This window comes from Azospirillum sp. B21 (assembly GCF_008364825.1).
Taxonomy (GTDB): domain Bacteria; phylum Pseudomonadota; class Alphaproteobacteria; order Azospirillales; family Azospirillaceae; genus Azospirillum.
The window spans coordinates 1-112,970 of the sequence record NZ_VTTO01000003.1 but is presented as its reverse complement, the minus strand read 5'-3'; the positions used below and the strand labels follow the sequence as shown (position 1 = coordinate 112,970).

Annotated in this window: 108 protein-coding genes and 3 pseudogenes (1 of these 111 running past the window's edge); 60 read left to right on the top strand and 51 right to left on the bottom strand. The window is 67.5% G+C overall.

From position 1 onward, the window contains the following. Positions 1-653: the 3' portion of a sulfate adenylyltransferase subunit CysD gene (gene cysD / locus FZ983_RS08755; RefSeq protein ID WP_149223187.1), read on the top strand. It extends 145 nt beyond the left edge of the window; 653 of the gene's 798 nt are visible here — the last part of the coding sequence; its start codon lies beyond the left edge, outside the window; its stop codon occupies positions 651-653. A 1-nt stretch (position 654) separates the two neighbouring features. Beyond that, positions 655-2,523 (top strand): adenylyl-sulfate kinase, encoded by a 1,869-nt coding sequence (cysC, locus tag FZ983_RS08750; protein WP_149223186.1) that lies wholly within the window; start codon positions 655-657, stop codon positions 2,521-2,523. A 73-nt stretch (positions 2,524-2,596) separates the two neighbouring features. Here cysC and FZ983_RS08745 read toward each other — a convergent pair whose 3' ends face one another. Then, positions 2,597-3,832, bottom strand: coding sequence for an MFS transporter (locus FZ983_RS08745; RefSeq protein WP_149223185.1), 1,236 nt, complete (start codon positions 3,830-3,832; stop codon positions 2,597-2,599). Between the two features lie 105 nt (positions 3,833-3,937). Here FZ983_RS08745 and FZ983_RS08740 point away from each other — a divergent pair, with 105 nt between their 5' ends. Next, positions 3,938-4,825, top strand: a complete 888-nt coding sequence (locus tag FZ983_RS08740) for a LysR family transcriptional regulator (protein ID WP_149223184.1) — start codon at positions 3,938-3,940, stop codon at positions 4,823-4,825. 122 nt (positions 4,826-4,947) lie between these two features. Then, a complete protein-coding gene (locus tag FZ983_RS08735; RefSeq protein WP_149223183.1) occupies positions 4,948-6,027 on the top strand; it encodes a nitronate monooxygenase in 1,080 nt (359 codons plus the stop codon). 32 nt (positions 6,028-6,059) lie between these two features. On the opposite strand, the gene FZ983_RS08730 is transcribed toward FZ983_RS08735, so the two are convergent. The 12 genes from FZ983_RS08730 to FZ983_RS08675 form a co-directional block, all read right to left on the bottom strand. Then, a complete protein-coding gene (locus FZ983_RS08730; RefSeq protein ID WP_149223182.1) occupies positions 6,060-7,088 on the bottom strand; it encodes a GGDEF domain-containing protein in 1,029 nt (342 codons plus the stop codon). 100 nt (positions 7,089-7,188) lie between these two features. Beyond that, entirely contained in the window at positions 7,189-7,713 is a 525-nt protein-coding gene (locus FZ983_RS08725; protein WP_149223181.1) for a pentapeptide repeat-containing protein, read from the bottom strand. Positions 7,714-7,744: 31 nt separating this feature from the next. Continuing rightward, positions 7,745-8,245 (bottom strand): thioesterase family protein, encoded by a 501-nt coding sequence (locus FZ983_RS08720; protein ID WP_149223180.1) that lies wholly within the window; start codon positions 8,243-8,245, stop codon positions 7,745-7,747. After that, positions 8,242-8,586, bottom strand: coding sequence for a hypothetical protein (locus FZ983_RS08715; protein WP_149223179.1), 345 nt, complete (start codon positions 8,584-8,586; stop codon positions 8,242-8,244). The genes FZ983_RS08720 and FZ983_RS08715 overlap by 4 nt, the downstream gene beginning before the upstream one ends. A 58-nt stretch (positions 8,587-8,644) precedes the next feature. After that, on the bottom strand, positions 8,645-8,968 hold the full coding sequence (locus FZ983_RS08710; protein ID WP_149223178.1) for a nucleotidyltransferase domain-containing protein: 324 nt from the start codon (positions 8,966-8,968) through the stop codon (positions 8,645-8,647). 3 nt (positions 8,969-8,971) lie between these two features. Then, positions 8,972-9,361: a HEPN domain-containing protein gene (locus tag FZ983_RS08705; protein WP_188092274.1), complete on the bottom strand. Its 390-nt coding sequence runs from the start codon at positions 9,359-9,361 to the stop codon at positions 8,972-8,974. Position 9,362: 1 nt separating this feature from the next. Next, on the bottom strand, positions 9,363-9,695 hold the full coding sequence (locus tag FZ983_RS08700; protein WP_149223176.1) for a nucleotidyltransferase domain-containing protein: 333 nt from the start codon (positions 9,693-9,695) through the stop codon (positions 9,363-9,365). Between the two features lie 51 nt (positions 9,696-9,746). After that, positions 9,747-13,238: a methionine synthase gene (metH, locus tag FZ983_RS08695; protein WP_149223175.1), complete on the bottom strand. Its 3,492-nt coding sequence runs from the start codon at positions 13,236-13,238 to the stop codon at positions 9,747-9,749. A 50-nt stretch (positions 13,239-13,288) separates the two neighbouring features. After that, positions 13,289-13,762, bottom strand: a complete 474-nt coding sequence (locus tag FZ983_RS08690; protein ID WP_188092273.1) for a DUF29 domain-containing protein — start codon at positions 13,760-13,762, stop codon at positions 13,289-13,291. 4 nt (positions 13,763-13,766) lie between these two features. Then, the gene (locus tag FZ983_RS08685; RefSeq protein ID WP_149223173.1) at positions 13,767-14,240 is read right to left on the bottom strand and encodes a DUF29 domain-containing protein; all 474 of its coding nucleotides are present in this window, start codon (positions 14,238-14,240) and stop codon (positions 13,767-13,769) included. Between the two features lie 60 nt (positions 14,241-14,300). After that, the gene (gene metF / locus FZ983_RS08680) at positions 14,301-15,206 is read right to left on the bottom strand and encodes a methylenetetrahydrofolate reductase [NAD(P)H] (RefSeq protein ID WP_149223172.1); all 906 of its coding nucleotides are present in this window, start codon (positions 15,204-15,206) and stop codon (positions 14,301-14,303) included. Then, complete coding sequence (locus FZ983_RS08675) at positions 15,203-16,189, bottom strand: metalloregulator ArsR/SmtB family transcription factor (RefSeq protein ID WP_149223171.1); 987 nt, start codon at positions 16,187-16,189, stop codon at positions 15,203-15,205. Before FZ983_RS08675 ends, metF begins: the two co-directional genes overlap by 4 nt. Before the next feature lie 455 nt (positions 16,190-16,644). Here FZ983_RS08675 and FZ983_RS08670 point away from each other — a divergent pair, with 455 nt between their 5' ends. The 7 genes from FZ983_RS08670 (at position 16,645) to FZ983_RS08645 (ending at position 22,458) form a co-directional block, all read left to right on the top strand. Continuing rightward, positions 16,645-17,430, top strand: coding sequence for a VacJ family lipoprotein (locus FZ983_RS08670; protein WP_149223170.1), 786 nt, complete (start codon positions 16,645-16,647; stop codon positions 17,428-17,430). 81 nt (positions 17,431-17,511) lie between these two features. Then, on the top strand, positions 17,512-18,186 hold the full coding sequence (locus FZ983_RS08665) for an ABC transporter substrate-binding protein (protein WP_247883677.1): 675 nt from the start codon (positions 17,512-17,514) through the stop codon (positions 18,184-18,186). A 200-nt stretch (positions 18,187-18,386) separates the two neighbouring features. Continuing rightward, a complete protein-coding gene (locus FZ983_RS08660) occupies positions 18,387-19,883 on the top strand; it encodes a pentapeptide repeat-containing protein (RefSeq protein WP_149223169.1) in 1,497 nt (498 codons plus the stop codon). Positions 19,884-20,040: 157 nt separating this feature from the next. Then, positions 20,041-20,178, top strand: a complete 138-nt coding sequence (locus FZ983_RS34005) for a hypothetical protein (RefSeq protein WP_174757320.1) — start codon at positions 20,041-20,043, stop codon at positions 20,176-20,178. Positions 20,179-20,196: 18 nt separating this feature from the next. Beyond that, complete coding sequence (locus tag FZ983_RS08655; protein WP_149223168.1) at positions 20,197-20,655, top strand: YsnF/AvaK domain-containing protein; 459 nt, start codon at positions 20,197-20,199, stop codon at positions 20,653-20,655. Between the two features lie 5 nt (positions 20,656-20,660). Then, on the top strand, positions 20,661-21,800 hold the full coding sequence (locus FZ983_RS34490) for a YsnF/AvaK domain-containing protein (protein WP_211102879.1): 1,140 nt from the start codon (positions 20,661-20,663) through the stop codon (positions 21,798-21,800). Between the two features lie 208 nt (positions 21,801-22,008). Continuing rightward, the gene (locus FZ983_RS08645) at positions 22,009-22,458 is read left to right on the top strand and encodes a cupin domain-containing protein (protein WP_247883676.1); all 450 of its coding nucleotides are present in this window, start codon (positions 22,009-22,011) and stop codon (positions 22,456-22,458) included. Positions 22,459-22,536: 78 nt separating this feature from the next. Here the strand turns inward: FZ983_RS08645 and ettA are convergent, their stop codons facing one another. Next, positions 22,537-24,213, bottom strand: coding sequence for an energy-dependent translational throttle protein EttA (gene ettA / locus FZ983_RS08640; RefSeq protein ID WP_149223166.1), 1,677 nt, complete (start codon positions 24,211-24,213; stop codon positions 22,537-22,539). 162 nt (positions 24,214-24,375) lie between these two features. On the opposite strand from ettA, the gene FZ983_RS08635 reads away from it, so the two are divergent. Beyond that, a complete protein-coding gene (locus tag FZ983_RS08635; protein ID WP_149223165.1) occupies positions 24,376-24,855 on the top strand; it encodes a YaiI/YqxD family protein in 480 nt (159 codons plus the stop codon). A gap of 132 nt (positions 24,856-24,987) precedes the next feature. Here FZ983_RS08635 and FZ983_RS08625 read toward each other — a convergent pair whose 3' ends face one another. Then, complete coding sequence (locus FZ983_RS08625) at positions 24,988-26,391, bottom strand: FAD-linked oxidase C-terminal domain-containing protein (protein WP_149223164.1); 1,404 nt, start codon at positions 26,389-26,391, stop codon at positions 24,988-24,990. A gap of 330 nt (positions 26,392-26,721) precedes the next feature. Here FZ983_RS08625 and FZ983_RS08620 point away from each other — a divergent pair, with 330 nt between their 5' ends. From FZ983_RS08620 to lipA, 7 genes are all read left to right on the top strand, one after another. Continuing rightward, a complete protein-coding gene (locus tag FZ983_RS08620; RefSeq protein WP_149223163.1) occupies positions 26,722-27,801 on the top strand; it encodes an NAD(+)/NADH kinase in 1,080 nt (359 codons plus the stop codon). A gap of 32 nt (positions 27,802-27,833) precedes the next feature. Then, entirely contained in the window at positions 27,834-28,817 is a 984-nt protein-coding gene (locus FZ983_RS08615; RefSeq protein WP_109087156.1) for a thiamine pyrophosphate-dependent dehydrogenase E1 component subunit alpha, read from the top strand. Positions 28,818-28,852: 35 nt separating this feature from the next. Beyond that, a complete protein-coding gene (locus FZ983_RS08610; RefSeq protein WP_149223162.1) occupies positions 28,853-29,884 on the top strand; it encodes an alpha-ketoacid dehydrogenase subunit beta in 1,032 nt (343 codons plus the stop codon). Between the two features lie 167 nt (positions 29,885-30,051). Further along, positions 30,052-31,176 (top strand): acetoin dehydrogenase dihydrolipoyllysine-residue acetyltransferase subunit, encoded by a 1,125-nt coding sequence (locus FZ983_RS08605; protein WP_188092272.1) that lies wholly within the window; start codon positions 30,052-30,054, stop codon positions 31,174-31,176. A gap of 81 nt (positions 31,177-31,257) precedes the next feature. After that, positions 31,258-32,043, top strand: coding sequence for a glucose 1-dehydrogenase (locus FZ983_RS08600; RefSeq protein ID WP_149223161.1), 786 nt, complete (start codon positions 31,258-31,260; stop codon positions 32,041-32,043). 44 nt (positions 32,044-32,087) lie between these two features. Next, positions 32,088-33,218, top strand: a complete 1,131-nt coding sequence (locus tag FZ983_RS08595) for a 2,3-butanediol dehydrogenase (protein WP_247883675.1) — start codon at positions 32,088-32,090, stop codon at positions 33,216-33,218. Then, positions 33,218-34,150 carry a lipoyl synthase gene (lipA, locus tag FZ983_RS08590; protein ID WP_149223160.1) on the top strand — a complete coding sequence of 311 codons (933 nt, stop codon included), beginning with the start codon at positions 33,218-33,220 and terminating at the stop codon, positions 34,148-34,150. The genes FZ983_RS08595 and lipA overlap by 1 nt, the downstream gene beginning before the upstream one ends. Before the next feature lie 16 nt (positions 34,151-34,166). On the opposite strand, the gene zapE is transcribed toward lipA, so the two are convergent. Next, positions 34,167-35,339 (bottom strand): cell division protein ZapE, encoded by a 1,173-nt coding sequence (gene zapE, locus FZ983_RS08585; protein WP_149223159.1) that lies wholly within the window; start codon positions 35,337-35,339, stop codon positions 34,167-34,169. A 233-nt stretch (positions 35,340-35,572) separates the two neighbouring features. On the opposite strand from zapE, the gene FZ983_RS08580 reads away from it, so the two are divergent. Continuing rightward, entirely contained in the window at positions 35,573-37,825 is a 2,253-nt protein-coding gene (locus FZ983_RS08580; protein ID WP_149223158.1) for an ATP-binding protein, read from the top strand. Positions 37,826-37,848: 23 nt separating this feature from the next. Here the strand turns inward: FZ983_RS08580 and pdxY are convergent, their stop codons facing one another. Beyond that, the gene (gene pdxY / locus FZ983_RS08575; RefSeq protein WP_149223157.1) at positions 37,849-38,709 is read right to left on the bottom strand and encodes a pyridoxal kinase PdxY; all 861 of its coding nucleotides are present in this window, start codon (positions 38,707-38,709) and stop codon (positions 37,849-37,851) included. Between the two features lie 190 nt (positions 38,710-38,899). On the opposite strand from pdxY, the gene FZ983_RS08570 reads away from it, so the two are divergent. The 3 genes and pseudogenes from FZ983_RS08570 (at position 38,900) to FZ983_RS08560 (ending at position 40,334) form a co-directional block, all read left to right on the top strand. Further along, the gene (locus FZ983_RS08570; RefSeq protein WP_149223156.1) at positions 38,900-39,784 is read left to right on the top strand and encodes a CoA ester lyase; all 885 of its coding nucleotides are present in this window, start codon (positions 38,900-38,902) and stop codon (positions 39,782-39,784) included. Continuing rightward, a pseudogene (locus tag FZ983_RS35170) lies at positions 39,714-40,138 on the top strand (KGG domain-containing protein); the annotation flags it as partial. The gene FZ983_RS08570 and the pseudogene FZ983_RS35170, both read left to right, overlap by 71 nt. 1 nt (position 40,139) lies before the next feature. Next, positions 40,140-40,334: a general stress protein gene (locus FZ983_RS08560; protein ID WP_247883674.1), complete on the top strand. Its 195-nt coding sequence runs from the start codon at positions 40,140-40,142 to the stop codon at positions 40,332-40,334. An 80-nt stretch (positions 40,335-40,414) separates the two neighbouring features. Here the strand turns inward: FZ983_RS08560 and leuB are convergent, their stop codons facing one another. From leuB to FZ983_RS08545, 3 genes are all read right to left on the bottom strand, one after another. Then, the gene (gene leuB, locus FZ983_RS08555; protein WP_149223155.1) at positions 40,415-41,530 is read right to left on the bottom strand and encodes a 3-isopropylmalate dehydrogenase; all 1,116 of its coding nucleotides are present in this window, start codon (positions 41,528-41,530) and stop codon (positions 40,415-40,417) included. A 69-nt stretch (positions 41,531-41,599) separates the two neighbouring features. Then, on the bottom strand, positions 41,600-42,211 hold the full coding sequence (leuD, locus tag FZ983_RS08550; protein ID WP_111065795.1) for a 3-isopropylmalate dehydratase small subunit: 612 nt from the start codon (positions 42,209-42,211) through the stop codon (positions 41,600-41,602). A gap of 182 nt (positions 42,212-42,393) precedes the next feature. Then, entirely contained in the window at positions 42,394-43,602 is a 1,209-nt protein-coding gene (locus tag FZ983_RS08545) for an MFS transporter (RefSeq protein ID WP_247883673.1), read from the bottom strand. A 104-nt stretch (positions 43,603-43,706) separates the two neighbouring features. Here FZ983_RS08545 and FZ983_RS08540 point away from each other — a divergent pair, with 104 nt between their 5' ends. From FZ983_RS08540 to FZ983_RS08505, 8 genes are all read left to right on the top strand, one after another. Then, positions 43,707-44,624 (top strand): LysR substrate-binding domain-containing protein, encoded by a 918-nt coding sequence (locus FZ983_RS08540; RefSeq protein ID WP_149223154.1) that lies wholly within the window; start codon positions 43,707-43,709, stop codon positions 44,622-44,624. Positions 44,625-44,748: 124 nt separating this feature from the next. Further along, positions 44,749-46,377 (top strand): hypothetical protein, encoded by a 1,629-nt coding sequence (locus tag FZ983_RS08535; protein ID WP_149223153.1) that lies wholly within the window; start codon positions 44,749-44,751, stop codon positions 46,375-46,377. A 70-nt stretch (positions 46,378-46,447) separates the two neighbouring features. Then, positions 46,448-47,494 carry a glycosyltransferase family 2 protein gene (locus FZ983_RS08530; RefSeq protein WP_149223152.1) on the top strand — a complete coding sequence of 349 codons (1,047 nt, stop codon included), beginning with the start codon at positions 46,448-46,450 and terminating at the stop codon, positions 47,492-47,494. After that, entirely contained in the window at positions 47,491-47,922 is a 432-nt protein-coding gene (locus tag FZ983_RS08525; RefSeq protein WP_149223151.1) for a GtrA family protein, read from the top strand. Before FZ983_RS08530 ends, FZ983_RS08525 begins: the two co-directional genes overlap by 4 nt. 68 nt (positions 47,923-47,990) lie before the next feature. Then, complete coding sequence (gene dapF / locus FZ983_RS08520) at positions 47,991-48,827, top strand: diaminopimelate epimerase (protein WP_149223150.1); 837 nt, start codon at positions 47,991-47,993, stop codon at positions 48,825-48,827. Next, entirely contained in the window at positions 48,824-50,095 is a 1,272-nt protein-coding gene (gene mtaB / locus FZ983_RS08515; protein WP_149223149.1) for a tRNA (N(6)-L-threonylcarbamoyladenosine(37)-C(2))-methylthiotransferase MtaB, read from the top strand. Before dapF ends, mtaB begins: the two co-directional genes overlap by 4 nt. Before the next feature lie 22 nt (positions 50,096-50,117). Further along, complete coding sequence (ftsY, locus tag FZ983_RS08510; protein ID WP_149223148.1) at positions 50,118-51,473, top strand: signal recognition particle-docking protein FtsY; 1,356 nt, start codon at positions 50,118-50,120, stop codon at positions 51,471-51,473. Between the two features lie 98 nt (positions 51,474-51,571). After that, positions 51,572-53,080: an AMP nucleosidase gene (locus tag FZ983_RS08505; RefSeq protein ID WP_149223147.1), complete on the top strand. Its 1,509-nt coding sequence runs from the start codon at positions 51,572-51,574 to the stop codon at positions 53,078-53,080. A 179-nt stretch (positions 53,081-53,259) separates the two neighbouring features. Here FZ983_RS08505 and FZ983_RS08500 read toward each other — a convergent pair whose 3' ends face one another. From FZ983_RS08500 to FZ983_RS08480, 5 genes are all read right to left on the bottom strand, one after another. Next, positions 53,260-53,883 carry an FMN-dependent NADH-azoreductase gene (locus FZ983_RS08500; RefSeq protein WP_149223146.1) on the bottom strand — a complete coding sequence of 208 codons (624 nt, stop codon included), beginning with the start codon at positions 53,881-53,883 and terminating at the stop codon, positions 53,260-53,262. Positions 53,884-54,030: 147 nt separating this feature from the next. Continuing rightward, complete coding sequence (locus FZ983_RS08495; protein ID WP_149223145.1) at positions 54,031-54,801, bottom strand: class II glutamine amidotransferase; 771 nt, start codon at positions 54,799-54,801, stop codon at positions 54,031-54,033. 114 nt (positions 54,802-54,915) lie between these two features. Beyond that, positions 54,916-55,335: an ArsC/Spx/MgsR family protein gene (locus FZ983_RS08490; protein WP_149223144.1), complete on the bottom strand. Its 420-nt coding sequence runs from the start codon at positions 55,333-55,335 to the stop codon at positions 54,916-54,918. A gap of 3 nt (positions 55,336-55,338) precedes the next feature. Beyond that, on the bottom strand, positions 55,339-56,247 hold the full coding sequence (draG, locus tag FZ983_RS08485; RefSeq protein WP_149223143.1) for an ADP-ribosyl-[dinitrogen reductase] hydrolase: 909 nt from the start codon (positions 56,245-56,247) through the stop codon (positions 55,339-55,341). A gap of 77 nt (positions 56,248-56,324) precedes the next feature. Continuing rightward, on the bottom strand, positions 56,325-57,230 hold the full coding sequence (locus tag FZ983_RS08480; RefSeq protein ID WP_247883672.1) for an NAD(+)--dinitrogen-reductase ADP-D-ribosyltransferase: 906 nt from the start codon (positions 57,228-57,230) through the stop codon (positions 56,325-56,327). 183 nt (positions 57,231-57,413) lie between these two features. On the opposite strand from FZ983_RS08480, the gene FZ983_RS08475 reads away from it, so the two are divergent. The 10 genes from FZ983_RS08475 to fdxB all read left to right on the top strand — a co-directional run bounded on the left by FZ983_RS08475 (position 57,414) and on the right by fdxB (position 67,800). Then, complete coding sequence (locus tag FZ983_RS08475) at positions 57,414-58,727, top strand: hypothetical protein (RefSeq protein WP_149223142.1); 1,314 nt, start codon at positions 57,414-57,416, stop codon at positions 58,725-58,727. Positions 58,728-59,054: 327 nt separating this feature from the next. Beyond that, positions 59,055-59,951: a nitrogenase iron protein gene (gene nifH / locus FZ983_RS08470; RefSeq protein WP_014247088.1), complete on the top strand. Its 897-nt coding sequence runs from the start codon at positions 59,055-59,057 to the stop codon at positions 59,949-59,951. A 204-nt stretch (positions 59,952-60,155) separates the two neighbouring features. Beyond that, complete coding sequence (nifD, locus tag FZ983_RS08465) at positions 60,156-61,595, top strand: nitrogenase molybdenum-iron protein alpha chain (protein WP_111065782.1); 1,440 nt, start codon at positions 60,156-60,158, stop codon at positions 61,593-61,595. 31 nt (positions 61,596-61,626) lie between these two features. Next, positions 61,627-63,186: a nitrogenase molybdenum-iron protein subunit beta gene (gene nifK, locus FZ983_RS08460; protein WP_149223141.1), complete on the top strand. Its 1,560-nt coding sequence runs from the start codon at positions 61,627-61,629 to the stop codon at positions 63,184-63,186. 365 nt (positions 63,187-63,551) lie between these two features. Beyond that, a complete protein-coding gene (nifE, locus tag FZ983_RS08455; RefSeq protein ID WP_149223140.1) occupies positions 63,552-64,958 on the top strand; it encodes a nitrogenase iron-molybdenum cofactor biosynthesis protein NifE in 1,407 nt (468 codons plus the stop codon). 5 nt (positions 64,959-64,963) lie between these two features. Further along, complete coding sequence (gene nifN, locus FZ983_RS08450) at positions 64,964-66,334, top strand: nitrogenase iron-molybdenum cofactor biosynthesis protein NifN (RefSeq protein ID WP_149223139.1); 1,371 nt, start codon at positions 64,964-64,966, stop codon at positions 66,332-66,334. A gap of 38 nt (positions 66,335-66,372) precedes the next feature. Beyond that, positions 66,373-66,771 (top strand): nitrogen fixation protein NifX, encoded by a 399-nt coding sequence (nifX, locus tag FZ983_RS08445; protein ID WP_149223594.1) that lies wholly within the window; start codon positions 66,373-66,375, stop codon positions 66,769-66,771. Between the two features lie 2 nt (positions 66,772-66,773). Then, the gene (locus tag FZ983_RS08440; protein ID WP_149223138.1) at positions 66,774-67,229 is read left to right on the top strand and encodes a NifX-associated nitrogen fixation protein; all 456 of its coding nucleotides are present in this window, start codon (positions 66,774-66,776) and stop codon (positions 67,227-67,229) included. A gap of 19 nt (positions 67,230-67,248) precedes the next feature. Continuing rightward, on the top strand, positions 67,249-67,449 hold the full coding sequence (locus FZ983_RS08435) for a CCE_0567 family metalloprotein (RefSeq protein WP_014247078.1): 201 nt from the start codon (positions 67,249-67,251) through the stop codon (positions 67,447-67,449). Positions 67,450-67,506: 57 nt separating this feature from the next. Beyond that, entirely contained in the window at positions 67,507-67,800 is a 294-nt protein-coding gene (gene fdxB / locus FZ983_RS08430; RefSeq protein WP_149223137.1) for a ferredoxin III, nif-specific, read from the top strand. A gap of 172 nt (positions 67,801-67,972) precedes the next feature. Here fdxB and FZ983_RS08425 read toward each other — a convergent pair whose 3' ends face one another. The 3 genes from FZ983_RS08425 to FZ983_RS08415 form a co-directional block, all read right to left on the bottom strand. Beyond that, positions 67,973-69,337 carry a glutamate--cysteine ligase gene (locus FZ983_RS08425; RefSeq protein ID WP_149223136.1) on the bottom strand — a complete coding sequence of 455 codons (1,365 nt, stop codon included), beginning with the start codon at positions 69,335-69,337 and terminating at the stop codon, positions 67,973-67,975. 48 nt (positions 69,338-69,385) lie between these two features. Next, a complete protein-coding gene (locus FZ983_RS08420; RefSeq protein ID WP_149223135.1) occupies positions 69,386-70,165 on the bottom strand; it encodes a 16S rRNA (uracil(1498)-N(3))-methyltransferase in 780 nt (259 codons plus the stop codon). Positions 70,166-70,290: 125 nt separating this feature from the next. Continuing rightward, positions 70,291-70,674, bottom strand: a complete 384-nt coding sequence (locus tag FZ983_RS08415; protein WP_247883671.1) for a response regulator — start codon at positions 70,672-70,674, stop codon at positions 70,291-70,293. Positions 70,675-70,906: 232 nt separating this feature from the next. On the opposite strand from FZ983_RS08415, the gene ubiA reads away from it, so the two are divergent. Then, complete coding sequence (gene ubiA / locus FZ983_RS08410; protein WP_149223133.1) at positions 70,907-71,854, top strand: 4-hydroxybenzoate octaprenyltransferase; 948 nt, start codon at positions 70,907-70,909, stop codon at positions 71,852-71,854. Positions 71,855-72,083: 229 nt separating this feature from the next. Here the strand turns inward: ubiA and FZ983_RS08405 are convergent, their stop codons facing one another. Continuing rightward, on the bottom strand, positions 72,084-72,929 hold the full coding sequence (locus FZ983_RS08405; RefSeq protein ID WP_149223132.1) for a CHAP domain-containing protein: 846 nt from the start codon (positions 72,927-72,929) through the stop codon (positions 72,084-72,086). Positions 72,930-73,071: 142 nt separating this feature from the next. Between FZ983_RS08405 and FZ983_RS08400 the strand changes: the two genes are divergently transcribed. Then, the gene (locus tag FZ983_RS08400; protein WP_149223131.1) at positions 73,072-73,731 is read left to right on the top strand and encodes a 50S ribosomal protein L11 methyltransferase; all 660 of its coding nucleotides are present in this window, start codon (positions 73,072-73,074) and stop codon (positions 73,729-73,731) included. On the opposite strand, the gene FZ983_RS08395 is transcribed toward FZ983_RS08400, so the two are convergent. Beyond that, positions 73,721-74,326: a uracil-DNA glycosylase gene (locus tag FZ983_RS08395; protein ID WP_149223130.1), complete on the bottom strand. Its 606-nt coding sequence runs from the start codon at positions 74,324-74,326 to the stop codon at positions 73,721-73,723. The genes FZ983_RS08400 and FZ983_RS08395 overlap by 11 nt on opposite strands. Before the next feature lie 154 nt (positions 74,327-74,480). Here FZ983_RS08395 and FZ983_RS08390 point away from each other — a divergent pair, with 154 nt between their 5' ends. Then, complete coding sequence (locus tag FZ983_RS08390) at positions 74,481-74,891, top strand: 4a-hydroxytetrahydrobiopterin dehydratase (protein WP_149223129.1); 411 nt, start codon at positions 74,481-74,483, stop codon at positions 74,889-74,891. Between the two features lie 155 nt (positions 74,892-75,046). Here FZ983_RS08390 and dgcA read toward each other — a convergent pair whose 3' ends face one another. The 8 genes and pseudogenes from dgcA to minC form a co-directional block, all read right to left on the bottom strand. Then, positions 75,047-76,039 carry an N-acetyl-D-Glu racemase DgcA gene (gene dgcA, locus FZ983_RS08385; RefSeq protein WP_149223128.1) on the bottom strand — a complete coding sequence of 331 codons (993 nt, stop codon included), beginning with the start codon at positions 76,037-76,039 and terminating at the stop codon, positions 75,047-75,049. Positions 76,040-76,121: 82 nt separating this feature from the next. Further along, complete coding sequence (locus FZ983_RS08380) at positions 76,122-77,168, bottom strand: methyl-accepting chemotaxis protein (protein ID WP_247883670.1); 1,047 nt, start codon at positions 77,166-77,168, stop codon at positions 76,122-76,124. A gap of 378 nt (positions 77,169-77,546) precedes the next feature. Next, entirely contained in the window at positions 77,547-78,875 is a 1,329-nt protein-coding gene (locus FZ983_RS35030) for a methyl-accepting chemotaxis protein (protein WP_149223127.1), read from the bottom strand. Next, on the bottom strand, positions 78,850-79,374 hold the full coding sequence (locus tag FZ983_RS08370; protein ID WP_149223126.1) for a PAS domain-containing protein: 525 nt from the start codon (positions 79,372-79,374) through the stop codon (positions 78,850-78,852). The genes FZ983_RS35030 and FZ983_RS08370 overlap by 26 nt, the downstream gene beginning before the upstream one ends. Positions 79,375-79,629: 255 nt before the next feature. Beyond that, a complete protein-coding gene (locus tag FZ983_RS08365) occupies positions 79,630-81,042 on the bottom strand; it encodes a CRTAC1 family protein (RefSeq protein ID WP_149223125.1) in 1,413 nt (470 codons plus the stop codon). 417 nt (positions 81,043-81,459) lie between these two features. After that, positions 81,460-81,708: pseudogene (gene minE, locus FZ983_RS08360) on the bottom strand (cell division topological specificity factor MinE); the annotation flags it as partial. Beyond that, the gene (minD, locus tag FZ983_RS08355; protein ID WP_149223123.1) at positions 81,705-82,520 is read right to left on the bottom strand and encodes a septum site-determining protein MinD; all 816 of its coding nucleotides are present in this window, start codon (positions 82,518-82,520) and stop codon (positions 81,705-81,707) included. The pseudogene minE and the gene minD, both read right to left, overlap by 4 nt. A gap of 94 nt (positions 82,521-82,614) precedes the next feature. Then, entirely contained in the window at positions 82,615-83,382 is a 768-nt protein-coding gene (gene minC / locus FZ983_RS08350; RefSeq protein ID WP_247883669.1) for a septum site-determining protein MinC, read from the bottom strand. Positions 83,383-84,205: 823 nt separating this feature from the next. Between minC and FZ983_RS08345 the strand changes: the two genes are divergently transcribed. The 10 genes from FZ983_RS08345 (at position 84,206) to FZ983_RS08300 (ending at position 94,164) form a co-directional block, all read left to right on the top strand. Beyond that, positions 84,206-84,961 (top strand): PhoH family protein, encoded by a 756-nt coding sequence (locus FZ983_RS08345; protein WP_149223121.1) that lies wholly within the window; start codon positions 84,206-84,208, stop codon positions 84,959-84,961. Between the two features lie 216 nt (positions 84,962-85,177). Then, a complete protein-coding gene (locus FZ983_RS08340) occupies positions 85,178-87,400 on the top strand; it encodes a bacteriohemerythrin (protein ID WP_149223120.1) in 2,223 nt (740 codons plus the stop codon). Positions 87,401-87,476: 76 nt separating this feature from the next. Continuing rightward, complete coding sequence (locus tag FZ983_RS08335) at positions 87,477-88,091, top strand: SCO family protein (protein ID WP_149223119.1); 615 nt, start codon at positions 87,477-87,479, stop codon at positions 88,089-88,091. A gap of 251 nt (positions 88,092-88,342) precedes the next feature. Then, positions 88,343-88,711, top strand: a complete 369-nt coding sequence (locus tag FZ983_RS08330; RefSeq protein ID WP_149223118.1) for an AtpZ/AtpI family protein — start codon at positions 88,343-88,345, stop codon at positions 88,709-88,711. A gap of 12 nt (positions 88,712-88,723) precedes the next feature. Continuing rightward, positions 88,724-89,467 (top strand): F0F1 ATP synthase subunit A, encoded by a 744-nt coding sequence (locus FZ983_RS08325; RefSeq protein ID WP_149223117.1) that lies wholly within the window; start codon positions 88,724-88,726, stop codon positions 89,465-89,467. Positions 89,468-89,547: 80 nt separating this feature from the next. Beyond that, positions 89,548-89,772, top strand: a complete 225-nt coding sequence (locus FZ983_RS08320; RefSeq protein ID WP_012973363.1) for an ATP synthase subunit C family protein — start codon at positions 89,548-89,550, stop codon at positions 89,770-89,772. A gap of 94 nt (positions 89,773-89,866) precedes the next feature. Continuing rightward, positions 89,867-90,517 (top strand): ATPase, encoded by a 651-nt coding sequence (locus FZ983_RS08315; RefSeq protein WP_149223116.1) that lies wholly within the window; start codon positions 89,867-89,869, stop codon positions 90,515-90,517. Further along, complete coding sequence (locus FZ983_RS08310) at positions 90,514-90,993, top strand: F0F1 ATP synthase subunit B (RefSeq protein ID WP_149223115.1); 480 nt, start codon at positions 90,514-90,516, stop codon at positions 90,991-90,993. Before FZ983_RS08315 ends, FZ983_RS08310 begins: the two co-directional genes overlap by 4 nt. 175 nt (positions 90,994-91,168) lie before the next feature. After that, positions 91,169-91,969 (top strand): class III extradiol ring-cleavage dioxygenase, encoded by an 801-nt coding sequence (locus tag FZ983_RS08305; protein WP_149223114.1) that lies wholly within the window; start codon positions 91,169-91,171, stop codon positions 91,967-91,969. 191 nt (positions 91,970-92,160) lie between these two features. Further along, positions 92,161-94,164, top strand: a complete 2,004-nt coding sequence (locus FZ983_RS08300; protein WP_247883668.1) for a HAMP domain-containing sensor histidine kinase — start codon at positions 92,161-92,163, stop codon at positions 94,162-94,164. Between the two features lie 16 nt (positions 94,165-94,180). On the opposite strand, the gene FZ983_RS08295 is transcribed toward FZ983_RS08300, so the two are convergent. The 11 genes from FZ983_RS08295 to fdhD all read right to left on the bottom strand — a co-directional run bounded on the left by FZ983_RS08295 (position 94,181) and on the right by fdhD (position 103,932). After that, positions 94,181-94,870 carry a class II aldolase/adducin family protein gene (locus tag FZ983_RS08295; protein ID WP_149223112.1) on the bottom strand — a complete coding sequence of 230 codons (690 nt, stop codon included), beginning with the start codon at positions 94,868-94,870 and terminating at the stop codon, positions 94,181-94,183. Between the two features lie 232 nt (positions 94,871-95,102). Continuing rightward, positions 95,103-96,158 carry a formate dehydrogenase subunit gamma gene (locus FZ983_RS08290; RefSeq protein ID WP_149223111.1) on the bottom strand — a complete coding sequence of 352 codons (1,056 nt, stop codon included), beginning with the start codon at positions 96,156-96,158 and terminating at the stop codon, positions 95,103-95,105. A gap of 25 nt (positions 96,159-96,183) precedes the next feature. Next, positions 96,184-96,384 (bottom strand): hypothetical protein, encoded by a 201-nt coding sequence (locus FZ983_RS08285; RefSeq protein WP_149223110.1) that lies wholly within the window; start codon positions 96,382-96,384, stop codon positions 96,184-96,186. After that, on the bottom strand, positions 96,381-97,058 hold the full coding sequence (gene fdh3B, locus FZ983_RS08280; protein WP_149223109.1) for a formate dehydrogenase FDH3 subunit beta: 678 nt from the start codon (positions 97,056-97,058) through the stop codon (positions 96,381-96,383). Before fdh3B ends, FZ983_RS08285 begins: the two co-directional genes overlap by 4 nt. Positions 97,059-97,076: 18 nt before the next feature. Then, the gene (locus tag FZ983_RS08275; RefSeq protein WP_149223108.1) at positions 97,077-99,977 is read right to left on the bottom strand and encodes a formate dehydrogenase subunit alpha; all 2,901 of its coding nucleotides are present in this window, start codon (positions 99,975-99,977) and stop codon (positions 97,077-97,079) included. 13 nt (positions 99,978-99,990) lie between these two features. Then, the gene (locus FZ983_RS08270) at positions 99,991-100,227 is read right to left on the bottom strand and encodes a formate dehydrogenase (RefSeq protein WP_149223107.1); all 237 of its coding nucleotides are present in this window, start codon (positions 100,225-100,227) and stop codon (positions 99,991-99,993) included. Between the two features lie 17 nt (positions 100,228-100,244). Continuing rightward, on the bottom strand, positions 100,245-100,871 hold the full coding sequence (locus tag FZ983_RS08265) for a molecular chaperone TorD family protein (protein WP_149223106.1): 627 nt from the start codon (positions 100,869-100,871) through the stop codon (positions 100,245-100,247). A 455-nt stretch (positions 100,872-101,326) separates the two neighbouring features. Beyond that, positions 101,327-101,896 (bottom strand): DUF3306 domain-containing protein, encoded by a 570-nt coding sequence (locus FZ983_RS08260; protein ID WP_149223105.1) that lies wholly within the window; start codon positions 101,894-101,896, stop codon positions 101,327-101,329. Next, the gene (locus FZ983_RS08255; RefSeq protein ID WP_149223104.1) at positions 101,893-102,402 is read right to left on the bottom strand and encodes a DUF3305 domain-containing protein; all 510 of its coding nucleotides are present in this window, start codon (positions 102,400-102,402) and stop codon (positions 101,893-101,895) included. Before FZ983_RS08255 ends, FZ983_RS08260 begins: the two co-directional genes overlap by 4 nt. Further along, positions 102,402-103,061, bottom strand: coding sequence for a molybdenum cofactor guanylyltransferase MobA (gene mobA / locus FZ983_RS08250; protein WP_149223103.1), 660 nt, complete (start codon positions 103,059-103,061; stop codon positions 102,402-102,404). The genes FZ983_RS08255 and mobA overlap by 1 nt, the downstream gene beginning before the upstream one ends. After that, positions 103,051-103,932: a formate dehydrogenase accessory sulfurtransferase FdhD gene (gene fdhD, locus FZ983_RS08245; RefSeq protein WP_149223102.1), complete on the bottom strand. Its 882-nt coding sequence runs from the start codon at positions 103,930-103,932 to the stop codon at positions 103,051-103,053. Before fdhD ends, mobA begins: the two co-directional genes overlap by 11 nt. Positions 103,933-104,019: 87 nt before the next feature. Here fdhD and FZ983_RS08240 point away from each other — a divergent pair, with 87 nt between their 5' ends. The 5 genes from FZ983_RS08240 (at position 104,020) to FZ983_RS08215 (ending at position 110,376) form a co-directional block, all read left to right on the top strand. Further along, the gene (locus FZ983_RS08240) at positions 104,020-104,718 is read left to right on the top strand and encodes an ABC transporter permease (protein ID WP_149223101.1); all 699 of its coding nucleotides are present in this window, start codon (positions 104,020-104,022) and stop codon (positions 104,716-104,718) included. Between the two features lie 119 nt (positions 104,719-104,837). Then, positions 104,838-105,692 carry a substrate-binding domain-containing protein gene (locus FZ983_RS08235; RefSeq protein WP_149223100.1) on the top strand — a complete coding sequence of 285 codons (855 nt, stop codon included), beginning with the start codon at positions 104,838-104,840 and terminating at the stop codon, positions 105,690-105,692. Positions 105,693-105,865: 173 nt separating this feature from the next. Beyond that, the gene (locus tag FZ983_RS08230) at positions 105,866-107,920 is read left to right on the top strand and encodes a 4Fe-4S dicluster domain-containing protein (RefSeq protein WP_149223099.1); all 2,055 of its coding nucleotides are present in this window, start codon (positions 105,866-105,868) and stop codon (positions 107,918-107,920) included. 133 nt (positions 107,921-108,053) lie between these two features. After that, positions 108,054-109,094, top strand: coding sequence for a GTP 3',8-cyclase MoaA (moaA, locus tag FZ983_RS08225; RefSeq protein WP_149223098.1), 1,041 nt, complete (start codon positions 108,054-108,056; stop codon positions 109,092-109,094). 169 nt (positions 109,095-109,263) lie between these two features. Further along, positions 109,264-110,376, top strand: a complete 1,113-nt coding sequence (locus FZ983_RS08215; protein WP_149223097.1) for a CoA transferase — start codon at positions 109,264-109,266, stop codon at positions 110,374-110,376. 3 nt (positions 110,377-110,379) lie between these two features. On the opposite strand, the gene FZ983_RS08210 is transcribed toward FZ983_RS08215, so the two are convergent. Then, positions 110,380-111,543, bottom strand: coding sequence for a GNAT family N-acetyltransferase (locus FZ983_RS08210; protein WP_149223096.1), 1,164 nt, complete (start codon positions 111,541-111,543; stop codon positions 110,380-110,382). A gap of 88 nt (positions 111,544-111,631) precedes the next feature. Beyond that, on the bottom strand, positions 111,632-112,099 hold the full coding sequence (locus FZ983_RS08205; RefSeq protein WP_111065733.1) for a RidA family protein: 468 nt from the start codon (positions 112,097-112,099) through the stop codon (positions 111,632-111,634). Between the two features lie 366 nt (positions 112,100-112,465). On the opposite strand from FZ983_RS08205, the pseudogene FZ983_RS08200 reads away from it, so the two are divergent. Next, a pseudogene (locus FZ983_RS08200) lies at positions 112,466-112,970 on the top strand (flagellin); the annotation flags it as partial.

Here is a 112,970-nt window from a genome sequence, read left to right as displayed (position 1 = left end):
GCCGCATCCCCTTCCCCGTGGTGCAGCTCGACACCGCCATGGAGCTGCCGGAGGTCTACGAGTTCCGCGACCGCATCACCAAGGAATGGGGCCTCGATCTGAAGGTGGAGCAGTGCCCGCCCGAGGAGGAGATGGACCAGACCCTGCCGCCCCTGACCCGCGCCGCCGCGCGCAAGACGGAAGGTCTGAAGAACCTGCTGCGCGACCATGCCTATCAGGGCGTGATGGTCGGCATCCGCCGCGACGAGCAGGCGACCCGCGCCAAGGAGCGCGTGTTCTCGCCGCGCTCGCTGGAAGGCGACTGGGACGTGAAGGACCAGCCGGCGGAGTTCTGGGACCACTACAAGACCCGCTTCCCCGAAGGCGTCCATGTCCGCATCCACCCGCTGCTGGCCTGGACCGAGCTGGACATCTGGCGCTATTCCCAGCGCGAGGGGATTCCCATCGTCCCGCTGTACTTCGCCCGCGACGGTAAGCGCTATCGCTCGCTGGGCGAGAAGAACATCACCTTCCCGGTCGACAGCAATGCCTCGACCATCGACGAGATCATCGCCGAGCTTCAGGTGACCCGCATTCCGGAGCGCGCCGGCCGCGCGATGGACAACGAATCCGAAGACAGCTTCGAGCGCCTGCGCAGCGTGGGGTACATGTAAGATGCCGCATTCTCAACTTCGCATCGTCATCGTCGGCCATGTCGACCATGGCAAGTCCACGCTGATCGGCCGCCTGCTGAACGACACCGGCAGCCTGCCCGACGGCAAGGTGGAGCAGGTCCGCGAGATGAGCCGCAAGCGCGGCATGCCGTTCGAATGGGCCTTCGTCATGGACGCGCTGCAGGCCGAGCGTGACCAGGGCATCACCATCGACACCACGCAGATCCACTTCAAGACGAAGCAGCGCCCCTACGTCATCATCGACGCGCCGGGCCACACCGAGTTCCTGAAGAACATGGTGACGGGCGCCTCCCAGGCCGACGCCGCCCTGCTGGTGATCGACGCCGACGAAGGCGCGCTGGAACAGTCACGCCGCCACGCCTTCCTGCTGCATCTGCTGGGCGTGCGTCAGGTCGCGGTCGTCGTCAACAAGATGGACAAGGTCGAGTTCTCCAGCCGCCGCTATGAAGCCGTGGCGCAGGAAATCAAGGACTATCTGGCCGAGCTGGGTCTGCAGCCGAAGGCGGTGATCCCGGTGTCCGCCCGCAACGGCGACAACATCGTCAGCCGCAGCGAGCAGTCGGACTGGTATCTCGGCCCGACGGTGATCGAGCAGCTGGACGCCTTCCGTCCGCAGCAGACCTCGCCGGACCAGCCGCTGCGCTTGCCCCTGCAGGACGTCTATAAGCCGGACGACCGCCGCATCCTGGCCGGCCGCATCGAAAGCGGGCGCCTGCGCGTCGGCGACACCCTGCACTTCTCCCCCACCGGGGCCAGCGCCAAGGTGGTCAGCATAGAGGCGTGGAACCACCCCGAAGCCGTGCTGTCGGCGCAGGCCGGGCAGAGCATCGGCATCACGCTGGACAAGCGCATCTTCGCCGAGCGCGGCCACATCGCCCACCATCAGGCCGACGCCCCGACTCTGGCCCACCGGTTGAGCGTGCGGCTGTTCTGGCTGGTGTCCGACCCGCTGGTGGTCGGCAAGACCTACACGCTGAAGATCGCCACCGCCGAGCACCGGGTGACGGTGGAGCAGGTGACGGCGGTCATCGACGTGGAGGATCTGTCCAGCACCCCCGGCAAGGCGGTCCGCCGCAACGAGGTGGCGGAGGTCGTCCTGCGCTCCCGCTCGCCCATCGCGCTCGATCTGGCGTCGGACCTGCCGCGCACCGGCCGCGGCGCGCTGATCGACGGCAACGACGTGGTCGGCGGCTGCCTGGTGGTGGAGATCGAGGACGCCGCGGCAGCCAACATCACTGAAGTGTCGCACACCGTCTCGCTGGAGGAGCGCGCCCAGGCCAACGGCCACAAGGGCGGCATCGTCTGGCTGACCGGCCTGTCGGGCGCCGGCAAGTCGACGCTGGCGATGGCGCTGGAACGTGCGCTGTTCGACCGCGGCTGGCAGACCTTCGTGCTGGACGGCGACAATGTCCGCAACGGCCTGAACGCCGGTCTGGGCTTCTCGTCGGATGACCGGGCGGAGAACATCCGCCGGGTGGCCGAGACGGCGAAGCTGTTCGCCGACGCCGGCATGGTGGTGATCGCCTCGCTGATCTCGCCGCTGAAGTCCGACCGGGCGCGGGCGCGGGTGATCGGCGGCGAGCGCTTCCACGAGGTCTATGTCGCCGCCGACCTCGCCACCTGCGAGGAGCGCGACCCCAAGGGCCTGTACAAGAAGGCGCGGGCCGGCGAGATCGCCGAGTTCACCGGCATCTCCGCCCCCTACGAGGCGCCGGACCAGCCCGAACTGGTGATCGACACCGACGCGCTCGGCCGCAGCGAGGCGCTGGCGCAGTTGCTCGATTATGTCGACGAGACCTTGGGCAAGAACAGCCTGAAGTCGGAGAAGGAACTGACCTACGTCATTTGATGGGCGTGATCTGAAGGTCGGCTCGGTAAGGCAAGGCTTCGGGCGCGGGGGAAAGACCGCGCCCGAAGTGCTTTCAGGCAGCCTTGCTGTCACTGCGGTAAAATGCGGTAACGACCAGCGCCGCAATCGCCACCGTGAGCGGCAGGAACGAGATCCACAGGACGCTTTCCCACCCGTAGCTGGTCAGCAATCCGCCGGAGGCGAAGGAGCCGAAGGCCATCGTGCCGAAGACGATGAAGTCGTTGAGCGATTGCACCCGCGTCTTCTCCTCCGGCCGGTGGCACTCCAGCACCAGGGCGGAGGCGCCGAGGAAGCCGAAGTTCCAGCCCACACCCAGCAGGATCAGGCTCACCCAGAAATGGGCCACATCCAACCCCATCAGCCCCACGGCGGCGGATGCGGCGATCAGCGCCAGTCCGGCGGCCACCAGGCGGGGAGCGCCGAAGCGGGTGATGAGACGGCCGGTGAAGAAGCTGGGGGCGTACATCGCGATCACATGCCACTGCAGGCCGAGGTTGGCCGATTCCTGCGACAGGCCGCACAGCCGCATCGCCAGCGGGGCCGCCGTCATGATGAAGTTCATCAGCAGGTAGGACACCACCCCGCAGATCACGGCGGTGATGAAGCGGGGCTGGCTCAGGATCTGGCCGGCCGACCGCCCTCCGGCCACCTCCGCCGCCGTCGGCTTCGGCAGACGGACGCCGAGCAGGACGAGCGCCGACAGGGCGGCGACCGCGGCTTGCGCCACATAGGTCGCCGCGAACAAATAGGGCGGCCACAGGTTCATCGTGTGGGTGACCAACTGCGGTCCGACGACGCCGGCGACCACGCCGCCTGCCATGACGGCGGACATCGCCCGCGGGCGCCGCTCGGGCGCGGTGCAGTCGGCGGCGGCGAAGCGGAACGAGAGCACCACCGCGGCATAGGCGCCGCCGGGGATCATCGCCGCGCAGAACAGCCAGAAGCTGCCAAGCAGGATGGCGAGCCAGGACAGCAGGCCGACGAGGACGCCGCATCCTGTTCCGGCAAGGAAGGCGGCGCGCCGGCCATACAGGCGGGCGATGGTCCCGGCCGGCAAGGTGCAGACCGCCATCCCCACCACGAAGATGGAGATCGGCAGCGTCGCCAGCGCCGCGCTGGGCGCCAGCGTGTTGCCGACGATGGCCCCAGTGGCATAGACGACCACCGCGTTGGCCCCGGCAAGCGCCTGCGCGACGACCAGCCGCGTGACGTTTCCGAACTCGTGCCGGCCGACGGATATGGACCCCGGTTCGGTATCGGCGGCGTGCGTGGCTTCGGCTTGCGGCATGGCGGTCCTCGGGCGGCGCGTCAGGAACGGTTGATCCTGGAATAGCGGCCGCCCATTATGAACGGAAGTGGTTTATTCTCATGGATGAATGAGCAGGAGTCATGGATGATCGACCGCCAGCTTCTGGCGATCCTGCGGGAGGTTGACCGTCTGGGCAGCGTCACCGCCGCCGCCGGGCGGCTGAACGTCAGCCAATCGGCGCTGAGCCACACGATCCGCAAGGTCGAGGAACGCTACGGAATCGAGATCTGGACCAAGAAGGGGCGCAGTCTCCGCTTCACCCAGGCCGGCGAGCATCTGCTGGTGCTTGCCCAGCGCGTGCTGCCGCAGATCGAACATGCCGAGCGGGTTCTAGCCGATTTCGCCTCGGGCCAGCGGGGAGCGCTGCGGGTGGGGATGGAATGCCACCCCTGCCAGAAATGGCTGATGCGGATGACCGCGGCCTATCTGACGCAATGGCCGGACGTGGATCTGGAGGTCCGCACCGCCTTTCGTTTCGACGGAATCGCTGCGCTTCAGGAAAACGAGATTGACCTGCTGATCACGCCCGATCCGATCACTTCACCCGACATTCTCTTCACACCCGTCTTCGATTACGAACTTGTCCTGGTGGTGCATGAAGCCCATCCGCTGGCCCCGCGCGGGCTGGTCCAGCCGCAGGACCTGCTGGGCGAGGAGTTGATCACCGTCCCGGTCAGCCTGGAGCGGCTGGATGTCTTCAGCCGCTTCCTCGTGCCGGCCCATTGCCGTCCGCGCCGCCACCGGACGACGGAGTCGGTCGACCTGATGCTGCAACTGGTCGCCGCCGGACGCGGCGTCACCGTGCTGCCGGATTGGCTGGTTCGCGAGGAGGGCTCCCACCTGCCGGTCCGCAGCCTGCGCCTCGGCCAAGACGGGATCGGCAAGAGCATCCATCTCGGCACCCGCCGCGGGGAAGAGGCGGTCGAGTACATCGCGGGCTTCCTGGCGCTGGCCCGGGAGATGGACCGGTAAAGGCCGCAGCCGACCGCATCCTCCCTTCACCCGAAGTGAACCCCGCCTTCAGAACAAGTCATTGATCGTGAAGTCCACCCCGGCGTAGCATCGCCATCATTGTCGAAGCGACGGAGATGGACATGTCCTCCCACACGGAGTCCCTTGAGCGGCTCGGGCTGCGCTCGCCGGTGATCCAGGCGCCGATGGCGGGGGGCGGCGATACGGCGGCGCTGGTCGCGGCGGTCAACGAAGCCGGTGGTCTGGGCTTCGTCGGCGCGGCCTATCTGACCGACGCGCAGATTGCCGAGCGAACTCTCGATGTCCGCAGCCGCACCGCCCTGCCTTTCGGCATCAACCTGTTCGCGCCGACGCCGGCCCCCGGTCCCGTGCCGATGATGGCCGACGCGTTGGCCCGCGTTGCCCCTTTTTACGCCGAACTCGGGCTGCCGGCACCGGAGACGCCATCTCATTCCGGCGACGGGTTCGACCGGCAGTTCGCGGCGCTGCTCGACAGCGGGGCGGCCTACTACAGCGTCACCTTCGGACTGCCGCCGGCCGACAGCGTGGCGGCGGCCAAGGCGCGCGGCATGCGGGTGCTGGGCACCGCAACCACGGTGGCGGAGGCGGTGGCGCTGGAACAGGCCGGCGTCGATGCGGTGATCGCCCAGGGCGGCGAGGCGGGCGGGCATCGCGGCAGCTTCATCGGCGATCCCGCTGCAAATCTGGTCGGCACGATGGCGCTGGTTCCGCAGGTGGCCGATGTGGTCGGTATTCCGGTGATCGCGTCCGGCGGGATCATGGACGGGCGCGGCATCGCCGCGGCGTTGGCGCTGGGTGCAACGGCGGTGCAAATGGGCACCGTTTTCCTGACCTGCGACGAGGCCGGCATTCCGGAGGCGCACAAGGCCGCCATCCTCACGGCCCGTGAGGATCAGACCCGGCTGACCCGCGCCTTTTCCGGCCGACCGGCGCGGGGCATCGTCAACCGCTTCATGGAGGCGGTGGAGGACCCGGCGGCACCCGACGCGGTGCTGCCCTTCCCGCTGCAGAACGCGCTGACCCGGCCGCTACGCACCGCCGCCGGCAAAGCCGGGCGGGCGGAATTCCTGTCGCTGTGGGCCGGCCAGGGGCTGCGGCTGGCACAACGCCGGCCGGCGGGGGAACTGGTGGCGGAACTGCTGCACGGGACCGAAGCGGTGCGGCGTCGGCTGGGTGGCTGAGTCCGAGGGGACGCTGGACTCAGGCGGTCGGTTCAGGCCGTCTCGGCCATCACCCGGTTGCGGCCACCGCGCTTGGCGGCATAGAGGGCCTGATCGGCGCGCCGGACCAGGGCCATCGCCGGCTCACCGGCGCGGAACTCGGCGACGCCGACCGACAGGGCGACGGTGCCATAATTGGCGTTGCGCGCCTTGTTGACGATCTGGCGGGCGCCGACGAAGCTGCGCACCTGCTCCGCCAGCTTGGTGGCGTTCTCCAGGCTGGTGCGCGGCAGGATGATCGCGAACTCCTCCCCGCCATAGCGGACGGCGGTGTCGCGGCCCTTGATGCATTCGGTCAGCATGCGGGCGACCAGCTTCAGCACATGGTCGCCGACCAGATGGCCGTGGGTGTCGTTGAAGGCCTTGAAATGGTCGATGTCGACCATCAGCAGCGACAATGGCTGCTCGTCGCGCACCGATGCGTCCATCGCCTCCTGCAGCATCAGGTCGAAGGCCTTGCGGTTGCCGATGCCGGTCAGCCCGTCGGTCAGCGCCTCGCGTCGCGCAGTGTCCAGGCTGACCCGCATCTCCGCCAATTGCTGGCTCGATTCCTGAAGCTGGAACTGAAGGGCGGTCTGACGGTCGACGATCTCCTTGGTCTCGGCCGCGATGGCCGCGACCATCGCGCGCAGTTCCGGCAGGCTGAGCGGCTGGTCCAACTCGTCCCGGAATCCGGTCAAGGCGTTGCCGTAGCGCTCCGTCTCCGACCCGACATTGCCCAGCTGCTCCAGAATGCGGCCCAGCGCGTAGCGCGCCTTGTCGGAGGTTTCGCGGATCGCCTGCGCTTCGGCATCGAGCGTGAAGAAGCGCTTGTACAATTCGTCGCACAGCGTCTGCGACGTGGTCAGCCCGTCGCGGCGCGCCAGATCGATGGCGCGGGTCAGGTCCGGGTTGCGGCCGCTGAAATAGACGTACCAGAGCGTGAAGTTTTCCGGGGTGGGCGGCAGCCGGTCTGACAGCATCCGCTCCATGGCCTTCGCGGCAAGGCCGCTGGAACGCTCGAAATCCTCCGTGATCGCCACGACCGTCGTCCGTCAAAAATCATTCGGTTTCGAACGGTACGCGGCCCAAGCCCTTACGGCAAGAAGGTTTTTGGCGATGCGGCGAGTTGTTGCAACCGCTCTAGTTGCACTGCCCGATCGAGCTTTCCGCACAGATGTGCGTGCCGTCGGTCCAGCGAGCACCCGACAGGTCGGCGTTGTTCAGATCGGTGCCGGTTAGCCTGGCCCCGGTCAAGTCTGCCCGCACCAGCGACGCCCCCACCATCTTGGCATTGCGCAGGTCGGCGTCGCGGAAACTGGCACCGGCAAGGTTGGCCCGGGTGAAATCGGCCTCAATCAGTCGCGCCCCGTCGAAGATCGCCCCCGGCGCCGTGCTGCTGACGAACCTCGCGCGATAGCCGTCGGCATCGGTCAGCTTGGCCTGCCCCAGATTGGCCCGCTGAAATGTCGCATCGCGCAGCATCGCGCCGCTGAGGTCGACCCCGGTCAGCGTCTGCCCCTCCATGGAACAGCGCCGCCAATTGACCTTCGGCTGCGCCGCCTCCGTACAGGCGGCCAGCGCCGGCCCGGCGGAAAGGAAGGTGACGACCGCGGCTGCGGCCAGAAGAGGGGCGGAGCGGAGCCGAGCGACGAATACGTTCTTCATTCCTCGATAGATGGGGGCATCGCCCGTGAACTCAAGCTCGGCCCCTGTCGGATTGGTCGGGATTCAACCGTGCCACCGCCCGTCCCGCCTGAGGCGGCCAGGGACCGGCCGCATGGGCCGCCGCCTGTCCGGCGAGAGCCGCCGCAACCTCCGGAGAAAAGGGACAGGTCTTGCGGGTGGCGAGATCGACGTGCAGCAGCATGAACTCCGCGGTCGCCGCGAGCCACCCTTCTTCCCCATGACGCATCTCGTGGAACAGATGCAGCCGCTTGGCGTCCGCGCCCAGAACCAGAGAGTCGAAGCGGAGCGGCGCCCCTTCCGTCACCTCGCGGGCATAGGTCAGGTGCGCGTCGACCACGAAGACCGACCGGTTCTCCGCCGCCACATAGCCCTTGCCGATCCCGAACCGGTCCAGCACGGCATCCGTGGCATGGTCGAAGGCCAGCAGATAATAGGCGACGTTCATGTGCCCGTTGTAGTCGATCCACTCCGGACGGACGGTTTCGCGGTGGATGGCAAGGGGGGTGGTCATTTTTTCTTAGCCCAATAAGCGTGAACTCTATTCAATTCTTCAACGAAAAACATAAGTTTATCAGAAACTTCAAATCCAAGATCCGACGCCATTTTGTAGAATCCAGCGCCAGGTATTTTACTCGGAACCCCATTTTCCCTTCCAATTACCACTACAGATAACAGTGGTCTTCCATTATTATGTTCATGCACACTAATTTCACACAGCATGTTGCTAAGTGCAGATCTATCCTCAGGAGAACCCATGTTCAATCCCAAGGGGCCTGCGACATCAAGATAGGACAACACTTTCCGCTCTATCGCTGTTTCAACAAGATGATTGCGGAGATCGTATTCGAGCACTTTATTCCTCCCTAAAGTATTCAGGAATATGCAAGAGCGGGCAACAGGCTCCGAGCGCCTAATGCCTCCAATATATCAAAAAACCCTCATGCGTGGCCTTGTAGCTCAGCGTGCCGACCTGATCCTTGTTCGCTTCGAAAAAGGAACGTCGGCACGGCATGATGTCCGCCGGGATGCCGGTGCCAGCCTTGGCCGCATGGGCGAACACCGCCGACCGCCGTTCCTTCGGCGCATCGTCCGGGACGATCACCAGCAGGTCGTAATCGCTGTCCTCATGGAAGTCGCCGCGCGCCCGGCTGCCGAACAGATAGACGGCATCAGGCTCCAGGGCCGGAACGATCCGGTCCAGAAGGATCTGCAGCTTCTCGTCGACCACGCCCATCACCTATGCCTCTGCGTTCAGAAACGCCGCGACAGTCGCGCGGACCTGCTCGATTTCAGCCAGCCAGCGGGACACGTCGTCGGGATCGGGCTCGTCCGGCGGGCTGTCGAAAACATCGATGCTCGGATAGCGGAAAGCCGCGACGAAGATGGTGAACCGTTCCAGCGGCAGCAAGGTTGGACGCAAGGGATGATCCGACGGCACATCGTCGAGCAGCGCCACGATGTTGTGCTGTTTGGGCGGATGGCGGCCGAGCGAGACGAGGGCTGCCTTCACCAGTTTCTCCGCCGCCTGCTGGCAATGGTAGGCCGCAGATTTGACCGCCGAGCCGACAAGGCAGGCACGGATCGCGCGGATGTCCTCGTCCACCACCGCCAGCCAGGCTGCGACCACCCTATCGACCATAGACCTGAACCCCGAAGTGGTTGGCCTCGTAACAGAGTGTTCCCACCGAATTCTTGTAACGTTCAAAGCCGGTACGGGAGCAGGGAATGATGTCGGCCGGAACCCGGGACTGCCGACTGGCATCGAAGGCGGTGGCCATGGACCGCCGTTCCTTCGGCGCATCGTCCGGGACGATCACCAGCAGGTCGTAATCGCTGTCCTCGTCGAAATCGCCGCGTGCCCGGCTGCCGAACAGGTAGACGGCCTCCGGCTCCAGGGCCGGGACGATCCGGTCCAGCAGGAGTTGCAGCTTCTCGTCTCCCCGTGTGTCGACCGTGCCCATGAAAATCCTCCGCCGCCCATCCTAACACGGAACGGGCGGCGGAGGATCCAATCAGACCGAGAAGTACTTGGCCCGCGGGTGGTGCAGGACGATCGCCGAGGTGCTCTGCTCCGGATGCAGCTGGTCCTCGTCCGACATCTCGATGCCGATGCGCCCGGCGTCCAGCAGCTTCAGAAGCTGTTCCTGGTCCTTCAGGTTCGGGCAGGCCGGATAGCCGAAGCTGTAGCGGCTGCCGCGATAGGACTGCTGCAACAGCTTCTCCTTGTCGCGGCTGTCCTCGGCGCCATAGCCCAGCTCCGCGCGGATACGGGCGTGGACATATTCCGCCATCGCCTCGGTCATCTCCACCGACAGGCCGTGCAGGTAGAGATAGTCCTGGTAGCGGTTTTCGGCGAACCACTCGCGCGCTACCTCGGCGCAATGCTGGCCCATGGTGACGACCTGCAGGCCGATCACGTCACGCTCGGGATCGGTCACGTCGCGCAGGAAGTCGGCGATGCACTCGCCATCCTCCTTGGCCTGGCGGGGCATGGTGAAGCGGGCGGCCTCGGTGGTGCCGTCCTCCTCGAACAGGATCACGTCGTTGCCGTCGGCCGCCGCCTTCCAATAGCCGTAGACGGCGGTCGGACGCAGGATTTCCTCCTTCGCCGCGATCTGGAGGATGCGGTCGAGCACCGGCCGCAGCTCCTTCTTCGCCCACTCCTTGAACTCCTCGAAGGACTTGCCGTCCTTCCGGTAGCCCCATTGCAGCTGGTAGAGCATCCGCTCGTTGAGGTAGGTGACCAGCGTCTTCAGCGGCACATGGTCGATCAGCTTCGGCCCCCAGAAGGGCGGGGTCGGCACCGGAACGCCTTCAGCCAGCCGATGGCGGCGGGCGCGAACGGCGTCCTTGTCGACCGGGCCGGTGGCGGCGCTGGTCGCCTGCCCCAGCACGCGGCGGCGGTTGGTCGCCTTTCCGGCGCGCTTGGCCTGCTGAATGGCGAGTTGCTGGTCGAAGCTACCCTCCACGACCTTGTCCATCAGGGTCAGCCCGTCGAAGGCATCGCCGGCGTAAGCCACGCGGCCGGAGCCGTAGGACGCCACGCAGTCGCCCTCGACATAGGCGCGGGTCAGGGCGGCGCCGCCGAGCAGCACCGGCACCTCCAGCCCCTCGCGGGTCATCTCCTCCAGGTTCTCGCGCATCACCACGGTGGACTTCACCAGCAGGCCGGACATGCCGATGGCGGTGGCCTTGTGCTCCTTGGCGGCCTGGATGATGGCGGAGACCGGCTGCTTGATGCCGAGATTGACCACCTTGTAGCCGTTGTTGGTCAGGATGATGTCGACGAGGTTCTTGCCGATGTCGTGGACGTCACCCTTCACGGTGGCGAGGACCAGCGTGCCCTTCTCCTGGCCCTCCACCTTTTCCATGTGCGGCTCAAGCCACGCCACCGCAGCCTTCATCGTCTCCGCCGACTGCAGAACGAAGGGAAGCTGCATCTTGCCGGCGCCGAACAGTTCGCCCACCACCTTCATGCCGTCGAGCAGATAGGTGTTGATGATCTCCAGCGGCGGGTGCGTCTTCATCGCCTCGGCAAGGTCGTCCTCCAGCCCGGTGCGGTCGCCGTCGACGATGCGCTCCTTCAGCCGCTCCTCGACGGTTTCGGCGCGGGCCTTCTTCTTGGCGTCGGCAGCCTTGCGGCCTTCGAACAGGGCGATGAAGGCCTGGAGCGGGTCGTATCCTTCCGCACGGCGGTCGAAGATCAGATCCTCGGCGGTCTTGACCTCCTTCTCGGGGATCTGGTGCAGCGGCAGGATCTTGGAGACATGGACGATGGCGCCCGTCATCCCCTTCTTCACCGCATGGTCGAGGAAGACCGAGTTCAGCACATGGCGCGCCGCGGCGTTCAGGCCGAAGGAGACGTTGGACAGGCCCAGGATGATCTGGCAGCCGGGCATCTCGCGGGCGATCGCCTCGATGCCCTCCAGCGTCCAGATGGCGAGCTTGCGGTCGTCCTCGTTGCCGGTGGCGATGGTGAAGGTCAGCGGATCGAACAGCAGGTCGGACGGGGCGAGGCCGTACTCGTTCACCGCCAGATCGTAGAGCCGCTTGGCGATGGCGAGCTTGCGGTCCGGCGTCTTCGCCATGCCCTCTTCGTCGATGGTCAGCGCGATGACGGCGGCGCCGAACTTCTTGGCGAGCGCCAGACGCTGCCTTGCCGGCTCCTCGCCGTCCTCGAAGTTGATCGAGTTGAGGATCGCCTTGCCGCCATAGAGCGCCAGCGCCTGTTCCAGCACCTTGTACTCGGTGGAGTCGATCACCAGCGGCGCGGTGACGGACCCGGCGAAGCGGGAGATGACCGCGTTCATCTCCGCCACCTCGTCACGACCGACGAAGGCGGTGCAGACGTCCAGCGAGTGGCTGCCCTCCTTCACCTGCTCGCGCGCCATCTCGACGCAACCGTCCCAGTCGTTCTTCTCCTGCAGCTCGCGCCACTTCTTCGAGCCGTTGGCGTTGCAACGCTCGCCGATGGCGAAGAAGGCGTTCTCCTGGCGCAACGTGACCTGGGAGTAGAGCGAGGCCACCGCCGGCACCCAATGGACGGTGCGGCCCTTCGGTGCCGGGCGGTGCGAGCCGGCGGGGGCCAGCTTGCGCAGCATCTGGTTCGCCGCCGCGATGTGGGGCACGTTGGTGCCGCAGCAGCCGCCGACGAGGTTCACCCCGTCCTCCGACACGAAACGCTCCAGCCAATGGGCGAAGTCGTCGGCACGGAGCGGGTAGTGCGTCTTGCCGTCCACCAGTTCCGGCAGGCCGGCATTCGGCTGGACCGAGATCAGCCCCGGCCAGTTCTGCGACAGCCAGCGCACATGCTCGCTCATCTCCAACGGGCCGGTGGCGCAGTTCAGGCCCATCAGCGGCACGTCGAGCGCCTGGATGACGGTGGCGGCGGCGGCGATGTCGGTGCCGACCAGCAGCGTGCCGGTGGTCTCCACCGTAACCTGGACGAAGACGGGGGTGTCGCTGTTGGCCTCAAGCCGGGCACGCTTGATGCCGTTGACGGCGGCCTTGATCTGCAGCGGGTCCTGGCAGGTCTCCACCAGGATGGCGTCGGCCCCGCCGGCGATCAGGCCGGCGGCCTGGACATAGAAGCTGTCCTCCGCCGGCTGATAGGCGATGTGGCCCAGGCTGGGCAGCTTGGTGCCCGGCCCGATGGAGCCGATGACGAAGCGCGGCAGGCCGTCCTTGAAGCTTTCCGCCGCCTCGCGCGCCAGCTCGACCGCGCGCTGGTTGATCTCGAAGGCCTTCTCGGAAATGCCGAACTCGCCCAGCGTCACCGGCGAGGCGCCGAAGGTGTCGGTCTCCACCATGTCCGCGCCGGCTTCAAAATAGCCGCGGTGAATGTCGCGAACGATGTCCGGGCGCGACAGGGGCAGGATGTCGGTGCAGTTCTCGTGCCCCCAGTAATCCTTCTCGACGTCGAGGTCGAGCGCCTGGATGCGGCTGCCGAACCCGCCGTCGCAAAGCAGAACGCGGTCACGCAGGGTGTCGAGGATGTGGGGCATGGGAATGCGTCTTGTCCGTTATTTGGCGGGTTCGGGGCGGAATGGCGGGGTCAGGTGAGGCCGTGGCGGCTGGCGGGCCACCAATCTATGGCAAGTATTTGCTCAAGACTGTAGGGGCAATCGTCCGGCAAGCTCCACTCGAAAGCAGCTTCGGCTGGTAGATCAGCGCAAGCCACCAAGCGCACCCTGCCATACAGGTCTGAAAGATCGATACCACTGTAGAGAATTGGGCTATCTCCAAGCAATGTCTTGATGTCGAAGCGCGTGCGCATGATCGACAAGCGCAATTCGACATCTGCCACAGCACTTTGTATGAATTGGAAGCGCAGCAATCCGAGCATGACCTGCCGAATGCCCTCTTGCAGGTCCCGGCGCTCGCGCCGCCCAATACTCTCGATTTCCTCCGCGACATTCTCCCAATCAACGGGGATGGAAATACGCTCACGCGATGCCTCCCGCAGCAACCGCCCCTGCTCCAGAGCCCAAGCATAGAAGTCGGTGTCGTATCCGATCCGGCTGTCCATGGCGTCAGCCCTCCAGGCCATGCCGGTTCACCGGCCACCACTCCGGATCGCGCAGGTCCTCCAAAGCGAAGGGGCACTCCTTCGGCAGCGCGTCGATGGCGATGCTGTCGTCCTGGCAGGCGTCGTCGCGGCCGTCCAGCCACGCCTTCCCCAGGATCTCGGCCGGCCAGCGCTGCAGGCTCGGATGCACCTCCAGCTTGTCCTCCAAATGGCGGCGGGCCTTGGTCACGGAGATACGCCATTTCCGGCGCGGATAGGGATCGGGCGAGTATTCCAGCTTCAGAAGATGCTCGATCACCGTGGCGAGATGACTGCGGATCGCGTCCTTGACCTGCCCGCCCATGATGTCGAGTTCCTCGGCGATGTGCTCCCAGTCGATGGGCGAGTTGGAGCGTTCGGTCGCCGCTTCGCGCAGCAGCCGCGCCTGTTCCTGGGTCCAGGCGTAGAAGTCCGTGTCGTATCCGATCCGGCTGTCCATGTCATCGCCCTCCCGCGACAATTCGCCGTCCAAGCGTAGCACAGGGCGGCGGCCGGCGCCCTACCCCGCCACCGCCGCGGCGGCTGGCGCGGCCTTCGCCTTCACGCCCAGCATGCGGCAGATGGCGATGGTCAGGTCGGAGCGGTTCAGCGTGTAGAAGTGGAAATCGTGCACCCCTTGCGCCTGCAACTCCTGGCACTGCTCAGCCGCCACGGTCGCGGCGACGAGGTGGCGGGTCTCCGGGTCGTCGTCCAAGCCCTCGAAGGTCTCGGCCAGCTTCTTCGGCATCGATGCGCCGCACTTGCCGGCGAACTCCACCGCGCGGGCGAAGTTGGTGATCGGCAGGATGCCGGGGACGATCGGCACATGGATGCCGGCCGCGGCGCAGCGGTCGAGGAAGCGGAAATAGACGTCGTTGTCGAAGAAGAACTGGGTGATGGCGCGGGTGGCCCCGGCATCGACCTTGCGCTTCAGGTTGTCCAGGTCGAATTGGGCGCTCGGCGCCTCCGGATGGGATTCGGGATAGGCTGCGACCGAGATCTCGAAGTCGGCGATGCGCTTCATTCCCGCCACCAGATCGGCGGCATAGGCATAGCCGCCGGGGAACGGCTCGTAGCGGCCGCCGACGCCGCCCGCGGTCTCCGGCGGGTCGCCGCGCAGGGCCACCAGATGGCGGATGCCGGCATCCCAATAGGTGCGGGCGATGGCGTCGATCTCATCGCGGGTGGCGCCGACGCAGGTGAAGTGGGCGGCGGCCGGGATGCCGGTCTCCGCCTGGATGCGGCAGACGGTGGCGTGGGTGCGCTCGCGGGTCGAGCCGCCGGCGCCGTAGGTCACCGACACGAAGCCGGGCGACAGCGGAGCCAGCCGCCGGATCGACTGCCACAGGCTCTGCTCCATCTTCTCCGATTTGGGCGGGAAGAATTCGAAGCTGACGGACGGCTGTGCAGAGGTGGGCGCGGTCATGACGGGACTCCGCTGAGCGAGTGGGCGGGCTTCGGGGAAGGAACTTGAATGCCGGCCGCAAGGCGGGTGGCCGGCCAGATGGAAACGGTGAGCGGATCGCCCGGCAGATGCACCACCGGGCCGCAATCCAGCCCCGACTGGCGGCACCAGCCGGCGACTTCGGCGTCCGCGAAGCCCAGGCGGCGGTGCGCATGCTCCTCGCGCAGGGCTTCCAGATGGTGGGGGGCGAAATCGACGACCAGCAGCAGCCCGCCGGGGCGCAAGACCCGCGCCGCCTCGGCCAGAACGCCGGCCGGCGATTCGGTGTAGTGCAGCACCTGGTGGATCACCGCGGCGTCGAAGGAACCGGAGGGGAAGGGCAGCTGATACATGTCCGCCTGCCGGACATGGCAATGGCGAAGCCCCGCCTCCTCCAGCCGGTTGCGGGCGACGGTCAGCATCTCGCGCGACTGGTCTACCCCGATCGCACGGTGGACGCGTCGGGCGAGTACCTCCAGCATCCGTCCGGTGCCGGTGCCGATATCCAGCAGCTCCTCCACCCCCTCTTTCGGGAACAGGCGCAGCAGAGCGGCCTCGACCTCGCCTTCCGCAACGTGAAGGGAGCGGATTTCGTGCCAGCGCGCGGCATTCTCACGGAAATAGGCGGCGGCGACCTCCGACCGGGATCGCTTGATCGCCTCCAGCCGCTCCAGATCGAGCGTGAGCGTCGGATCCTCGTCGGGGATGGCGTCGACCAGCACGCGTGCCAACTCGGCCGATTGCCCCTTCTCGGCAAGGCGGTAGAAGGCGAAAGTGCCCTCGCGGAAGCGGTCCAGCAGCCCGGCATCGCACAGAAGCTTCAGATGGCGGGAGACGCGCGGCTGGCTCTGACCCAGGATCTGGGTCAGTTCGGTCACCGTCAGCTCGCCATGCGCGCAGAGCGCCAGCAGCCGCAACCGCGTGGTCTCGGCCGCCGCCTTCAGCGTCGCCAGCAGATCGTCCATCGCCTCACGTCCGATTCGGGCCAGGGAGGGGTGCGGCCGGCCGGTGCACCACGCCCCGACAGCCCGGATACAGATATAAAGATATCTTTATGCGTCGTAAACCGCTTTTCGCGGACAGCCGCCATCGCACCCATTATGGCGGTGGCCCGGCCCCTGCCTGTCTGCCCGGTCCAAGGTCGAAAGCGGTGGCGCACAAGCTCTCCGGCGCCGTTGCGGCAAAGCCGTCACAAGCGTCCCGCCGCCTCGCAGGGCGCGACCGCCCATGCTGGTCAAACGGCAAAGCCTGTGTTAGGTCATGAAACGGTGGAAATTCTGCGATATCTCGCCCAATCTTCCCGCCGACCGCGTAGCCACCTTGCCAGGGTTGAGGACATCCGCCATCGGAGTCTTCGGTTGTGGCCAGGACATGCGGCGACCCGCACCGAGTCGAGCCCACTGATAAAGAGCCGTCGCACATGAAGCTGGCCAGCCTTTCCCGCTCCCTCCTCCGTACGGCCACCGTGGTGGCCTTCGCCCTGACGGCGACGGCCTGCGCGACCAACCCAGGCGACTCGGGCGCGACGGACGCCGCCTATCAGGTCAACGATCCGCTGGAGATCCCCAACCGATTCGTCTTTGCCGCCAACGAGGCGGCGGACATCCTGGTGATCCGTCCGGCGGCGGAGGTTTATGTGGGCGTCGTGCCCGATCCGGTGCGCGACGCGATCCACAACTTCATCGACAACCTGATGTCGCCGCTCTACATCGCCAACAACCTGCTGCAGGGCAATGTGGACGGGGCGTCGCACGCCACCGGGCGCTTCCTGACCAACACCATCCTGGGCGTGGGCGGCCTCGCCGATGTCGCCACCCAGGCCGGCATCCCGAACGCGCCGGAGGATTTCGGCCAGACGCTGGCGGTGTGGGGCGTGGGTGACGGCCCGTACATCGTGCTGCCGCTGCTGGGCCCGTCGAACCTGCGCGATACCGCCGGCTATGCCGTCGACACCGTCGGCGACCCGGTCCGCATCTGGGCCTACGGCACCGACCACAAGGGCATGCTGGTGACCCGTTCGGTGGTCAGCGCCGTCGACCGCCGGTCCGAGATCCTGAGGGAGGTCGACGACCTGCGCCGCAACTCGCTGGACTTCTACGCCACCGCGCGCAGCCTGTACCAGCAGCAGCGCCGGGCAGCGATTGCCAACAACAAGGCGTCGGCCGCGCCGGAGTTCCCGGACTACTCCACCCCGCCGAAGCCCTGATCCCGAACCCGTCCAGCCGGTTCGCCGGCTGGACGCCTATGGATTTCGGATCCCCGAGGTCACAGGACCCCCAAAGGCCACATGACCGTTGACAATGCCGCGGCAACCGCCACCTTTCGCCCTACCATGCTGACACGCCGTAATTTTGTCGCGTGCGCTGCCCTGCTCGCGGTGAGCGGTTGGGCCGGGCACACCCTCATCTCCCCCGCCGCTGCGCAAGGCGCGGACCAGGGAGCCAGCGCGTTCATCCAGAAGCTGGGGAACGACGCCATTGCAACCTTCTCGGACAAGAGCCTGTCGCGCGATCAGGCGATCCAGCGCTTTCGCACGCTCCTGTACGCCGGCTTCGACGTGCCGTACATCGGCCGCTGGGTGCTGGGCCGCTACTGGAACAGCGCCAACGAGGCTCAGCGGGCCGAGTACCAGAAGCTGTTCGAGCAGCTGATCGTCAACACCTATGCCGAACGTTTCGTCGAATATTCCGGCGAGACCTTCAAGATCGTCGGGACCTCCCCGGCCGGCGAGGCGGATACCTTGGTGACGACCCAGATCGTCCGTCCCAACGGTCCGCCGGTCAATGTCAGCTGGCGCGTCCGCAAGGCGGGTGCCGACTTCAAGATCATCGACGTGGTGGTGGAGAATGTCAGCATGGGTGTAACCCAGCGGCAGGAATTCGCCTCCGTCGTCGAGCAGAACGGCGGCCGCATCGACGGCCTGATCCAGGCCCTGCGCCAGAAGGTCGGCCGCGCCGGCTGAACGGCCTGAGCGGCAAAACACCTCAACCGGCCAAGGCCGTCTTCCCCCATGGAAGACGGCCTTTTCCATGCCCGGGCCGCCGGCTCCGGCCCGACAACGGAGGAGTACCGTCGAGAAACCGTGACGCGCCTGTCCGAACGGGCTATCGTTGCGCCGACGCTGCTGTCTTTCGTCATACGGTGGATCCGGGAACCCACGCCATGGCCGAACGCGATCCCAAAGAGATCGACGAACTCCGGACGATCATCCAGGCGCATCAGGCGTGGCTGAAGCGGCCGTCCAATGGCCGCCGCGCCGATCTCAGCTTTCGCGACCTGTCGCGGCTGAACCTGGAGCGCGTTTCGCTGGCAGGGGCCAAGCTGGCAGGGGCTAACCTCAGCAGCACCCGCATGGTGAAGGCCGACTTGTCGCAGGCCGACCTGTTCGGCGCCGACATGGAGGCGGTGAACCTGTCGGGCGCCATCCTGACCGGTGCCGACCTGCGCGGGGCCAACCTGCACCGCGCCCTGCTGACCGACGCCAACCTGCGCGGCGCCGATTTCCGCGCCGGTGAGTTGGTCGACAGCGGCGGCCCGGACGGCAGCCAGACGGCCCGCGGCACCGGCACCACCCGCCTGACCGAAGCCAAGATGGAACGCTCGATCCTGGCCGGCGCGAACTTCACCGGCTGCGACCTGACCGGCGCCGACCTGAACGACGCCGACCTGACGGGGGCGGAACTGACCTCGGCCGTGCTGATGGGCACCGATTTCTGCGGGGCCAACCTGGACGGGGCCGTGTTCGGCAACACGGTGATGGACCACGCCACCCTGACCCGCACCTTCATCCCCTTCGCCCTGCCGCCCGACGCCATCGTCCAGCCCAACTACACGGCGATGCCGGTGGCCGAGTTCCTGGAACTGGTGGAGCGGCACGAACGCTGGGTCGACAGCGGCGGGGCCGAGGGGGCGCGGCTCGACCTCGACCTCGTGTCGGTGGCGGGGGCGGACCTGCATGGCCGCACGCTGGCGGCCGCCCGGCTGCGCCGTTGCCGCCTGCCCGGCGCCCGCCTGACCAAGGCCAGCCTGGAAATGGCCGAGCTGTCCTACATCGACCTGGACGAGGCCGACCTGCGCGACGCCGTGCTGCGCGGGGTCACCCTGCGCCGCGCCTATCTGGCGCACACGCTGATGAACGGGGTGGACGCCCGGCCGGTGCCGCTGGCCGGCGGCCGCGACTGGCCGGCCAATTTCGAGGGCGCCGACTTCTCCGACGCCGACCTGCGCGATTCGACCATGGGCGCGGCGGTGGTCCGTGGGGCGAATTTTCAGAATGCGCTGACGGACCGGTCCGGCATCGACGTGCCCAGCGCCTCCAGCCCGTTCCCCCTGCCGCCACCGGAAGAGCGGCGGCGCCAGAAGCGCTTCGTGCGTCCGGGCATGGTCATCCATACGGAACATGGCAGCTTCCCCGCCCGCAACTGGTCGGTGGGCGGCCTGTGCCTGCTGGCGGTCAACCAGCCCTATCAGCGCGGCCAGACCTTCCAGGCCCGCGTCGTGCTGGCCGACCGGCAGGAGGTGACGGCCGTGGCCAACCTCGTGGTGCTGCATCGCGACGAGGAGCGCGGCCAGCTATCCGTCCGCTTCCACCAATATGGCGACGACCTGAAGGCGCTGCTGAAGACCGCCTTCCTGGAACATCAGCGAATGGCCGGCTGAGCTGGCGGTTCAATGCATCTGCCCTTGATCTTTTGATTTGAAAGGATCGTTGATTCCTCGGAACGATCAGGGGGAACGATCCACAAGAGGCCCTGTTTGAATGGAGCACGCCGGATGGGGGCACAACCCGCCGGTCCATCCCCGAACGGAGGCTCCTATGGCAGACGAACAGAAGCCCAGGAAAGTTGGTGTGTATGACTCCGTGACCGGAGCCGGAAGCTCCGGGATGAACTGGATGTGGATCATCATCGGTCTGATCGTGGTCGCGATCGTCCTCTATCTCCTGTTCCGCTGACCCGCGGCACCCGCCGCCATGACGGCCGACAATGAACTCCCTCGCGAAGAGGGCGACGCGGTCATTCCCCTGCACGACGAGTCGGTGACAGTCGGCAAGCAGCGGGTGGAACGAAGCCGTGTCCGCGTGACGACGCGCGTGTCCGAACGCGAAGCGATGGTCCGCGAATCGCTGGAGCATGAAGAGGCCACCGTCACCCGCGTCCCGATCGACCGCGAGATCGACGCCCATCCCGGCATCCGCCAGGAAGGGGACGTGACGGTGATCCCGCTGGTCGAGGAAGTGCTGGTGGTGGAACGCCGCCTGATGCTTCGCGAAGAGCTGCACATCCGTAGGAACCGGCGGACCGTCGAGGTCGAGCAGCCCGTTACCCTGCGTTCGGAGGAAGCGGTGGTGGAGCGTGTGACAACCCCGCCCTCCCCTGTCCATTCGCCCAATCAGCCCCCGTCCCCCAATCCGAATTCGCTCGAGGAGTAAAGCCGATGACCAAAACCATCGTCGCCCTCTATGACCACCGATCCGAGGCCGAAACCGCATCCCGCGACCTGCAGGCCGCCGGATTCGAATCCAGCGCCGTCGAGATTCTGTCCCATGCCGATTTGAGCAGCGGCGGGTGGAGCGGCAGCGACACCACCGGCCTCGGCACCACCACCGGCGATTCGTCGGTCGGCGCCGCCGCCGGCATGGCCCGCACCGACCTGTCGACCGGCTATGTCGCGTCGCCCAACACCGTCCCCGGCAGCAGCATGGGCACCGGAATGGGTTCGACCGCCGGCAGCACCACCGGTACGACCGGCGGCGGCATCCTGACCCGCCTGTCGGGCTGGGGCATCCCCAACCATGATGCGCAGGTCTATGCCGAGGGCGTGCGCCGCGGCGGCTCGCTGCTGAAGCTCCGCCTGGACGAGGAGGATGTCGACCGCGCCATGGAGGTGCTGGAGCGCGGCAACGTGGTGGATGTCGAGGAACGCAGCGCCGCCTATCGCAACTCCGGCTGGACCGGCTTCGACGAGAGCGCCGACTATTACGACGACAGCTCGGCCGAGGAGGAGCGCCTGCGTTACTCGCCCGGCCGCACCGCCATCGACACCACGGGCACGGGGATGGGCACCAGCACCAGCGGTGCCGGCCTGACCGGTGCCGCCGCCGCCATGCGCGACGTCAACACCGACAGCACCCGCACCACCCGCACCGGCACCTCTGAACGGGAAGAGCAGATCCCGATTGTCGAGGAGCAGATCAACATCGGCAAGCGCACCGTCGAACGCGGCGGCGTCCGCGTCCGCAGCTATGTCGTCGAGACGCCCGTCGAAGAGCAGGTGCGCCTGCGCGACGAGACCGTCACCGTCGAACGCCGCCCCGGTGGCGTGGTCGAGGGCAGCACCGACGTTCCGGCCGACGCCTTCCGCGAGCGCACCATCGAGGTGACGGAGACCGACGAGGAAGCGGTGGTCAGCAAGACCGCCCATGTCCGCGAGACGGTGGTGGTCCGCAAGGATGTCGAGGAACGCGCCCAGAGCGTCCGCGACACCGTCCGCCGCACCGAGGTCGAGATCGAGGACACGCGGGACGAAAACCTGCATGACCGCCGCACCGACCGGACGGACGATGTGACCCGCTGACCGGCCGGAAGTCGGCGGCGGAGCGGGGTGGGACGGATGTGCCTATTGGTTGCTCTTTCCCCAACAAGTGCGACCAATCGCGCACTTAACGATCGGATGTGCATCTCTATCGTGTATCGGCGGCAAATCGCATTCCGCGATTCCGTTTCCCGCACCGGAGAGTTAGCCCATCATGTCTCGGTCCTTTACCCACCTCCGCCGCCGTCCGGTGACCAGCCTGCTCGCCGGCTTGGTGGCGGGCGTTCTGGCGGGTTCGTGCCTGCTGTCTTCCGCACAGGCGCAGACCGTTTCCAGCCAGCCCGCTGCCGCACCGGCCCCGCGCTCCACCCCGCTGCTGCAGACGGAGACCAACTCCAACGGCACGCCCATCGTGTATCCGAAGGGAACGCCGCAGGTCACCGCGCGCATCACCGAGATTCCTCCGGGCGCGCGCACCGGCGTGCATACCCATCAGATTCCTCTGTTCGTCTATATCCTGGGCGGCAAGCTGACGATCCGGGGCGAAACCGGCGAAAGCACCGTCTACAAGGAAGGTGACGCCTATATGGAGCGCACCGACTGGCATGAAGGCATCAATGAAGGCAGCGAGCCGGTTCGGCTGTTGGCCGTCTATCCCGGCGAAGTCGGTACGCCGCTGTCGGTCAAGCACGGCAACTGACCGCGCCAATGGAAAGGGGCCGCTGGTCTGTCCGACCGGCGGCCCCTTTCCTGCTCGGAAGGGCAGTCCCTCTATCCGTTAGCTGCGCACCAGCGGCTTGTACTTGATGCGGTGCGGCTGGTCGGCATCGGCGCCGAGGCGGCGCTTCTTGTCGGCCTCGTAATCCTGGAAGTTGCCTTCGAACCATTCGACGTGGCTGTCGCCCTCGAAGGCCAGGATGTGGGTGGCGATGCGGTCGAGGAACCAGCGATCGTGGCTGATGACCACGGCGCAGCCGGCGAAGCTCTGCAGCGCGTCTTCCAGCGCCCGCAGCGTATCGACGTCCAGGTCGTTGGTCGGTTCGTCGAGCAGCAGGACGTTGGCGCCGGACTTCAGCATCTTGGCGAGGTGGACGCGGTTGCGCTCACCGCCCGACAGCTGGCCGACCTTCTTCTGCTGGTCGGGACCGCGGAAGTTGAAGCTGGAGACATAGGCGCGGCTGGGCATGGTCTTCTTGCCAAGCTCCACCAGATCCAGCCCGTCGGAGATTTCCTCCCACACCGTCTTCTTGGCGTCCAGGCTGTCGCGGCTCTGGTCGACATAGCCGAGCTTCACCGTGTCGCCGACGCGGAAGGTGCCGGCGTCCGGCCCGTCCTGCCCGGTGATCATGCGGAACAGGGTGGTCTTGCCGGCGCCGTTCGGGCCGATGACGCCGACGATGCCGCCCGGCGGCAGGCGGAAGGACAGGCCGTCGATCAGCAGGCGGTCGCCGAAGCCCTTGGCGATGTTCTCCGCCTCGATGACGACGTTGCCCAGGCGCGGCGGCACCGGGATGACGATCCGCGTCTCGCCGCCCTGCTCCTTGGCACTTTCGGCCAGCAGCGTCTCGTAGGCGGTGATGCGCGCCTTGCTCTTGGCCTGACGGGCGCGCGGGGATTGCCGGATCCACTCCAGTTCGGTGGCCAGCTGCTTCTGGCGGGCTTCCTCCTGGCGGCCTTCCTGTTCCAGCCGCTTCTGCTTTTGCTCCAGCCAGGACGAGTAGTTGCCTTCCCACGGAATGCCCGACCCGCGGTCGAGTTCGAGGATCCAGCCGGTCACGCTGTCCAGGAAGTAGCGGTCGTGGGTGACCAGGACGACGGTGCCCTTGTAGTCCTCCAGGTGCTTCTGCAGCCAGGCGACCGATTCGGCGTCGAGGTGGTTGGTCGGCTCGTCGAGCAGCAGCAGGTCGGGCTTTTCCAGCAGCAGCTTGCAGAGCGCGACGCGGCGGCGCTCACCGCCCGACAGCTTGGTCACGTCGGCGTCGCCCGGCGGGCAGCGCAGGGCGTCCATGGCGATTTCGACCGTGCGGTCGATGTCCCAGGCGTCGGCGGCGTCGATCTTCTCCTGCAGCTCGCCCTGTTCGGCCAGCAGCGCGTCGAAATCGGCGTCGAGATCGGCCATCAGGTTCGACACTTCGTTGAAGCGGTCGAGCAGCGCCTTCGTCTCCTTCAGCGCCTCCATGACGTTTTCCTGGACGTTCTTGGTCGGGTCCAGCTGCGGCTCCTGCGAGAGGTAGCCAACCTTGGCGCCCTCGGCCGCCCAGGCTTCGCCGGAGTAGTCCTTGTCCAGACCGGCCATGATCTTCATCAGGGTCGACTTACCGGCGCCGTTGACGCCGAGCACGCCGATCTTCACACCCGGCAGGAACGACAGCCAGATGTTGTCGAGAACCTTCTTGCCGCCAGGATAGACCTTGCTCAGGCCCTTCATGACATAGACATACTGGTAGGACGCCATGCGCCGCTCCGACCTTCCGAAAAGATGTGAGAATTGGCGCCGCCCCTGCCTTGCGGTTCCACGGCACCCTGTCGCTAGGGTCCGGTTTTAGCGCATAAGGGCCTTGCATGAAACCTTGTTGAGCCGACTCGCGGGGATCGGGCGGCAACAGGAGGAAGAGGATTGGTCAGTTCCAAAGTCGAAATCTACGTCGATGCCGACGCCTGCCCGGTCAAGGCCGAGATTTACAAGGTCGCCGGCCGCACCGGCTGCAAGGTGTGGATCGTCGCCAACGCGCCGCTCCGCCTGCCGACGGAGTGCATGGCGGAGCTTGTGGTGGTCAGCGACGGCTTCGACGCCGCCGACAACTGGATCGCCGAACATGCCGGCCCGACCGACATCGTGGTGACGGCGGACATCCCGCTGGCCGACCGTTGCGTGAAGCGGAACGCGGTGGTGATCGGCCCGACCGGGCGCCCCTTCACGCCGGACAGCGTCGGCTCGGCGCTGGCGACCCGCGCGCTGATGCAGGATTTGCGCGACATGGGCGTGGTCGGCGGCGGCAACGCCCCGATGAGCCAGCGCGACAAGTCGCAGTTCCTGCAGACGCTGGACCAGGCGGTGCAGGCGCTGAAGGCGGGGCGCCGGCCGAAGTTCCGGTGAGAGCGGACGCAACGGTTGCCCCCACCTAGCCTCCCCCGCTGGGCGGGGGAGGGACTGCCGCTGCCGTTCCGAATAAGTACTTGCCCCCTCCCCCGCCCAGCGGGGGAGGGCTGGGGTGGGGGTAATCGCCCCTTACACCCTCACCACCTTGCCCGGATTCAGCAGATTGTCCGGATCGAAGGCGCGCTTCAAGTCGCCCATGACGTTGAACGCCTCGCCGGTCTCCTGCTCCAGAAACGCCATCTTGCCATAGCCGATGCCGTGCTCGCCGGTGCAAGTGCCGCCCATCTCCAGCGCGCGGGTCACCATCTTGTCGGCAAGGCGCTGGGCCTCGGCCAACTCGGCCGGGTTCTCCGGATCGAGAACGTACACGAGGTGGAAGTTGCCGTCGCCGACATGGCCGACCATCGGGGCCAGCATGTTGGACTCCGCCAGATCCTGCTTGGTCTCAAGGATGCAGTCGGCGAGCCGCGAGATCGGCACGCAGACGTCGGTCGGCCAGCCCTTCGACCCCGGACGCAGGGCGAGCGCGGCGTAATAGGCGTCGTGCCGGGCCTGCCACAGCTTCGACCGGTCCTCCGGCCGGGTGGCCCAGGCGAATTCCAGGCCGCCATGCTCGGCGGCGATGGCCGCGACCATCTCCGCCTGCTCCTTCACTCCGGCCTCGGTGCCGTGGAATTCGAAGAACAGGGTCGGAGCGACCGCATAGTCGAGCTTGGAGTATTTGTTGACGGCGTCGATCTGCACCTCGTCCAGCAGCTCGATGCGGGCGACGGGGACGCCGACCTGGATGGTCTGGATCACCGTATCGACCGCGCCCTTGATGGTCGGGAAGGCGCAGACGGCGGACGAGATGGCTTCCGGGATGCCGTAGAGCTTCAGCGTCACCTCGGTGATGATGCCGAGCGTGCCTTCGGACCCCACGAACAGCCGGGTCAGGTCATAGCCGGCCGCCGATTTGCGCGCCCGCCCGCCGGTCTTGATGATGCGGCCGTCGGCCAGCACCACGGTCAGGCCCAGGACATTCTCGCGCATGGTGCCGTAGCGCACGGCGTTGGTGCCGCTGGCCCGCGTCGCCGTCATGCCGCCGAGCGAAGCGTTGGCGCCGGGATCGATGGGGAAGAACAGGCCGGTGTCGCGCAGATGCTCGTTCAACTGCTTGCGGGTCACGCCGGCCTGGACGGTGACGTCCAGATCCTCCGGGCTGACGCGCAGGATCTGCTGCATGCCCGACAGGTCGATGGTGATGCCGCCGGCCAGCGCCGCAATGCCGCCCTCCAGCGAGGTGCCGGTGCCGAAGGGGATGATCGGCAGCTTGTGCTTCGCGCAGATCCTGACGATCGCGCTGACCTCTTCGGTCGTGTTGGCGAAGGCGACGCCGTCCGGCGGGAAGGGCGTGTGATAGGACTCGTCCTTGCCGTGATGCTCGCGCACCGGCAGCGAGGTGGTGAACCGGTCGCCCAGCAGAGCCGTCAGCTCGGCCCGAGCCTCCTCGGTCAGGGCCGCGCGCGGCTGGGTGGTGGCGATGACGGTCATGGGTGTTGTCCTCCCCGGTCGATGATTCATTGGTATGACCAAACGAAGCTAAAGCGGCAGGCAAGTGCTTGGCAAGACAGGCGCTGCGCAGGGGTGGAATGCCGGGGCGCCACAGGTTGGCTCCAAATCTATCGCAAGCTGCCACACCTGTTGCACCGGCGGCGCAACAGTCCATGCAACACCTGTTGCAATGCCCCACCCCGCCGCATCACTCCAACCATTGATAATCAAGAAAATCCGCTGAGCTGACCATCTGGCACGGCGGTTGCTCTTACCCCTTCGAACCGCGCGTCGATCAACGGCGCGCATCAGCGAGGGGGAGGCACCATCTTGGCTCCGGTCGTCGGCATCGTCGCCAATCCGGTTTCAGCCCGCGATATCCGCCGGGTCGTCGCCAACGCCACCAGCCTGCAGATCGCCGACCGGGCGAACATCCTGCTGCGGGTGCTGGCGGCGCTGCATGCCTGCGGGGTGCGTGACGTCCTGATGATGCCGGAGAATGGCGGCATCCGCGCCCATGTCGAACGCGGCATGATGCGGGCGAGAGCGCGCGGCGAGGACATCTACCCCGCCCTCCACCCGGTCGCCATGCTGGTCACCGGCACCGTCGCCGACACCCACCGCGCCACCGCGGAAATGCGGCGGGCCGGCGTCTCGGCTCTGGTGGTGCTGGGCGGAGACGGCACCCACCGGGCAGTGGCGGCGGAATGCGGGACGGTGCCCATCGCCGGCATCTCCACCGGCACCAACAACGCCTTCCCCGAACACCGCGAGCCGACGATCACCGGGCTCGCCACCGGGCTGGCAGTCACCGGCCGGGTGCCGCCGCACATCGCATTCGCCGCCAACAAGCGGATCGATGTGTCCCTCGACAGAGGGGCGAACGGCGGCACCGTCACCGACATGGCGCTGGTCGACGTGGCATTGGTGACGGAGCGCTACATCGGCGCCCGCGCCCTGTGGCGGACCGAGAATTTCCGCGAACTCTACGTCACCTTCGCCGACCCGGAGGTGATCGGCATGTCGGCCATCGCCGGCCTGCTGGAACCCGTCGGCCGTGATGAGAGCGGCGGCCTGATGGTGCGCCTGTCGCCCAATGGAGAAGGCGCCGGCGACTGCCGCAAGGGGGCGACCACGCTCCACGCCCCCATCGCGCCGGGAATGATGGCCCGGGTCGGCGTCACCGACTGGCGCCGCATGCCGGCCGACGTGGCCTTCGTGCCGGAGGTGACCGCCGGCTCCATCGCGCTGGATGGCGAACGCGAACTGTCCTTCTCCGAACGCGACCGTCTGTCCCTGACGCTCCGGGACGACGCCTTCCGCACGGTCAACGTCGCCGCGGTCATGCGGCACGCCGGCCAGAACCGGCTGCTGACCGGCACACCGGTGCCCGTCACGGCCGCCTTTTAATCATCAAACATCAATCAGGGAGAAAACACCTCATGGCCCAGAATCCCTTCCCCCTCGGCAAGGACGAACTGCTGAAGGCCTACCGCACCATGCGGACGATCCGCGAGTTCGAGGAGCGGCTGCACGTCGATTTCGCCAAGGGCGACATCCCCGGCTTCGTCCACCTCTATGCCGGCGAGGAGGCCTGCGCCACCGGCATCATGATGCACCTGAACGACAACGACCGCATCGCCTCGACCCACCGCGGCCACGGCCACTGCATCGCCAAGGGCGTCGACGTCCACGCCATGATGGCGGAGATCTACGGCCGCAGCACCGGCGCCTGCCGGGGCAAGGGCGGGTCGATGCACATCGCCGACCTGTCCAAGGGCATGATGGGCGCCAACGGCATCCTCGGCGCCGGCGCACCGCTGATCTGCGGGGCGGCGCTGGCGGCCAAGGTGCGCGGCGACCGCGGCGTCGGCATCACCTTCGTCGGCGACGGCGCGTCCAACCAGGGCACCTTCCTGGAAAGCCTGAACCTCGCCGCGGTGTGGAACCTGCCGGTGGTCTTCGTGGTGGAGAACAACGGCTACGCCGAATCCACGGCGATGGAATGGGCGGTGTCCTGTGACAGCTATGTCGACCGCGCCACCGGCTTCGGCATGCCGGGCGTCACGGTGGACGGCACCGACTTCTTCGCGGTGTACGAGGCGGCCGGCGAGATCATCCGCCGCGCCCGTGACGGCGGCGGCCCGGCCCTGCTGGAATGCAACATGGTCCGCTTCTACGGCCATTTCGAAGGCGACGCCCAGACCTACCGCGCCAAGGGCGAGTTGGAGGCGATCCGCGCATCCCGCGACTGCCTGACCATCCTGTCGGAACGGGTGATCGAGGCCGGGGTGATCGGCCGCGACGAGTTGCAGGCCATCGACCGCGAGGTCAACGCGCTGATCGAGGACGCCACGCGCGCCGCCAAGGCCGCCCCGCTGCCCGCGCCGGAAGACCTGCTGCGCGACGTCTACGTCGCCTACTGAGCCCAATAAAGAACCTCAAGACGCGGAGGAAACACATGTCCCGCAAGATCAGCATGAAGCAGGCGATCAACGAGGCCCTGGACCTGGAGATGCGCCGCGACCCCACCGTCATCGTCATGGGCGAGGACATCGTCGGCGGCACCGGCGCCCAGGGCGAGGACGACGCCTGGGGCGGGGTGCTGGGCGTCACCAAGGGTCTGTACGCCAAGCATGGCGACCGGCTGATGGACACGCCGCTGTCGGAATCCGCCTATATCGGGGCCGCCGTCGGTGCCGCCGCCTGCGGGCTGCGGCCGGTGGCGGAGCTGATGTTCCTGGACTTCATGGGGGTCTGCTTCGACCAGATCTTCAATCAGGCCGCCAAGTTCCGCTACATGTTCGGCGGCAAGGCCGAGACGCCGGTGGTGATCCGCGGCATGGTCGGCGCCGGCTTCCGCGCCGCCGCCCAGCATTCGCAGATGCTGACCCCGCTGTTCACCCACATTCCGGGTTTGAAGGTCGTCTGTCCCAGCAACGCCTATGACGCCAAGGGCCTGTTGATCCAGTCGATCCGCGACAACGACCCCGTCATCTTCTGCGAGCACAAGAACCTCTACGGCCTGGAATGCGAGGTTCCGGCGGAAAGCTACGCCATCCCCTTCGGCGAGGCGAACGTGCTGCGCGACGGCGACGACGTGACCATCGTCAGCTACGGCCTGACCGTCCACCGCGCGATGGAAGCGGCGGCGACGCTGGCGAAGGACGGCACCGAGGCCGAGGTGATCGACCTGCGCACCCTGTCGCCGATCGACTGGGACACCATCGTCGAGAGCGTGGAGCGCACCGGCCGGCTGGTGGTGGTGGACGAGGCGCACCCACGCTGCAACCTCGCCACCGACATCGCCGCCTTCGTCGGCCAGAACGCCTTCGGGGCGCTGAAGGCCGGGGTGCAGATGGTGACGGCGCCGCATACGCCGGTGCCCTTCGCGCCGTCGCTGGAGGATCTGTACGTGCCCAGCGCCGACACCATCGCCGCCGCCGCGCGGCGCACGCTGTCGCCCAAGGGCGCGCGCAGCATCGCGGCGTGATCTTCTCCCGCTGAGTTAGACCCCCACCTATCCTCCCCCGCTGGGCGGGGGAGGGACTGCCGCCACTCTCCCGAACAAGCACTTAACCCCCTCCCCCGCCCAGCGGGGGAGGGTCGGGGTGGGGGTACGGCTTGCAAAACAAGAAATTCCCCAGGAGACCGAGTTCCATGTTGAACGAGCGCATCAAGCCCATCGTCATGCCGAAATGGGGCCTGTCCATGTCGGAGGGCAAGGTCACCGGCTGGCTGAAGCGGCCGGGGTCCACCATCTCCATCGGCGATGAGCTGCTGGAGGTCGAGACCGACAAGATCACCAACGTGGTCGAGGCGGGTGAAACCGGCGTCCTGCGCCGAGTGCTGGGCGAACCCGGCACCGTCTATCCCGTCAAGGCGCTAATTGCCGTGCTGGCCGAACCCGACGTGCCGGACGACGACATCGACGCCTTCATCAACGCCTATGCCGTCCCGGTGAGCGAGGACGACGGCGAGGCGGATGCCGGCCCGCAGTACCACACCGCCGAGACCCCGGCCGGCACCATCCGCTATGCGAAGCGTGGTGAAACCGGTCCGACCGTCCTGCTGGTGCACGGCTTCGGCGGCGATCTCGACAACTGGCTGTTCACCATCGACGCGCTGGCGGAGAAGGCGACGGTATATGCACTCGATCTGCCCGGCCACGGCCAGTCGAACAAGCAGATCGCCGACCCCAGCCTGTCCGGCCTGTCGAAGGCGGTGCTGGGCTTCCTCGACACGGTCGGCGTGGAGCGCGCCCATTTCGTCGGCCACTCGATGGGCGGGGCGGTGTCAATGCGCACGGCGCTCGACGCGCCGGGCCGGGTGGCGTCGCTGTCGCTGATCGCGTCGGCCGGCCTGGGCGAGCAGATCGACCACGGCTACATCCAGGGCTTCGTCGGTGCGACATCCCGCCGCGACCTGAAACCGGTCCTGGAGACGCTGTTCGCCGACCGTGGCCTTGTCAGCCGCCAGATGGTTGACGACCTTTTGAAGTACAAGCGGCTGGACGGCGTGGACGAGGCGCTGCGGGCATTGTCGGCGTCGCTGTTCGCCGAGGGCCGCCAGGCCAGCGTGCTCGCCTCCGGAATCGCGGATGCCAGGACGCCCACGCTGGTGGTGTGGGGCGAGGAGGACCGGGTCATCCCCGCCGACCACGCCCAGGCTCTGGCGAACACGGCACAGGTCGCCGTGATCCCCGGTGCCGGCCACATGGTGCAGATGGAGGCGGCCGGCAAAGTGAACGCGCTGCTGAAGGATCACATCGCCAAGGCGAACTGAGGCCCCTCCCCTTTCCCTCATCCCGAACCCCTCGCCACCGGCGCGCAGGCTGTCCGCCGGCGCGCCGGCAGGAGACCGCTCATGCCTGATCTCAAGGACAAGAGCATCATCGTCACCGGCGCCGGCCGCGGCATCGGCGCCACCATCGCCAAGGCGCTGGCCGCCGACGGTGCAAAGCTCACCATCGCCGACCGGACCGAGGCCGACGCCCGGCAGGTGGCCGAGGCCATCCGCGCGGCCGGCGGCACCGCAATCGCCGTGACCGTCGATGTCCGCGACCGCAGCGCCGTGCGCCGCATGATCGACGAGACGGTGAAGGCACATGGCCGGCTCGACGTCATCTTCAACAATGCCGGCATCGCCCAGACCAAGCCCTTCCTCGACATCACCGAGGACGACTGGCACACGGTCAACGACGTCAATGCGATGGGCGTGCTGATCGGCATGCAGGAAGCCATCAAGACCTTCCGCGCACAGGGCGGCGGCGGCAAGATCGTCAACACCGCCTCCATCGCCGGCAAGCAGGGCTACGAGCCGTTGGCCCATTACTCCGCCAGCAAATTCGCCGTCGTGGCCCTGACCCAGGCCGCCGCCCGCGGCTTCGGCAAAGAGGGCATCACCGCCAACGCCATCTGCCCCGGCGTGGTGGCGACGGAGATGTGGAAGATCATCGACCAGGGCTTCCGCGATACCGGCATCACCAAGTCCGAGAACGAGGCCTTCGACATGTTCGCCGCCGGCGCCGTGCTGGGCCGACCGTCGCGCGCCGAGGATCTGGTCGGCGTCGCCCGCTTCCTCGCCTCGTCGGACAGCGACTTCATGACCGGCCAGTCGCTGCTGGTCGATGGCGGGATGGTGTTCGCCTGAGCCACTGCGAACGCCGACAACGATAATACCGGAGGAAAAACACCATGAATGCGATAATCAAGGATCCGGCGACCACGATGAAGGCCGCCGTCTGGCATGGCCGCAAGGACATCCGCGTCGAAGACGTGCCGCTGCCGGGTGCCCCGCCCGCGGGATGGGTGCAGATCAAGGTGCATTGGTGCGGCATCTGCGGGTCGGACCTGCATGAATATGTCGCCGGTCCGGTCTTCATCCCCGTCGACACCCCCCACCCGCTGACCGGGCTGAAGGGCCAGTGCATCCTGGGCCACGAGTTCAGCGGCGAGATCGCGACACTGGGCGAGGGCGTCACCGGCTTCGCTGTCGGCGACCGGGTCGCGGCCGACGCCTGCCAGCATTGCGGTGAGTGCTATTACTGCAAGCACGGCATGTACAACATCTGCGAGAAGCTGGCCTTCACCGGCCTGATGAACAACGGCGCCTTCGCCAGCCTGGTCAACGTCCCGGCCGAATTGCTCTACAAGCTGCCCGACGGCTTCCCGACCGAAGCCGGCGCCCTGATCGAGCCGCTGGCTGTCGGCATGCATGCGGTGAAGAAGGCCGGCAGCATCGTCGGCGAGACGGTGGTGGTGGTCGGCGCCGGCACCATCGGCCTGTGTACCATCATGTGCGCCAAGGCTGCGGGCGCCGGGCGGATCATCGTCCTGGAGATGTCCGCCGCCCGCAAGGCCAAGGCGCTGGAGGTCGGCGCAACCGTCGTGCTCGACCCCAAGGAATGCGATGCGGTGGCGGAGGTCAAGGCGCTGACCGGCGGTTACGGCGCCGACGTGTCGTTCGAATGCATCGGCCACCGCGACACAGCGAAGCTCGCCATCGACGTGATCCGCAAGGCCGGCAAGACGGTGCTGGTCGGCATCTTCGAGGAGCCGAGCTCCTTCAACTTCTTCGAGATCGTCGCCACCGAAAAGCAGATCATCGGCTCGCTGGCCTACAATGGCGAGTTCGCCGACGTCATCCGCTTCATCGCCGATGGCCGGATCGACGTGCAGCCGCTGATCACCGGCCGCATCACCCTGAACGACATCGTCAGCGGCGGCTTCGAGGAGTTGGTCGCCCACAAGGACCGCAACGTGAAGATCATCGTTCAGCCGCAGACTGTCCCTGCCGCCGCCGAACAGCCGGAGCTCGTCCACTGATGGCCCTGCCCGCGATGCACATGAAAACCGCCCGCCCGGAGCACCGGGCCGAGAAGCCGGCCTGGCTCCGCGCCCGCGCCCCCGGCGGTGCGGCGTTCGAGGACACGCGGTCCCTGGTTCGCCGCCACGGCCTGAACACGGTCTGCGAGGAGGCCGCCTGCCCCAACATCGGCGAATGCTGGAGCAAGCGGCATGCAACGGTGATGATCCTGGGCAGCGTGTGCACGCGGGCCTGCGCCTTCTGCAACGTCGCCACCGGCCGGCCGGACGCGCTCGACCCCCATGAGCCGGACCGGCTGGCCGAGGCGGTGGGCGAGTTGGGCCTTGCCCATGTCGTCATCACCTCGGTCGACCGCGACGATCTGCCGGACGGCGGCGCCGCGCATTTCGCCCGCTGCATCGCCCGAATCCGCGACACCTCCCCCACGACGACGGTGGAGGTGCTGACCCCCGATTTCCGCAACAAGCCAGGGGCGGTGGAAACCGTGGCGGACGCCCGGCCCGACGTCTACAACCACAATCTGGAAACCGTGCCGCGGCTCTATGCCGATGTGCGGCCGGGGGCGCGCTATTACGGCTCGCTGCGCCTGCTGGAGCGGGTGAAGGAGCGCAACCCGTCCATTTTCACCAAATCCGGCATCATGGTGGGTCTGGGCGAGGAGCCGGCGGAGGTGGTGCAGGTGATGGACGACCTGCGGGCGGCGGGCGTCGATTTCCTGACCATCGGGCAGTATCTCCGCCCCACCCCCAACCACCACCCGGTCGCCCGCCACGTCACGCCGGAAGAGTTCGAGCGCTACGGAATTGTGGCGAGGGCAAAGGGCTTCCTGATGGTATCGGCGACCCCGCTGACCCGCTCCTCCCACCATGCCGGCCGCGACTTCGAGGAGTTGCGGCGGCGGGCGGGTGAGAAGGCTGCGGAAATGGTTTGAGCGGGGATGCAGCCGGTCAGGTCAGATGCTGCCTTTGCAAATAATCCTCGCTCTGCATCTCCATCAACCGGCTCACCGTGCGCTCGAACTCGAAGGCGTGGGTGCCTTCCGGATAGAGGCGTTCGGGCGGTCCCTCCGCGGCGATGACGACGTTGACCTTGTGCTCGTACAGTGCGTCGATCAGCGTCATGAAGCGCTTGGCCTCGTTGCGCAGTTCGTCCTTCATCGTGGGCACGTGGTCGATCAGGACCGTGTGGAAATGGGTGGCGATGGCCAGATAGTCGGCAGCCCCCAACGGTTTCCCGCACAGGTTCCAGAAATCGACCCAGGCCACGCATTTCGCGGCACGCTCAATCTCGACGCGGCGGCCCTGCACCGTCAGGCTGCAGGGCTCGCCCGGTGCGCCGCCGGTCAGGTCGGAGAAGGCCTTGGCAAGGGCGGCATCGGATGCCGGACCCAGCGGGTGGTGGTAGATCGGCACGCCCTTCAGACGGTCCAGCCGGTAGTCGGTGGGGCCGTCCAGCGACAGGATGTCCAGCTTTTCCTTCAGAAGCGCAATGAAAGGCAGGAACAGCTCGCGCTGGAGCCCGTCCTTGTACAGCATGTCCGGCGGCCAGTTGGAGGTCGCGACCACCACGACACCCAGGTCGAACAGGTTGGTGAACAGCCGGCCCAGGATCATCGCATCGACGATGTTGGTGACGTGGAACTCGTCGAAGCAGAGCAGCCACGCCTCGTCGGCCAGCGCGCGGGCCAGTTCGGGCAGCGCCTCGTCCGGGCCGTCTCCCTTCCCCTTGCCGGATTGGCGGTGGTCGTGGATGCGCTGGTGGATCTCCAGCATGAATTCGTGGAAATGGACGCGCCGCTTCTTGTCGACCGGAGCCGTCTCGAAGAACAGGTCCATCAGCATCGACTTGCCGCGCCCGACGCTGCCGTAGATGTACAGCCCCTGCGGCGCGGTGGAGGCGATGTCCGGCGGCGGCGGGGTGGAACGGCGGCGGCCAAGACCAAAGCGTTCCAACCACCCTCCCCCGGCAGGCTTGTCGTCGCCGGCGGGCTGCGGCTGATAGCCCTTCAGCGCCTGATACAGGCTTTGGAACTTCTCCGCCGCCAGTTCCTGGTCGGGATCGGGGCGAAGAGTGCCGCTGCCGCGGCGGGCGCGGTAGAGCGAAAGCGGTCCGTCGGTCATGGGGATATGCGCGATCCGGCTGCCAAGATGCCCCTTACCTAACGGATGGAACCGCTCCCGGCAACCGCCGACCGGCACGGGCGGGACCAGCGGCGGGAATGGCAGGGCGGCGCGGCATCTGGGCGCATTGGGGAGGCCCTTGTTTCCGTCAGGTTACAGTTTCTTTAGGATGTTCGTCCAATCAATGTTCCGGCGCACTCCAGCCGCCCGCCAGACAGGAAACCGCCGTAACGATGCCCGCCTTCGGGTCCGCTTTCCCGACCAACAGTTCCAACGCCGGGCTGGCGCGGGCGTTGCGTGGCCGTCTGGGGTCGGTGCGCTTCCTGATGACCGCCTCCGGTCTCGCCTTCATCCTGGTGGTGAACGCGCTGATCGGCTACGGCATCCTCCAAAGCCGGAGGGAAGCCCTGGATGCGGGCGAGCGCGCGACCCGCGACCTCGCCCGCATGCTGGAGGCCCAAACACTGCGCACCGCCTTTTCGGTGGACCGGTTGTTGAGCGATCTGGCCTTCGCGCTCGATACCCACACCGACGGCGGCCGGCGCGGCAGCGCCGCCATTCACGACCATCTGCGCCGGAGCCGCGATTCCTTCGGCGAACTGGCAGATTTGGTGGTTGTCGGCGAAGACGGCTTTGCCCTGCACCATTCCGCCGACGCACCGCTGCCGTTCTTCCCGCTGTCCGACCGCACCTATTTCACCAACGCACGCGACCGCGCCAGCCCTGGCCTGCTGGTGGGCGCACCCATCGTCAGCCGGGTGATGCCCGGCACCCGCGTCATCCCGCTGAGCCGGCGCTGGACCGACGCAAGCGGCCGCTTCCGCGGGGTGCTGGTGGCGCTGGTCGATCCGACGCGGCTGGCGGCGACGCTGGAATCGCAACGCATCGACCGCAAGGGCAGCGTGATCCTGGCGCTGGAGGACGGGACCGTATTGCTCGAACGGCCGCAGGACCGCATCGGGGTGACCCGGCTGGCGGACTGGCCGGCGGTGCAGCGAGCCCTGGCGACCCGGGACGAGGCCACCATCCGCGACAGCACCCCGATGACAGCACCCGCGGGGGCGGCATCATCGGCGCCCACGCCCGGCGGCGGTGAGGTCGACAGCCTGATCAGCGTGCGGCGGGTGCAGGGCTATCCGTTCGTCATCGTGGCGACCCTGCCGGTGCGGGCGGTTTTGGCCGACTGGCAGCGCGATACCGCGGCCTGGACCGCCATCGGCACGGTGATGACCATCGCCATCGCCCTGCTGACCGCCTTCGTCGTTCGCCAGCATGCCCGCCGCGAGGAGGATCAGGCCCGGCTCGCCCGCGCCTCCCGCCGGATCCGCGGCATCCTCGACTCCATGCTGGACGCGGTGGTGACCTTCGACAGGGCGGGGCGCATCGTCACCTTCAACCGGTCCGCCGAGGTCATGTTCGGCGTGCCGGAGCGGGAGATGATCGGCCAGCCGATCGAGGCGCTGATCCCGGACGCGCGCGACGGCGCCAACGACCGCGACCTGATCGCGATTCGCCACGACGGACGCGCCTTTCCGGTGGGATTCACCGTCAGCGACCTGCGGCTGGGCGCCGCCCCCTGTGCCGCAGCGCCCTACCCTGCAGGCGTCGGCGTACCGCGCCCGGACCCGGGTCCCGACGAGCCGCGCATCTATGTCGGCGTCATCCGCGACATGACCCGCCGCAAACAGCAGGAGGCGGAGGTGATCGCCTCCAAAACCCAGGCGGAACTGGCGAACCGCGCCAAGAGCGAGTTCCTGGCCAACATGAGCCACGAACTGCGCACGCCCCTGAACGCCATCATCGGCTTCGCCGAAGTGCTGGACAGCGAGTTCTTCGGCACCGTCAACGAACGGCAGAAATCCTGCATCGCCGACATCCACGATAGCGGCCGGCACCTGTTGGACATCGTCAATGCGGTGCTGGACATGTCGAAGCTGGAATCGGGCCAGTTCGAGCTGTGCGAGGAGCCGGTCGAGGTCCACGAGGCGGTGGGCCATTGCCTGATGATGGTGCGCGACCGCGCGGCCGCCGGCGGCGTGGCGCTGAACAACCTTGTGGCGGGTTCCGTCGCCACGCTCTGGGTCGATCAGCGCGCCTTCAAGCAGGTGATCCTGAACCTGCTGTCCAACGCGGTGAAGTTCACGCCCGGCGGCGGCAGCGTCACCATCACCGCCGGCCTGGACCAGGACGGGAATGGGAATGGCGGGTTCAGGCTGGCAGTGGCCGATACCGGCATCGGCATCCCGCCCGAATTCATGGCCGACCTGTTCCAGCCCTTCCGTCAGGCCGACAACGCAGCCAACCGCCGTTACGAGGGGACGGGGCTGGGCCTGTCGATCTCGAAGAACTTCATCGACCTGCATGGCGGCACGCTGACCTGCGACAGCACGCCCGGCACCGGTACCATCATGACGATCCGGCTGCCGCCCTCGCGGGTTGCGGATCACCCGTCCAAGGTGGGCGACTGGACCGTCGGTGCCGCCTGACGGCCGGGAAAGGCCGACGGATTTCAGCGCAGGCGTGTGGCGGCGAAGCGGCGGGGCGGATCGACGAAATCGTCCTGGGCGGCGATCAGTTGAAGCTCGCGCGTGCCCAGACGCTTGGTCGTCTCGAAGATGGCGAAGATCGCCGCCGCCGCCTTCTCCAGTGCATCGGCGGGATCGAAGGCCGTCAGAAAGTGGGCGAGGAACAGCGCCGCCACCGCGTCGCCCGAACCGTTGGGCGGCGGATCGAAGGTCAGGCGCGGCGTCGCCACCAGCCAGGCGCCGTCGGTGCCGTCCACCAGCATCTCGATGCTGTCGGGATCGGCCTCGCTCCGGGTCAGGCTGGTGACCAGCACCAGCCGCGGCCCGCGGGCGCGCAACGCCGCGGTCGCCGCCAGCGCGTCGTCCAGCGTCGCCACCTTGCGGTCGGTCAGATACTCCAGCTCGAACTGGTTGGGCGTCATCAGATCGGCGGCGGGAACCGCATGGTCGCGGATGAATTCCGGCAGGCCCGGCCGCACGAAGAAGCCGCGTCCGACGTCGCCCATCACCGGGTCGCAGCAATAGACCGCCTTGGGATTGGCCGCCTTCACCCGCGCGGCGGTTTCAACGATCACCTGCCCCAGTTCGACGGCGCCCATATAGCCGGACAGCACCGCATCCTGCGCCGGCAGCACGCCGCGTGCGGCGATGCCGTCGACGATGTCGGCGATGTGCTCCGCCGTGAAGACCTGCCCGGTCCAGGCGCCGTAGCCGGTGTGATTGGAGAACTGGACGGTGTTCACCGCCGTGGCGTCGATCCCCAGCCGCTGCAGCGGGAATACCGCGGCCCGGTTGCCGACATAGCCATAGGCGACGTGCGATTGGATGGTGAGGACGCTTTTCATGGGATGAAGCGTAAGCGACGGTCCGCCGGGCGTAAAGCCGCCGACTCCATGGCGATGCCGCGGGTTCGAGGCATGGCAGCCATGCACGCGCCCCTTCGGCGGTCTGATGTGGCGGCTTGGCCCATGGACAGGGCGTGGACGCGCGGCTAAAGCTGCCTTCTCCAATCATCCGCAGTACCGGGAAATCGCCATGGCCACGACCGTCCGCCCCCGCCGCAGCGTGCTCTACATGCCGGGCTCGAACGCCCGCGCCCTGGAGAAGGGGCGCAGCCTGCCCGCCGATGGGCTGATCCTCGACCTGGAGGATGCGGTCGCCCCCGATGCCAAGGCCGCGGCGCGCGAGACCATCGCCCAGGCGCTTGCCGCCGGGGGCTATGGCGCGCGGGAACTGATCGTCCGCGTCAACGGGCTGAACACCCCTTGGGGCTATGACGACCTGCGCATGGCGGCGGCCAGCGATGCCGACGCCGTGCTGCTGCCGAAAGTGGAGAGCGCCGACGCGGTCCGGCAGGCCGAAGCGGTGCTGCGCGCCGCCGGGGCACCGGCCGGCCAGAGGATCTGGTGCATGATGGAGACGCCGCTCGGAATCCTGAACGTCAAGGAGATCGCCGGTGCCTCCCCCGCCGTCGGCGCGCTGGTGCTCGGGACCTCGGACCTTGCCAAGGACCTGCATGCCGCCCACACGGCCCAGCGGCTGCCGATGATCACCAGCCTGGGGCTCTGCCTGCTGGCGGCGCGCGCCTATGGGCTGGCGGTTCTGGACGGCGTGCATCTGGACCTGAGCGACGACGAGGGCTTCGCCGCCTCCTGCCGACAGGGGCGCGAGCTGGGGTTCGATGGGAAGACTCTGATCCACCCCAAGACGATCGCCTCTTGCAATGCCGCCTTCGCCCCCGATGCCGACGAGATCGCCCAGGCCCACCGCATCATCGCCGCCCATGCGGAGGCCGCAGCAGCCGGCAAGGGCGTGGTGCTGGTCGACGGCAAGCTGGTGGAGAACCTGCATGTCGAGAACGCCCGCCGGCTGGTGTCGCTGGCCGAGGCAATCGGGAGGATGGAAGCGGCGGGGGTTTGAGCGCGCTTTCCGGTTCAGTTCTTTGCCCCCACCCCAACCCTCCCCCGCTGGGCGGGGGAGGGGGATAAGTGCTTGTTTGGAAAAGCAGCGGCAGTCCCTCCCCCGCCCAGCGGGGGAGGTTAGGTGGGGGCATCCTCCGCAACCACTCCCCACATTGCTGGCCATACCGACAATTCCGGTTGCAGAAATTGTTCGGTATTTGGAACCAACCCACGGCTGTCCGGTTGTCGAATCAGCAAGGCACAGTCGGAGGTTGGTTATGGCCTCGAAAGAGAGCAATCGTACGTCGGGCCGCGGATTCGCGTCGATGGACCCTGATCGGCAACGCCAAATTGCCAGCAAGGGTGGCGAAAGCGTGCCGGCCGACAAACGCAGCTTTTCGAAGAACCCGGAACTCGCCGCGGAAGCCGGTCGCAAGGGTGGGCGCAGCGTGCCCGCTTCCTCGCGCAGCTTCTCCAAGAACCCCTCGCTGGCGGCGGAAGCCGGCCGCAAGGGCGGACAGGCGAGCCATGGCGGACGGTCGGCCGACCGCCCTGCCGGGGGCGATTGAAACGCCGCGATCCGTGCACACGAAAAAGCCCCCGTCCGGAAGGACGGGGGCTTTTTCTTGACCGTAGGTCGGCAGACCGATCAGGACGCCAGCTTGTCCAGTTCGCGCAGGATCGAGTCGCCCATGACGGTGGTGGAGCAGCGCGCCATGCCCGGAGCCATGATGTCGGCCGTGCGCATGCCGCCGCCCAGCACGTTCTGGATGGCCCGCTCGATCAGCTTGGCGTCCTCGTCCAGGTTGAACGAGTAGCGCAGGCACATCGCGAAGGACAGCAGGGTCGCGCAGGGGTTGGCCAGATCGCGGCCGGCGATGTCCGGGGCGGAACCGTGCACCGGCTCGTACAGGGCCTTGCGGTTGCCGGCGGCATCCGGGGCGCCCAGCGAGGCCGAGGGCAGCATGCCGAGCGAGCCGGTCATCATCGCCGCCTCGTCCGACAGGATGTCGCCGAACAGGTTGTCGGTGACGATCACGTCGAACTGCTTCGGGTTCTTCAGCAGCTGCATGGCGCCGTTGTCGGCGTACATGTGGCTCAGTTCGACGTCCTGGAACTCTTCCCCGTGCAGCTTGGTCACTTCCTGGCGCCACAGCAGGCCGGATTCCATGACGTTCGCCTTTTCCATCGAGCAGAGCTTGTTGCCGCGCTTGCGGGCCAGCTCGAACGCGACGCGGGCGACGCGGCGGATCTCCGACGTGGTGTAGACCTGGGTGTTGACGCCGCGGCGCTCGCCGTTGCCGATGTCGGTGATGCCGCGCGGCTCACCGAAATAGACGCCGCCGGTCAGTTCGCGGACGATCAGGATGTCCAGGCCGCGGATGACGTCCGGCTTCAGGGTGGAGGCGTCGACCAGCGCGTCGAACACCACCGCCGGGCGCAGGTTGGCGAACAGGCCCAATTCCTTGCGCAGGGTCAGCAGGCCGGCTTCCGGGCGCTTGGTGTAGTCGCTGGGGTTGTCCCACTTCGGGCCGCCGACGGCGCCCAGCATCACCGCGTCCACCGCCAGCGCCTCGGCCAGCGTGGCGTCGGACAGCGGAACGCCGTGGGCTTCGATGGCCGCGCCGCCGACCAGCCCTTCGGACACGTCGAAGGTGATCTTGCGCTTGCGGTCCATCCAGTCGATGACCCGGCGAACCTGGCGCATCACCTCGGGGCCGATGCCGTCACCGGGGAGGAACAGAAGCTTCTTATTGGCGGCCATGGCGGGCGCACTCCCAAATATCAGACGTCAAGAAGACAGATGGTGGAAATCGGGGGAGGACGGGGGCGGTCAGCCCCACATCCACGGCTGGCCGGCGCGCTGCTTGCCCTCGTACCCGTCGATATGGGCCGACTGCTGCAGCGTCAGGCCGATGTCGTCCAGGCCGTTCAGCAGGCAGTGCTTGCGGAACGGATCCAGCTCGAAAGAGATGGTGCCGCCGTCCGGACCGGTGATGGTCTGCTTCTCAAGGTCGACCGTGATGACGGCGTTCGACCCGCGCGACGCGTCGTCGAGCAGCAGGTCCACCTGCTCCTTCGGCAACTTGATCGGCAGGATGCCGTTCTTGAAACAGTTGTTGTAGAAGATGTCGGCGAAGCTGGGGGCGATGATGCAGCGGATGCCGAAATCGGCCAGCGCCCACGGCGCATGCTCACGCGAGGAGCCGCAGCCGAAATTGTCGCCGGATACCAGGATGCTGGCCTTGCGGTAGGCCGGCTTGTTCAGGACGAAGTCCGGGATCTCCTGCCCGTCCGGGGTGTAACGCATCTCGTCGAACAGATGCTTGCCCAGCCCCGTCCGCTTGATGGTCTTCAGGAACTGCTTCGGGATGATCATGTCGGTATCGACATTGATCATCGGCAGCGGCGCCGCAACGCCGGTGAGAACCGTGAACTTTTCCATCGCCAGAAATCCTGTCGCGCAAGAAGGCGCAAGCGTGCGCATGCAGAGCGTGGTGAATAGCAGACCGAACAAGCCATTGCCAGAGGAAGCTTGCCCTTTTCCCGGCACGCAGTGAGCGAACAGGCATGCGCGAATGCACCGGCGCGCATCTTTGTTGCTCGGACGTGCCCGGATCGTCCCGGTCAGGTGCGATTGCGGGTGCCGAAACGCAGCGCCAGAACCAGTGCCGCCGCCAGCGCGCCCGCCGCCAACACAAAGGACAGCCAGAGCGCCGCCGCGTCGCCGAACCGCTCGATCACCAGCGCGTAGACCAACGGGGCGAGGGCCGAGACGAAGAATCCGGGCGTGATCAGGCGCCCGACGGTCTGGCCGTAGCGGGCCGGGTCGAACAGGACCAGCGGCAATGCGCCACGCACGATGGTGACCAGTCCGTTTCCCGCCCCGAACAGCAGGGCGAAGGCGATGCCGGCGGCGGGCGCAGCCCCGAAGGCCACCGGGAACAGGAAACAGGGCACGATCAGCCCGGTCGCCAGGATGGCGAGGCCGAAGGCGGACAGCCGCCTGCCGAACTGGATCTCCGCCAGCCGCGCCGCCGACTGTCCGACGCCGCGCAGGGTGGATACCCAGACCGCCAGCGCCGGCGCCATGCCCAGCCCCGCCAGCATGCCGATCATGTGGGCCGACAGGCCGGAGTTCAGCATCCCCGACAGCGCAACGATCAACGCATAGAGAACTGCCGCCAGGGTCGAAGACGGCGGGGCGGCCGGCGTTGCGGGCGCCCGGACCGCCGGGGCGGCATCCGGCACCGGCTCCACGAAACGGTCGGGCGGGATCAGCAGGTGCAGCGGCACCGTGGCGAGCGCCAACAGCGCATAGATGAGAAGCGCGCCGCGCCAGCCCAGCACCTCCGCCACGGACTGCCCGACCAGCCACATCACGCTGGAGGCAAGCCCGCCGAGCAGCGTGATCTGCGAGATCGGCCGGCGCGCTGCCCGGCCGCCGATGCGGGCCAGCGCCGCGAAGGCCGCATCGTACAGCGCCATCCGCATTGCGAGGCCGAGCAGCACCCAGGACGCGTAATAGACGACCAAGCCATGCGCCAGCGCCAGCCCGACGCAGCCGGCCGCCATCAGGAGGGACCCGGCGACCATAACCGCCCGCCCGCCCCGCCGGTCGATGGCGCGGCCGACGGCGGACGATACCAGCCCCATCACCACCAGCGCCAGGGTGAAGCCGCCATGGATCGCCGGCAATCCCTGCCCCAGGTCCGCGGCCATCGTCTCGCCGAACAGGCCGACGAGGTAGTAGGACACGCCCCAGCAGACCAGCTGCGACATGCCCAGCGCCCACACCACCCGCGCCGGCACCGCCGGTCCGCTCTTTCCGTCCACGCCCCGCCACCCCGTTCCTGACGTTGGTCGGCGCCACGGTAGCGGCCGGACGGCGTCGGGAAAAACGACTTGTTCTGCGACGATCGTTGAGAAAAAATCAACGAATGCCCAGCCGATCGAACACTTCGCTTCCTCCGCTCAACGCCCTTCGCGCCTTCGTCGCCGCCGCCCGCCATGGCAGCTTCCGTGCCGCCGCCGAGGAGCTGTGCGTCACCACCGGCGCGGTCAGCCGACAAATCCGGCTGCTGGAGAATTGGTTGGGGCTGGCGCTGTTTGACCGGTCGCGCCGGCAGGTCCGGCTCACCCCGGTCGGCGCGCGCTATTTCGTGCGGGTGGCCGATCTGTTCGACCAGCTGGCGACCGCCACCGGCACCTTGCGCGAGGAGAAGGGCGGCCAAGTCATCCATCTCGACTGCATCCCGACCTTCGCCATGCATTGGCTGCTGCCGCGGCTGCCGGCCTTCAAGACGGCCTTTCCCGATGTCGAGCTGTCGCTGTTCACGGCGCCCGACCGCATCGACCTGTCGCGCCCGCTCGACTACGCCATCCGCCGCGATCCCGGCCATTTCGCCGGCCTGACACCCCACCCGCTGATGGCCGAGCGGTCGGCGCCGGTCTGCAGCCCGCAACTGCTGAAGGAGGTGAACGGCGACGCGATGCCTGACGGGTTGGCCGGGCGCACGGTCATCGCCATCCGGGCGCGGCCGGATTTGTGGCCGAACTGGTGTGCCGCAAACCGCATCGGCGCCGACCGGCTGCGCAACCGTCTGGACATCGATCACACCTATGTCGCCATCCAGGCGGCGGAAGACGGGTTGGGAATAGCCCTGGTGCCGCTGCTGTTCATCGAGCGGCAACTGGCCGATGGGCGGCTGGTTCAGGTTCCCGGCTGTCCCGCAGCGGAAACCGGACGCTATTTCCTGCTGGAGCACAGCCATCCCGACCACACCGCCCTGGCCGGTCTGGCCGACTGGCTGCGAGGGCAGGACTCCGCGACGCAGGACTCCGCGGCGGCGGCCTGATCCGCCGCGCCCCTTGCGGCGGGCTTGGCGACAGCCTACCAAATCGTCCGGCCGGTCCGTCACGTCCCAGCCGGCCGTCATGTTCCATCCAGATGACCAAGACCAACGAAGGCAGCCTGACCCGATGCCGACCATTGACGACGACCGCCGCGCCCGCCTGATCGGCCGTGCCTTCCTGCTGCTGGCTCCGGTCGCTTACGGGCTGCTGACGCTGACCTTCGGCATGGACGCCAACTGGGACCTGCGGAACTACCATTGGTACAACGCCTACGCCCTGCTGACCGGGCGGATCGGGCGCGACCTGCTGCCGGCGCAGATGCCGACCTTCTACAGCCCCTTTTTGGACGTGCCCTTCTACTGGCTGGCAACCCACCTGCCGGCGCGGGCGGCGGGATTCCTGTGGGGAACGCTGCAGGGAATCAACCTGTCGCTGCTGTATCTGGTGGCATCGTCCTGCTTCCGGAACGGTCCGGCTCTGCAACGAAGCCTGATCGCCATGGCGTTGGCAGTGATGGGCGGACTGGGCGGTGGGGCGCTGGGGCTGATCGGCACCACCTTCCAGGACAATGTGGTCAGCCTGGGCGTGCTGGGCGCGCTCGCCATCATCGCCGGCAGCCTGCCCGGCATCCTGGATGGACGGCCGCTGCCGAGTTTCGCACGGGTGGCGGCGGCCGGGCTGCTGGCCGGGGTGGCGATGGGGCTGAAGAACCCGACGGTGATCTATGCGGTCGGGCTGTGCCTGGGCTTCCTGGCCCTGCCCGCCCGGCCGTGGCGGCGGCTGTGGCTGGCCTTCTTCTTCGGCATCGGGGTGCTTGCCGGTCTGGCGCTGGGCGGCGGCGTATGGATGGCCCATCTGTGGCACGATTACGGGAACCCGGTTTTCCCGCACATGAACCACATCTTCAAGTCGCCTTTCGCCGCGATATCCGACTACGTCAATGTCAGCTTCTTCCCGCCCGGTCTGTGGCAGCGGCTGTTCTTCCCCTTCGTCTTCACCTTCTCCCCCCTGACGGTGGGCGAGGTGCCGTTCTTCGACCTGCGGGTGCTGGCGCTGTTCGTCCTGGTGCCGCTGGGAGCCGTCGGCGCGCTGATCGGATGGTCGTTGCATCGGCGCAACGAATGGCTGACAGAAAGGCCGGCGACACGCTTCCTGCTGACGGCGCTCTCCGTCACCTACGCGCTGTGGGTGGTGATGTTCTGCATCTACCGCTATCTGGTGCCGCTGGAGATGCTGGCCCCGCTGGCGCTGGTGATGACGGTCGGCCTGCTGCCGCTGTCCCGCCGCCTGCGCATCGGGTTGGCCGCGGCCCTGCTGGCGCTGGTGCAGCTGACGGTGCAGCCGGCCGACTGGGGGCGCGTCGCCTGGGCCGACAAGTGGGTGACGGCGGACGTGCCGCCCATCGAGGATGCGGACGACACCATGGTGGTGATGGCGGGATATTGGGCCATCTCGCACGTCATCCCGTCCTTCCCACCCCGCGTCACCTTCGTGCGCATCCAGTCCAACTTCCTGCAGCCGGATTCGGTCGGCAACGGCCATCTCGCCATCCTGAAGGACAAGCTGGCGTCCCACCGCGGCTCCTTCCTGATGCTGAGCACGATCCCCGACACACCCGGCGCGGCGAAGGCCGCCGCACTGCTCGGCCTGCGGCTGGACCCGCAGCGCTGCCGGCCGATTCCCAACAATCTGGGCGAGACCCTGAACCTCTGTGCAGTGGACAGGACGGCCGGAAATCGGGAGACAGTGGAATAATCGCCGGGTTTGTGCTGTTTATCGCCGGTAACCGCCCCGTCCGCCCTTTTCGAGCCATAAAGCCAGCGCCATGACCGTATCGACCATCGACCGCGCCGTTTCCTCCGCCGGCACCGACGCTTCGGGAACGCCGCAGGCCAACGCGGACGCCGCCCCGGCGCCGACCATCGCGGTGCTGATCCCCTGCTATAACGAAGAAGCGGCGATCGGCAAGGTGGTGCAGGACTTCCGCGCCGCCTTGCCGGAGGCGACGGTCTACGTCTACGACAACAACTCCAAGGACCGGACGGTCGAGGTCGCGCGTGCGGCGGGGGCGGTGGTCCGGCACGAGCCGCTGCAGGGAAAGGGCAACGTCATGCGCCGCATGTTCGCCGACATCGAGGCGGACGTGTATGTGCTGGTGGACGGCGACGATACCTATCATGCGCCGAGCGCACCGCAGCTGGTCAAGCGCCTGTGGGACGAGCAGCTGGACATGGTCAACGGCGCGCGGGTGACGGAGATCGTCGCCGCCTACCGCCCCGGCCACCGCTTCGGCAACCTCGTGCTGACCGGCATGGTCGCCAAGATCTTCGGCAGCCGCATCGGCGACATGCTGTCGGGCTACCGGGTGTTCTCCCGCCGCTTCGTGAAGTCCTTCCCGGCGCTGGCCAGCGGTTTCGAGACCGAAACGGAGCTGACCGTCCATGCGCTGGAGCTGCGCATGCCGATCGCCGAGGTGAAGACCCCCTATAAGGACCGTCCGCCCGGGTCGCACAGCAAGCTGAACACCATCCGTGACGGCATCCGCATCCTGCGCGCCATCATCATGCTGGTGAAGGAGGAGCGGCCGCTGCCCTTCTTCTCCGGGCTGTTCGGCGTGCTGGCGCTGTTGTCGGTGATCCTCGGCATACCGGTGATCGTGACCTATTTCGAGACCGGACTGGTTCCGCGCTTCCCCACCGCGGTGCTTGCGACCGGGCTGATGCTGATGGCCTTCCTCAGCCTGACCTGCGGCCTGATCCTGGACACCGTCACCCATGGCCGCCGCGAGGCCAAGCGCATGCATTACCTGTCGCTGCGCGCGCCGGGCAACCACCCGCAGCTGGCCGGTGACCGCGGGGACGGCCGCCGGTGAGCGGGCCGGTCGACACATTACTGAACAGCCGGCTCGGCCGGCTGGGGGTGCAGTTCGCCAAATTCGGCGTGGTCGGCGTCATCGGGCTGCTGGTGGACACAGCCGTGCTCTATGCCGGGCTGGCGTTGGGGCTGGAGTTCTTCGCCGCCCGCATTCCGTCCTTCTTCGCCGCAGCGACGGCGACCTGGGCGCTGAACCGCGCCTTCACCTTCCGCGGTGCGGTGGCCGAGCCGCTGCACCGCCAGTGGGCCAAGTTCATTGCCGCCAACGCCATCGGCGGCGTGGTGAACTACGGCGTGTCGGTCGGGTTGGAATCGAGCGTGCAGATGGTCGCCGACCACCCGTTCCTGGCGGTGGCCGCCGGTTCGATCGCCGGCATGTTCTTCAACTTCGCGGCATCGAAGCATCTGGTGTTCAAGGGAGCGTAAGCGCCGCGAATCTGCCTTGCGCGGCGCCTTATGGACTTATCCCCACGGCTCGCCATATAACGGCGGCCATGACCCGCGAATTCCTGAAGATGCACGGCCTCGGCAACGACTTCGTCGTGATCGACGCCCGTTCCGAACCTTACCGCCCCTCGGGCGCGGAGGTGCGTGCCATCGCCGACCGCAAGACCGGCGTGGGCTGCGACCAGTTCATCATTCTGGAAAGCACGGACGCGCCCGGCGCGGACGCCTTCATGCGCATCCGCAATGCCGACGGCAGCGAGGCGGCGGCCTGCGGCAATGCGTCGCGCTGCGTCGGCTGGTTGCTAATGGAAGAGAGCGGGCGCGACCGTGCCAGCTTCCAGACCGCCGCCGGGCTGCTGCACGCCACCCGTGCCGACAATGGCCGCATCACGGTTGACATGGGTCCGCCCCGGCTGGACTGGAGCGCCATCCCGCTGGCCGCCCCCACCGACACGCTGCGGGTCGAAACGGTGGAGCATGGCGGTTTCTCAGGCCCGGTCGCGGTCAATATGGGCAACCCGCACGCCGTCTTCTTCGTCGACGATGCCGAAGCGGTGCCGCTGGCCGAGATCGGTCCGGTGTTCGAGAACCATCCGACCTTCCCGGAGCGGTCCAACATCGAATTCGCGCAGGTCCTGTCGCCCACCGCCATCCGCATGCGGGTGTGGGAGCGCGGCGCCGGCATCACCCAGGCCTGCGGCACCGGTGCCTGTGCCACGCTGGTGGCGGCGGCCCGCCGCGGCCTGACCGGACGCAAGGCCGACATCCTGTTGGACGGCGGCACCCTGACCATCGAATGGACCGAGGACGACCGCGTCCTGATGACCGGGCCGGTGGCGCTCGCCTTCAGCGGCCGGCTGTCGGCTGAACTGGTTTCAGTATGAGCGATACGACCGATAACACGACGCAGACCGGCCCCGAGATCGTCACCTTCGGCTGCCGCCTGAACACCTACGAGTCCGAGGTGATGCGCAACCATGTGCGCAGTGCCGGGCTGGACGACGTGGTGATCGTCAACACCTGCGCCGTGACGTCGGAAGCCGAGCGGCAGGCGCGGCAGACCATCCGCAAGCTGCGGCGCGAGCGGCCGGACGCCCGCATCGTCGTCACCGGCTGCGCCGCCCAGATCGACCCGCAGCGCTTCGCCGCGATGCCGGAGGTCGATCAGGTCCTGGGCAACCAGGAAAAGCTGCAGCCGGAAAGCTGGGGCCTGCCGCCGGCCGAGAAGGTGCTGGTCAACGACATCATGTCGGTGAAGGAGACCGCCGGTCATCTGATTGGCGGCTTCGAGGACCGCGCCCGCGCCTTCGTGCAGGTCCAGCAGGGCTGCGACCACCGCTGCACCTTCTGCATCATCCCCTATGGCCGCGGCCCCTCGCGCTCCGTCCCCATCGGCGGCATCGTCGAACAGGTCCAGGCGCTGGTGAAGGCCGGCTACAACGAGGTGGTGCTGTCCGGCGTCGACATCACCAGCTACGGCCCCGACCTGCCGGGATCGCCGTCGCTGGGGCAGATGGTGCGCCGGCTGCTGGCCCTGGTGCCGGAGCTGCCACGGCTGCGCCTGTCCTCCATTGACTGCATCGAGATGGACGACGACCTCTGGCGCCTGATCGAGAACGAGCCGCGCCTGATGCCGCACCTGCACCTGTCGCTGCAGGCCGGTGACGACATGGTGCTGAAGCGGATGAAGCGCCGCCACGGCCGCGCCGACTCCATCGCCTTCTGTGAGCGGGTGCGCTCGATCCGTCCCGACGTGGTGTTCGGCGCCGACTTCATCGCCGGTTTCCCGACGGAGACCGAGGAGATGTTCCAAAACACCATGCGGCTGGTGGAGGAATGCGGCCTGACGTGGCTGCATGTCTTCCCCTACAGCCCGCGCCCCGGCACGCCGGCCGCCCGCATGCCGCAGGTCGACGGCGCCGTCCGCAAGGAGCGCGCCGCCCGCCTGCGCGCGGTCGGTGAGGCGGCGGAGGCCCGCACCCTGGCGAGCCTCGTCGGCCGCACCGCCACGGTGCTGGTGGAGAAGGACGACCTGGGCCGCACCGAGCATTTCGCCGCGATCCGCCTGGGCCGGCCCTTCCCGCCCGGCTCGCTGGTGCCCGCCGCCATCACCGGCATCGAGAGCGGCGTGCTGACCGGCACCCCGCTCTGACCCCTTTCATAGTGGACACTCCATGATTTTCCGCTGGTTCGGCCGCAAGAAGCCCGAAGAGACCGCGCCCAAGGACGAGGCGGCGAAGGACCAATCGGTCACCCAGGAGTCCGCCACTCCCGCGCCGGAACCGGAGCCGGAAAAAACGCCGGAACCGCCCGCCGCTCCGCTGCCTCCCAAGCCGGAGGTCGAGCCGGTGCCGGAGCTGCCGCCGGCGCCGCCGAGCGCCGAACCGCCGCCGACACCCGTCGCGCCGCCTCCGGCCGCGCCCGCCCCCATTGCGCCGGCCCCGGTCACACCGCCCGCCGCTCCGGCCGAGCCGCCGCCCGCCCCTGCCCCGGTGATCCCTGCCCCGGCGCCGGAGCCGGAACCCGTTCCGGAACTGCCGCCGGCGCCCGCTCCCGCCCCCACCCCGGCCCCCGTCGCCGTGGCTGCCGAAGAGGCGCCGCCGACCAAGAAGGGCTGGTTCGCCAAGCTGAAGGAAGGATTGTCGAAGTCCTCGTCCAAGCTGACCGACGGCATCACCAGCATCTTCACCAAGCGCAAGCTGGACGACGAGGCGCTGGAGGAACTGGAAGAGCTGCTGATCACCGCCGATCTCGGCCCGGCCACCGCGGCGAAGGTCACGGCGGAGCTGGCACGGACCCGCTTCGGCAAGGAGGTCTCGCCGGAGGAGGTCAAGTCGACGCTCGCCGCCGAGGTGTCGAAGATCGTCACCCCCGTCGCCAAGCCGCTGGTGCTCGACCCGGCGCTGAAGCCGCATGTCATCCTGGTCGTCGGCGTCAACGGCACCGGCAAGACCACGACCATCGGCAAGCTCGCCCGCCAGTTCAAGGCGGAGGGCAAGAGCGTGATGCTGGCCGCCGGCGACACCTTCCGCGCCGCCGCGGTCAGCCAGCTGAAGATCTGGGGCGAGCGCACCGGCTGTCCGGTCGTCGCGCGCGACACCGGGGCGGACGCCGCCGGCCTTGCGTATGACGCGCTGGAACGCGCACGGGCCGAGAAGGTCGACGTGCTGCTGATCGACACCGCCGGCCGCCTGCAGAACAAGACCGGCCTGATGGAGGAACTTCGCAAGATCGTCCGCGTCATCAAGAAGCTGGACGAGACGGCACCGCACACCACCCTGCTGACTCTGGACGCCACCACCGGCCAGAACGCGCACAGCCAGGTGGAGATCTTCCGCGACATGGTCAATGTCAACGGCCTGATCCTGACCAAGCTGGACGGCTCCGCCCGCGGCGGCGTGCTGGTCTCGCTGGCGGAGAAGTTCAAGATCCCGGTCCACGCCATCGGCGTCGGCGAGGGAGTCTACGACCTGCGCCCGTTCGATGCGGATGCCTTCGCCAAATCGCTGATGGGGCTGAACGCCGACTGAACGGCGAGGGCGTTTCATCATCTCCGAAGGGATAAGTGCTGGGGATTGGCCGAAATTCGGCCTTCCCAGCCGGTCGTTCGTACCCCATCTTTGACGACATGACTGATAAAGCCCCGCTCCAGCCCGGGTCGGCCGGGCGCTTCACCGATGCCAAAGCCGCGCTGGCCTGCGTGCGCGACATCTACGACCGCAACACCGCCTATCTGCGCGACCGCTTCGCCGCCTATACCCAGGGCGAGGAGGAAGGCGGGCGGAACCGGGCCTATTACCCCTATGTGCGGCTGACCGCCGTGTCGGGGGCCGCGGTCGACACCCGGCTGTCCTACGGCTTCGTCGAGGGGGTCGGCGTCCACTCCACCACGGTGACGCGGCCCGACCTGTTCGAACGCTATCTGCTGGAACAGTTCACGCTTCTGCTGCGCAACCACGATGTCCCGCTGGAGGTCGGCGTCAGCGAGGAGGCGATCCCGATCCATTTCGCCTTTCCCAACGGCATGTATGTGGAAGGCGATCTGCCGCCCGACCGGCTGACCAAGCTGCCGGACCTGTTCGACCTGCCCGATCTGGCGCGGATGGACGACACCATCGTCAACGGCACCTGCGACGGCGGGCCGGACGCGGTGAAGCCGCTGGCCCTGTTCACGGCGCCGCGGGTGGATTTCTCGCTGCACCGCCTGCGCCACTACACCGCGACCGCGCCGGAGCATTTCCAGAACTTCGTGCTGTTCACCAACTACCAGTTCTATGTGGACGAGTTCATCCGGCTGTCGCGCGAGATCATGGAACCGACCGGCGACGCCGATCTGGCCGCCTACCGCAGCCAGTATGACAGCTTCGTCGAGCCGGGCGACATCGTCACCACCAACCAGAATCTCGGCGGCGTCGCGGATGTCCCGGCGGCGAGGCTGCTGCGCATGCCGCAGATGCCGGCCTATCACCTGAAGCGTCCGGACGGCAACGGCATCACCCTGGTCAACATCGGCGTCGGCCCATCCAACGCCAAGACCATCACCGACCACATCGCGGTGCTGCGCCCGCATGCATGGCTGATGCTGGGCCACTGCGCCGGGCTGCGCCACACCCAGCGGCTGGGCGACTATGTGCTGGCCCACGGCTATGTCCGCGAGGACCATGTGCTGGACGCCGATTTGCCGCTGTGGGTGCCGGTGCCGGCGCTGGCCGAGGTTCAGCGCGCGCTGGAAACGGCGGTGGAGCGGGTGACCGGGCTGTCGGGCTTCGACCTGAAGAGCATCATGCGCACCGGCACGGTGGCGACCATCGACAACCGCAACTGGGAACTGCGCGACCACCGCGAGCCGCTGATGCGCTTCAGCCAGAGCCGCGCCATCGCGCTGGACATGGAAAGCGCGACGATCGCCGCCAACGGCTTCCGCTTCCGCGTGCCGTACGGGACGTTGCTGTGCGTGTCGGACAAGCCGATGCACGGGCAGCTGAAACTGCCGGGCATGGCCGACCGCTTCTACCGCGAGCGGGTCGACCAGCATCTGAAGATCGGCGTGCTGGCGATGGAACTGCTGCGCGAGCACGGGATGGAAACACTGCACTCCCGCAAACTGCGCAGCCTGGCGGAGGTGGCGTTCCAGTAGGGGGAGTGTCGGCTTCGAAGCCCCCTCCCCATCCCTCCCCCACCTGCGGTGGGAGAGGGGGCAGGAGCTTTGTCGGCGTCCAGCGGTAGTCCCCTCTCCCGCGATCGGATCGGCCTTCGGCCGACCGAGGGCGGGGGAGGGTTAGGGAGGGGGCAACCGCCGCTGCGCCCCCCAACCAATCAAGCCGCGACCAACAGCCCCTCGATCTCCTTCGCTGCGCCGGCCAGCGCCTTGTCCTTGGCTTCCGGACCCATGCCGATGCCCTCGGCGCGGATGAAGGTCACGTCGGTGATGCCGAAGAAGCCGAACACGGTGCGCAGATAGGCTTCCTGGTGGTCCAGGCCGGCCAGCGCCGGGTTGGTCGAATAGACGCCGCCGCGGCCGGACGCCACGATCACGCGCTTGCCGCCGGCCAGACCCTCGGGGCCCTTCGCGGTGTAGCGGAAGGTGCGGCCGGCCTGGGCGAGGCGGTCGATCCAGGCCTTCAGCTGGGTCGGGATGGAGAAGTTGTACATCGGCGCGCCGACCACGACGACGTCGGCGGCCAGGAACTCGTCGAGCAGGGCATTGGTCAGGGCCAGCTCCTCGCTCTGCCGCGGGCTCAGGCCCTCGACGACGCCGAGCTTGACGACCTGCAGCAGCTCGCCGTCCAGATGGGCCGGCGGGTTGGCGGCGACGTCGCGGGTGACGACGGTGGCCGCCGGATCGGCCTTCACCAGGGCCTCGACGATGGAGGCGGTCAGCTGGCGGGTGACGGACGCGGTGCCGAGCGGGCTGGAGTCGACATGCAGGATCGTGGTCATGGCGGAAGGAGCCTCTTGGTTGTTGCGGCCGTCATGTCCGGCCGGGTTCTGACGACCAAGATGCCCCTTTGTTTTCCAGTGGTTAAGCCGGTCTGTGCGCGAAAGATCGTCTCTGGACAAGCAACAATCGGCCTGGGTACGACCGGCTCAGCGCGTCACCAGCGCGCCGCCGCGGAAGACCGCCATCTGACCCGGCTGCATCACCGTCCAGGCCTCGTCCCTGGTCAGTGGGCGGGTGGCGATGACGGTGACGACGTCGTTGGGCGTCGTCTCCTTGGAGAAATCGACGCTCATGTCGGCATCCAGCAGGGTGGCGGCACCGAACGGCGCCTTGCGGGTCAACCAGGCGAGGTTGGTGGCGCAGTGGCACCACAGGTAGCGCCCGTCGCTGAGCAGCATGTTGAACACGCCCAACGTCCCCAGATCGGCGGCCAGATGACGGATCAGCTTCATCAACCCGGCGGTGGTCTTCGGCGGCTCCGGATACTGCATACGGATCTGGTCGAGCAGCCAGCAGAAGGCATGCTCGCTGTCGGTGCTGCCGACCGGCTCGTAGAAGGTCAACACACGGTCCTTGATGCCCTTCAACTGGCCATTGTGGGCGAAGGTCCACACCCGGCCCCACAGTTCGCGGGTGAAGGGATGGGTGTTCTCCAGCGACACCCGGCCGCGGTTGGCCCGGCGGATGTGCGAGATCACCGTGCAGGACTTGATCGAATATTGGCTGACCAGCCGGGCGATTTCCGATTCGCTGCTGGGTGCCGGATCATGGAAGGCGCGGCAGCCCTTGCCTTCGTAAAAGGCGATGCCCCAGCCGTCGCGGTGCGGCCCGGTCTGTCCGCCGCGGCGCATCAGGCCGGCGAAGCTGAAGCAGATGTCCGTGGGCACGTTGGCGCTCATGCCCAGGAGTTCGCACATGATGTCCTCGTCTGCCGCTGGTCGTCGCCTTGGGGGCGACAAGCTACGACAGGTGGCGGGCGAGGTCACGCGTTGACATGGCACGCGCGCCTATGCACGTCAGGGTTTGGGTCCTTATGGCTTCGGACAGGGCGGCATGTCCGGTCGCAGACACCCCTCAATCTTCCCCGCTGCCGCTACGCCATCCAGCCCGATCCAAGCGTCCACCCGCCCGGTCTCGAACCCGCAATCCCGGCGATCGCCGACCTGCATCAGCGGGCGGCGGATCAGCAGCGGGCGTTCGACCATCGCGGCCAGCGCCGACGCCTCGTCCATTGCCTCCGGCACCACCTCCCCGCTCTTCACCGCCGGGGCGGCGCGGTTGAACCAGTCCGCCACCGGCCGGTCGCCGAAGAAGGGGCGCAGCGTCTCCGGCGTCCAGGGCTCGCCCAGCAGGTCACGGGCGATCACCCGGTGACCGGCCTGCTCCAGCAGGGCCTTCTGGCGGGCATTGCCGCCGCAGCCGGGCTTCTCGAAGAACACCACATCAGCCATCGCTCATCTCCCCTGGAACAGCGGCGCGCGCGCCAGCAGCGCGTCGGTTTGCTGACAAATCTCGTCGTAGACCTTGCGGTCCAGCTTGCGCAGCCAGCGCGGCGGGATCGACTCGACACCATAGGTGGCGCCGGCCAGCATGCCGGCGATGGCGCCGGTGGTGTCGGCGTCGCCGCCTTGATTCACCGTCTCCACCACGCAGGATTCGACCGAATCGGTCTGGAAGTAATAGTGGAAGACGGTCTGCACCGTATCGACCACAAAGGCCGTCGACAGGCCGCGGTAGGGCTGGAACTTGAACTGCCGGTGCTTGGCGATCAGGGCGTTCGCCTCCTCCCGGGCGGCGACGACGCCGCCGCCGAGCACCAGCCGGCGCACCATCCGTCCCAGCGCGATCACCGCGGAATCCGACAGTTGGTTGCAGTGGGTGATGTGCGACTGTTCCACCGACCAGCGTTCGAACGCCGCATCGTCGCCCAGTGTCGCCAGCGCCACCGGCAGGTTGCGCATCGCGGCACCGTTGCCGGCGTGGTATTCCGATTCCGGCTCCTCCAGCGTGCCGTGCATGATGAAGCGGCGGATACCGCGGCGCGTCGTGTCGCCGACATCGACCGGCACCGATTTCAGCCAGATTGCGAACTCCTCCGCGGCGCGGCGGGCGTCCCAATCGGGTGCGGACAGGATGGCGCGGCCGAGATGCAGCGACATCTCCGTGTCGTCGGTCACCTGCCCGGCCGGCAGCTTCAGCCAGCCGCCGCCCTTGATGTGCTTGTGGACGCCGTACTGGTGGGCGATCTCGCCCTTGGTCAGGAACTCCACGGTCGCCCCCAGCGCGTCGCCGCAGGCGAGGCCGAGATAGGCGCCGAGCGCCCTGGAACGTATTTGCGCGGTCAGAATCTTGGGATCGGTCATGCCATGGGGCGAAATGCCCGCCCTTTCCTGGTGCGCCCGGCGTACCGGCCATCAGGCCGCCGCCGGACGTGAGGTTGTCAGAGAAGCGACACACCCACCCGGTAATCCCCGCCGATCACCAGATACTCCCCTTCGCCTTGGAAGGGGTAGCGTGGCAGAATGTCGCGGAAGAAGACGACCTTGGGCAGCGGCACCCAGGCGTCGAGGATGTAGTCGCCGAACTGGCCGGCGATGTCGCGGTCGATGGAAAAGGAACACAGGTTGTTCAGCCGCAGCACCGCAGTGCGCCGGTCCGGCCGCGCGAGGATGTGGTGTTCCTCGAAATCGTTGACGCCGCGATACAGCCGGATGTGCGAGGCCCAGTTCGGCATCGGCGCATCGGGCCAGCCGCGTCGGATTGTCCACTGGCAGAACTCGTACAAGAGGTCGAGCTGCAGGTGGATGTTGTTGTTGTGGAAGCGGGTCGACTGCTTCTGCTCGCCATAGGCGGTCCAGGCGTCGGAGGCGAAGCGGCGGATCGGTTCGCCATGGAAGGTCGGCAGCAGTCCGAAGCGGCTCTCCACCCAGCCCTTCAGCACCGCGCCTTCCGCCCGGTTGCTGTCGAACATCCAGCCCTTCAGCAGGCGCAGGTAGCTGGCGCGGAAGCGCCGCTTGCCGTCCGGTCCCTCCGCCCCGGAAAAATCCGGGTTCACCCCGAACAGTTCGGCCATGTAACGCTGGAAAACGTCCGATGCGGTCAGCGCGTCGGGGCTTTCGTCCAGCGCCTCGAACAATGCTGCGTGTTCGCTGCGGGTGGCGCCGATGCGCAGGCGCCGCGGCTCGTCGTTGTAGGCTTCGCCGCACAGCGTGGCGGCCGGAATATTGACGAGGTTGGTGCGGTGGGCGCGAAGGGCCAGTGGGGAGTCAGGGGGCGCATCGGGCTCCATCGTCCGACCGCCCGCATCCTGTGTCGCCACCCCATCCGCCACGCCGATCCACTCCATCCGAATAACATTACTTCCTATATGGATATTGTATAAGCGGGCGCGTGCCAAGCCTTGAGCAGCGAAGCCGGCAGAAGGCCGGCAGAGGGCCTCATCGCCCCATGTCGCAACATTGTCCGTTTGAAGCCGAACGGTCCGTCCCCATACTCAGTACAGCGACGCTTACGATCCGGCGGCACCCGCATGGCCTTCTGGCCGACCAAGTACGACGACAGCCGGCGCCGGCGCACCCCGCCGGTGCCGACGCAGACGCTTGTCCGGACGCCCCCACCCTCTCCCCAGCCCGCACCGGCCGCTCCGCCAGCACCCGACGGCCTCCCGCCACGCGGCATCGCCGAGGCGCGGACGGCCCTGCGTCTCGCGCAGTTTCTGCGCGGCACCATCACCCCGCTGCGCGGCGACGCGGTGCTGGAGCTGCTGGAGCCGCACCGGCCAAGGCTGGTGCCCAAGCCGGTCAACCCGCTGCCGGGACTGGCCGGCCAGCCGCCGGGCCGGATGCTGGAAGCGCTGCTGCGGCCGATCGGGCAGATCGTCACCGACGTGCTGCTGCCGGGGGTGCGCGACCATCTGATCGACCGGCTGGTGACCGGCCGCACCGCCCATGAGGAAAGCCTGCCCAGCGCCATCGACCTTGCCGAGGCGATGCGGGCGTTGGTCGGCCGGATGCGCGGCGGCGGCAAGGGTCACCTCCAGGCGGTGATCGGCGCCATCGAGACCGACGCCCGCGCCACCGCCGACGCGCTGACCAAGGACCGCCGCCCCATCGACGTCGGCGGCATCGACCGGCTGGCCCGCGCCCTGCTGCGCTTCGAGGTGCGGCGGATGGTGCTGGAGGCGCTGGGCGGCGGCAGTGCGTTGCAGGACGTCGTCTATCAGTCGCGCCGGCTTGCCCGCTATTCCCTGCACCGTGCCACCGAGGCGATCGAGGGGTTCGTCGCCGATCGCGGGCTGAAGGCGCTTCATGCCAGCCTCGCTACGCTCGCCCAGGCCGATGGGCTGATCGTCATCGCGCTTCGCAACCTGGACGACCAGGAGGAGACGAAGGAGGAGTCCGGACCCTTCGTCGAGCCGGCCGACCGCAAGGCGATGAACGACTGGCTGTCGGCGGCATGGCGGCTTTCCGACACATTGTTCGATCTCGTCGGCAGGGCCGCGGCCGGCGGCGATCTGGACGACCTTCTGTTCGCGGCCCTGCTGCGCCAGCTGCGCAGCCTGCACCATTTCTGCGCCGACCTGACCCACGCCGGCCGCCCTGCCGCCGTGGACACGCTGAAGCAGCGGCTGGTCGAGCGCTGCGACGCGCTGGCCCGCCTGACCGGCGAACGGCTGGTCGAGGCGTTGCTGGCGAAGCCCGCCGATCCGGCATTGGCCCGCCGTCTGGTGGCGCGCGGCCGGCTGCTGGCGCAGCTTCTCTACGACATGGACCGCGACGAGGCGGTGGAAGAACTGGCGCTGCGCATCGTGGTAGCGAGCGAGGCCTTGGGCGAGGGGCGATAGGATAGCCTCTGCGATGTATTGCCCCCACCCCGACCCTCCCCCGCTGGGCGGGGGAGGGTCGGGGTGGGGGCTTTCGAAAGCCGACACCTCACCAACAGAACCTCCCCCATAAAGACCCGACAAAATGTCGGGCTTTGTCGTGTGTGTCGGGACCCCGACAAAGAGACGGCACGCGTCGCCACAATAAATAACGCAATGCTTTCAATATCTTATCGAAATACACCGCTCTGGCACGGGTCGTGCAATCCATGAAATCCGAAGCGGCCACGAACCGGCCGCACCGGATCGAAGCAAAGTCCCCACGACCCAAGCACAGGAGCGACCCACATGGCCAAAGCGCCTCTGCGTCAGATCGCCTTTTACGGCAAGGGCGGTATCGGCAAGTCCACCACCTCTCAGAACACGCTGGCCGCGCTGGTCGAGCTGGATCAGAAGATCCTGATCGTCGGCTGCGATCCGAAGGCCGACTCGACCCGTCTGATCCTGCACGCAAAGGCCCAGGACACCGTCCTGCATCTGGCCGCCGAAGCCGGTTCGGTCGAGGATCTGGAACTCGAGGACGTCCTCAAGGTCGGCTACCAGGGCATCAAGTGCGTCGAGTCCGGCGGTCCGGAGCCGGGCGTCGGCTGCGCCGGCCGCGGCGTCATCACCTCGATCAATTTCCTGGAAGAGAACGGCGCCTACGACGACGTGGACTATGTGTCCTACGACGTGCTGGGCGACGTGGTCTGCGGCGGCTTCGCCATGCCGATCCGCGAGAACAAGGCCCAGGAAATCTACATCGTCATGTCCGGCGAGATGATGGCGCTGTACGCCGCCAACAACATCGCCAAGGGCATCCTGAAATACGCGCACAGCGGCGGCGTGCGCCTGGGCGGCCTGATCTGCAACGAGCGTCAGACGGACAAGGAATGGGATCTGGCCGACGCGCTGGCCAAGCGCCTGGGTTCCAAGCTGATCCATTTCGTGCCGCGCGACAACATCGTCCAGCACGCCGAGCTGCGCCGCATGACGGTCATCGAGTACGCCCCGGACAGCAAGCAGGCCGGCGAATACCGCGCGCTCGCCAACAAGATCCACGCGAACTCCGGCCAGGGTTGCATCCCGACCCCGATCACCATGGAAGAGCTGGAAGAGATGCTGATGGACTTCGGCATCATGAAGACCGAGGAGCAGCAGCTCGCCGAGCTGGCTGCCAAGGAAGCGGCGAAGGCCGGCGCCTGATCCCGGGCGTAGCGACGGTTGCCTACCGGCCCCCCTGCCCCATCGGCGCAGGGGGGACCGCCTGAACACTGGCCCTTTTCCCCAGCCCCGCACGACGTCGACCCAACGACTGCCCACCGGTTCCGGCCGGGCGACGTCGGCGTGGGAGGGAGGGGCTCGGTCACGCGCTGAAGCGGCGCGGAATATTCAAGCAGGAGGCCGGCTATGAGCCTGTCCGAGAACACCACGGTCGACGTCAAGAACCTCGTCAACGAAGTCCTCGAAGCCTATCCCGAAAAGTCCCGCAAGCGCCGCGCCAAGCACCTGAACGTGCTGGAGGCCGAGGCCAAGGACTGCGGCGTCAAGTCGAACGTCAAGTCCATCCCCGGCGTCATGACGATCCGCGGCTGCGCCTATGCCGGTTCCAAGGGCGTGGTGTGGGGTCCGATCAAGGACATGATCCACATCTCCCACGGGCCGGTCGGCTGCGGCTACTACTCCTGGTCCGGCCGCCGCAACTACTACATCGGCGACACCGGCGTGGACAGCTGGGGCACGATGCACTTCACCTCCGACTTCCAGGAGAAGGACATCGTCTTCGGCGGCGACAAGAAGCTGCACAAGGTCATCGAGGAAATCAACGAGCTGTTCCCGCTGGTGAACGGCATCTCGATCCAGTCGGAATGCCCGATCGGCCTGATCGGCGACGATATCGAGGCTGTCGCCCGCGCCAAGTCGGCGGAAATCGGCAAGCCGGTCATCCCCGTGCGCTGCGAAGGCTTCCGCGGCGTGTCCCAGTCGCTGGGCCACCACATCGCCAACGACGCCATCCGCGACTGGGTGTTCGAGAAAACGGAACCCAAGGCCGACTTCGTCTCCACTCCCTATGACGTCACCATCATCGGCGACTACAACATCGGCGGCGACGCCTGGTCGTCCCGCATCCTGCTGGAGGAGATCGGCCTGCGCGTGATCGCCCAGTGGTCGGGCGACGGCACGATGGCCGAGCTGGAGAACACGCCGAAGGCCAAGGTCAACCTGATCCACTGCTACCGCTCGATGAACTACATCGCGCGTCACATGGAAGAGAAGTACAATATTCCTTGGATGGAATACAACTTCTTCGGCCCGAGCCAGATCGCCGAATCCTTGCGCAAGATCGCCGCTCTCTTCGACGACAAGATCAAGGAGAACGCCGAGAAGGTCATCGCCCGCTACCAGCCGATGGTCGATGCCGTCATCGCCAAATACAAGCCGCGGCTGGACGGCAAGAAGGTCATGATCTACGTCGGCGGCCTGCGTCCCCGCCACGTCGTCGATGCCTATCACGACCTGGGCATGGAGATCATCGGCACCGGTTACGAGTTCGCCCACAACGACGACTATCAGCGCACGCCCCACTACGTGAAGGAAGGCACGCTGATCTACGACGACGTCACCGCGTTCGAACTGGAGAAGTTCGTCGAGGCGATGCGTCCCGACCTCGTCGCGTCGGGCATCAAGGAAAAGTACGTGTTCCAGAAGATGGGCCTGCCGTTCCGCCAGATGCACAGCTGGGACTACTCCGGCCCGTACCACGGCTATGACGGCTTCGCGATCTTCGCCCGCGACATGGACCTGGCCATCAACAACCCCGTCTGGGGCGTGATGAAGGCCCCGTTCTGACCATCGGCCTCTGGAACAGGAGAATTTGAGAATGACCGACAAGCTTTCGCAGAGCGCCGACAAGGTCCTCGACCACTACACCCTCTTCCGGCAGCCCGAATATGCGGCGATGTTCGAGAAGAAGAAGACCGAGTTCGAGTACGGCCATTCGGACGAGGAAGTCGCCCGCGTCTCCGAATGGACCAAGTCCGAGGACTACAAGGCGAAGAACTTCGCCCGTGAAGCGGTCGTCATCAACCCGACCAAGGCCTGCCAGCCGATCGGCGCGATGTTCGCCGCCCAGGGCTTCGAGGGCACCCTGCCCTTCGTCCACGGCTCCCAGGGCTGCGTCGCCTATTACCGCACCCACCTGACCCGCCACTTCAAGGAGCCGAACAGCGCGGTCTCCTCGTCGATGACGGAAGACGCGGCGGTGTTCGGCGGCCTGAACAACATGATCGACGGCTTGGCGAACGCCTATGCGCTCTACAAGCCGAAGATGATCGCGGTGATGACCACCTGCATGGCCGAAGTCATCGGCGACGACCTGCAGGGCTTCATCGCCAACGCGAAGAACAAGGAAAGCGTACCGGCCGACTTCCCGGTGCCATTCGCCCACACCCCGGCCTTTGTCGGCAGCCACATCGTCGGCTACGACAACATGATCAAGGGCATTCTGTCCAACTTCTGGGGCAATTCGGAGAATTTCGACACGCCCAAGACCGAGCAGATCAACCTGATCCCGGGCTTCGACGGTTTCGCCGTCGGCAACAACCGCGAACTGAAGCGCATCGCCGGCGAATTCGGCCTGAAGCTGCAAATTCTGTCCGACGTGTCCGACAACTTCGACACGCCGATGGATGGCGAGTACCGCATGTATGACGGCGGCACCACCATCGAGGAGACCAAGGAGGCCCTGCACGCCAAGGCCACCATCTCCATGCAGGAGTACAACACCACCCAGACTCTGCAGTTCTGCAAGGAAAAGGGCCAGGACGTCGCCAAGTTCAACTACCCGATGGGCGTCACCGCCACCGACGAGCTGCTGCTGAAGCTGGCGGAACTGTCGGGCAAGCCGGTCCCGGCCAGCCTGAAGCTGGAGCGCGGCCGTCTGGTCGACGCCATCGCCGACAGCCACACCCACCTGCACGGCAAGCGCTTCGCCGTCTACGGCGACCCGGACTTCTGCCTGGGCATGACCAAGTTCCTGCTGGAGCTGGGTGCCGAGCCGGTGCACATCCTGTCGACGTCGGGTTCCAAGAAGTGGGAGAAGCAGGTCCAGAAGGTGCTGGACGGCTCGCCCTTCGGCGCCTCGGGTGCGGCCCATGGCGGCAAGGACCTGTGGCACCTGCGCTCGCTGATCTTCACCGACAAGGTGGACTACATCATCGGCAACAGCTACGGCAAGTATCTGGAGCGCGACACCAAGGTTCCGCTGATCCGCCTGACCTACCCGATCTTCGACCGCCATCACCACCACCGCTACCCGACCTGGGGCTACCAGGGCGCGCTGAACGTGCTGGTGCGGATCCTCGACCGGATCTTCGAGGACATCGACGCCAACACCAACATCGTCGGCCAGACCGACTACTCGTTCGACCTGATCCGCTGACCGGCACGCCGGCGGCACCCCAGGCATCGGATCACGCATCGGTTCCAGCCTACCCGTTGGGCCGGGGTCTCCATCCCCCCGGCCCAACGGCAACCTCCCCAGCCCGGAGAGCGTCGACGACGGCGAGCTCCGGGCTTTCTTTTTGTGCATGCGGAGCCGTCTCCGCCCCCGCACGCCGGCCTTCAGGAGCCGGCCGATGCGATGTGAGACACCCGACAAGCTCTCCGCGAAGCCGGCCGATTGTCAGCTATCAGACAGGGCAGAAAAATCGGACAATCCTTTTCAATCAATCCTTTATCCTCTGGCACGCCGCCTGCATTTCATCTCCGCAGAGCCATTTCCGGCGCCAGGATGGGAGAGCGGGCATGCTCCAGGACAAGATCCAGGACGTCTTCAACGAACCGGGCTGCGCGACCAACCAGGCCAAATCGGCCAAGGAGAAGAAGAAGGGCTGCACCAAGTCGCTGAAGCCGGGGGCGGCGGCCGGCGGCTGCGCCTATGACGGCGCGATGATCGTGCTGCAGCCGATCGCCGACGCCGCCCATCTGGTGCACGGCCCGATCGCCTGCCTGGGCAATGCATGGGACAACCGCGGCACCCGGTCGTCGGGGTCGCAGCTCTACCGCACCGGCTTCACCACCGACCTGTCGGAACTGGACGTCATCGGCGGCGGCGAGAAGAAGCTCTATCGCGCCATCAAGGAGATCGTTCAGCAATACGACCCGCCGGCCGTCTTCGTCTATCAGACCTGCGTGCCCGCCATGACCGGCGACGACATCGCCGCGGTCTGCAAGTTCGCGACGCAGAAGCTGGGCAAGCCGGTGATCCCGGTCGACGCGCCGGGCTTCGTCGGGTCGAAGAATCTCGGCAACAAGCTGGCCGGCGAAGCCCTGCTCGACCATGTCATCGGCACGGTGGAGCCGGACTACACCACGCCCACCGACGTCTGCATCATCGGCGAATACAACCTCGCCGGCGAGCTGTGGCTGGTCAAGCCGCTGCTCGACGAGATCGGCATCCGCCTCTTGTCCTGCATCTCCGGCGACGGCCGTTACAACGAGGTGGCGCAGGCCCACCGTGCCCGCGTCACCATGATGGTGTGCAGCCAGGCGCTGGTGAATGTCGGCCGCAAGATGCAGGAGCGCTACGGCATCCCCTATTTCGAGGGATCCTTCTACGGCGTCTCCGACATGTCGGACACGCTGCGCACCATGGCCCGCATGCTGGTGGAGCGCGGTGCCGACAAGGCGCTGATCGACCGGGCGGAGGGCGTGATCGCGCGGGAAGAGAGCCGCGTCTGGCGGCGTCTGGAACCCTACAAGCCGCGATTCGAGGGCAAGCGCGTCCTGCTGTTCACCGGGGGGGTCAAGAGCTGGTCGATGGTCAGCGCGCTGGAAGGCGCAGGCCTGACCATTCTCGGCACCTCCACCAAGAAATCGACCAAGGAAGACAAGGAACGCATCAGGAAGATGAAGGGCGAGGAGTTCCACCAATGGGACGACCTGAAGCCGCGCGACATCTACAAGATGCTGGCCGACGATCAGGCCGACATCATGATGTCCGGCGGCCGGTCGCAGTTCATCTCGCTGAAGGCCAAGGTTCCCTGGCTCGACATCAACCAGGAGCGCCACCACGCCTATGCCGGCTATGACGGCATCGTCAATCTCTGCGAGGAGATCGACAAGACGCTGTCCAACCCGATCTGGGGCCAAGTCCGCCAGCCGGCGCCGTGGGAGTCCGGTCCGTCCTCCACCCTTCTGGCGGCGGAGTAAGGCCGATGTCCCACATCCAGCGCTTCCCCTCCGCCGCCAAGGCCGCCTCGACCAACCCGCTGAAGATGAGCCAGCCGTTGGGCGCGGCGCTCGCCTATCTCGGGGTCGACCGCTGCCTGCCGCTGTTCCACGGCTCGCAGGGCTGCACTGCCTTCGGGCTGGTGCTGCTGGTCCGCCATTTTCGCGAGGCGATCCCGCTGCAGACCACGGCGATGGATCAGGTCTCCACCATCCTCGGCGGCTACGACAATCTGGAACAGGCGATCCGCACCATCGTCGAACGCAACAAGCCCGCCATGATCGGCGTCGCCACCACCGGCGTTACCGAGACCAAGGGCGAGGACATGGGCGGCCAGTACACGCTGTTCCGCCAGCGCAACCCCGACATGGCCGGCACCGCCCTGGTCTTCGCCAACACCCCCGACTTCGCCGGCGGCTTTGAGGACGGCTTCGCCACCGCGGTCACCGCCATGGTGGAGCGGCTGGTCGAACCGTCGCCGGTGCGCATCCCGACCCAGGTCAATGTGCTGGCCGGCAGCCACCTGTCGCCCGGCGACGTGGAGGAACTGCGCGACATCATCGAGGGTTTCGGCCTGTCGCCGATCATGCTGCCCGACCTGTCGCTGTCGATGTCCGGCCGCCAGCCGACCGACTTCACCGCCACCTCGCTGGGCGGCGTGACGGTGGACCAGATCCGCGCCATGGGCGCCTCGGCCGCCACCATCGTCGTCGGCGAGCATATGCGGGTGGCCGGCAACGCGCTGGAGCTGAAGACCGACGTGCCCAGCCACTTCTTCAGCCGCCTGACCGGGCTGGAGGCGTCGGACAAGCTGATCCGGTTGCTGATGGAGCTGTCGGGCAAGCCGGCGCCGGCCCGGCTGCGGCGCCAGCGTGAAGCCCTGGTCGACGCCATGCTGGACGGGCATTTCTTCTTCAGCCGCAAGCGCATCGCCGTGGCCCTGGAACCCGACCTGCTCTACGCCGTGACCGGCTTCCTCGCCGACATGGGGGCCGAGGTGGTGGCCGCGGTGTCGCCGACGCAAAGCCCGGTGCTGGAGCGGCTGAAGGCCGCCACCATCATGGTCGGCGACCATTCCGACCTGGAGACTCTGGCCCGCGACGCCGACCTGATCGTCTCCAACTCGCACGGGCGACAGGGTGCGGCGCGGATCGGCGTGCCGCTGCACCGCATGGGACTGCCGATGTTCGACCGGCTCGGCGCGGGTCTGCGCGTCCAGGTCGGCTACCGCGGCACGCGCGAGCTGCTGTGCGAGATCGGCAACCTGTTCCTCGCCCGCGAGATGGACCACGAGAGCCACGACCACGGGGAATCGCACGGCTGCGGAGGCGGATCATGCGGATGCAACGCCGTCTGAGCGTGGTGCAGGACCCACGCCCGACCAAAGGAGGATCGATGAAGGTCGCTTTCTGCACCCAGGACATGCAGCACGTCGATGCGCATTTCGGCTGGGCCAAGAACATCGCCGTCTACCGGGTCGACCGCCAGGGCCATGCCTTTCTGGAGACCTTCCAGTTCGGCGGCTCGATGTTCGAGGACGGCAACGAGGACAAGCTGGTGCCCAAGCTGGAAGCGCTGTCCGACGTCGCCATCGTCTACCTGTCGGCCATCGGCGCATCGGCCGCCGCCCGCGTGGTGGCGAAGAAGATCCATCCGGTGAAGGTCGAGGCCAGTGAGACCATCCCGGCTCTGCTCGACAAGCTGGTCCAGACGCTGAACGGCAACCCGCCGCCCTGGCTGCGCAAGGCGATGGGCGAAACGCCCGAATTCCATTTCGATGAAGAGGAGGTCTGAGCATGGCTGATGTGGCTGAACTGTCGGTCGCCGACCAGTTCGTGAAGACGCTGGTCCTGCTGTTCCGCGCCGAGGACAGCTATGGCGCCTGGGAAGGCAAGCCGGACGAGGCTCTGCTCGCCCCCTTCATCCTGGACAAGGAGGCCCGCGCCGCCATCCCGATCATCGGCGACCCTGACCCCGATACGCTGTGGCGGCTGGAGCTGTTCTACAAGGCGGTCGGCGTCACGGTCGAGAAGCAGACCGGCATGATGGCCTCGCCGATGATGAAGATGAGCCACGAGGGCTTCGGCCGCATGATCCTGACCACCGGCCGGCTGGTTGTGGTGTCGAAAACCCTGCGCGACGTCCACCGCTTCGGCTTCCCCAGCATCGAAAAGCTGGCGGCCGACGGCGCCAAGCTGGTCGAGGATGCCGTCGCGCTGATCCGGGAATACCCCGAGGTCGCAAACCTCTGAGCTTCGCGGGAGCACGACCATGAGCGACATCGACGCCCTGAAGGACGAGATCAAGAAGCTGAACGCCCGCGCCACGCAGAAGAAGATGGATTTGCACGATTTGTCGGAAGAGCTTCCGCAGAACTGGCAGAGCATCCTGACAGTGGCGCAGGAAACTTACGACGCCTTCAAGACCCTGACCGAGAAGCGGGCGGCGCTGAAGGCGCTGGAGAAGGCCTAACCCCCTCAATCTTTCAAGAAAAGCTTAGGCGCAGCCTTTCCCGAGAGGAGCATTCCCATGGCTGAGTTCGTGACCGGCACCACCCGGGGTGGTCAGAGCTGGACCCCGAAATTCGTCGAGACCATCGATCAGAAGCAGTGCATCGGCTGCGGCCGCTGTTTCAAGGTCTGCGGCCGCGGCGTGCTGAACATGATCGGCCTGACCGAGGACGGCGACATCGTCGACGCCTTCGACGACGAGGCCGAGAAGAAGGTGATGGCGGTCGAGACCGCGGCCAACTGCATCGGCTGCGAAAGCTGCTCCAAGGTGTGCTCGAAGAGCTGCATCACGCATGTGGCGGTTGCGGCTTAGGGGCCTCGCCCGGGTGCCCCCTCCCTTCCCAAGCTTTACAGCTTGGGCCCCTTCCCTCCCCCGCCTTCGGCGGTAGAGGGAGTTGGTCGCAGTGGGGCGGCAGTCCCCTCTCCCACCGAAGGTGGGGGAGGGTTAGGGAGGGGGCCTCACCTCGGCAAAGCCCCCACTCCCCTCAGTACGCATACTCCTTGAACACCGGATCGACGCTGCCGCCCCAGGGGCCGTTGAACTTCTCCAGAAGCTCGTCGGCGGGGCTGCGGCCGGTCTCGGCGATGACCTGCAGCGTGTCGAGGAAGTGGGTCTCGTCGTCGCCCCAATTGTCGTTGCGGGCGCGGCGTGCCAGACCGTCGCGGGCGATCGCCACAACCTCCAGCGCCACGTCGCGCACCGTCCCATTGCGGAACGTCGTGCGCAGGCCCGACCGCGGCACCTCGGCGCGCAGATGCGCGCGCTCCTCCGTCGTCCAGTCCTTCACCAGATCCCAGGCCGCATCCAGCGCCACCTGATCGTAGAGCAGCCCGACCCACAAGGCCGGCAGGGCGCACAGGCTGCGCCACGGGCCGCCGTCGGCGCCGCGCATTTCCAGATACTTCTTCAGCCGCACTTCCGGGAAGGCCGTGGTGGTGTGGTCGGCCCAGTCGGTGATCAGCGGCACCTCGCCCGGCAGGGCCGGCAGCTTGCCGTCCATGAAGTCGCGGAAGGACTGGCCGGCCGCGTCGATGTAAACGCCGTCGCGATAGACGAAGTACATCGGCGTGTCGAGCAGATAGTCGACATAGCGTTCGAAGCCGAAGCCGTCCTCGAACACGAAGGGGATATCGCCGGTACGGTCCGGGTCGGTGTCGGTCCAGATGTGGCTGCGGAAGCTCTGGAAGCCGTTCGGCTTGCCTTCCGTGAAGGGCGACATGGCGAACAGCGCGGTCGCGATCGGCTGCAGGGCCAGCGACACGCGGAACTTCTTCACCATGTCCGCTTCGGACGCGAAGTCCAGGTTGACCTGCACCGTACAGGTCCGCGTCATCATGTCGAGGCCGAGCGAGCCGACCTTCGGCATGTAGTCGCGCATGATCTTGTAGCGGCCCTTGGGCATCCAGGGGATGTCGTCGCGCGTCCATTTCGGCTGGAAGCCCAGCCCCATCATGGCGATGCCAAGCTCCGCCCCGACCTCCTTCACCTGGCGCAGGTGGCGGTGCACCTCGGCGCAGGTCTGGTGCAGGGTCTCCAGCGGCGCGCCCGACAGCTCGACCTGGCCGCCCGGTTCCAGCGTGATGTTGGCCATGTCCTGGACCAACGCGATGATGTTGCCCTTCTCCTCCACCGGCTGCCAGCCGAAGCGGGTCATGCGGGTCAGCAGTTCGCGGATGCCGTCCGGCCCGTCATAGGGCAGCGGCCGCAGGTCGGAGGTGCGGTAAGCGAACTTCTCGTGCTCGGTCCCGATGCGCCAGTCCGGCGCCGGCTTGCTGCCGGATTCGAGATAGGCCACCAGTTGGCGGCGGTCGGTGATGGGTTCGCCGCGCGTGGTCGGGGGTGCGGACATGAAGTCTCTCGCGGGAAGTGGACGGAGGAACGGCCGGATGGCGGCCGGTTAATGGGTCGGCGCGCGGAAAGGCGGACGTCGGTCGCTTCCCCCGGCAGTCCAGTCCCCGGCCAAGGACTGCCAGCAAGCCAGCGCCGCCACCACCGCCGTATCGGCCCGCAGGATGCGCGGACCCAATCCCACCGGAACAACAAAAGGGAGTTTGACGAGTTCGTCAAGTTCCGACTGGTCGAAGCCGCCCTCCGGCCCGACCAGCAAGGCCGCCGGACCCGGCGGCGCGTCGCGCAGCACATCGGCGATGGGACGGGCGGATCCGGCCTCCGCGCACAGATAGAGCCGGCGGTCGGCGGGCCAGTTGGCCAGCACGCGGTCCAGCGGCATAGCCTCGCCCATCTCCGGTACGGTCAGGCGCTCGCACTGCTCGGCCGCCTCCACCGCATTGGCGCGCAGCCGGTCAATGTTGACGCGGTTGGGATCGGTGCGCCGGGTGAAGACCGGCCAGAGGCGGGAGATCCCCATCTCCGTCGCCTTTTCGGCGACGAAGTCGATGCGGCCCTTCTTCAGCGGGGCAAACAGCAGCCAGAGGTCCGGGGTCGTGTCCTGTTCCCGCCGCCGGGTCGCCACGGTCAGCGAGCACCAGCCCTTGCCGAAGCCGTCGATCACCGCCCGCCATTCGCCGTCGCGGCCGTTGAACACGGCGACCGGATCACCACGGTCGAGCCGCAGGACATGGCGCAGGAAATGGGCGCGCTCGTGGTCCAGCCCGACCGACTGGCCTTCGGCCAGCGGGCTGTCCACATACAGGCGGGTCTTGATCGGGTCGGCCATGGCTGTCGTCTCCGCGGGGCGGCGCCGACTATAGCCGGCTGCGGGCGTGCAAGTCAGCACATCAGAGACAACGGAGACGCGCAGGGGCGGTGCGCGGAAAACGGATGGCACCGCGGTCCGCAGGATCACGCCGGGGCGATCAGTGCCTCGATTTGACGGCGCAGGTCGTTGGGCTGGACGGGCTTGTGCAGGATGCGCACCTGTTCGGCCTTGGCGGCGGCCATCAGCTCGGCACCGGTGTCGCCTGTCAGGATGATGGCGGGAACCGCGACACCGCAGGCCTCGCGCACCGCACGCACGGCGGTGATGCCCGACCAGCCGTCGCGCAGCCGGTAATCGGACAGGATCACGTCCGGAACCGGATAGCCCGGCAGCTTCGCCAGGATGGTTTCCACATCCTCGGCGGCCAGCACCCGGTAGCCCCAGGTGTCCAGCATGATCTCCATCCCGGCCAATATGATCGACTCGTCGTCGATGACGATGGCGAAACGGTCCGGTGTTGCATTCATGTCCATTTAAGATAGCAGACCGCTGAGGTTACAACGAAGAAACAGTATTGGTGCGATTTTGGCGCGTGCAAGCCCCCGACCTGCTATTTTCCATAGCGACAGCCCGGGCCTTACGCCGTACCCACCTCGCACCCGGCCACGGCAGCGTGCTTGCCGCCTGGACGGCAGCCCGATACCTTCGCGCTGATTGCCTGTTCAGACATCTCCATAGCACAGCGGGAACGCCGCCGTCATGCCCACCGCCTCCACCGGTCCCACTCTTCCCAACTCCGGCTTCACCGACATCCGCCAGGACGGGTGGCTTGCCCGCCGTGTGCCGGCCGCCTTGCGCCCCTATGTCACACTGGCGCGGCTGGACCGTCCGATCGGGACATGGCTGCTGCTGTTCCCCTGCTGGTGGAGCGTGGCGCTGGCGATGCCGCAGCCCTTCCGCGACTGGCCGTCGCTGCTCTGGCTGATGGCGCTGTTCGGGATCGGCGCGGTGCTGATGCGCGGTGCCGGCTGCACCGTCAACGACATCCTGGACCGCAAGTTCGACGCTATGGTGGAACGCACCCGCTCCCGCCCGATTCCGTCGGGTCAGGTGTCGGTGCGCCAAGCCCTGGCGTTCCTGGTGCTTCAACTGTTGGTGTCGCTGCTGGTCCTGCTCCAGCTGGGGATGACGGCCATCGGGCTGGGCGTGCTGTCGCTGGCGCTGGTCTTCACCTATCCGTTGATGAAGCGCATCACCTGGTGGCCGCAGGCCTTCCTGGGGCTGACCTTCAACTGGGGCGCCCTGATGGGCTGGGCCGCGGTGCAGAATGACGTCGGCTGGCCGGCGGTGGCGCTCTATGTCACCGGCATCGCCTGGACGCTGGGGTACGACACCATCTACGCCCACCAGGACAAGGAGGACGACGCCCGGATCGGCGTGAAGTCCACCGCGCTGCGTCTGGGCGACCAGAGCAAGATCTGGATCTACGGCTTCTACACTCTGACTTATGTCGGCATCGGCATCGCCGGCCGTCTCGCTGGTCTGGGCGGCCTGTTCCTGCCGGTGCTGTCGCTGGCGGCACTGCAACTGGCCTGGCAGGTGGCGACATGGCGGCCGGATGATCAAGGCGACTGCCTGGACAAGTTCAAGTCCAACCGCTGGTTCGGCTGGCTGGTCCTGGCGGCGATCCTGGCGGGGAAGATTTAGGTGTGCACCGGTGGGGGAGTCGGCTGACGGTGCCCCCACCCCAACCCTCCCCCGCTTCGCGGGAGAGGGTGCCTATCGCGAAACGGCGGCAGTCCCCTCCACCGCCAGAGGCGGGGGAGGGTTAGGGAGGGGGCAATCGGAGTTGGCACTCCCTAACCCGCAAAAACAAAAAGAGCGGAGCAAAGCCCCGCCCTTCCGAAAAACTTGAAACCCTAAAACCTCCCCCCGCTCAGCGTTCGCTGGTGTCGGCCAGTTGGGCGACGGAGTTGCCGGCGCCCGGCTTGCGGCCGGGAGCGACGGTGCGGCGGCTGCCGGGAGCCGTGACTTCCGCAACGGTCACCGGGGCCGGAGCGGCATGCGAGGCACCCGGCTTGCGGACCGGCAGCACCGCGACATCGGTGCGCTGCGGCTTGGCATGGGAGGCGACGGCGGTGGCAGGAAGGCTCTGCGGCTTGCGGCCGGGGACCGAGACGCTGACGCCCTTCTGCGGGTGCAGCGACGCTTCCATCATGCGCGGGCCATTGGCCTTGGCACGGCCGCGCGGGCTGCTGCTGAAGCCCTGGTCCATGCCGCGGTCGCCGGCATCCAGCATCCGGCCGCCACGCGGGGAAGCCTCTTCCCCCTCCGGCATGATGAAGCCGTAGGCGGCGTAGACGCGCAGACCCATCTGGTCGGTCGGCTCGTGCCAGACGCGGACGGCGGACCAGTCATTGTTGCGGGAAACGTCGACCACCCGCATGCCGCGGCGCAGCCCGTCGCCATCGATCCAGCTGTGGTCGACCTCGATGGTGCGGCGGTCGATCACCGCGCTGACCAGGGAGACGTGGCCACGGCGCATATGGCCGGTGCGCTTGAAGACGAGGACGGAGCCGACGGCGGGGCGCTGGTCGCGATCATACTGGCCGGCGGCATGGTCCCACCAGGTCCAGGCGTCGCCGCGGATCGTGAAATCGGAGATCGAGCGGACGGTGCGGACGCAATCGCCGTCTTGTGCGGCAGCCGTCGACACGGTAAGGGGGCTGAGCGCGATCAAAGCCGCAAGCGAAAGGCCGATGGCGGTTCCCCTCTGCCGCATGATTCCCCCAATCCCTCTGTTTTCCCCTGGTGGAAACGGGTAACACGGGTTCGCAGCTGTGTCTACACCGTTTGAAATGTGTAACATTCAAAAGCCATCGACCGGCATACCCCCAACAGCGGAGTCCCTTGGGAAGCCTCGTATGAACAACGCATCTCCGCAAGATTTCGTCCGCGACAACACGACGCTGACGACCACGCCGCTGTTGCCGGAAATCCAGCTTCATCTTGCCACCGAAGTCACGCCCCTCTGGCAGGCGACCGAGGAGACCTTGGCCGCCACGAATTTGCCACCGCCATACTGGGCTTTCGCTTGGCCGGGTGGACAAGCTGTGGCGCGGCTCCTGCTCGACCGGCCGGAACTGGTGGCCGGCAGGTCGGTGCTCGATTTTGCCGCAGGGACCGGGCTGGTCGGCATCGCCGCGATGAAGGCGGGGGCGGCGCGGGTCCAGTGCTGCGACATCGACCGCTTCTCGCTCGCCGCCATTGCGCTGAATGCCGATGCCAACGGGGTGGAGGTGAAGGCGGTCAGCGCCGATCTGGTTGGCCGGTCGCTGCCGGGCATCGACGTCGTGCTGGCCGGCGACGTCTGTTACGAAAGGCCGATGGCCGAACGGGTGACGGCGTGGCTGCGCGAGATCGCGGCGACCGGAACGCTGGTCCTGCTGGGCGATCCCGGCCGCGCTTACTTCCCCGCCGGCGGTGTCGAGAAGGTGGCGAGCTACACCGTCCCGACCTCGCTGGAACTGGAGGACCGCGAGACGCGCGAAACGACGATCTGGCGCCTGTTGCCTAACGCGTGAGGCGGGACACGGCCAGCCGCAGGTCGGACAGGAAGGTCGGCTGTTCCACCAACTGGCCGCGCAGCAGGTAGCTGGGGTGGAAGGTCGGCACCACCTCCACCCCCTCCAGCAGCCGGCAGGGCAGAACCTTGCCGCGCAACTGCAGGATGCCGTTCTCTCCGGTCAGCGCCCAGGTCGGCGTGCGGCCGAGCGCCACGATCACCGACGGACGGTAGTCGACGAGCGTGGTGCGCAGATGTTCGATCTCGCCGGCGAACTCGGCGAGCAGCCGGTCCGACGTGCCGAAGGCGCCCCAGCTCTCGTCGATTTCCCGCCCCTCCTTGCGGGCGCGGGCGCGCGAGGCGAAGAAATGCCCCACCTTGTTGCCGGGCGGCTGATAGCGGAAGACGTTGGCGACCAGGCATTCCGCCCGCTCGATCCCCACGGCGGCCAGCGATTCGTCCAGCAGCTTGCCGCTGCGTCCGACGAAGGGCGTGCCCTGCCGGGCCTCCTCCGCCCCCGGCGCCTCGCCGACGATGGCGAGCCGCGGCCCGTCGACCGGCTTGGTCGGGTACTGGTAATCGGCGAAGGGCATGTCGGTACGCAGGTCGGTCATCGGATCGCTTCCAGAAATCTTGCCAAATGGGCGCAGTCGGGGCTGCGGGCTTGCCGAAGCGCAGGCCCGAACCCAAGCTTGTAGGCGGTAAGGTTCCAGCCCAGACCGCCCAACCTACAAACAAGCCCAACCCACAAACAAGGGAGAGACCGGGATGACACCGCAAGCACCCGCGACACAGGAACTGGCCGGAAAGACCTGCGAGCCCTGCCGCGGCGGGATACCGCCGATGGACCGCGCGATGGCCGCCTCCTATCTGGTGCAGGTGCCGGGCTGGGTCCTAAAGGAGGATCCCGACCGCATCGAACGCGACTTCAAGTTCCCCGACTTCGCCCAGGCGCAGGCCTTCGCCAATCAGGTAGGTACCCTGTGCGAGGCCGAAGGCCACCACGCCGACATCCATTTCGGCTGGGGCCACTGCCGGGTCGCCTTCTGGACCCACAAGATCAAGGGCCTGCACGAGAACGACTTCATCATGGCCGCGAAGGTCAACGGTATCGCCGACGCACCTTATGTGCCGGCATCGGTGGGCACTCCGCCGCCGCCTTATGTGCAGGGGACGTGAGGGGTAGGCTTGGGGTGCCCCCTCCCTCCCACGCCTTCGCCGCGGGTCCCTCCCTCCGCCACTTTCAGTGGGAGAGGGGAGAGTTTGCATGGCGGCAGCAGTTCCCTCTCCCACTGAAAGTGGGGGAGGGTTAGGGAGGGGGCAAAGTGCTGCTCCTACCCCCACAACTCCGCCACCGGCGGCTGGACCACCGCGCCGTCATACGCCAACCCCGGCTCACGATCGCGGGCCAGCAGCAGAGGGCCGTCGAGGTCGACGTAGCGCGCACCCTGCCCCACCAGGATCGCCGGGGCCATGGCCAGCGAGGTCGCCACCATGCAGCCGACCATCACCTCGAACCCCATGGCATGGGCGGCGTGGGTCATCGCCAGCGCCTCCGTCAGGCCGCCGGTCTTGTCCAGCTTGACGTTCACCACCTGATAGAGACCGCGCAGACGGTCCAGCGACTCCAGCCCGTGGCAGGACTCGTCGGCGCCCAGCGGCACCGGGCAGGCGATTCCAAGCAGGGCATCGTCCTGGCCGGCGGGCAGCGGCTGCTCGATCATCTCGACGCCGAGGCCGGCAAGCACCGGGGCGAAGCGGTGCAACTGGTCCAGCGTCCAGCCTTCGTTGGCGTCCACCACCAGCCGGGCGGCGGGCGCGGCGGCGCGGACGGCGCGGACGCGGTCGAGGTCTCCTTCCCCCGTCAGCTTCATCTTCAGCAGCGGATGGCGCGGCGCCCGTTCCCGCGCCGCGGCGGCCATCGCCTCGGGCTCGTCGACACTCAGCGTGTAGCAGGTGACCAGCGATCCCGGCGGCTCGGCCAGCCCGGCGAGTTTCCAGGCGGGCATGCCGCTGCGCTTGGCCTCCAGGTCCCAGAGCGCGCAGTCCAGCGCGTTGCGGGCCGCCCCCGGCGGCATCAGGCGGGACAGCGAGTCGCGGTCGAGCCCACAGGCGACCGCGCCGGCCATCGCCTCCAACGCGGCGGCGACTCCGTCCACGCTCTCGCCATAGCGGGCATAGGGCACGCATTCGCCACGGCCGCGGTGCGGGCCGTCGGTCACCTCCGCCACCACCACCGCGGCTTCGGTCTTGGCGCCGCGCGAGATGCGGAAGGATCCCCGAATCGGGAAGCTCTCCCGGCGGACGGTCAACTGTTGGGCGGACATGATTGCGAACCCCGAAACGGAACAGTGCCGGGAGTGTATCCCGGCCCTGTCCGTGAAGGCGACAGTGAAGGCTAACCCCGCTTCACCGCTCCTGAATGATCACGCCGTACCAGCCCAGCCCCTTGTAGGTCTCGTAGCCGGGAGTCAGGGCATAGCCGACGATGCGGTTCCTGTCGTCGATGTAGTGGCCCATGGTGGTGGCACTGCGGCGCAGCGGCACCGTCTCGGTCAGCAGGCCACGCCCGTCGGACGAGGCGATCACCCGATGGCGGGCGTCGAGCAGCAGGCAGCGCGACTTCTCGCGCTCCCCGGCCTCCAGCCGCACGCCCTCGACCACCGCGGCGGCCTGCGGCTCCCAGTCGAAGAAGATGCCGAGCACGCCGATGGCGTCGCCGTCCGCCTCGCCGTCGCGCCGGATGGCGGTGGCATAGGTGGCGACGACGCGGTCGTCCAGGCTGCGGTTGCGGGCGACGTCGCCGACCGTGAACTCGCTGCCGTTGCGGGTCGCCAGCGCCTGGCGGAACCAGGGCTCATCCGACACGTTGGCGCCGCGGGCGCCGGGATAGCGGTCGGGCCGGCCGTTGGCGATGACATTGCCGTTGCGGTCGGCGATCCAGAGGTCGAGATAGACGGTGTAGGATTCCAGGATCACGCCCAGCCGGCGCGAGGCATGGCGGCGCGCCTCCTCGCTCGGGTCGGCGGCGCAGTCGACCACGGCGCTGTCGGTCGCCCACCAGCGCACGTCGCAGGAGCGTTCGTACAGGTTGCGGTCGATGATCTCGATCATGTTCAGCGACAGGTCGGCCAGCCGCTTGCCGTGCATCTCCTGCACCATGGCGCTGCCGGTGGTGGTCAGGTGATCGACGCGGGCGACGATCTCCGACCGCAGTTCCTTGGTGATGCTGTTGACCTGCGTCGAGATCTCCGACACCTCGTTGGCGACGACGGCAAAGCCGCGCCCGGCGTCGCCGGCCCGCGCCGCCTCGATCAGGGCGTTCATCGCCAGCATCTTGGTGCGCCGGGTGATGTCCTCGATCAAGGACACCTTCTTCGAGGCAACATCCAGCACGCCCCGCGACAGCTCGAACAGATCGGTGCCCGCCATGCTCATCGTCTTGTCCCCCGTCATGACCGTCCCTGTTTCCCCTTCATCAAAAGCCGTGCCAACGGTCGCCGGTTCTCCGCGGGCCACCCACCCTTCCCGATTTCCGCGGCACTTGGCCGCGGACGACACCCTTGGTCCGGATGTTTCGGAAGTGTCGTACGGTTAAGATGCTGAAACTAAAGGCAGGCTGGCGTGAGGTTGCTCAACGGGTCCTGGCGTCGGCAGTCATACGCCAGCCATATTGCCGACTGGTAACACGATTTCTCGCTAAATTCGTAATAAAAAGTCCGCACCGCCTGGAAATACGCCAGATCAATTCCGCATTGCGGGATCTCATGCACATGCTGTGCACATTCGCCGGGCAGTTGATGCGATGCGCGTCACCACGCCGGGAAAGCGCCGTCAGGCGACGCGATGCATCTCGTCGAGGAAACGCTGGACCTCGCGGGTCAGCCGGTCGGCTTCGGCCGCCATGCGTTCGGACGCGGCGAACACCTCGTGCGCGGTGCCGCTGGTGCGGCCGGCGGCATCGGTGACCTCGCGGATGTCGTCGGACACGGCACGGGTGCCGGCGGCGGCCTGCTCCATGTTGACGACGATCTCGCGGACGGCGGAGCCCTGCTGCTCGATCCCGGCGCTGATGCCGGCCGCGATCTGGTTGATCGAGGTGATGGTGCGGCCGATGCCGACGATGGCGCCGACCGCCTCGTCGGTGGAGGACTGGATGCCGGCAATCTGGGCCGCGATGTCGCCGGTGGCCTTGGCGGTCTGGTCGGCCAGCCGCTTCACCTCCTGCGCCACGACGGCGAAGCCCTTGCCGGCCTCCCCCGCCCGTGCCGCCTCGATCGTGGCGTTCAGGGCCAGGAGGTTGGTCTGGCTGGCGATGTCGTTGATCAGGGTGATGACGTCGCCGACCGTGCGCGCCGCCCCCGACAGCGTGGCGACCAACGCGTTCGACCGCTCGGCCTCGCCGGCCGCGGTTTCGGCGACGCGGGCGACGTCGCCGATCTGGCGGGCGATCTCGGCGATGGAGGCGGACAGCTCTTCCGTCGCGGCGGCGACGCTGCCGACATTGCTGCCGGTCTGCGCCGCGGAGGCCGCGACCGACGAGGCCTTGCCGGTCGCCTGGGTCGCGTCCGTCTCCATGGTGCGGGCGGAGACCTCCAACTGATGGGCGGTGTCGGCCACCTCGCTGCAGACGCTCTGGATCTGGCCCTCGAAGCGCTGGGTGACGCCGGCGAAACCGGCGACCTTCTGCGAAATGCTCTCGGTCGCCGCATTGATGGTGCGGCTGGCGTGCAGGAAGCCGCCCTGCATGCCGCGCAGCACGATTCGGCGGAAATACTTGTGCTCCGACACCGCATGCATGGAGGCCGTCGCCTCGCGCACGAAGGCGTCGGTGCGGTCGATGGCATCGTTGGTGGCGTGCATCAGTTCGCCCAGCGCCCCGCCCTCGCGGATGCCGATCACCCGCGCTTCGAAATCGCCGGCGGCGACGGCACGGTTGACCGCGGCCAGTTGCCGCACCACCGCGCCGACGCGGCGCAGGTACAGACCGGCCCCGCCCAGCGCGGCGAGCCCGGCCAGCGCCAGACCGGCGCGCACAGCGACACTGCCGGCATCCAGCATCTCGACGACCAGGAGGACCGCCAGCGCGACGAGGCCAAGCGCAACCAGCCAACCGGCCCGGGTCAGGGACGACGCATTAGAGGGAGAAGACGAATTCGTCATACCCGATTCCCTTTTCGGCCAGCAGGGCCAGGACGGCGGCGAATCCGGCCTCCATCCCCTGCTTGCGGTCGGCGTGGCTGTCCTCGATTTCGAGGAGCTGGCGGTAGAGCGGGATGACCTTGTCCAGCGCCGACCGCTCCGGCACCCGGCGGGAGGAGTGGTAGCCGATCACCCGCCCGTCCGCGTCGAAACTCGGCGTGACATGGGCGAAGACCCAATAATGGTCACCGTTGCGGGCGCGGTTGACGACATAGGCGAAGATCTCCTGCCCCGCCTCCAGCGTGACCCACAACAGCTTGAAGACGCAGCGCGGCATGTCGGGATGGCGCACGATGGAATGGGGGGCGCCCATCAGCTCCGATTCGTTATAGCCGGCGACCTGCTGGAACACCCGGTTCGCGTAGGTGATCCGCCCCTTCAGGTCCGTCTTTGAAACGATGACTTCATCCGGGTCGAAGAAGCGTTCCACCCCCGTCAGGAGAACGTCGCGTCGTGCCATGTGCCTTCCGGTCCCCCGCATCCCTGACCCGCCCGGATCACGCCAGCCCGGCATGATGGTCCCGGCATGCTCCTTCGTTGCGGCGAAAGCCGGCGGCAGGGACGGATTATGTCCGGATCGGCATGCCGCGCGATGCCCCGCACCGCGGGCGCCGCAACGATTTGCACTGTAATGTGACGGAAGCTTGCAGGAAAGACCCTACCTATTGCGGTACTGAAATATTTGGGTGCGGACGGTTAGGGCGGAGCAGCTGCCTTACTCCGGCGGATAGGGAACGGTGAGCAGCCGGTCGGCCGGCGGGTTGTCCACCGTCACCACGGTGCCGTCGGGCCAGCGCACCTCCACCTGCTCCACCGCATGGAGCGGTCCCAGCCCGAAATGGGCGACCGGTTCGCCCTGGCAGAGATAGCCGGAGCCGGCGCACACCGCCCGGCGCTGGCGGCGTCCGCCGGCGGTCAGGCTGACCACCGCACCACGGGCCGGCGCCCCGAAGGGGGTCAGCGGCTGCACGCGCAGCCAGCCATTGTTGGTCGCCTCCGGACGGAAGACCGACAGCGGCTGCGCACTGCCCTCTGCGCCATGGCCGCCCCCATGGGAGCCGTGGCCGCCATGGGAACTGCCATGCGCCAGGATCAGTTCCAGCCGCCCGTCCCCATCGATGTCGGCCGCGACCGCGCCGGTGCCGAGGCCCTTCGGCTCGGCGGCATCGCCAAGCTCCAGTTCCTGCCACTGGTCGTTGCGCCAGCCGAACAAGCGGTTGGGCTCGCCATGGGCATGGAAGAACAGCTCTTCATAGCCGTCATTGTCGAAATCGGCTGCGACGACGGTGAAGATGCGGCCGGGCATCGAAAAGTCGGCACCGGCCGATTCGACGAAGCCACCGCCCATGCGCTGCTGGAAATAGCGCTGCGCCCCGTCCCAGGTGCCGACCACCAGATCGAACAGCCCGTCGCCGTCGGCGTCCAGTGCCACCACCGCACGGCCGGACGGACGCGAATCGGCGATGCCGCGTTCTTCCGCGATCTCCTCGAAATTGCCGTCGCCGAGGTTGCGGAACAGCTCGTTGGGACCGCCGTCGTTGACCGTCACCACATCCATGTGGTCCGAGACGATCGACAGGGCGGTGACGCCGCGTGCCGCGCCGATCGAGTCCAGCCCGGCCTCCTCCGCCCCATCCTCCAGCCGGCCGCGGCGGGTCAACTCGTACAGGCGCAAGGGCCCACCGTCCGTCGCCACCAGGAAGCCGTAGCGGCCGTGACCCCAGCGGTCCATCGCCGCGACCGCGCCGGCCGCGGTGTGGTTGGCGGCGCCGGCATTCTCCGCCTGGGCAAACAGGTCGAGCCAATGCTTGCCGAAGCAGGCGAAGAGCCGGTCGGCCATATCCTTGGAACCGGTGGCGCGGTCGCAGTTGACCACATACAGCTCCTCCCGCCCGTCGCCGTCGATGTCGGCGGCGGCCAGCCCCAGAGCGGGACCGGCGGGATCGGCGAGCAGCGGGCCGGCGATGTCGACCAGCCGGCCGTCCACCCATTTCAGGACCAGGTTGGCGGTGCGGTAGCCGGCCACGACCAGCTCGAAGGCCCCGTCGCCGTCGATGTCCGTGACCGCAATTCCGTTCGATGGCCGCGGCGGGTTTTCGGCGATCAGCGACGAGCAATCGAGGAACATCGGCACCCTCTTGTCCCGTGGTCGGTCCGCCGCAGCCAGCCCTGGACGGCGCCCCTGCCGGCCCCCAGAACGGCTCTGCGACCGGTCATGGGGCAGGCCTTTGGAGCCATTGGCCTTTCGTGCGGCGTATCCCTGTTGATACCCCGTCCCCGCCCGCCCGTAAACCCGGACGGATGATCAGGGGCGGCCTATGTCCGATGCAGATGTGCGATGCGGAAGCTTCAAACGCAAAAATCCCCCCGGCGCGGCTGCACCGGAGGGATCCCGGATGGTCAGGCGAAGGCAGCAACGGGAGCCGCCTCCGGCTCAGATCCGCTTCTTCGCGCCCGAGTTGCCGGCCGCCCGCTTGGCCGCGGCATCGTCGTTGCCGGCCGGCTTCTCGGCCGCCTTGGCCGCGGCGGCTGCCTTGGCCTGCTCGCGGGCCGGCAACTCGATGTTGACCTCCAGCGTCGAACAATCGCCGCCGCGGTCAAGCTTAACCTCGACCTTGTTCTCGTCGATGTTGACGTATTTGGCGATGACCGCCAGCAATTCCTGCTGGAGCATCGGCAGATAGTCGGGGCCGCTGCGACCGGCGCGCTCGTGCGCCATGACGATCTGCAGACGCTCCTTGGCCTGGACGGCCGACGCGCGCGGGGCCGCGCGGAAGAAGTTGAAGATGCTCATGCGCTCCTCCGCAGGAGCCGGCTGAACAGGCCCTTCTTCTGGGGGGTGACGAAGCGATGCTCGATGTCCTCGCCCAGGAAGCGGCCGACCGCGTCCGAATAGGCCAGGCCGGCGTTGGAAACCTCGTCGAGGATCACCGGCATGCCGACGTTGGAGGCGCGCAGCACCGCCTGGCTTTCCGGAATGACGCCGAGCAGCGGGATCGCCAGGATCTCCAGCACGTCGTCGACCTTCAGCATCTCGCCCTTCTCGACGCGCTCCGGGTCGTAGCGGGTCAGCAGCAGCTGCTGGGTCACCGGCTCCAGCCCCTGTTCCGCCCGGCGGGAACGCGAGTTCAGCACGCCCAGGATGCGGTCGCTGTCGCGCACCGACGAGACTTCGGGGTTGGTGACGATGATCGCGTGGTCGGCGAAGTAGAGCGACATCAGTGCGCCGCGCTCGATGCCGGCCGGGCTGTCGCACAGGATGTAGTCGAATTCCTTCGACAGCTCGTTCAGGACCTTCTCCACCCCCTCGCGGGTCAGCGCGTCCTTGTCGCGCGTCTGCGAGGTCGGCAGGATGTAGAGGTTCTCGATCCGCTTGTCCTTGATCAGCGCCTGGTTGAGCTTCGCCTCGCCGTTGATGACGTTGATGAAGTCGAAGACCACCCGGCGCTCGCAGCCCATCACCAGATCGAGGTTGCGCAGACCGACGTCGAAGTCGATGACGACCGTCTTGAAGCCGCGAAGCGCCAGTCCGGTCGCGAAGGCCGCGGACGAGGTCGTCTTGCCGACACCGCCCTTGCCGGAGGTCATGACGATGATCTTGCTCAACGGAGCCTCTCCCATAATCCCAAAGTTGCCGTCACCGATACCATAGACGATCCGAAGATTTCACCCTTCGGAGAAGATCCTATCCTACCGCGTCTCAGCCCGTCTTCAGAAGGTCCATGCTGAGGACGCCGTCGCGCAGGAAAACCTGCACGGCTTTCTTGTAAAAGTCACTGCCGATGTCTTCGCTGATGCGATAATTGCCTGCGACCGATAGCACCTCCGCCTCCAGGCTGTGGCAGAAGATGCGGGCGTTGGTGTCGCCGGAAAAACCGGCCAGCGCCCGGCCGCGCAGGGCGCCATAGACATGGATGTTGCCGTCGGCCAGCAGTTCCGCCCCCGGGGAAACGGAACTGGTGACGATCAGGTCGGTCTTCTCCGCATAGACCCGCATGCCGGAGCGCACCGGTTCGGTCACCACCACGGTCGGGCGGTGGACGACCTCGATCAGCACCTGCGGCGCGGCGACCGGCGCCTGCTGATCCGGCTGGCGGGGATCGGGGGCCTTCACCACCTCTTCCAGCTTGGCGGCGCGGCCCGACGGCATCGGCGTCAGGCCGACATTCATCGCCGCCTCGCGCACGGCCTGCGGCCCGCCCTGGAAACCGACCGGCAGCAGGTTCAGCGCCTGCACCTGCGCCACGAAGGCGCCCAGGTCGAAGACGATGGCCTCCGGCAGGTCGTCGAAATCCAGCACGACCGGCGCGTTGTGGAAGAAGTTGGGCGCCTGGCGCACCTTGACGTTCAGCTGGGTGAAGAAATTCGGCGATGTCGGAGCAAAGACCTTCAGCACCATCATGGTGAAGGAATTGCCACGCAACTGGAACGGCACATCCCGTTCGGCGACCTGACTGGCGCTGCTCACCGTAGCCTTCCCGTTCGTTCCTGCCGTCCCGTGCCGTGCGTCCGGTCCGCCATGCGTCTGGTTCCGCCCTGCGTCCGGTCCGGAGCCGACCGCCATCGCGCGCGGCACCGGCATCGAGCCAGCCAATCCGCGCCTTCTAGCCGTCCGCAGCGGTCGGATTCAAGAGTTTCCCCGCCCCCACGGGTGACAATCGAATGCCACGCCCGAACGCCGGGTCATCGCCCGGCGACGGACAAAGCCCCACCCAGCCCGGCCATCGCAGATCGCGACGACCTGAACGACGACCTTGGGTCGCGGCCATCCACCTGAGCGGACAGGCCAGGGTTGCAGCATATCGTTCGATTTCCCCCGTGGCCGCACAGTGTAATGAAAGCGTCCGGCAGCGGCAAAGCCTTTCGGGCGCATCGGCCGGAAGGCCATCCGGTGGACGATGCGGCTCGGCGGAAAGGGTTACCAACCCCGCCCCTACCGGCTTTCCTGCGGCACCCACACCACATCTAGTATGAATATTTCGCGTCGGCCGCAATTTTGCCTGACGCGATGCGTTTGGACCGGTACAGTCGGGTTGCGTGGTTTCCAACGACGACGAGGTTCTCTTGCACCTTGTTTCGCTCATAGAGCACCTCCCTCGTCGGCCCGCACCGGCATGTCCGGATCCGGCACGACGCCCGGCCGCAACGCCCGGCGAAGCACTCATCAGCGAGCATCCATGCGCCCGATCGAGCCTCCCCCCTGCGGGAGGTTTTTTTGTGCCCGGATTCCTGGTGGCTGAAGCCCTCGTGCCTGACTCCGGCGCCACCCCCACCTATCGAGGAGATGCGACATGGCCAAGCGTTCCAGCAAAGGCATCGCCGCGGCGGACGACTCCACCGTCCACCCGCTTTTCCCCGGCATGAGCAGCCCCGCCAGCACCGGCTGGGATCCGCTTGGTGGGAGCGACGACCGCCGCGACCAGAGCTATCTCCGCAAGGTCAAGCCGCAGAACCCCAACCAGAAGCTTCTGATGGACGCCATCAGGACGCACAATCTGGTGGTGGCTCTCGGACCGGCCGGCACCGGCAAGACCTACATCGCCATCTCCTCCGCTGTTGAGGCGCTGGAATCGGGCAGCGTCGATCGCATCGTCCTGTCCCGCCCGGCGATCGAGGCCGGCGAGAGCATCGGCTACCTGCCCGGCGACATGCACGAGAAGATGGCGCCCTTCCTGCGCCCGCTCTACGACGCGCTGACCGACCGGCTGGGGTCGAAGCGGCTGCGGATGATGATGGCCGACGGCACCATCGAGATCGCGCCGGTGGGCTTCATGCGCGGCCGCACCCTGAACAACGCCTTCGTGGTGATCGACGAGGCGCAGAACTGCACCTACGCCCAGATCAAGATGCTGCTGACCCGGCTGGGCTGGCACTCCACCATGGTGCTGACCGGCGACCCCGACCAGACCGACCTGCTGGACAACCTGTCCGGGCTGGCCGACATCGCCCGCCGGCTGGAAGCGGTGGAGGGCATCGCCGTCGCCCGCCTGACCGAGAAGGACATCGTCCGCCATCCGCTGGTCGCCAGCATGCTGACGGTGCTCTGACGGCGGCCATTCGCCGCAGCGTTGCACGGGAGGCGTCGATGCGGCGCCTCCCGGTCCATCGCGCCAGCGGGCTCACCCCTCACACTCCACTATGGTTGCATTTATGACATTCAGTTGAACGAAACGTAGGATATACGAGCAAATATGCTTGACGGCCGAGCCAACCGCGGCAAATGTCCCCAAAATTTTAAGGACATCGCCGAGGGGGCCGCAGCCGTGACCGTTGCCGTGTTCGAACGCATCAGCATCCGGGGCAAGATCGCAGTGATCCTGGCGGCGGCGGGTGTCGGGCTCGTCCTGATCGCCGCGGTCAGCCTGATGGGGCTGCGTGCCGAGATGATGGCCGACCGCCGCGACAAGACGCGCAACGTGGTGGAGATCGCCCACAGCCTGATCACTCATTTCGAGGCGCGCGAACGTGCCGGCGCCCTCTCCCGCGCCGAGGCGCAGGCCGGCGCGAAGGCTTCGCTGAAGGCGTTGCGTCACGACGGCGACGAGTATTTTTTCGTCACCGATCTCAGCCCGCGCATGGTCATGCACCCGATCAAGCCGGAGTTGGACGGCACAGACGTGTCGCGCAACGCCGACCCCAACGGCAAGCTGCTGTTCCAGGATTTCGTGCGCGTGGTGAAGGCCGAGGGTGCCGGATTCGTCGATTACCTCTGGCCGAAGCCCGGGTCGGCGGAGCCGGTGGCGAAGCTGTCCTATGTCAAGGGCTTCGCCCCCTGGGGCTGGCTCGTCGGATCGGGCATCTACATCGACGACGTCGACGACGCCTTCCGCCGCGCCGCGTGGCGGCTGGCCGGTACCGGGCTGCTGATCGCGCTGGCCGCCGGGCTTCTGGCGCTGCTGGTCAGCCGGGCCATCGTCCGGCCGCTCGGCGGCCTGGGTCGGGTCATGGAGGATCTGGCCGGCGGCAACAGCGCGGTCGCCGTGCCCGGGCTGGGCCGCGGCGACGAGATCGGGGCCATGGCCCGCACCGTGGAGGTCTTCCGCGTCCAGCAGATCGATCTCGCCCGCCACTGGGAGCGGCAGAAGATCGAGCATCGCGTCGATGGGCAGCGCGCCCAGGCGCTGAAGCGGCTGACCGACCGCTTCGACGCCACCATTGCGGAAACCATCCGCACCGTCGGCGCCGCCGTCGGCACGCTGGAGACCACCGCCCGCGCCCTGTCCGCCACCGCGGACCGCAACCGGTGCGAGGCGATTTCCGTCGCCGGCGCCTCGCAGCAGGCGTCAAGCAGTGTCCAGACCGTCGCTTCGGCGGCGGAGCAGTTGACCGGGTCCATCGCGGCGATTGGGCAGCAGGTGGTGACCTCGTCGGCCATCTCCACCCAGGCGGTGGAAGCCTCGCACAAGGCGGAGGAGCGGATCGACGGGCTGGGCCAAGCCGCCCAGAAGATCGGCGAGGTGGCCGACCTGATCGCCGGAATCGCCGGCCAGACCAACCTGCTGGCGCTGAACGCCACCATCGAGGCGGCGCGGGCCGGCGAGATGGGCAAGGGGTTCGCCGTGGTGGCGGGTGAGGTGAAGACCCTGGCCAACCAGACCGCCAAGGCGACCGAGGAGATCGCCCGCCACATCGCCGAGGTGCAGGAGGCCACACGGGCCGCCGTCGCCGCCATCCGCGAGATCGGCACCATCGTCGCCCGCAGCGACGAGATCGGCACCTCCATCGCCGCCGCCGTCCAGCAACAGGGTGCGGCAACCGGCGAGATCGCCCGCAGCGCCGGCGAGGCGGCGGAGGGCACCCGGCAGGTCTCCACCAGCATCGACGCCGTGTCCGACGCGGCGCTGGAGACCGAACGGTCGGCCGGCGCGCTGCTGGACGCCGCCGGCGGGCTGTCGCGGCAGGCGGAGGGGCTGCGCGGGATGGTCGACGCCTTCCTGGTCAATGTCGAGGCGATCAACGCGGCACCGCTCGCCGCGCTCCACGATGCCCCGCCGGACGGATCGGAAACCTTCATGCCCTGGACCGACGACCTGGCGGTCGGCGAGGAGGGAATCGACACTGACCACATGATCCTGATCGCGCTGATGAACGAGGCGGCTTCTCTGGCGCGGCGGGCGAAGGGCTCCCCCGGCGGCAACACCGGCGACCGCCGGGCGCTGGGCGAGGCGATCGGCCGGCTGATGGCCTACACGGTCCTGCATTTCGAGCAGGAGGAGCGGCTGATGGACCAGTGCGGCTATCCCGACGCCAAGGCCCACAAGGCCCAGCACGAGGCACTGCGCACCCGGGCCGGTGACCTGCGCCGCCGCCTGGATGCCGGCGACTCCGTGGCCGACGAATTGCTGGCCCTGACCCGCGAATGGCTGTTCGAACACATCCAGCGCGCCGACAAGCGCATCGGCGAGCATCTGGCCGCCACCCGCGGAATCGCCGGGGCAGCGGCAGGCGGTGCGACCGGCCCTTCCGCGGCCAGGCGGGCGGCGTGAGGGGCATATGGCCTACGGACCGATCAATGCCCTGCCTCTTGACCTGGGCGGCAAGCGGCCCCATTCCTGACGGACCATGAAGGCACGACTCATCCGCATCGCCGCCGCGTCCGTCCTCGCCATCGCCGTGTCTGCCGGCATCGCGTGGTGGCAGGTGCGCAACGCCGCAACCACCGTGGAAAGCGGGGTGAAGACCGCCGTGCCGATCGGCGGCCCCTTCACGCTGACCGACAACCGCGGCCGCACCGTCACCGACGCCGATTTCCGCGGCAAATACATGCTGATCTATTTCGGCTACACCTATTGCCCGGACGTCTGCCCGACCGAACTGGGGGTGATGACCCAGGCGCTGGACCAGCTGGGTCCGAAGGCGGAGCAGGTGCAGCCCGTCTTCATCACGGTCGATCCGGACCGCGACACTGTGGCGCACATGAACGATTATGTGGCGCTGTTCCACCCCCGCTTGGTCGGGCTGACCGGCACGGCGGAGCAGGTGCGCGAGGCCGCCCGCGCCTACCGCGTCTATTATGCCAAAGCGCCGCAGAAGGACGGAAAGCCCGAGGATTACCTGATGGACCATTCCAGCTTCATCTATCTGATGGGGCCGGACGGAAAGTTCGTCGGCGTGTATCCCGGCGGCACCGGGGCCGACAAGATCGTGCAGGATCTGTCCGGACGGATCGCCGGCTGAGCGGCGCGGAGGGGGTGAAAAGCTCCCAAAAACCCCGGAAAAGCGGTCATACCACCGGGTTTTTTCGCATGCTGGAGCGGGACAACGCGCCGCACCGCGGCAAAATCCGCGACATTTCCTGTCTTTCTTAATCTTTTCAATGGCTTACACCGCAGGTTTTGCGACTTGACAGGGTAACGCCCCACCCGTATGGTCTCGCCGCTTTCGCATGGCTGCGAGCCAACGAGTGCCAAGGGTGATTGAGAGGCGGAATGGACAACAAAACGCCCCCCGATCCTTTGGATGACCTCGAAGCCCGGTTGCGAAAGGCGCGTGAGGGACAACGCGGCTGGTCTGGCGGACCCGGTAGCAAATACCACCGTCCGCCGCAGGGTGCCCTCGCCACCGCCTGGCGCATCGGGACGGAGCTTGTTGCAGCCATGATCGTCGGCGTCGGCGGCGGGCTTCTGCTCGATCGCTGGCTCGGCACCGCGCCCTGGGGACTGATCGTCATGTTCTTCCTTGGGGCCGCGGCGGGAGTCCTGAACGTCTACCGGGCCGTCACCGGCTTCGGCATCGCCGCCGGCTACCGCCGGCCCACTGGGGACGACAACGAGCGCCAAGACGGCGACGCACACTGAGCGAGGACGACCTTGGATCCGCTGCACCAGTTCCAAATCAACCCGTTGTTCCAGATCGTGCTCGGCGGCTACGACGTGTCCTTCACGAACTCGGCCTTCTTCATGGTCGTGGCCGTGGCGGCGATCTACGCCCTGCTGGTCATGGGTATGGCGAACAAGTCGATGGTTCCCGGCCGTCTGCAAGCGCTGGCCGAGATGTTCTACGAGTTCGTCGCGAACCTGGTGCGCGACAACGCCGGCCACGACGCCAAGCCCTACTTCCCGTTCGTGTTCTCGATCTTCATGTTCGTGCTGATCGGCAACATGATCGGCATGATCCCCTACACCTTCACCTTCACCAGCCACATCATCGTGACCTTCGCGCTGGCGGCGACGGTGTTCGTGTTCGTGACTATCCTGGCCCTGCTGAAGCATGGCCTGCATTTCTTCTCCTTCTTCATGCCGCATGGCGCTCCGATCGCGCTCGCCCCGATCCTCATCCCGATCGAGGTGATCTCCTACGTGATGCGCCCCGTCAGCCTCTCGATCCGACTGTTCGCCAACATGATGGCCGGTCACACGATGCTGAAGGTCTTTGCCGGCTTCACGGTCATGATGATCAGCGGTCTCGGCGCGCTGGGCTTCGTCACCGGCCTCGTCCCGCTGGCGATCAACGTCGCACTGACCGGCTTCGAGTTCCTGGTGGCTTTCCTGCAAGCCTACGTCTTCTCGATCCTGACCTGCCTGTACATCCGCGACGCTCTGGAGCTGCACTAAGCGGCTCCCGGCGAAAGGCCGGACCTCCTGTCCACCTCAAGTTCCAACAAGTTCACCCTTACCTAGAGGAAGAGAGTACAATGGATCCTCAAGCCGCCAAGTTCATCGGTGCCGGTCTGGCTGTCATCGCCCTCGCCGGTGTCGGCCTGGGTATCGGCAACATCTTCTCGACCCTGATCGGCTCGATCGCCCGTAACCCGGCCGTCCAGCCGAAGGTTTTCCCGATCGGCATTCTGGGCTTCGCGCTGACGGAAGCCGTCGCGCTGTTCGCTCTGCTGATCGCCTTCCTGATCCTGTTCGCCTAAGGCCAGAGCGGCTTTTCAAAAAAACAGCTCTGACGCGGCGCCGGGCTTCTTCATCGAAGTTTCGGCGCCGCTCCTTTGCCTAGGGGGACCGATCATGCCGAACCTGTTGGCCAAAGGCCGGCTGGCCCGCTGGTCGGGAGTGGCGGGCGCCTCGCTCGTCACCCTCACCACGATGGCCGGCACCGTCCTGGCGGCCGCGGCGGAGCACGCTCCGGACGCGGCGCACGGCGGCGAGCACGCTTCCGGCGGCCTGCCGCAGCTCAATCCCGCCAATTTCCCGACCCAGATCTTCTGGCTGGCTCTGACCTTCGGCGTTCTCTACTACCTCATGTCCAAGAAGGCGCTTCCGCGCGTGGCCGAGGTTCTGGAAGCGCGGCAGGAGCGCATTTCGCGTGATCTCGCCAAGGCCGCCCAACTGAAGGAAGAGGCCGAGGCCATCCTGGCCCAGGTCGAGAAGTCCCTCGCCGGCGCCCGCAGCGAGGCCCAGGGCGTCATCGCCCAGGCCAGCGCCGATATCGAGGCGAACAACCAGGCCCGCCAGGCCCAGCTGAACGCCGACATCACCGAGCGTCTGCGCAGCGCCGAGGCGTCCATCGCCGCGGCGAAGGATCAGGCCCTGGCCAACATCCGCGCCGAATCGACCGGGATCGTCCGCGACATCGCCGGCCGTCTGGCCGGTGTCGAGGTCGATCAGGCCCAGGCGGACGCCGCCGTCGCGGCCGTGCTTGAGGAGCGCCGGGGATGAACGCACCTGAATTTTGGGTCTTCGTCGCCTTCGTCATCTTCGTGGCCCTGGTCTGGAAGAAGGCGTCGGCCGCCATCGGCACCATGCTGGACGGCCGCGCCGAGCGCATCCGTTCCGAACTGGACGAGGCCGAGCGTCTGCACAAGGACGCCCAGGCCCTGCTGAACGGCTACCAGCGCCGTCTGGCCGACGCCCAGAAGGACGCCGAGGCTTTCCTGGCCCATGCCCGCGAGGAAGCCGCCCGTCTGCGGGCCCAGGCCGGAACCGACCTGGAAGCGTCGCTGAAGCGCCGCGAGGCCCAGGCCATGGACCGCATCGCCCAGGCGGAAGCCGCGGCGCTGGCCGAGGTCCGCAACCTGACCGTCGACGTCGCCATCGGCGCCAGCAAGCGCGTCCTCTCCGGCGGCCTGCCGCCGATGCAGGCCGACAAGCTGATCGAGCAGTCGATCGGCGAGCTGCCGAAGCACCTGCACTGATCGGTCCCCACCGGTTGGAGTCACCGGGTTCCGCAGCGGCACGGGTCCCTTGACCATTGTTGCGGCGTGAACAACGGACTTTCGAAAAACCCCGGCCTAGGCGCCGGGGTTTTTCTTTGCTCGAATGGAACTGTCCCCGCCCTCCCCCACCGCCCGGCCGGAGTTCCGTTCGTCCATGTCCTCCCTCGCCCAGCCATCCGCCGCCCCATTCCCGTCGGTCTTCGTCTCCCACGGCGCCCCCACGCTGATCCTGGAGACCAGCGCCGGCCGCGACTTCCTGGCCGGGCTCGGCCGCAGGCTCGGCCGGCCGAGCGCCATCCTGGCGGTTTCCGCCCACTGGACGACCCGCGGCCCCGCGGTCAGCGGTGCCACCGCGCCGGAGACCATTCACGACTTCTACGGCTTTCCCGACGCGCTTTACCGCATGCGCTACCCCGCCCCCGGCGCGCCGGCACTGGCTGACCGGGTCGCGGAGTTGACCGGCGCCGCGATCGACCCGGCGCAGGGCCTGGACCATGGCGCCTGGGTGCCGCTGATGCTGATGTATCCGGATGCCGACATCCCGGTGGCGCAACTCGCGGTGATGCCCCACCGCAGCGCCGCTGACCACATCGCGCTGGGACGGCAGCTGGAGTCGCTGCGGCGGGACGGCGTGTTGATCCTCGCCAGCGGTGGCGCTGTCCACAATCTGCGGGAATTCCGTTTCGGCGGGACCTGCGCAGCGGCCTGGGCGACCGGCTTCGCCGGCTGGCTGGACCGGACGCTGGAGGCCGGCGACACCCAAGCTCTCGGCGACTGGCTGACCGCCAGCCCGGACGCCCGCCGTGCCCATCCCAGCGACGAGCATTTCCTGCCGCTGCCGGTGGCGTTCGGCGCCGCCGGGCCGCAGCCGAGAACCGAGCGGCTGCATGCGGGGTTCGAGCATGGCAGCCTGGGCATGCATGCCTATGCCTTCACCTCCGGGGATGCTTCCTGACCTTTGGCGGTACTCCGTCGCACACTTGTCTGTTTGCCTGCGGGGATCACCAAGCTACAATCCGCGCCGCGCGGGAGCCGGCCAACGGTAGTGGCCGCCCATGCGATTCGTCAGGCACAGCGCAAGCGGGAGTCGGTGTGAAGCGGAACGGCATTCTGTCCCGGAGCGACCGCCGGACCCGATTCCGCGACATGACCGTGTCGGCCCGGGTCAGCACGGGCTTCGGCATCGCGCTCGGACTTGTGGCCCTGCTGGCGCTGGTCGGACTCGGCTGGTTCTACGCGGTATCGCGCGACATCGGCGCCTTCTCCGGCCGCGCCGACCTGTCGCAGGCGGCGGCGGACGCCGACGTCAGCCTGCGCGACCTGGAGGTCGCGGTGCGCGACCATCTGACCTACGGCGACGACCAAAGCCTGCTCGACGCCTCCTGGCGGCACGACACGCTGCGCGAGCGGCTCGACACCCTGTCCAAAGGCGCGGTGGAGATCGCGGATCGGCAGGGCGTCGACAAGGCCAAATCAGCGCTCGATGACTATTGGGCCGCGGTGCAGAAGGTCATCGCCCTGCGCAGCGACCGCAACGGCCAGATCACCGGCGTGCTGGAACCGATGGTTGCCCAGACCCGTCAGAAGCTGGACCATCTCAAGAGTGCCGGCGGCGTCGATTCGACCGCTCTGGCCAGCGACGCGGCCATCGCGGTGCTGCTGATGCAGGACCATCTGACCCGCTTCATCGACCGCCGCGACCCGCAGGATGCCGAGGCGATGCGCACCCAGCTGGCCGTCGCCCGCGACCGGCTGGCGGAAATGAACCGCTACCTGTGGGTCCCCGGCACCAAGCAGGCGATCGACGAGGTGTCGGCCCTGCTGTCCAAGGCCGGCGGCGTGCTGACCGCCATCGAATCGGCCGTCGCCGAGGAGGACACCCTGCGCGCCGAGGCGATGGCCGCCAATGCCGCCGGCATCGCCGCCAACCTGGGCGAGATCCGCCGCCGGGCGGAGGCCGGGACCCAGGCGCTGCGCGGCACTTTGGCCGACGGACTGTCGGGCTACACCACGGTCGCCCTGTGGATCGGCGGTGCAGTCCTACTGGCCGGGCTGCTGGCGCTCTGGCTGGTCCAGCGCAGCGTGACGGCGCCGATGAAGACCATGGCAACCGCCGTATCGGCGCTGGCCGCCGGCCGCACCGACCTGACGCTGCCGGCGCTGACCGGGCAGGACGAGATCGCCGCCATGGCGCGTGCGGTGGAAACCCTGCGCAACACCGCCGAGGACACCGAGCGCGAACGCCGCGAGGCGGAGGTGGAGCATACCCGCCTCTTGCGCGAAAAGGCGCTGGCCGAGGCCGCAAGCCGGGCCAAGAGCGACTTCCTGGTCAATATGGGCCATGAACTGCACGGACCGCTGACCGAGATCGTCAATGCCAGCCAGTCGCTGATGACCGACTTGCACCGGCTGGGCGTCGACGAACTTGCGACCGACGTCGAGCATATCCAGTGGACCGGGGAGCAGTTGACCACCCTGGTCGATGCGCTGCTGGACTATGCGAAGATCGAGGCCGGGGCGATGGACGTCTGCCTGCAGGATTTCGACATCAACCGGCTGCTGACCGAGGCGCGCGAGCGGTCGATGCCTGCCGCCGACCTCTATGGCAACGCGCTGGAGCTGTCCGCCCCCGCCGGGCTCGGGCAGATGCATTCCGACTTCACCAAGGTGCGGCAGACCCTGCTGAACCTTCTCGACAACGCCTGCAAGTTCACGCAGGAGGGCACGGTCACCCTGTCGGCGGAGAAGATGGAGCGGAACGGCGCCCGCTGGTACCGCTTCACGGTCGCCGACAGCGGCCGCGGTTTCCCCAGCGCGCAGACCGGGCGGCTGTTCCAGCCCTTCGTCCAAGGGGCCGGCAACGGCACCGTGGCGACGCGTGGGCAGGGCAAGCCGCGCGGCGCCGGGCTGGGTCTGACGCTGGTCGGCCATTACACGGCGATGCTGGGCGGCGACATCGAGGTGGCGAGCGAACCCGGCCAGGGCACGCGCATCACCATCGCCCTTCCCGCCGTCTATGAAGCACCGGCGGAAGAACGTGCGCTGCAGGTGGAGGCCGTCGGGAATGCCAAGCCGCTGCTGCGGGTCGCTTCGCTAAAGCCGGCCGGCCATCTCGCCGGCAGCAATTCGATGACGCAGATCGGGCCGTAACCGGGACGCCGGATAATCAGGAGCGGGGGCGCGCGGTGTCTTCCGGCGCGTCGTTGTCGTCGACCGGCTGGCCGTATTTCAACCGCCGCATCTTCTCCGCCACCCGCGCGATCTCGTCGGGCGGCAGGATCACCGGTTCGCCGAACTGCTGGGCGTAGAGATACTGGCGGGCCAGCGTCTCGACCTCCACGGCGAGGGACAGGGCGCTCGCCACGCTCGTCCCCAGCACGATCATGCCGTGATTGGCGAGCAGGCAGGCGAGCCGCCCGTCCAGCGCCGTCAGGGCATGGTCCGACAGTTCCTGTGTGCCGAAGGTGGCGTAGGGGGCGCAGCGGATCGAATCGCCACCGGCCAGCGCCACCATGTAATGGAAGGACGGGATGCCGCGGCCATGCACCGCCAGTGCGGTGGCGAAGGTCGGATGGGCATGCAGGACGACCGTCACGTCCGGCCGCGCCCGCAGGATATCGCGATGGATCCGCCATTCCGACGAGGGCCGGCGGTTGCCCAGATAGGTGCCGTCAAAGCCCATCTCGACGATGTCGTCCGGGGTCATCGCCTCATAGGGCATACTGGTCGGGGTGACGAGGAAGCCCCCCTCGACCCGGTGCGACAGGTTTCCCGACATGCCCTGGTTGATGCCCAGCCGGTTCATGGCAAGGCAGCCGTCGATCACGGCCTGACGTTCGGCGAAGTGGGTGGTCATGGCGGGCGCCTCCGGGGTGGCGGGAGCGCCAAGGGGGCCATGGAGCGTGGTGGGGGTCAAGGGGGGCGTAGATCTGTGACGGCGTTAGCCCCCACCTATCCTCCCCCGCTGGGCGGGGGAGGGACTGCTGCCACTTCGCAGAGCGACGCTCTCCCGCATCAACACAAGCCCCCTCCCCCGCTCAGCGGGGGAGGGTTGGGGTGGGGGTCTAACGCCGTCAGCCAAGCAGCCCCTACTCCGCCGGCGTCCCGTGATGATGGCCGTGGCGCACCTTCTCGCCGGTCACTTCCTCGACCCACAGCGAATGGTGCTCGCGCGCCCATTGCAGTTCGACCTGACCGTCGCCCATGGCGGCAAAGGCGCCTTCCATGCCGACGGAGCCGATGTAGATGTGCGCCAGGATGATGGCGATCATGATGACGGCGATTGCGGCGTGGGCCAGTTGGTAGAGCTGCAGCTCCTCCAGCGTGGCGAAGCTGAAGGGGAAGATCAACTGCACGCCGGTGAAGCCCAGTGCCGCGCCGCCGACCACGGTCGACCAGAAGATGATCTTCTGACCACCGTTGAACTTGTGCGCCGGCGGGTGGACGCCCTTGGAGAACAGGCCGCCCGCCTTCAGGAACCAGGTCAGGTCATGACGCGATGGAATGTTGTGCCGGGCCCACAGGACGAAGATCAGCGCCACGCCCAGGATGAAGGCGAATCCCAGGAAATTGTGCGCCAGCTTGCCGTAATGGGTGAAGGCGGCGAAGAGCTCCGGCCCGATCAGCGGCAGCAGCGTATAGCGGCCGTACAGCACGTTCAGACCGGAGATGGCGAGCACGACGAAGCTGCCGGCGGTCAGCCAGTGCACGGCGCGCTCGAAGGCGTTGAAGCGCTGGATGGTGCGGCCGGTCTTCTCGCCATCGATGCGGATGCGACCGCGGACCAGGAAGAACAGCACCAGCAGCGCCATGATGCCGGCGAGCACCCAGGTGCCGTACTGGCTGAGCGGCCCGTTGCGCACCGCGCGCCAAGCCTCTCCTTCCGACTGGATCAGGACGCCGGCCTGCTTGTTGGGGATGGAGACGGTGCCCTGCTCGCCCAGGCGGATGCCGTGCCAACCCTCGGCGACGCTCTTCCCGGGGACCTGGGTCGGCACCGGCGGCGCTTCGCGTTCGAACTGCTGGCTGTTGGCCAGCTGATCGACCGGACCGCCGACGCGGACGCTGGACTGGGCCGCGGCGGGCAATGCCGCGCCGGCGGCGAGGCCGATCCCGAGCAGCAGAGCGGCGACAGCCGACTTCATGCGATGACCTTCCATCGGACGCTCCCTATCGCACACCCTGATAGGCGGCGCGCTGTTGCAGCGCGCGCACCTCGTCGGCGGTGCGCGGCATGTCGGCCGCGCCCCGGTAGACGCCCTTGTCCAGATGGATCGGGCGCGGCGTCGCGTCCTCCTGGCACCCGGCCAGCAAAAGCGCGGCGCCGAACGCCAGCAGGACAGTGCGCGTCCCCACCATCGTCACCGTCACAGCCCCTGCTTCTGCACAGGAGCCCCGCCGGCCGCACCGCCGGTGCCCTGGAACAGCGAGCCGCCGGGCTGGCCGCGCTCCTGACCCGACTTGGTCTGATAAGCGGTGCCCCAGCCCCAGGCGCCGGAGCCGAAGCCGCGGGCGGTCACGCGCTCGCGGTAGATGTCCGACACCTTGTCGGCGTCACCGGCCAGCAGCGCCTTGGTCGAGCACATCTCGGCGCAGAGCGGCAGCTTGCCTTCGGCCAGACGGTTGCGGCCGTACTTCTTGAACTCGGCTTCCGAATTGTCGGCCTCCGGACCGCCCGAGCAGAAGGTGCACTTGTCCATCTTGCCGCGGGTGCCGAAGTTGCCGGCCTGCGGGTACTGCGGCGCGCCGAACGGGCAGGCGTAGAAGCAATAGCCGCAGCCGATGCACAGATCCTTGTTGTGCAGGACCACGCCTTCGGCGGTCTGGTAGAAGCAGTCGACCGGGCAGACCGCCATGCAGGGCGCGTCGGAGCAATGCATGCAGGCGACCGAGATCGTCCGCTCCCCCGGCTTGCCGTCGTTGATGGTCACGACGCGGCGGCGGTTGATGCCCCAGGGAACTTCGTTCTCGTTCTTGCAGGCGGTGACGCAGGCGTTGCACTCGATGCAGCGCTCGGCGTCGCACAGGAATTTCATCCGGGCCATGGTTCAAACTCCCGCGCGTCAGGCCGCCTGGATGCGGCAAAGGGTGGTCTTGGTTTCCTGCATCTGGGTCACCGAATCGTAGCCGTAGGTGGTCGCCGTGTTGGCGGCCTCGCCCAGGACGATCGGGTCGGCCCCGGCCGGGTACTTGGAGCGCAGATCCTGCCCCTGGTACACGCCGCCGAAGTGGAAGGGCATGAAGGCGACGCCGCGGCCGACACGTTCGGTGACCATGGCCTTGACCTTCACCTTGCCCTTCTCCGGGCCTTCCACCCACACCATCTGGCCGTTCTTGATGCCGGCGTTGTTGGCGTCGAACGGGTTGATCTCGACGAACATGTCCTGCTGCAGTTCGGCCAGCCAGGGGTTGGAGCGCGTCTCGTCGCCGCCGCCCTCATACTCGACCAGACGGCCGGAGGTGAGGATGATCGGATACTCCTTCGACACGTCGCGGTCTTGGATGGACTTGTACAGGGTCGGCACGCGCCAGGACTTGGTGTCCGCATAGGTCGGGTAGCTGGCGACCAGATCGCGGCGCGGGGTGTAGAGCGGCTCGCGGTGGATCGGAACCGGGTCCGGGAAGTTCCAGGCGACGCAGCGGGCCTTGGCGTTGCCCGGCGGGTTCAGGCCGTGCTTGATCGCCACGCGCTGGATGCCGCCGGACAGGTCGGTGGTCCAGGACACGGCGCCGATCTTGTCGCCGCCGATCTTCTGGATGACCGCCAGTTCCTGTTCCGTCAGGTCCTTGTCGAAGCCCAGCTTCTGGAGCATCGCCATGGTGACTTCCGGATAGCCGTCCTTGATCTCCGACCCTTCCGGATAGGAGCCCTCGGCCAGCAGCGTCACGCCGTTGCGTTCGACGCCGAAGCGGGCGCGGAAGGCGCCGCCGCCCTCGGCCACCGGCAGCGAGGTGTCGTACAGGTTGGCCGATCCGGGATGCTTCATCTCCGGCGTGCCCCAGCAGGGCCACGGCAGGCCGAAATAATCGCCGTCGCACGGACCGCCGACGGCGCGCAGGGTCGTCTTGTCGAAGGTGGCCTGATGCTGCATGTGCAGCTTCAGACGCTCCGGCGACTGGCCGGTGTAGCCGACGGACCACATGCCGCGGTTCCACTCGCGGGTGATGTCCTCGATCACCGGGACATTGCCCTCGACCTTGATGTTCTTGAACAGCGGCCCGGCAAAGCCGAACTTCTTCGCGAACAGGTACATGATCTCATGGTCGACCTTCGATTCGAAGAGCGGCTCCATGATCTTGTCGGACCACTGGACGGAGCGGTTGGACGCGGTGCGCGACCCGACCGTCTCGAACTGGGTGGCGGCCGGCAGCAGGTAGAAGTTGTCCTTGCGGTCCGGCAGCACGGCGGTCATCGTCGGGAACGGATCGACGACGACCAGCAGCTCCAGCTTCTCCATCGCCTTCTTCATGTCGGGCAGACGGACCTGGCTGTTCGGCGCGTGGCCCCAGAAGACCATGCCCTTGACCGGGTTCGGCTGGTCCAGGTTCTCCTTGGCTTCCAGGACGCCGTCGAACCAACGGGACACCGGGATGCCGGTGGCCTCCATCAGCTTCTTGTCCTTGAAGCGGGCCAGCACCTCGTCGTACGGCACGTCCCATACGCGCGCCCAGTGGCGCCACGCGCCCTCGGCCAGACCGTAATAGCCGGGCAGGCTGTCGGAGGTGACGCCGAAGTCGGTCGCACCCTGCACGTTGTCGTGGCCGCGGAAGATGTTGGTGCCGCCGCCGGCCACGCCGACATTGCCCAGCGCCAGCTGCAGCACGCAATAGGCGCGGGTGTTGTTGTTGCCGATGTGGTGCTGGGTGCCGCCCATGCACCAGACCAGCGTGCCCGGACGGTTGGAAGCCAGCGTGCGGGCGACGCGCTTCAGCTGCGAGCCCGGAACGCCGGTGACGCGCTCGACCTCTTCCGGTGTCCACTTGGCGACTTCGGCACGGATGTCGTCGAAGCCGTAGACGCGCTTGGCGATGTAGTCCTTGTCCTCCCAGCCGTTCTGCAGAACGTGCCAGAGGATGCCCCAGACCAGCGCCACGTCGGTGCCGGGACGGAAGCGGATATACTCGTCGGCCTTGGCGGCGGTGCGGGTGAAGCGCGGATCGGCGACGATCAGGGGCGCGTTGTTCTGCTCCTTCGCCTTCAGCACATGCATCATGGCGACGGGGTGCGCCTCGGCGGCGTTGGAGCCGATGAAGAACAGCGCGCGCGACTTCTGGATGTCGTTGTAGCTGTTCGTCATGGCGCCGTAGCCCCAGACGTTCGCCACGCCGGCCACGGTGGTGGAGTGGCAGATGCGCGCCTGATGGTCGACGTTGTTGGTGCCCCAGAAGGCCGCGAACTTGCGGAACAGATAGGCCTGCTCGTTGCTGTGCTTGGCGGAGCCCAGCCAGAACACCGAATCCGGGCCGGACTGCTCGCGGATCGACAGCAGCTTGGAGCCGACCTCTTCGATCGCCTGGTCCCAGCTGATCCGGGTCCACTTGCCGTCGACCATCTTCATCGGATAGCGCAGGCGGCGGTCGCCGTGGGCGTGCTCGCGCACGGACGCGCCCTTGGCGCAGTGCGAGCCCAGGTTGATCGGGCTGTCGAAGCCGGGCTCCTGCCCGATCCAGACGCCGTTCTGCACCTCGGCCACCACGGTGCAACCGACGGAGCAGTGGGTGCAGATCGACTTGACCTGCTTGACCGGCGCGCCGGCTACGGCGGCCGCGGTGGCGGCATCGGCCTTCTTCACCATGCCGAACGGCATCGCGGAGGCGAGCGCGGCACCGCCGGCGGCGATGCCGGAGGTGCGCAGGAAGGCGCGGCGGTCGACAGTGACGCCGGTGGCGGTCGCCAGCGTCTGCGTCAGGCTGCGGGCAAGGTGACGGCCGCCCGAGGTGGCCGAGCTTTTCTTGATGAGCATCGGGGCGTTCCTCTTAGAAGCGGCTCAGTTCGTAGACACGCCGAACGTGATCGGTCTCGCGGTAGCCGGTGGAGACGGTCTCCGCCGGGGCGGCCTCCGCGGTCCCGCCGGTGGCGGTCACCCCGGCGGCGACGGCGCCCAGCGCACCGACGCCCAGGCCGGCGACGCGAAACAGGTCGCGCCGGGCGAGCGATTTGTCCGTATTCTGCTTGGCAGCTTCTTCTTTGGCTTTGACCGCGTTCCGCGTCATGGCTTCGCTCCTCACCTTTACGCCGCAAGGTCGAAGGCGCGCGCCTCGACCGCCAGAAAACTTCGTCCGACCGCACCAACCGCCCGGTAGAAGCGGGCCGACGGCGAGGTCTCCAAATCCGCAAAGAACCGCCCGGCCCAGGAGCCGACATGGCGGTCGAAGAATGCCCGCTGCGCCTCGAGATCGACGATCCCGCCGTCCTCCGGCGCGAACTCGCCGCCGATCAGGCCGGCCATCATCTCGCACAGCGCCGCGATGTGATCCTCCGGCTCCCTCACGCCGTCGGCGCGGGCGATGCCGAGCCGCGCCATGTCGACGCGCAGTTCCGCCAACGGCTTCTCGTTCAGGAATCCGGTCAGATAATAGGAGCCGTAAGGGGTGCGCTCGCTGCCGCCGACACCGATGAAGAGGGTGGTGAACTCCTCCACCACCGCGGCGGGGTCGCAGCCTCGCGCCGCCTCCGCCAACTGGTTCAGCGCCGCGCCGAACTCGCCGCCCTCCCCCGCCATGCCGGCAAGCGCGGCCAGGAAATCCGCGTCGGGCGCGCGCGACAGCAGGCGCGCCAGCAGGCCGTAGACCTGCGCACGCAGCAGTTCCTCCTCCGCGACCGCGGGGGGAACGGTGTGATCGACGGCCTTGGACACGTGCCGCAAACTCCTCCCGGACACACAGACGGGGATGCCGGCGTCCGCGGTCACACCGCGCGCCGTCCGTTGGCCCCGTCCACAACCCCTTTTGATGCACCTGCGAAAAGCCGTTGCCTTACAGTGGCTTAGCATTGCGCAGGCCGATAATAGAAGGACTGAACCTATCCGTTTGTCAACTAAGGACACGTCCGGAAGGGGTGACAAATGAATCTTTGTCGCTGCGCTATGCTCGCGCTAACAGAACGCCCTTGAGTTTTGAGGGCGTCTAAACTGGCGTGACGATCCGTCGCAGTTTGGGAGGAGAATTGCGAGGGGGCAGTGGAGTGTGCAGCGGCGTCCCCCCTCTTCCCCCCCGGGGAGAGGGTCGGGGTGAGGGGGATGCATGAGGAGGATGTTGGGACGATGGGGACTGCGCGCGGAATGATGAGGTTCCGCAACGCGCCCCCCTCACCCTAACCCTCTCCCCGGGGGGGAGAGGGGATCGGCGGTTGGGGAGAGGGGGTGTCGGCCGTCATGACAATGTCGGTTTCAGCAATATCGGCATCGGCATTTGAGACAGGTACAGCCTCCGCCCCATCCGCCGCTTCGTCCAGCATGTTCAGAAAGCCCTCGCCGACGCGGTAGAGAGTCTTCACCGGGACGTTGCCGGTGAACAGGCTGGCGTAATCGTCGGCGTAGTCCTTCAGCCCGTCGTCGTTGGCGTAGATCGGGTCGGAGGTCCACAGCTTGCGCAGGGCCTGTCGGTGCAGGTCTTCCGGCACCTCGGCGCGCAGAAACGGGGTGAAGTCGGACTCGCCGGTCAGTTCCTCGACCGGCGGCAGATCCTTCAACGGATCGTCGGCTTCGACATCGGCGTTCTGAGGGGAGTCCGGCAGCGCAGCGTCGGCCGGCACCTCGTCGTCGAGCGCGACCGGAAGTGCCGTCGCCTCGACCGGCGGCGCGACGTCGACGGCTTCCGGCTCCGGCTTGACGGCGGTGCGTTTCAGGCGCGACCAGCGCGACAGGAAGGCTTCGCCGCTCATCGCTGCCGCTCATCCTTCTCGAAGTGGCGCTTGCGTTCGCGCTTGTGGAAGGGAACGTCGACATGGTGCTGCTCGACGAAATCGCGGACCAGCGCGATCACTTCCGCAGGCATCGGCAAAGTTTCCACCACATCGCTGCCGACCTGATAACCCTCCCCTTCATGGGCCGACGCGGTGACGGTGAAGGGCACCAGTTCCTCACCGTCGGGACCGGGGCGCATCACCACCCACAGGCGCGGCGGGTCCTGCGACAGATTCAAGCGGTAGCCTTCGGTGTCCGTGCGGAACAACTCCAGCGTCAGGGTGGCGGCATGGCTGTGGCTCCAGCCCTCGCCCTCCATCAGGATACGGCCGGACGGCTCCACCGGGCCGGCGCCGGGAATGACCGACACCGGGCGCCAGCTCCAGTCGGCCCAGACGGTGACGCCGCGGCGCCGCTCCACCACGATGCCCAGCGGCATGGTCTCGATGCGTTCCAGCGATTGGGTGCCAAGCGGTTCCGTCATCACACATGTCCCGACGCCAGCAGGCGTTCCGCCTCGGCCAGATCCTCCGGCCGGTTGGTGTTGAAGAAGGGATCCACAGAATTGGCCGGCTCGAAATCGAAATCGGCGACGGCCAGCCGGTAGCGGGCGGTCCAGGCATCGACCTTGCGGACGCCCTCCTCCACCATCGCCCGGCGCAGATCGCCGGCCAGCCGGATCGGCCACAGGCCGAAGACGGGATGCTCCTGCCCGCCGGAACGGGCGCAGGCGAGGTCGGCGCCCTCCTGCTCCAGCGCCGCGGCCATGCGGGTGACGAGGTCGCGCGGGATGAAGGGTGCGTCGGTGGCGAAGCTGGCGACCCAGGCGACACCGGGTGCGGTGCCGCGCATCCACTCCATGCCGGTCAGCACGCCGGCGAGCGGACCGGCATAGCCCTCCACCACGTCGGCCGCGACCGGCAGGTGGAGATGGGCGAAGCGCGCCGGGTCGCCGTTGGCGTTCAGCACCAGTGGGCCGACCTGCGGCCGGACGGTGGCGACGATCCGCTCCAGAATGGTCTGGCCGCCCAGCGGGCGCAGGCATTTGTCGCCGCCGCCCATCCGCCGCGACAGGCCGCCGGCCAGCAGGACGCCGCCAATATCCCGGTGGCCGATATCCCGATGCTGTGTCTCAGTCGTCATCGCGACTTCCCTTGCGTCCATGCCGGCGGTCCTCGTCGTCGGCCCCGGCGGCATCGGTATCGAAGACCAGCCGGTCGGTGCCGGCCAGCGCGATGAAGCGCCGGCCCTTGGCCCGGCCGACCAGCGTCAGGTTGGCCTGCCGCGCCAGCTGCACGCCCCAGGCGGTGAAGCCGGAGCGCGAGATCAGGATCGGAATGCCCATCTGCACCGTCTTGATGACCATCTCAGAGGTCAGGCGCCCGGTGGTGTAGAAAATCTTGTCCCCGGCCGGAATGCCGTTCAGATGCATGTAGCCGGCGACCTTGTCCACCGCATTGTGGCGGCCGACATCCTCCATATAGACCAGCGGCCGGTCCTCCTGGCACAGCACGCAGCCGTGGATGGCTCCGGCCTCCAGATACAGGCTGGGCTGCAGGTTGATCTGCTTGGACAGCGCGTAGATCCACGAGGTGCGGAGCCGCAGGTCGGTCGGCAGGCTGACGGATTCGAAGGTCTCCATCACGTCGCCGAAGGCGGTGCCCTGGGCGCAGCCGGAGGTCAGCGTCTTCTTCTTCAGCTTGGCTTCATAGTCGGTCGCGCGCTCGGTGCGGACGACGACGGTGTCGGTTTCCTCGTCCACGTCGATGCCGGTGATGCGGTCGTCGCGCCGCAGCATGTTCTGGTTCAGCAGATAGCCGACGGCCAGACAGTCGGGATAGTCGCCGATCGTCATCATGGTGACGATCTCCTGCCCGTTCAGGTACAGGGTCAGCGGCCGTTCCACCGTCACGGCGGTTTCGATCTCGCGGCCGTCCTGGTCCAAGCCGCGGACGCGCTCCGTCAGCTTGGGATCGGCCGGGTCCGGCGCTATGGTGAAGGTCTTAAGACTCATGATAGGGCTCATGCGCGCGAGTGTGGGCGAGCGCCGGTCTTCGGACAAGTCCCCGGCCCAAGCAATTTCATTTTTGATCTGGACCCCATGCACGATTTTTCCCAGGCCATGGCGCTGGCCGTATCCATGATCGCCACGCTTGACGACGGGCTGATGCAGATCGTCGGGCTGTCTCTGCGGGTCAGCCTGACCGCCGTCGCCGCCGCCACGCTGATCGGCCTGCCGCTGGGTGCCGCCGTCGCCGCGCTGATCTTTCCCGGACGGCGTGCCGTCGCCATCGTGCTGAACACGCTGATGGGGCTGCCGCCGGTGGTGGTCGGGCTGGTGGTCTATCTGCTGCTGTCGCGCTCCGGCCCCTTCGGCGTTCTGGGGCTGCTGTTCACCCCGACCGCGATGATCGTCGCCCAGACGGTGATGATCGTACCGATCGTCGCCTCCCTCTCCCGCCAGACGGTGGAGGATCTGCTGGTCGAATATGACGACCTGCTGCGCGTCACCGGGGCCGGGCCGTTCAGGCGGCTTGCGACCCTGCTGTCGGAAGCGCGCTGGAGCCTCGTCACCACCGTGCTGGCCGGCTTCGGCCGCGCGTCGGCGGAGGTCGGGGCGGTGATGATCGTCGGCGGCAACATCGAGCATGTGACCCGCGTCATGACAACCGCCATCGCGCTGGAGACCAGCAAGGGCGACCTGCCGATGGCGCTGGCGCTCGGCCTCGTCCTGATGACCCTGTCGCTGGCCGTCAACCTCGCCGCATCCCTGCTGAAGGAGACGGGAGAGCGCGCCTGACCCGAACCGATTTTTTCCGGTATGCGGCAAAATCGACGGAAGCTTGGCAAGCCTTTGCAAGGACGGCCGGTCTGCGCTATGCTATTCAAGCAATAACGCCCTTTGGGAGGATTGACGCGATGCTGCGCCGTTCGTTCGTGCTGGGGGTCGCCGCCGCGGCCCTGACCGGCCTGATCCAGACAGCCGTCCCGTCGGCCGCATCGGCCGCCGACCGTTTCATCACGGTGGCCTCCACCACCTCGACCGAGGATTCGGGCCTGTTCGGCTCCATCCTGCCGAAATTCACCGCCAAGACGGGGATCGAGGTGCGGGTCGTCGCCAAGGGAACCGGCCAGGCCATCGACCTCGCCAAGCGCGGCGATGCCGACGTGCTGTTCGTCCACCACAAGCCGTCGGAAGAGAAGTTCGTCGCCGAAGGCTTCTCCACCCTGCGCAAGCCGGTGATGTACAACGACTTCGTCATCGTCGGCCCGGCCACCGACCCCGCCGGCATCAGGGGTGGCAAGGATGTCGCCGCCGCCCTGTCCAAGATCGCCACCGCCAAGGCCCCCTTCGTGTCGCGCGGCGACGACAGCGGCACGCACAAGGCCGAACTCGCGCTGTGGAAGACCGCCAGCCTCGACCCGGCCAAGGCGGAGCCCAAGGAGAGCTGGTACCGCTCCATCGGCCAGGGCATGGGCCCGACGCTGAACACCGCCGCCGCGATGAACGGCTACACCCTGACCGACCGCGGCACCTGGCTGAACTTCAAGAACCGCGGTCCGCTGACCGTGCTGGTGGAGAGCGACAAGCGCCTGTTCAACCAGTATGGCGCGATGCTGGTCAACCCGGCCAAATTCGCCCACATCAAGGCGGCCGACGGGCAGGCCTTCGTCGACTGGCTGGTGTCGGCCGAGGGCCAGAAGGCCATCGCCGACTACACCATCAACGGCGAGCAGCTGTTCTTCCCCAACGCCAACGAACCGGGGGCGTAAGGAGCAGTGGTTTCCTGCGATCCTTCCGATCCGGGAGGGTCGCAGGAACGGTCAAGCCAACGCTCATCCGGATCGATCCCGATAAGATTCCCGTTCCCATCGCGCTGCATTCCCCCATATGAGTGTCGGCAGGCCAGGGGCGTCAGCCCCAAGCGACAGGAGTTTTTGGGACGATGAAGATCGGCGATCGGACGGTGCTCGTCTGCGACTGCGCGCACAGCATCGCGCTGGACGGGGCGGCGCTGGGCAAGGCATGCGGCGACGGCAGCGCCGTCACCGTGCATACCCAGCTGTGCCGGGCGCAGCTCGACCGCTTCGAGAAGGCGGTTGCCAATGGCCAGCCGCTGCTGGTCGCCTGCACGCAGGAAGCGCCGCTGTTCAGCGAAATCGTGGCGGAGGTGGCGCCGGACACCGCACTGACCTTCACCAACATCCGCGAGCGCGCCGGTTGGTCGGACGAGGGTGCGCAGGCGCTGCCGAAGATCGCGGCTCTGCTGGCCGAGGCCGCTTTGCCGATCCCGCCGACCGGCGCCCTGACCCTGACCTCCCAGGGCACCTGCCTGGTCTACGGCACGGACGAGCGCGCCATCGAGGCCGGGCGGCAGCTGGCGAAGCACCTTGACGTGACCGTCCTGCTGACCAACCCCAAGGACATCGCACCGCCGCAGGTGATGGACGTCGCGATCTTCCGCGGCCGCATCCGCAGCGGGCGCGGCTGGGTCGGCGCCTTCGAGATCGTGGTTGACGACTACGCCCCGGCATTGCCCTCCTCGCGCGGAACGCTGGGGTTCGAGCCGGTGCGCCAGGGGGCGTCGGCCCGTTGCGACCTGATCCTCGACCTGACCGGCGGCACGCCGCTGTTCCCCGACCACAAGCGCCGCGACGGCTACATCCGCCCCGATCCCAACAGCCCGGTCGAGGTGGCGAAAGCCCTGCTGGAGATGGCCGATCTGGTCGGCGAGTTCGAGAAGCCGCGCTTCGTCGACTTCAAGGCCGATCTCTGCGCCCATTCGCGCAGCCGCAAGACCGGCTGCACCCGCTGCCTGGACGTCTGCCCGACCGGGGCGGTCACGCCGAACGGCGACCATGTGGCCATCGACCCGCATGTCTGCGCCGGCTGCGGATCCTGCGCCGCGGTCTGCCCGACCGGGGCCGCCACCTACGCCCTGCCCCCGGCCGCCACCGTTTATGAGCGGCTGCGCACGCTGCTGACCACCTACCGGAAGGCCGGCGGCGCCGCCCCCGCGCTGCTGATCCACGATCCGCGCCACGGCGACGAACTGGTCGGCATGATGTCCCGGCACGGCCGCGGCCTGCCGGCCCGCGTGCTGCCCTTCGCGCTGCACGAGGTGACGCAGGTCGGCATCGACCTGTTCGCGCTGGCGCTCGCCTATGGCTGCACCCATGTCCGCGTCCTGACCGGGCCGGAGAACGAGGGGGAAACCGCCGGGCTGGCCTCGCAGGTCGGGCTGGCGGAAGCCGCCTTCAGCGGGCTCGGCTATGGCTCCGGCCGGGTGGCGGTGATCGACGCCGCCGACCCCGACGCGGTGGCGGACGAGCTGTGGGCCTTGCCGGCCGACCCGGTCGAGGCCGGGATGTTCCTGCCGATGGGGCCGAAGCGGACGGTGACGATGCTGGCGCTGCGCCACCTGCACAAGGTCGCCCCCGCCCCTGTGGAAGTCCTGCCGCTGCCGCCGGGCGCCCCCTTCGGCCGGGTGTCGGTGAATGTGGAGGGCTGCACGCTCTGCCTGTCCTGCGTCGGCGCCTGTCCCACGGGCGCGCTGCTCGACAATCCCGACAAGCCGATGCTGTCCTTCGCCCAGGACGCCTGCGTGCAGTGCGGCCTGTGCAAGACCACCTGTCCGGAGAAGGTCATCACGCTGGTGCCGGAGATCGATTTCCGCGATCAGGCGCGCGGTGCGACGGTCATCAAGGAGGAGGAACCCTTCTGCTGCGTGTCCTGCGGCAAGCCCTTCGCCACCAAGTCGGCGATCGAGAAGATCGTGACGGTGCTGGCGGGCAAGCACTCGATGTTCGCGACGCCGGAGGCCGCCAACCGCATCCGCATGTGCGAGGACTGCCGCGTCCGCGACCAGTTCGAGCGCAGCGACGAGCCCTTCGCCCTGGGCCGCCCGCCGGTGCCCCGCACCACCGACGACGACCTGCGCGAACGCGAAGAGGCCCAGAGGGAAGCACAACTGGCGGCAGTGCGACAAAAGCTGATGTGACGCCGCGAACTCTTGATCACCGTCAAAGTCGGCATACCGTGATGTGGAATACGCTCCCGCGATCGTTGCACATCGTATGTGTAGCGAACATATACTGTGGCGGCCCGTCAGCGGCCGCCCGTGGAGTCCACCGATGATCGATCCAGTGTCCGAAGCCCAATCGCCAGCCGCCACCGCTCCGCTGATCGACCCGTTCGGCCGGAAGGTGGAGTATCTGCGCGTGTCGGTGACCGACCGCTGCGACCTTCGCTGTGTCTATTGCATGGCGGAGGACATGAGCTTCCTGCCCAAGGCGGAGGTGCTGACGCTGGAGGAGCTGGACCGGCTGTGCAGCGCCTTCGTGAAGCTCGGCACGCGCAAGCTGCGGCTGACCGGCGGCGAGCCGCTGGTGCGGCGGGACGTTATGCGGCTGATCAGGTCGCTCGGCCGCCACATCACGTCGGGCGACCTGGACGAGCTGACGCTGACCACCAACGGCACCATGCTGTTCAAGCATGCGGCCGGGCTGTATGAGGCCGGCGTGCGGCGGATCAACGTGTCGCTGGACACGCTGGATCCGCACAAGTTCCAGGCCATCACCCGCTGGGGCAAGCTGGACAAGATTCTGGGCGGCATCCAGGCGGCCAAGGACGCCGGGCTGAAGATCAAGATCAACACGGTGGCGCTGAAAGGCGTCAACGACGACGAAGTGCACCGCATGGTGGCGTGGTGCGGCGAACAGGGCTTCGACCTGACCTTTATCGAGGTGATGCCGATGGGCGACATCGGCGAGGGCGCCCGCATGGATCAGTATTGGCCGCTGACCATGCTGAAAGCGGAGTTGCAGAAGCGCTGGACCCTGACCGAGAGCGACCATCGCACCGGCGGTCCCGCCCGCTATGTGCGGGTGGAGGAGACCGGCCAGCGCGTCGGCTTCATCACGCCGCTGACCCATAACTTCTGCGAAAGCTGCAACCGCGTGCGGCTGACCTGCACCGGCACGCTGTACATGTGCCTGGGCCAGGAGGACGCCGCCGACCTGCGCACGCCGCTGCGCGTCAGCGACGAGGACGGCCCGCTGATCGACGCGGTGCGCGAGGCCATCACCCGCAAGCCCAAGGGGCACGACTTCATCATCGACCGCCGCCACCAGGGCCCGGCCGTCGGACGGCATATGAGTGTGACGGGGGGGTGAGTTACTCTAGGCGCGGAAGTTAGACCCCCACCTAACCTCCCCCGCAGGGCGGGGGAGGGACTGCCGCCACTCTCCCGAACAAGCACTTGCTCCCTCCCCCGCCCTGCGGGGGAGGGTTGGGGTGGGGGTATTCGACGCTGACACCACCAAACCAAGAGCGAGCACCGCCATGCCCCTGCCCTTCCTGACCGGCCTGCGCGTCATCGACCTCGGCCAGTATCTGCCGGGACCGCATGCGGCCCAGCTGCTGGGCGACCTGGGCGCCACGGTGGTGAAGGTGGAGCCGCCGGCGGGCGATCCGCTGCGCCGGCTGGGTCCCACGGACAGCGACGGCACCACCGCCGCCTACAAGCTGCTGAACGCCGGCAAGACCGTCATCCGCCTCGACCTGAAGTCGGCGGAGGGGCGCAAGGCGCTCGAAGACCTGCTGGCGAAGGCCGACGCGCTGATCGAGAGCTACCGGCCGGGCGTGATGGACAAGCTGGGTCTGGGGCGCGAGCGGCTGCGGCAGCTCAACCCGCGGCTGGTCCATGCCAGCCTGTCCGGCTGGGGCTATGACGGCCCCTATGCCACGCGCGCCGGGCACGACCTGAACTACATGGCGGTCGGCGGCGGGCTCGATGCCTCCGGGCTGCCGGACCGGCCGGTCATCAGCTATCTGCCGGTCGCCGATTTCGCCTCGGCCCAGCAGACGGCGCTGGCGGTGACCGGCGCGCTGTTCGGGCGGGAACGGTCGGGACAGGGCTGCTTCCTTGACCTGTCGATCATGGAATCGGTGCTGGGCTGGCAGGGCATGACCCTGACCGCGGCGGCGCGCGGCACCATGCCGAAGCGCGCCGAGGCGTTGCTGTCGGGCGGGGCTGCCTGCTACCGCATCTACCGCACCGCCGATGGCCGCTTCGCCACCCTGTCGGCACTGGAGGCCAAGTTCTGGCAAGGCTTCTGCGAGGCGGTCGGCCGCCCCGACTGGATCGCCCGCCAGGACGACCCCCTGCCCCAGACCGCCCTGACGGCGGAGCTGGAGGCGCTGTTCGAGACGCGGACGCTGGCGGATTGGAAATCCCTGCTCGATCCCGTCGACTGCTGTTTCGAGGCTCTGCCCGAACTGGCGGAGGTCCATGCCCATCCTCACGTCGCCGCCCGCGGACAGGTCCGCGTCACGGACGGGCCGGAACCGCTGGTCGAAACGCTGATGGGCTTGCGCGTCGACGGCGCCCCACCGCCGGAGCGCACGTCCTTGCGGGAAAGCGATGCCGCCACGGTGCTGGCCGGCTGGGTGTAGCGCTCAGCCCTCCCGCCGGTAGGGCGACAGCTCGTCGCCCAGCGCCTCGATCTCCGCCTGCACCGCCGGACGTTCCTGTGCCAGATAACGGTCCACGGCGCGGCGGAAGCCGGGATCGGCGATCCAGTGGGCGCTGTAGGTCGGTACCGGCAGATAGCCGCGCTGGATCTTGTGCTCGCCCTGGGCGCCGGCCTCGACCCGCGCCAGACCGCGTTCGATGGCAAAGTCCAGCGCGCGGTAATAGCACGCCTCGAAGTGCAGGAAGCGGTAGCGGCCGTCCGAACCCCAGTTGCGGCCGTACAGCGCATCGTCGCCCAGCAGGTTCAGCGCCCCCGCCACCCACTCCCCGCCATCCTCGCACATCACCAGAACCACCCGGTCGGCCATCGTCTCGCCAAGCAGCTGGAAGAAGCGGCGGTTGAGATAGCCGCCGCCCCATTTGCGGTCGGTGGTGTCCAGGTAGAAGCGGTGGAAGGCATCCCAATGCTCCGGCTTCAGATCGCCGCCGGTCAGGGTGTGCAGGCGGACGCTGCTGTCGGCGACCTCGCGCCGCTCCTTGCGGATCGCCTTGCGCTTGCGCGAATTCAGCGCCTCCAGGAACTCGTCGAAGCTGCCGTAGCCGCGATTGTGCCAGTGATACTGCACGCCGGTCCGCTGCAGCCAGCCGGCCTTGCCCAGCCGGTCCCAGTCCGCGTGCTCCGGAAAGGTGACATGGGCGGAAGAGACGCCGTAGCGTTCCGCCACCTGCTCCAGCGCCGAAATCAACGCGTCGGCGACCGCATCGGCCTGCGGCCCCGGCGCCACCAGCAGCCGGGGACCCGGCACCGGCGTGAAGGGAACCGCCACCTGCAGCTTGGGGTAATAGCTGCCGCCCGCCCGCTCATAGGCGTTGGCCCAGGCATGGTCAAAGACGTATTCGCCGTAGGAATGGCTTTTCAGATAGGCAGGCACCGCGCCCACCATCCGGCCGGATCCATCATAGGCGGCGAGATGGCTGGGTTGCCAGCCGGACTTCCCGGTCGCCGATCCCGAGTCCTCCAGCGCCAGGAGGAAAGCGTGGGACAGGAACGGATTGCCGGCACCGGCGCAGGCGTCCCAGCCCTGCTGGTCCGCCTCGCCGATCCCGGTCAGAACCTTGACGGTGATGGCGTCGTTGCCGTCGGGCATGCATGCGTCTCCCTGAACCGATGGCAAGGAGGTAAGCCTCATGTCGCGTTGCGGCAAGGCGCTGCCGTCAGGACCGCCGTCTCGCCGGTCAGGCCACTTCCAGGATGGCGTCGACCTCGACCGCGACGTTGCCGGGCAGCGACGGGGCGCCGACCGCGGCGCGGGCATGCTGGCCGGCCTCGCCGAAAACGTCGCGCATCAGTTCCGACGCGCCGTTGATCACCAGCGGATGATCGTGAAAGTCCGGGCCGGAGTTGACGAAGCCGCCCAGCCGCAGCACGCGGGTGACGCGGTCCAGGTCGCCGCCCAGCGCGGCCTTGGCCTGGGCCAGGATGTTCAGCGCACACAGGCGCGCCGCTTCCTTGCCCTGCTCCACGGTAAAGTCCTGGCCGACCTTGCCGACGAACTTGCGCTCGCCGTTCCAGACCGTGACCTGGCCCGAGATGTAGAGGGTGTTGCCCGAACGGGTGTAGGGCACATAGGCCGCCACCGGGGCCGCCGCCTGTGGCAATTCGATGCCCAGTTCCGCCAGGCGCGCGTCGATCCGACCGGTCATGATGCTTCTCCCTTCCCTGCTGTGGCCCGCGTCGGGGCCATGCGTTCGATGTTTGGGACGCGGTTTGGAGCCAGACCATAGCCGCGCCGGCAAGGCGGTGGGAAGATTCTTGCCGCCGGCCACATCGGCAGAACCGTCCGTCACCGGCAAAAGATTCCGGGAATCTTTTTCGGGCCTCCTGCTGGCCGGGGCCGTCCCAACCCTGCCCTTTTTGCCGACCTATTTTTATTCCATAGTAAAATCAGTGACTTATGGCACACCACCGCAGTTGGCACGGCGCTTGAAACAGTGGTGTCAGGAAAACGCACGTTGCCTCGCCGGTCAAATGACCAAGCGCGGGGACAGCCTCAGAAGGAGACTAGGACCATGGCCGGTAATGTGACCCTGACCGCCTCGATGCGCACGAACCTGCTGCAGCTGCAGAGCACGCAGGCCGGTATCGACAAGAAGCAGAACATCCTGTCGACGGGCAACAAGATCAACTCGGCTCTGGATGGTCCCACCGCCTTCTTTGCCGCCAAGGGCCTGAACCAGCGTGCCGGCGACCTGTCCTCGCTGAAGGACGCGATGGGCCAGTCGATCAGCACCATCCAGGCCGCCGACAAGGGCCTGACCTCGATCGACTCGCTGGTCGACCAGGCCAAGGGCCTGACCACCGCGGCCTATGCCGCGCTGGGCACCGACGCCGCTTCCGTGGCCACCCGCAAGTCGCTGGCCGCCCAGTTCAACACGCTGAAGGACCAGATCGACAAGCTGGCCGCCGACAGCGGTTATCAGGGCAAGAACCTGATCAACGGCAACGGCATGAGCATGGACAGCACCAGCGAGTCCCGTGCCGCCGTCAACACCATCACCGGCGTCGACAACGCCC

Coding starts and splice junctions, on each gene's coding strand:
- cysC (WP_149223186.1), top strand. CDS start 655: ATGCCGCATTCTCAACTTCGCATCGTCATCGTCGGCCATGTCGACCAT.
- FZ983_RS08745 (WP_149223185.1), bottom strand. CDS start 3,832: ATGCCGCAAGCCGAAGCCACGCACGCCGCCGATACCGAACCGGGGTCC.
- FZ983_RS08740 (WP_149223184.1), top strand. CDS start 3,938: ATGATCGACCGCCAGCTTCTGGCGATCCTGCGGGAGGTTGACCGTCTG.
- FZ983_RS08735 (WP_149223183.1), top strand. CDS start 4,948: ATGTCCTCCCACACGGAGTCCCTTGAGCGGCTCGGGCTGCGCTCGCCG.
- FZ983_RS08725 (WP_149223181.1), bottom strand. CDS start 7,713: ATGAAGAACGTATTCGTCGCTCGGCTCCGCTCCGCCCCTCTTCTGGCC.
- FZ983_RS08720 (WP_149223180.1), bottom strand. CDS start 8,245: ATGACCACCCCCCTTGCCATCCACCGCGAAACCGTCCGTCCGGAGTGG.
- FZ983_RS08710 (WP_149223178.1), bottom strand. CDS start 8,968: ATGGGCGTGGTCGACGAGAAGCTGCAGATCCTTCTGGACCGGATCGTT.
- FZ983_RS08700 (WP_149223176.1), bottom strand. CDS start 9,695: ATGGGCACGGTCGACACACGGGGAGACGAGAAGCTGCAACTCCTGCTG.
- metH (WP_149223175.1), bottom strand. CDS start 13,238: ATGCCCCACATCCTCGACACCCTGCGTGACCGCGTTCTGCTTTGCGAC.
- FZ983_RS08690 (WP_188092273.1), bottom strand. CDS start 13,762: ATGGACAGCCGGATCGGATACGACACCGACTTCTATGCTTGGGCTCTG.
- FZ983_RS08685 (WP_149223173.1), bottom strand. CDS start 14,240: ATGGACAGCCGGATCGGATACGACACGGACTTCTACGCCTGGACCCAG.
- metF (WP_149223172.1), bottom strand. CDS start 15,206: ATGACCGCGCCCACCTCTGCACAGCCGTCCGTCAGCTTCGAATTCTTC.
- FZ983_RS08675 (WP_149223171.1), bottom strand. CDS start 16,189: ATGGACGATCTGCTGGCGACGCTGAAGGCGGCGGCCGAGACCACGCGG.
- FZ983_RS08670 (WP_149223170.1), top strand. CDS start 16,645: ATGAAGCTGGCCAGCCTTTCCCGCTCCCTCCTCCGTACGGCCACCGTG.
- FZ983_RS08665 (WP_247883677.1), top strand. CDS start 17,512: ATGACCGTTGACAATGCCGCGGCAACCGCCACCTTTCGCCCTACCATG.
- FZ983_RS08660 (WP_149223169.1), top strand. CDS start 18,387: ATGGCCGAACGCGATCCCAAAGAGATCGACGAACTCCGGACGATCATC.
- FZ983_RS34005 (WP_174757320.1), top strand. CDS start 20,041: ATGGCAGACGAACAGAAGCCCAGGAAAGTTGGTGTGTATGACTCCGTG.
- FZ983_RS08655 (WP_149223168.1), top strand. CDS start 20,197: ATGACGGCCGACAATGAACTCCCTCGCGAAGAGGGCGACGCGGTCATT.
- FZ983_RS34490 (WP_211102879.1), top strand. CDS start 20,661: ATGACCAAAACCATCGTCGCCCTCTATGACCACCGATCCGAGGCCGAA.
- ettA (WP_149223166.1), bottom strand. CDS start 24,213: ATGGCGTCCTACCAGTATGTCTATGTCATGAAGGGCCTGAGCAAGGTC.
- FZ983_RS08625 (WP_149223164.1), bottom strand. CDS start 26,391: ATGACCGTCATCGCCACCACCCAGCCGCGCGCGGCCCTGACCGAGGAG.
- FZ983_RS08615 (WP_109087156.1), top strand. CDS start 27,834: ATGGCCCAGAATCCCTTCCCCCTCGGCAAGGACGAACTGCTGAAGGCC.
- FZ983_RS08610 (WP_149223162.1), top strand. CDS start 28,853: ATGTCCCGCAAGATCAGCATGAAGCAGGCGATCAACGAGGCCCTGGAC.
- FZ983_RS08605 (WP_188092272.1), top strand. CDS start 30,052: ATGTTGAACGAGCGCATCAAGCCCATCGTCATGCCGAAATGGGGCCTG.
- FZ983_RS08600 (WP_149223161.1), top strand. CDS start 31,258: ATGCCTGATCTCAAGGACAAGAGCATCATCGTCACCGGCGCCGGCCGC.
- FZ983_RS08595 (WP_247883675.1), top strand. CDS start 32,088: ATGAATGCGATAATCAAGGATCCGGCGACCACGATGAAGGCCGCCGTC.
- lipA (WP_149223160.1), top strand. CDS start 33,218: ATGGCCCTGCCCGCGATGCACATGAAAACCGCCCGCCCGGAGCACCGG.
- zapE (WP_149223159.1), bottom strand. CDS start 35,339: ATGACCGACGGACCGCTTTCGCTCTACCGCGCCCGCCGCGGCAGCGGC.
- FZ983_RS08580 (WP_149223158.1), top strand. CDS start 35,573: ATGCCCGCCTTCGGGTCCGCTTTCCCGACCAACAGTTCCAACGCCGGG.
- pdxY (WP_149223157.1), bottom strand. CDS start 38,709: ATGAAAAGCGTCCTCACCATCCAATCGCACGTCGCCTATGGCTATGTC.
- FZ983_RS08570 (WP_149223156.1), top strand. CDS start 38,900: ATGGCCACGACCGTCCGCCCCCGCCGCAGCGTGCTCTACATGCCGGGC.
- leuB (WP_149223155.1), bottom strand. CDS start 41,530: ATGGCCGCCAATAAGAAGCTTCTGTTCCTCCCCGGTGACGGCATCGGC.
- leuD (WP_111065795.1), bottom strand. CDS start 42,211: ATGGAAAAGTTCACGGTTCTCACCGGCGTTGCGGCGCCGCTGCCGATG.
- FZ983_RS08540 (WP_149223154.1), top strand. CDS start 43,707: ATGCCCAGCCGATCGAACACTTCGCTTCCTCCGCTCAACGCCCTTCGC.
- FZ983_RS08535 (WP_149223153.1), top strand. CDS start 44,749: ATGCCGACCATTGACGACGACCGCCGCGCCCGCCTGATCGGCCGTGCC.
- FZ983_RS08530 (WP_149223152.1), top strand. CDS start 46,448: ATGACCGTATCGACCATCGACCGCGCCGTTTCCTCCGCCGGCACCGAC.
- dapF (WP_149223150.1), top strand. CDS start 47,991: ATGACCCGCGAATTCCTGAAGATGCACGGCCTCGGCAACGACTTCGTC.
- mtaB (WP_149223149.1), top strand. CDS start 48,824: ATGAGCGATACGACCGATAACACGACGCAGACCGGCCCCGAGATCGTC.
- ftsY (WP_149223148.1), top strand. CDS start 50,118: ATGATTTTCCGCTGGTTCGGCCGCAAGAAGCCCGAAGAGACCGCGCCC.
- FZ983_RS08505 (WP_149223147.1), top strand. CDS start 51,572: ATGACTGATAAAGCCCCGCTCCAGCCCGGGTCGGCCGGGCGCTTCACC.
- FZ983_RS08500 (WP_149223146.1), bottom strand. CDS start 53,883: ATGACCACGATCCTGCATGTCGACTCCAGCCCGCTCGGCACCGCGTCC.
- FZ983_RS08495 (WP_149223145.1), bottom strand. CDS start 54,801: ATGTGCGAACTCCTGGGCATGAGCGCCAACGTGCCCACGGACATCTGC.
- FZ983_RS08490 (WP_149223144.1), bottom strand. CDS start 55,335: ATGGCTGATGTGGTGTTCTTCGAGAAGCCCGGCTGCGGCGGCAATGCC.
- draG (WP_149223143.1), bottom strand. CDS start 56,247: ATGACCGATCCCAAGATTCTGACCGCGCAAATACGTTCCAGGGCGCTC.
- FZ983_RS08480 (WP_247883672.1), bottom strand. CDS start 57,230: ATGGAGTGGATCGGCGTGGCGGATGGGGTGGCGACACAGGATGCGGGC.
- FZ983_RS08475 (WP_149223142.1), top strand. CDS start 57,414: ATGGCCTTCTGGCCGACCAAGTACGACGACAGCCGGCGCCGGCGCACC.
- nifH (WP_014247088.1), top strand. CDS start 59,055: ATGGCCAAAGCGCCTCTGCGTCAGATCGCCTTTTACGGCAAGGGCGGT.
- nifD (WP_111065782.1), top strand. CDS start 60,156: ATGAGCCTGTCCGAGAACACCACGGTCGACGTCAAGAACCTCGTCAAC.
- nifK (WP_149223141.1), top strand. CDS start 61,627: ATGACCGACAAGCTTTCGCAGAGCGCCGACAAGGTCCTCGACCACTAC.
- nifE (WP_149223140.1), top strand. CDS start 63,552: ATGCTCCAGGACAAGATCCAGGACGTCTTCAACGAACCGGGCTGCGCG.
- nifN (WP_149223139.1), top strand. CDS start 64,964: ATGTCCCACATCCAGCGCTTCCCCTCCGCCGCCAAGGCCGCCTCGACC.
- nifX (WP_149223594.1), top strand. CDS start 66,373: ATGAAGGTCGCTTTCTGCACCCAGGACATGCAGCACGTCGATGCGCAT.
- FZ983_RS08440 (WP_149223138.1), top strand. CDS start 66,774: ATGGCTGATGTGGCTGAACTGTCGGTCGCCGACCAGTTCGTGAAGACG.
- FZ983_RS08435 (WP_014247078.1), top strand. CDS start 67,249: ATGAGCGACATCGACGCCCTGAAGGACGAGATCAAGAAGCTGAACGCC.
- fdxB (WP_149223137.1), top strand. CDS start 67,507: ATGGCTGAGTTCGTGACCGGCACCACCCGGGGTGGTCAGAGCTGGACC.
- FZ983_RS08425 (WP_149223136.1), bottom strand. CDS start 69,337: ATGTCCGCACCCCCGACCACGCGCGGCGAACCCATCACCGACCGCCGC.
- FZ983_RS08420 (WP_149223135.1), bottom strand. CDS start 70,165: ATGGCCGACCCGATCAAGACCCGCCTGTATGTGGACAGCCCGCTGGCC.
- FZ983_RS08415 (WP_247883671.1), bottom strand. CDS start 70,674: ATGAATGCAACACCGGACCGTTTCGCCATCGTCATCGACGACGAGTCG.
- ubiA (WP_149223133.1), top strand. CDS start 70,907: ATGCCCACCGCCTCCACCGGTCCCACTCTTCCCAACTCCGGCTTCACC.
- FZ983_RS08405 (WP_149223132.1), bottom strand. CDS start 72,929: ATGCGGCAGAGGGGAACCGCCATCGGCCTTTCGCTTGCGGCTTTGATC.
- FZ983_RS08400 (WP_149223131.1), top strand. CDS start 73,072: ATGAACAACGCATCTCCGCAAGATTTCGTCCGCGACAACACGACGCTG.
- FZ983_RS08395 (WP_149223130.1), bottom strand. CDS start 74,326: ATGACCGACCTGCGTACCGACATGCCCTTCGCCGATTACCAGTACCCG.
- FZ983_RS08390 (WP_149223129.1), top strand. CDS start 74,481: ATGACACCGCAAGCACCCGCGACACAGGAACTGGCCGGAAAGACCTGC.
- dgcA (WP_149223128.1), bottom strand. CDS start 76,039: ATGTCCGCCCAACAGTTGACCGTCCGCCGGGAGAGCTTCCCGATTCGG.
- FZ983_RS08380 (WP_247883670.1), bottom strand. CDS start 77,168: ATGACGGGGGACAAGACGATGAGCATGGCGGGCACCGATCTGTTCGAG.
- FZ983_RS35030 (WP_149223127.1), bottom strand. CDS start 78,875: ATGACGAATTCGTCTTCTCCCTCTAATGCGTCGTCCCTGACCCGGGCC.
- FZ983_RS08370 (WP_149223126.1), bottom strand. CDS start 79,374: ATGGCACGACGCGACGTTCTCCTGACGGGGGTGGAACGCTTCTTCGAC.
- FZ983_RS08365 (WP_149223125.1), bottom strand. CDS start 81,042: ATGTTCCTCGATTGCTCGTCGCTGATCGCCGAAAACCCGCCGCGGCCA.
- FZ983_RS08345 (WP_149223121.1), top strand. CDS start 84,206: ATGGCCAAGCGTTCCAGCAAAGGCATCGCCGCGGCGGACGACTCCACC.
- FZ983_RS08335 (WP_149223119.1), top strand. CDS start 87,477: ATGAAGGCACGACTCATCCGCATCGCCGCCGCGTCCGTCCTCGCCATC.
- FZ983_RS08330 (WP_149223118.1), top strand. CDS start 88,343: ATGGACAACAAAACGCCCCCCGATCCTTTGGATGACCTCGAAGCCCGG.
- FZ983_RS08320 (WP_012973363.1), top strand. CDS start 89,548: ATGGATCCTCAAGCCGCCAAGTTCATCGGTGCCGGTCTGGCTGTCATC.
- FZ983_RS08315 (WP_149223116.1), top strand. CDS start 89,867: ATGCCGAACCTGTTGGCCAAAGGCCGGCTGGCCCGCTGGTCGGGAGTG.
- FZ983_RS08310 (WP_149223115.1), top strand. CDS start 90,514: ATGAACGCACCTGAATTTTGGGTCTTCGTCGCCTTCGTCATCTTCGTG.
- FZ983_RS08305 (WP_149223114.1), top strand. CDS start 91,169: ATGTCCTCCCTCGCCCAGCCATCCGCCGCCCCATTCCCGTCGGTCTTC.
- FZ983_RS08300 (WP_247883668.1), top strand. CDS start 92,161: ATGACCGTGTCGGCCCGGGTCAGCACGGGCTTCGGCATCGCGCTCGGA.
- FZ983_RS08295 (WP_149223112.1), bottom strand. CDS start 94,870: ATGACCACCCACTTCGCCGAACGTCAGGCCGTGATCGACGGCTGCCTT.
- FZ983_RS08290 (WP_149223111.1), bottom strand. CDS start 96,158: ATGAAGTCGGCTGTCGCCGCTCTGCTGCTCGGGATCGGCCTCGCCGCC.
- fdh3B (WP_149223109.1), bottom strand. CDS start 97,058: ATGGCCCGGATGAAATTCCTGTGCGACGCCGAGCGCTGCATCGAGTGC.
- FZ983_RS08275 (WP_149223108.1), bottom strand. CDS start 99,977: ATGCTCATCAAGAAAAGCTCGGCCACCTCGGGCGGCCGTCACCTTGCC.
- FZ983_RS08270 (WP_149223107.1), bottom strand. CDS start 100,227: ATGACGCGGAACGCGGTCAAAGCCAAAGAAGAAGCTGCCAAGCAGAAT.
- FZ983_RS08260 (WP_149223105.1), bottom strand. CDS start 101,896: ATGAGCGGCGAAGCCTTCCTGTCGCGCTGGTCGCGCCTGAAACGCACC.
- FZ983_RS08255 (WP_149223104.1), bottom strand. CDS start 102,402: ATGACGGAACCGCTTGGCACCCAATCGCTGGAACGCATCGAGACCATG.
- mobA (WP_149223103.1), bottom strand. CDS start 103,061: ATGACGACTGAGACACAGCATCGGGATATCGGCCACCGGGATATTGGC.
- fdhD (WP_149223102.1), bottom strand. CDS start 103,932: ATGAGTCTTAAGACCTTCACCATAGCGCCGGACCCGGCCGATCCCAAG.
- FZ983_RS08240 (WP_149223101.1), top strand. CDS start 104,020: ATGCACGATTTTTCCCAGGCCATGGCGCTGGCCGTATCCATGATCGCC.
- FZ983_RS08235 (WP_149223100.1), top strand. CDS start 104,838: ATGCTGCGCCGTTCGTTCGTGCTGGGGGTCGCCGCCGCGGCCCTGACC.
- FZ983_RS08230 (WP_149223099.1), top strand. CDS start 105,866: ATGAAGATCGGCGATCGGACGGTGCTCGTCTGCGACTGCGCGCACAGC.
- moaA (WP_149223098.1), top strand. CDS start 108,054: ATGATCGATCCAGTGTCCGAAGCCCAATCGCCAGCCGCCACCGCTCCG.
- FZ983_RS08215 (WP_149223097.1), top strand. CDS start 109,264: ATGCCCCTGCCCTTCCTGACCGGCCTGCGCGTCATCGACCTCGGCCAG.
- FZ983_RS08210 (WP_149223096.1), bottom strand. CDS start 111,543: ATGCCCGACGGCAACGACGCCATCACCGTCAAGGTTCTGACCGGGATC.
- FZ983_RS08205 (WP_111065733.1), bottom strand. CDS start 112,099: ATGACCGGTCGGATCGACGCGCGCCTGGCGGAACTGGGCATCGAATTG.